116 protein-coding genes and 1 riboswitch (2 of these 117 running past the window's edge) are annotated in these 115,343 nt (G+C 44.6%); of the genes, 59 read left to right on the top strand and 57 right to left on the bottom strand.

The window, feature by feature from the left end:
• A protein-coding gene (locus FHS45_RS12145; protein ID WP_258953965.1) for a YfcC family protein crosses the window boundary here: on the bottom strand, nt 1–794 show its 5' portion. Its footprint begins 247 nt before the window's first position; the window shows 794 of its 1,041 coding nt (coding positions 1–794); it begins with the start codon at nt 792–794; its stop codon lies beyond the left edge, outside the window.
• A 22-nt stretch (nt 795–816) separates the two neighbouring features.
• The gene (locus FHS45_RS20350; protein ID WP_258953966.1) at nt 817–1,179 is read right to left on the bottom strand and encodes a hypothetical protein; all 363 of its coding nucleotides are present in this window, start codon (nt 1,177–1,179) and stop codon (nt 817–819) included.
• A gap of 181 nt (nt 1,180–1,360) precedes the next feature.
• Here FHS45_RS20350 and FHS45_RS12140 point away from each other — a divergent pair, with 181 nt between their 5' ends.
• A complete protein-coding gene (locus FHS45_RS12140; RefSeq protein WP_062443145.1) occupies nt 1,361–2,566 on the top strand; it encodes a M20 metallopeptidase family protein in 1,206 nt (401 codons plus the stop codon).
• 40 nt (nt 2,567–2,606) lie between these two features.
• Here FHS45_RS12140 and FHS45_RS12135 read toward each other — a convergent pair whose 3' ends face one another.
• The gene (locus tag FHS45_RS12135; RefSeq protein WP_062443148.1) at nt 2,607–4,481 is read right to left on the bottom strand and encodes a Xaa-Pro dipeptidyl-peptidase; all 1,875 of its coding nucleotides are present in this window, start codon (nt 4,479–4,481) and stop codon (nt 2,607–2,609) included.
• Between the two features lie 67 nt (nt 4,482–4,548).
• On the bottom strand, nt 4,549–6,879 hold the full coding sequence (locus FHS45_RS12130; protein ID WP_062443151.1) for a WD40/YVTN/BNR-like repeat-containing protein: 2,331 nt from the start codon (nt 6,877–6,879) through the stop codon (nt 4,549–4,551).
• A 452-nt stretch (nt 6,880–7,331) separates the two neighbouring features.
• Here FHS45_RS12130 and FHS45_RS12125 point away from each other — a divergent pair, with 452 nt between their 5' ends.
• A complete protein-coding gene (locus FHS45_RS12125; protein ID WP_279588091.1) occupies nt 7,332–8,711 on the top strand; it encodes an alkaline phosphatase in 1,380 nt (459 codons plus the stop codon).
• 67 nt (nt 8,712–8,778) lie between these two features.
• Nucleotides 8,779–9,438: a hypothetical protein gene (locus tag FHS45_RS12120; RefSeq protein WP_062443154.1), complete on the top strand. Its 660-nt coding sequence runs from the start codon at nt 8,779–8,781 to the stop codon at nt 9,436–9,438.
• Nucleotides 9,439–9,540: 102 nt separating this feature from the next.
• Here FHS45_RS12120 and FHS45_RS12115 read toward each other — a convergent pair whose 3' ends face one another.
• Complete coding sequence (locus tag FHS45_RS12115) at nt 9,541–10,740, bottom strand: CynX/NimT family MFS transporter (RefSeq protein ID WP_062443157.1); 1,200 nt, start codon at nt 10,738–10,740, stop codon at nt 9,541–9,543.
• Nucleotides 10,741–10,896: 156 nt separating this feature from the next.
• On the opposite strand from FHS45_RS12115, the gene FHS45_RS12110 reads away from it, so the two are divergent.
• Complete coding sequence (locus FHS45_RS12110) at nt 10,897–13,065, top strand: FUSC family protein (RefSeq protein ID WP_062443160.1); 2,169 nt, start codon at nt 10,897–10,899, stop codon at nt 13,063–13,065.
• A 31-nt stretch (nt 13,066–13,096) separates the two neighbouring features.
• Here the strand turns inward: FHS45_RS12110 and FHS45_RS12105 are convergent, their stop codons facing one another.
• The 8 genes from FHS45_RS12105 to FHS45_RS12070 form a co-directional block, all read right to left on the bottom strand.
• Nucleotides 13,097–13,750: a superoxide dismutase family protein gene (locus FHS45_RS12105; protein WP_062443164.1), complete on the bottom strand. Its 654-nt coding sequence runs from the start codon at nt 13,748–13,750 to the stop codon at nt 13,097–13,099.
• Between the two features lie 274 nt (nt 13,751–14,024).
• On the bottom strand, nt 14,025–14,990 hold the full coding sequence (locus tag FHS45_RS12100; RefSeq protein ID WP_082411964.1) for an NERD domain-containing protein: 966 nt from the start codon (nt 14,988–14,990) through the stop codon (nt 14,025–14,027).
• Nucleotides 14,991–15,225: 235 nt separating this feature from the next.
• Nucleotides 15,226–16,248 (bottom strand): hypothetical protein, encoded by a 1,023-nt coding sequence (locus tag FHS45_RS12095; RefSeq protein WP_062443171.1) that lies wholly within the window; start codon nt 16,246–16,248, stop codon nt 15,226–15,228.
• A gap of 56 nt (nt 16,249–16,304) precedes the next feature.
• Nucleotides 16,305–17,240: a hypothetical protein gene (locus tag FHS45_RS12090; RefSeq protein WP_062443176.1), complete on the bottom strand. Its 936-nt coding sequence runs from the start codon at nt 17,238–17,240 to the stop codon at nt 16,305–16,307.
• A 124-nt stretch (nt 17,241–17,364) separates the two neighbouring features.
• Entirely contained in the window at nt 17,365–18,582 is a 1,218-nt protein-coding gene (locus FHS45_RS12085; protein ID WP_062443181.1) for a dicarboxylate/amino acid:cation symporter, read from the bottom strand.
• A 115-nt stretch (nt 18,583–18,697) separates the two neighbouring features.
• The gene (locus FHS45_RS12080; protein WP_062443184.1) at nt 18,698–20,104 is read right to left on the bottom strand and encodes a LysM peptidoglycan-binding domain-containing protein; all 1,407 of its coding nucleotides are present in this window, start codon (nt 20,102–20,104) and stop codon (nt 18,698–18,700) included.
• Between the two features lie 116 nt (nt 20,105–20,220).
• Nucleotides 20,221–20,520: a 2Fe-2S iron-sulfur cluster-binding protein gene (locus tag FHS45_RS12075; protein WP_062443188.1), complete on the bottom strand. Its 300-nt coding sequence runs from the start codon at nt 20,518–20,520 to the stop codon at nt 20,221–20,223.
• Complete coding sequence (locus FHS45_RS12070; protein ID WP_062443191.1) at nt 20,517–22,172, bottom strand: FAD-binding protein; 1,656 nt, start codon at nt 22,170–22,172, stop codon at nt 20,517–20,519. Before FHS45_RS12070 ends, FHS45_RS12075 begins: the two co-directional genes overlap by 4 nt.
• 192 nt (nt 22,173–22,364) lie before the next feature.
• Here FHS45_RS12070 and FHS45_RS12065 point away from each other — a divergent pair, with 192 nt between their 5' ends.
• The gene (locus FHS45_RS12065; RefSeq protein WP_062443195.1) at nt 22,365–22,544 is read left to right on the top strand and encodes a small acid-soluble spore protein H; all 180 of its coding nucleotides are present in this window, start codon (nt 22,365–22,367) and stop codon (nt 22,542–22,544) included.
• A gap of 40 nt (nt 22,545–22,584) precedes the next feature.
• Here the strand turns inward: FHS45_RS12065 and FHS45_RS12060 are convergent, their stop codons facing one another.
• Nucleotides 22,585–22,836 (bottom strand): hypothetical protein, encoded by a 252-nt coding sequence (locus tag FHS45_RS12060; protein WP_062443199.1) that lies wholly within the window; start codon nt 22,834–22,836, stop codon nt 22,585–22,587.
• Nucleotides 22,837–23,048: 212 nt separating this feature from the next.
• Between FHS45_RS12060 and dcuS the strand changes: the two genes are divergently transcribed.
• The 9 genes from dcuS (at nt 23,049) to FHS45_RS12015 (ending at nt 32,799) form a co-directional block, all read left to right on the top strand.
• Complete coding sequence (gene dcuS, locus FHS45_RS12055) at nt 23,049–24,659, top strand: DcuS/MalK family sensor histidine kinase (protein ID WP_082411966.1); 1,611 nt, start codon at nt 23,049–23,051, stop codon at nt 24,657–24,659.
• Nucleotides 24,652–25,368, top strand: coding sequence for a response regulator (locus FHS45_RS12050; protein ID WP_062443205.1), 717 nt, complete (start codon nt 24,652–24,654; stop codon nt 25,366–25,368). The genes dcuS and FHS45_RS12050 overlap by 8 nt, the downstream gene beginning before the upstream one ends.
• A gap of 516 nt (nt 25,369–25,884) precedes the next feature.
• The gene (locus FHS45_RS12045; RefSeq protein WP_062443208.1) at nt 25,885–26,688 is read left to right on the top strand and encodes a carbonic anhydrase; all 804 of its coding nucleotides are present in this window, start codon (nt 25,885–25,887) and stop codon (nt 26,686–26,688) included.
• A 271-nt stretch (nt 26,689–26,959) separates the two neighbouring features.
• Complete coding sequence (locus FHS45_RS12040) at nt 26,960–28,228, top strand: 2-hydroxycarboxylate transporter family protein (RefSeq protein ID WP_371872049.1); 1,269 nt, start codon at nt 26,960–26,962, stop codon at nt 28,226–28,228.
• 19 nt (nt 28,229–28,247) lie between these two features.
• Entirely contained in the window at nt 28,248–29,084 is an 837-nt protein-coding gene (locus tag FHS45_RS12035) for an HpcH/HpaI aldolase/citrate lyase family protein (RefSeq protein WP_062443210.1), read from the top strand.
• A 10-nt stretch (nt 29,085–29,094) separates the two neighbouring features.
• Complete coding sequence (locus FHS45_RS12030) at nt 29,095–30,243, top strand: CaiB/BaiF CoA transferase family protein (protein ID WP_062443215.1); 1,149 nt, start codon at nt 29,095–29,097, stop codon at nt 30,241–30,243.
• A gap of 85 nt (nt 30,244–30,328) precedes the next feature.
• Nucleotides 30,329–31,243: an AEC family transporter gene (locus FHS45_RS12025; RefSeq protein ID WP_082411967.1), complete on the top strand. Its 915-nt coding sequence runs from the start codon at nt 30,329–30,331 to the stop codon at nt 31,241–31,243.
• A gap of 47 nt (nt 31,244–31,290) precedes the next feature.
• Nucleotides 31,291–31,773 carry a PaaI family thioesterase gene (locus FHS45_RS12020; protein WP_062443220.1) on the top strand — a complete coding sequence of 161 codons (483 nt, stop codon included), beginning with the start codon at nt 31,291–31,293 and terminating at the stop codon, nt 31,771–31,773.
• A 219-nt stretch (nt 31,774–31,992) separates the two neighbouring features.
• Entirely contained in the window at nt 31,993–32,799 is an 807-nt protein-coding gene (locus FHS45_RS12015; RefSeq protein WP_062443223.1) for a C40 family peptidase, read from the top strand.
• A 66-nt stretch (nt 32,800–32,865) separates the two neighbouring features.
• Here the strand turns inward: FHS45_RS12015 and FHS45_RS12010 are convergent, their stop codons facing one another.
• Both FHS45_RS12010 and FHS45_RS12005 read right to left on the bottom strand, forming a co-directional pair.
• Nucleotides 32,866–33,408, bottom strand: a complete 543-nt coding sequence (locus tag FHS45_RS12010; protein WP_062443228.1) for a GNAT family N-acetyltransferase — start codon at nt 33,406–33,408, stop codon at nt 32,866–32,868.
• A 96-nt stretch (nt 33,409–33,504) separates the two neighbouring features.
• A complete protein-coding gene (locus FHS45_RS12005; RefSeq protein ID WP_062443231.1) occupies nt 33,505–34,248 on the bottom strand; it encodes an SDR family oxidoreductase in 744 nt (247 codons plus the stop codon).
• Nucleotides 34,249–34,430: 182 nt separating this feature from the next.
• Between FHS45_RS12005 and FHS45_RS12000 the strand changes: the two genes are divergently transcribed.
• Nucleotides 34,431–35,015, top strand: a complete 585-nt coding sequence (locus FHS45_RS12000) for an LOG family protein (protein WP_062443234.1) — start codon at nt 34,431–34,433, stop codon at nt 35,013–35,015.
• A 49-nt stretch (nt 35,016–35,064) separates the two neighbouring features.
• Here the strand turns inward: FHS45_RS12000 and FHS45_RS11995 are convergent, their stop codons facing one another.
• Nucleotides 35,065–36,276, bottom strand: coding sequence for a M14 family zinc carboxypeptidase (locus FHS45_RS11995; RefSeq protein ID WP_062443238.1), 1,212 nt, complete (start codon nt 36,274–36,276; stop codon nt 35,065–35,067).
• 166 nt (nt 36,277–36,442) lie between these two features.
• Complete coding sequence (locus FHS45_RS20215) at nt 36,443–37,333, bottom strand: HD-GYP domain-containing protein (protein ID WP_062443242.1); 891 nt, start codon at nt 37,331–37,333, stop codon at nt 36,443–36,445.
• Nucleotides 37,334–37,466: 133 nt separating this feature from the next.
• Here FHS45_RS20215 and FHS45_RS11985 point away from each other — a divergent pair, with 133 nt between their 5' ends.
• Nucleotides 37,467–38,135: an NAD(P)-binding domain-containing protein gene (locus tag FHS45_RS11985; RefSeq protein WP_062443245.1), complete on the top strand. Its 669-nt coding sequence runs from the start codon at nt 37,467–37,469 to the stop codon at nt 38,133–38,135.
• Nucleotides 38,136–38,218: 83 nt separating this feature from the next.
• Entirely contained in the window at nt 38,219–38,422 is a 204-nt protein-coding gene (locus tag FHS45_RS11980) for a hypothetical protein (protein WP_062443250.1), read from the top strand.
• Between the two features lie 47 nt (nt 38,423–38,469).
• Here the strand turns inward: FHS45_RS11980 and FHS45_RS11975 are convergent, their stop codons facing one another.
• Genes FHS45_RS11975 through FHS45_RS11965 form a run of 3 tightly spaced genes read right to left on the bottom strand, consistent with a single transcriptional unit; the run spans nt 38,470 to nt 40,883 of the window.
• A complete protein-coding gene (locus FHS45_RS11975; RefSeq protein WP_157620164.1) occupies nt 38,470–38,646 on the bottom strand; it encodes a hypothetical protein in 177 nt (58 codons plus the stop codon).
• 31 nt (nt 38,647–38,677) lie between these two features.
• Nucleotides 38,678–39,631, bottom strand: a complete 954-nt coding sequence (locus FHS45_RS11970) for an endonuclease I family protein (RefSeq protein ID WP_229717905.1) — start codon at nt 39,629–39,631, stop codon at nt 38,678–38,680.
• 1 nt (nt 39,632) lies between these two features.
• Nucleotides 39,633–40,883, bottom strand: a complete 1,251-nt coding sequence (locus FHS45_RS11965; protein ID WP_062443257.1) for a vWA domain-containing protein — start codon at nt 40,881–40,883, stop codon at nt 39,633–39,635.
• A 251-nt stretch (nt 40,884–41,134) separates the two neighbouring features.
• Here FHS45_RS11965 and desA point away from each other — a divergent pair, with 251 nt between their 5' ends.
• The 4 genes from desA to FHS45_RS11945 all read left to right on the top strand — a co-directional run bounded on the left by desA (nt 41,135) and on the right by FHS45_RS11945 (nt 45,578).
• Nucleotides 41,135–42,187 carry a Delta(5) desaturase DesA gene (gene desA, locus FHS45_RS11960; protein WP_062443260.1) on the top strand — a complete coding sequence of 351 codons (1,053 nt, stop codon included), beginning with the start codon at nt 41,135–41,137 and terminating at the stop codon, nt 42,185–42,187.
• A gap of 80 nt (nt 42,188–42,267) precedes the next feature.
• Nucleotides 42,268–43,410, top strand: a complete 1,143-nt coding sequence (locus tag FHS45_RS11955; RefSeq protein WP_062443264.1) for a sensor histidine kinase — start codon at nt 42,268–42,270, stop codon at nt 43,408–43,410.
• The gene (locus FHS45_RS11950; protein WP_062443269.1) at nt 43,407–44,006 is read left to right on the top strand and encodes a response regulator transcription factor; all 600 of its coding nucleotides are present in this window, start codon (nt 43,407–43,409) and stop codon (nt 44,004–44,006) included. The genes FHS45_RS11955 and FHS45_RS11950 overlap by 4 nt, the downstream gene beginning before the upstream one ends.
• Before the next feature lie 390 nt (nt 44,007–44,396).
• Nucleotides 44,397–45,578: a C45 family autoproteolytic acyltransferase/hydrolase gene (locus FHS45_RS11945; protein WP_166761412.1), complete on the top strand. Its 1,182-nt coding sequence runs from the start codon at nt 44,397–44,399 to the stop codon at nt 45,576–45,578.
• 52 nt (nt 45,579–45,630) lie between these two features.
• On the opposite strand, the gene FHS45_RS11940 is transcribed toward FHS45_RS11945, so the two are convergent.
• From FHS45_RS11940 to FHS45_RS11930, 3 genes are all read right to left on the bottom strand, one after another.
• The gene (locus tag FHS45_RS11940) at nt 45,631–46,383 is read right to left on the bottom strand and encodes an Rv1352/Rv1906c domain-containing protein (protein WP_062443275.1); all 753 of its coding nucleotides are present in this window, start codon (nt 46,381–46,383) and stop codon (nt 45,631–45,633) included.
• A 139-nt stretch (nt 46,384–46,522) separates the two neighbouring features.
• The gene (locus FHS45_RS11935; RefSeq protein ID WP_062443279.1) at nt 46,523–47,521 is read right to left on the bottom strand and encodes a helix-turn-helix transcriptional regulator; all 999 of its coding nucleotides are present in this window, start codon (nt 47,519–47,521) and stop codon (nt 46,523–46,525) included.
• 97 nt (nt 47,522–47,618) lie between these two features.
• Nucleotides 47,619–47,801: a YjzC family protein gene (locus tag FHS45_RS11930; RefSeq protein ID WP_062443282.1), complete on the bottom strand. Its 183-nt coding sequence runs from the start codon at nt 47,799–47,801 to the stop codon at nt 47,619–47,621.
• Between the two features lie 246 nt (nt 47,802–48,047).
• Between FHS45_RS11930 and FHS45_RS11925 the strand changes: the two genes are divergently transcribed.
• From FHS45_RS11925 to FHS45_RS11900, 6 genes are all read left to right on the top strand, one after another.
• Entirely contained in the window at nt 48,048–48,785 is a 738-nt protein-coding gene (locus tag FHS45_RS11925; RefSeq protein ID WP_062443286.1) for a YqjF family protein, read from the top strand.
• 146 nt (nt 48,786–48,931) lie between these two features.
• Nucleotides 48,932–50,515, top strand: coding sequence for a spore germination protein (locus FHS45_RS11920; protein ID WP_062443289.1), 1,584 nt, complete (start codon nt 48,932–48,934; stop codon nt 50,513–50,515).
• Complete coding sequence (locus FHS45_RS11915; protein WP_062443294.1) at nt 50,512–51,717, top strand: Ger(x)C family spore germination protein; 1,206 nt, start codon at nt 50,512–50,514, stop codon at nt 51,715–51,717. The genes FHS45_RS11920 and FHS45_RS11915 overlap by 4 nt, the downstream gene beginning before the upstream one ends.
• A 3-nt stretch (nt 51,718–51,720) precedes the next feature.
• Nucleotides 51,721–51,948 (top strand): hypothetical protein, encoded by a 228-nt coding sequence (locus FHS45_RS11910; protein WP_062443299.1) that lies wholly within the window; start codon nt 51,721–51,723, stop codon nt 51,946–51,948.
• 18 nt (nt 51,949–51,966) lie between these two features.
• Nucleotides 51,967–53,067: a GerAB/ArcD/ProY family transporter gene (locus tag FHS45_RS11905; protein ID WP_062443304.1), complete on the top strand. Its 1,101-nt coding sequence runs from the start codon at nt 51,967–51,969 to the stop codon at nt 53,065–53,067.
• Nucleotides 53,068–53,088: 21 nt separating this feature from the next.
• Nucleotides 53,089–54,189: a GerAB/ArcD/ProY family transporter gene (locus tag FHS45_RS11900; RefSeq protein WP_062443307.1), complete on the top strand. Its 1,101-nt coding sequence runs from the start codon at nt 53,089–53,091 to the stop codon at nt 54,187–54,189.
• On the opposite strand, the gene FHS45_RS11895 is transcribed toward FHS45_RS11900, so the two are convergent.
• Both FHS45_RS11895 and FHS45_RS11890 read right to left on the bottom strand, forming a co-directional pair.
• Nucleotides 54,190–54,573 (bottom strand): VOC family protein, encoded by a 384-nt coding sequence (locus tag FHS45_RS11895; protein WP_062443311.1) that lies wholly within the window; start codon nt 54,571–54,573, stop codon nt 54,190–54,192.
• A gap of 4 nt (nt 54,574–54,577) precedes the next feature.
• Nucleotides 54,578–54,985, bottom strand: coding sequence for a glyoxalase/bleomycin resistance/extradiol dioxygenase family protein (locus FHS45_RS11890; protein WP_062443316.1), 408 nt, complete (start codon nt 54,983–54,985; stop codon nt 54,578–54,580).
• A 126-nt stretch (nt 54,986–55,111) separates the two neighbouring features.
• On the opposite strand from FHS45_RS11890, the gene FHS45_RS11885 reads away from it, so the two are divergent.
• Nucleotides 55,112–56,173: a PRK06851 family protein gene (locus FHS45_RS11885; RefSeq protein WP_062443319.1), complete on the top strand. Its 1,062-nt coding sequence runs from the start codon at nt 55,112–55,114 to the stop codon at nt 56,171–56,173.
• A 133-nt stretch (nt 56,174–56,306) separates the two neighbouring features.
• On the opposite strand, the gene FHS45_RS11880 is transcribed toward FHS45_RS11885, so the two are convergent.
• Nucleotides 56,307–57,419: a 5-methyltetrahydropteroyltriglutamate--homocysteine S-methyltransferase gene (locus tag FHS45_RS11880; RefSeq protein ID WP_062443322.1), complete on the bottom strand. Its 1,113-nt coding sequence runs from the start codon at nt 57,417–57,419 to the stop codon at nt 56,307–56,309.
• Between the two features lie 158 nt (nt 57,420–57,577).
• Nucleotides 57,578–57,680, bottom strand: a riboswitch (SAM riboswitch).
• Nucleotides 57,681–57,872: 192 nt separating this feature from the next.
• Between FHS45_RS11880 and FHS45_RS20525 the strand changes: the two genes are divergently transcribed.
• A complete protein-coding gene (locus tag FHS45_RS20525; RefSeq protein WP_371872048.1) occupies nt 57,873–58,028 on the top strand; it encodes an aspartyl-phosphate phosphatase Spo0E family protein in 156 nt (51 codons plus the stop codon).
• A gap of 209 nt (nt 58,029–58,237) precedes the next feature.
• Nucleotides 58,238–59,314: an ethanolamine utilization protein EutH gene (gene eutH, locus FHS45_RS11870; protein ID WP_062443325.1), complete on the top strand. Its 1,077-nt coding sequence runs from the start codon at nt 58,238–58,240 to the stop codon at nt 59,312–59,314.
• 154 nt (nt 59,315–59,468) lie between these two features.
• On the opposite strand, the gene aceA is transcribed toward eutH, so the two are convergent.
• The 4 genes from aceA to FHS45_RS11855 form a co-directional block, all read right to left on the bottom strand.
• Complete coding sequence (gene aceA, locus FHS45_RS11865) at nt 59,469–60,764, bottom strand: isocitrate lyase (protein WP_062443329.1); 1,296 nt, start codon at nt 60,762–60,764, stop codon at nt 59,469–59,471.
• A 143-nt stretch (nt 60,765–60,907) separates the two neighbouring features.
• Nucleotides 60,908–61,030: a hypothetical protein gene (locus tag FHS45_RS20345; RefSeq protein ID WP_254901766.1), complete on the bottom strand. Its 123-nt coding sequence runs from the start codon at nt 61,028–61,030 to the stop codon at nt 60,908–60,910.
• A gap of 324 nt (nt 61,031–61,354) precedes the next feature.
• A complete protein-coding gene (locus tag FHS45_RS11860; RefSeq protein WP_062443332.1) occupies nt 61,355–61,726 on the bottom strand; it encodes a YbaN family protein in 372 nt (123 codons plus the stop codon).
• A gap of 45 nt (nt 61,727–61,771) precedes the next feature.
• Nucleotides 61,772–63,121: a dipeptidase gene (locus tag FHS45_RS11855; protein ID WP_229717903.1), complete on the bottom strand. Its 1,350-nt coding sequence runs from the start codon at nt 63,119–63,121 to the stop codon at nt 61,772–61,774.
• 150 nt (nt 63,122–63,271) lie between these two features.
• Between FHS45_RS11855 and FHS45_RS11850 the strand changes: the two genes are divergently transcribed.
• From FHS45_RS11850 to FHS45_RS11835, 4 genes are all read left to right on the top strand, one after another.
• Nucleotides 63,272–64,393 (top strand): M14 family metallopeptidase, encoded by a 1,122-nt coding sequence (locus FHS45_RS11850; RefSeq protein ID WP_062443338.1) that lies wholly within the window; start codon nt 63,272–63,274, stop codon nt 64,391–64,393.
• Nucleotides 64,394–64,505: 112 nt separating this feature from the next.
• Entirely contained in the window at nt 64,506–65,828 is a 1,323-nt protein-coding gene (locus FHS45_RS11845) for an APC family permease (RefSeq protein WP_062443341.1), read from the top strand.
• A gap of 60 nt (nt 65,829–65,888) precedes the next feature.
• Entirely contained in the window at nt 65,889–66,239 is a 351-nt protein-coding gene (locus FHS45_RS11840) for a DoxX family protein (protein ID WP_062443344.1), read from the top strand.
• Between the two features lie 196 nt (nt 66,240–66,435).
• Nucleotides 66,436–66,786 (top strand): MerR family transcriptional regulator, encoded by a 351-nt coding sequence (locus FHS45_RS11835; protein WP_062443347.1) that lies wholly within the window; start codon nt 66,436–66,438, stop codon nt 66,784–66,786.
• 111 nt (nt 66,787–66,897) lie between these two features.
• Here the strand turns inward: FHS45_RS11835 and FHS45_RS11830 are convergent, their stop codons facing one another.
• From FHS45_RS11830 to FHS45_RS11815, 4 genes are all read right to left on the bottom strand, one after another.
• Nucleotides 66,898–68,064, bottom strand: a complete 1,167-nt coding sequence (locus FHS45_RS11830) for a lactate 2-monooxygenase (protein WP_062443351.1) — start codon at nt 68,062–68,064, stop codon at nt 66,898–66,900.
• A gap of 192 nt (nt 68,065–68,256) precedes the next feature.
• The gene (locus FHS45_RS11825) at nt 68,257–68,451 is read right to left on the bottom strand and encodes a DUF378 domain-containing protein (protein WP_062443355.1); all 195 of its coding nucleotides are present in this window, start codon (nt 68,449–68,451) and stop codon (nt 68,257–68,259) included.
• A 216-nt stretch (nt 68,452–68,667) separates the two neighbouring features.
• Complete coding sequence (locus FHS45_RS11820; protein ID WP_062443358.1) at nt 68,668–69,765, bottom strand: NAD(P)-binding protein; 1,098 nt, start codon at nt 69,763–69,765, stop codon at nt 68,668–68,670.
• Between the two features lie 107 nt (nt 69,766–69,872).
• A complete protein-coding gene (locus FHS45_RS11815; protein ID WP_062443362.1) occupies nt 69,873–70,190 on the bottom strand; it encodes a DnaB-like helicase N-terminal domain-containing protein in 318 nt (105 codons plus the stop codon).
• 150 nt (nt 70,191–70,340) lie between these two features.
• Here FHS45_RS11815 and FHS45_RS11810 point away from each other — a divergent pair, with 150 nt between their 5' ends.
• From FHS45_RS11810 to FHS45_RS11795, 5 genes are all read left to right on the top strand, one after another.
• Nucleotides 70,341–70,664 carry a DMT family transporter gene (locus FHS45_RS11810; protein WP_062443366.1) on the top strand — a complete coding sequence of 108 codons (324 nt, stop codon included), beginning with the start codon at nt 70,341–70,343 and terminating at the stop codon, nt 70,662–70,664.
• 18 nt (nt 70,665–70,682) lie between these two features.
• On the top strand, nt 70,683–71,036 hold the full coding sequence (locus tag FHS45_RS11805; protein WP_062443369.1) for a DMT family transporter: 354 nt from the start codon (nt 70,683–70,685) through the stop codon (nt 71,034–71,036).
• Nucleotides 71,037–71,112: 76 nt separating this feature from the next.
• Entirely contained in the window at nt 71,113–71,292 is a 180-nt protein-coding gene (locus FHS45_RS11800) for a hypothetical protein (RefSeq protein ID WP_062443372.1), read from the top strand.
• Nucleotides 71,293–71,309: 17 nt separating this feature from the next.
• Complete coding sequence (locus tag FHS45_RS20210; protein WP_220387478.1) at nt 71,310–71,435, top strand: DUF6254 family protein; 126 nt, start codon at nt 71,310–71,312, stop codon at nt 71,433–71,435.
• Between the two features lie 643 nt (nt 71,436–72,078).
• Nucleotides 72,079–72,969, top strand: a complete 891-nt coding sequence (locus tag FHS45_RS11795) for a fructose bisphosphate aldolase (protein WP_062443378.1) — start codon at nt 72,079–72,081, stop codon at nt 72,967–72,969.
• A gap of 44 nt (nt 72,970–73,013) precedes the next feature.
• Here FHS45_RS11795 and ppsA read toward each other — a convergent pair whose 3' ends face one another.
• The 3 genes from ppsA to FHS45_RS11780 all read right to left on the bottom strand — a co-directional run bounded on the left by ppsA (nt 73,014) and on the right by FHS45_RS11780 (nt 76,088).
• On the bottom strand, nt 73,014–75,371 hold the full coding sequence (gene ppsA / locus FHS45_RS11790) for a phosphoenolpyruvate synthase (RefSeq protein ID WP_062443381.1): 2,358 nt from the start codon (nt 75,369–75,371) through the stop codon (nt 73,014–73,016).
• A gap of 252 nt (nt 75,372–75,623) precedes the next feature.
• Nucleotides 75,624–75,893, bottom strand: a complete 270-nt coding sequence (locus FHS45_RS11785) for an OsmC family protein (protein ID WP_082411970.1) — start codon at nt 75,891–75,893, stop codon at nt 75,624–75,626.
• Entirely contained in the window at nt 75,894–76,088 is a 195-nt protein-coding gene (locus tag FHS45_RS11780; protein WP_062443389.1) for a hypothetical protein, read from the bottom strand.
• Between the two features lie 164 nt (nt 76,089–76,252).
• Between FHS45_RS11780 and FHS45_RS11775 the strand changes: the two genes are divergently transcribed.
• From FHS45_RS11775 to FHS45_RS11755, 5 genes are all read left to right on the top strand, one after another.
• Nucleotides 76,253–76,927, top strand: coding sequence for a potassium channel family protein (locus FHS45_RS11775; RefSeq protein WP_062443392.1), 675 nt, complete (start codon nt 76,253–76,255; stop codon nt 76,925–76,927).
• Between the two features lie 2 nt (nt 76,928–76,929).
• A complete protein-coding gene (locus FHS45_RS11770) occupies nt 76,930–78,255 on the top strand; it encodes a TrkH family potassium uptake protein (protein ID WP_062443395.1) in 1,326 nt (441 codons plus the stop codon).
• A gap of 66 nt (nt 78,256–78,321) precedes the next feature.
• Nucleotides 78,322–78,780 (top strand): NAD-binding protein, encoded by a 459-nt coding sequence (locus FHS45_RS11765; RefSeq protein WP_062443398.1) that lies wholly within the window; start codon nt 78,322–78,324, stop codon nt 78,778–78,780.
• A gap of 129 nt (nt 78,781–78,909) precedes the next feature.
• Complete coding sequence (locus tag FHS45_RS11760) at nt 78,910–80,232, top strand: TrkH family potassium uptake protein (protein WP_062443400.1); 1,323 nt, start codon at nt 78,910–78,912, stop codon at nt 80,230–80,232.
• An 868-nt stretch (nt 80,233–81,100) separates the two neighbouring features.
• Nucleotides 81,101–81,484, top strand: a complete 384-nt coding sequence (locus FHS45_RS11755) for a DUF4183 domain-containing protein (RefSeq protein WP_062443404.1) — start codon at nt 81,101–81,103, stop codon at nt 81,482–81,484.
• Between the two features lie 383 nt (nt 81,485–81,867).
• On the opposite strand, the gene FHS45_RS11750 is transcribed toward FHS45_RS11755, so the two are convergent.
• The 5 genes from FHS45_RS11750 to FHS45_RS11730 all read right to left on the bottom strand — a co-directional run bounded on the left by FHS45_RS11750 (nt 81,868) and on the right by FHS45_RS11730 (nt 85,429).
• On the bottom strand, nt 81,868–82,245 hold the full coding sequence (locus FHS45_RS11750) for a DUF4183 domain-containing protein (protein WP_062443406.1): 378 nt from the start codon (nt 82,243–82,245) through the stop codon (nt 81,868–81,870).
• A 307-nt stretch (nt 82,246–82,552) separates the two neighbouring features.
• Nucleotides 82,553–83,146: a hypothetical protein gene (locus FHS45_RS11745; protein ID WP_062443410.1), complete on the bottom strand. Its 594-nt coding sequence runs from the start codon at nt 83,144–83,146 to the stop codon at nt 82,553–82,555.
• Between the two features lie 83 nt (nt 83,147–83,229).
• On the bottom strand, nt 83,230–84,468 hold the full coding sequence (locus FHS45_RS11740; RefSeq protein WP_062443413.1) for a GNAT family N-acetyltransferase: 1,239 nt from the start codon (nt 84,466–84,468) through the stop codon (nt 83,230–83,232).
• Nucleotides 84,469–84,755: 287 nt separating this feature from the next.
• Nucleotides 84,756–85,223 (bottom strand): hypothetical protein, encoded by a 468-nt coding sequence (locus FHS45_RS11735; RefSeq protein ID WP_062443416.1) that lies wholly within the window; start codon nt 85,221–85,223, stop codon nt 84,756–84,758.
• The gene (locus tag FHS45_RS11730) at nt 85,220–85,429 is read right to left on the bottom strand and encodes a helix-turn-helix transcriptional regulator (protein WP_062447624.1); all 210 of its coding nucleotides are present in this window, start codon (nt 85,427–85,429) and stop codon (nt 85,220–85,222) included. The genes FHS45_RS11735 and FHS45_RS11730 overlap by 4 nt, the downstream gene beginning before the upstream one ends.
• 192 nt (nt 85,430–85,621) lie before the next feature.
• Between FHS45_RS11730 and FHS45_RS11725 the strand changes: the two genes are divergently transcribed.
• The 6 genes from FHS45_RS11725 (at nt 85,622) to FHS45_RS11700 (ending at nt 91,055) form a co-directional block, all read left to right on the top strand.
• Complete coding sequence (locus tag FHS45_RS11725; RefSeq protein ID WP_229717901.1) at nt 85,622–86,779, top strand: thermonuclease family protein; 1,158 nt, start codon at nt 85,622–85,624, stop codon at nt 86,777–86,779.
• Between the two features lie 477 nt (nt 86,780–87,256).
• Nucleotides 87,257–87,868, top strand: a complete 612-nt coding sequence (wrbA, locus tag FHS45_RS11720) for an NAD(P)H:quinone oxidoreductase type IV (RefSeq protein WP_062447627.1) — start codon at nt 87,257–87,259, stop codon at nt 87,866–87,868.
• Nucleotides 87,869–88,131: 263 nt separating this feature from the next.
• Nucleotides 88,132–88,818: a DUF421 domain-containing protein gene (locus tag FHS45_RS11715; protein ID WP_062447629.1), complete on the top strand. Its 687-nt coding sequence runs from the start codon at nt 88,132–88,134 to the stop codon at nt 88,816–88,818.
• A gap of 395 nt (nt 88,819–89,213) precedes the next feature.
• Nucleotides 89,214–89,804, top strand: coding sequence for a hypothetical protein (locus tag FHS45_RS11710; protein ID WP_062443422.1), 591 nt, complete (start codon nt 89,214–89,216; stop codon nt 89,802–89,804).
• Nucleotides 89,805–89,970: 166 nt separating this feature from the next.
• Complete coding sequence (locus FHS45_RS11705; protein WP_062443425.1) at nt 89,971–90,393, top strand: VOC family protein; 423 nt, start codon at nt 89,971–89,973, stop codon at nt 90,391–90,393.
• A gap of 53 nt (nt 90,394–90,446) precedes the next feature.
• The gene (locus FHS45_RS11700; protein ID WP_062443428.1) at nt 90,447–91,055 is read left to right on the top strand and encodes a class I SAM-dependent methyltransferase; all 609 of its coding nucleotides are present in this window, start codon (nt 90,447–90,449) and stop codon (nt 91,053–91,055) included.
• A gap of 125 nt (nt 91,056–91,180) precedes the next feature.
• Here the strand turns inward: FHS45_RS11700 and FHS45_RS11695 are convergent, their stop codons facing one another.
• The 4 genes from FHS45_RS11695 to FHS45_RS11680 form a co-directional block, all read right to left on the bottom strand.
• Nucleotides 91,181–92,167 carry a LacI family DNA-binding transcriptional regulator gene (locus tag FHS45_RS11695; protein WP_062443432.1) on the bottom strand — a complete coding sequence of 329 codons (987 nt, stop codon included), beginning with the start codon at nt 92,165–92,167 and terminating at the stop codon, nt 91,181–91,183.
• Nucleotides 92,168–92,234: 67 nt separating this feature from the next.
• Complete coding sequence (locus FHS45_RS11690; RefSeq protein WP_062443435.1) at nt 92,235–93,065, bottom strand: carbohydrate ABC transporter permease; 831 nt, start codon at nt 93,063–93,065, stop codon at nt 92,235–92,237.
• A gap of 18 nt (nt 93,066–93,083) precedes the next feature.
• The gene (locus FHS45_RS11685) at nt 93,084–93,971 is read right to left on the bottom strand and encodes a carbohydrate ABC transporter permease (RefSeq protein ID WP_062443439.1); all 888 of its coding nucleotides are present in this window, start codon (nt 93,969–93,971) and stop codon (nt 93,084–93,086) included.
• Between the two features lie 82 nt (nt 93,972–94,053).
• On the bottom strand, nt 94,054–95,283 hold the full coding sequence (locus FHS45_RS11680; RefSeq protein ID WP_229717899.1) for a sugar ABC transporter substrate-binding protein: 1,230 nt from the start codon (nt 95,281–95,283) through the stop codon (nt 94,054–94,056).
• Nucleotides 95,284–95,509: 226 nt separating this feature from the next.
• Between FHS45_RS11680 and bglX the strand changes: the two genes are divergently transcribed.
• Nucleotides 95,510–97,672, top strand: coding sequence for a beta-glucosidase BglX (gene bglX / locus FHS45_RS11675; protein WP_062443443.1), 2,163 nt, complete (start codon nt 95,510–95,512; stop codon nt 97,670–97,672).
• Between the two features lie 192 nt (nt 97,673–97,864).
• Here bglX and FHS45_RS11670 read toward each other — a convergent pair whose 3' ends face one another.
• Entirely contained in the window at nt 97,865–98,491 is a 627-nt protein-coding gene (locus FHS45_RS11670; RefSeq protein WP_062443446.1) for an NUDIX hydrolase, read from the bottom strand.
• Nucleotides 98,492–98,831: 340 nt separating this feature from the next.
• Between FHS45_RS11670 and FHS45_RS11665 the strand changes: the two genes are divergently transcribed.
• Both FHS45_RS11665 and FHS45_RS11660 read left to right on the top strand, forming a co-directional pair.
• Nucleotides 98,832–100,130, top strand: coding sequence for an MFS transporter (locus tag FHS45_RS11665; RefSeq protein WP_082411971.1), 1,299 nt, complete (start codon nt 98,832–98,834; stop codon nt 100,128–100,130).
• Between the two features lie 113 nt (nt 100,131–100,243).
• The gene (locus FHS45_RS11660) at nt 100,244–100,885 is read left to right on the top strand and encodes a hypothetical protein (RefSeq protein WP_062443449.1); all 642 of its coding nucleotides are present in this window, start codon (nt 100,244–100,246) and stop codon (nt 100,883–100,885) included.
• A 29-nt stretch (nt 100,886–100,914) separates the two neighbouring features.
• On the opposite strand, the gene FHS45_RS11655 is transcribed toward FHS45_RS11660, so the two are convergent.
• Entirely contained in the window at nt 100,915–101,103 is a 189-nt protein-coding gene (locus FHS45_RS11655) for a hypothetical protein (RefSeq protein WP_062443452.1), read from the bottom strand.
• 122 nt (nt 101,104–101,225) lie between these two features.
• Nucleotides 101,226–101,846, bottom strand: a complete 621-nt coding sequence (locus FHS45_RS11650; RefSeq protein WP_148350060.1) for a DUF3298 and DUF4163 domain-containing protein — start codon at nt 101,844–101,846, stop codon at nt 101,226–101,228.
• 197 nt (nt 101,847–102,043) lie between these two features.
• Here FHS45_RS11650 and FHS45_RS11645 point away from each other — a divergent pair, with 197 nt between their 5' ends.
• On the top strand, nt 102,044–102,532 hold the full coding sequence (locus FHS45_RS11645; protein WP_062443455.1) for a hypothetical protein: 489 nt from the start codon (nt 102,044–102,046) through the stop codon (nt 102,530–102,532).
• 45 nt (nt 102,533–102,577) lie between these two features.
• Here the strand turns inward: FHS45_RS11645 and FHS45_RS11640 are convergent, their stop codons facing one another.
• Nucleotides 102,578–104,968 (bottom strand): S8 family serine peptidase, encoded by a 2,391-nt coding sequence (locus FHS45_RS11640; protein ID WP_062443458.1) that lies wholly within the window; start codon nt 104,966–104,968, stop codon nt 102,578–102,580.
• 439 nt (nt 104,969–105,407) lie between these two features.
• Between FHS45_RS11640 and FHS45_RS11635 the strand changes: the two genes are divergently transcribed.
• Nucleotides 105,408–105,863 carry a staygreen family protein gene (locus FHS45_RS11635; protein WP_062443462.1) on the top strand — a complete coding sequence of 152 codons (456 nt, stop codon included), beginning with the start codon at nt 105,408–105,410 and terminating at the stop codon, nt 105,861–105,863.
• Here FHS45_RS11635 and FHS45_RS11630 read toward each other — a convergent pair.
• From FHS45_RS11630 to FHS45_RS11620, 3 genes are all read right to left on the bottom strand, one after another.
• Entirely contained in the window at nt 105,817–106,101 is a 285-nt protein-coding gene (locus FHS45_RS11630) for a hypothetical protein (RefSeq protein ID WP_062443465.1), read from the bottom strand. The genes FHS45_RS11635 and FHS45_RS11630 overlap by 47 nt on opposite strands.
• A gap of 346 nt (nt 106,102–106,447) precedes the next feature.
• Entirely contained in the window at nt 106,448–106,585 is a 138-nt protein-coding gene (locus FHS45_RS11625) for a hypothetical protein (protein WP_166761411.1), read from the bottom strand.
• 68 nt (nt 106,586–106,653) lie between these two features.
• A complete protein-coding gene (locus tag FHS45_RS11620) occupies nt 106,654–108,162 on the bottom strand; it encodes a malate:quinone oxidoreductase (protein ID WP_062443468.1) in 1,509 nt (502 codons plus the stop codon).
• Between the two features lie 311 nt (nt 108,163–108,473).
• Here FHS45_RS11620 and modA point away from each other — a divergent pair, with 311 nt between their 5' ends.
• The 4 genes from modA (at nt 108,474) to FHS45_RS11600 (ending at nt 112,186) form a co-directional block, all read left to right on the top strand.
• On the top strand, nt 108,474–109,253 hold the full coding sequence (gene modA / locus FHS45_RS11615) for a molybdate ABC transporter substrate-binding protein (protein ID WP_062443472.1): 780 nt from the start codon (nt 108,474–108,476) through the stop codon (nt 109,251–109,253).
• Nucleotides 109,254–109,937: a molybdate ABC transporter permease subunit gene (gene modB / locus FHS45_RS11610; protein ID WP_062443474.1), complete on the top strand. Its 684-nt coding sequence runs from the start codon at nt 109,254–109,256 to the stop codon at nt 109,935–109,937.
• The gene (locus tag FHS45_RS11605; protein ID WP_062443475.1) at nt 109,934–111,004 is read left to right on the top strand and encodes a sulfate/molybdate ABC transporter ATP-binding protein; all 1,071 of its coding nucleotides are present in this window, start codon (nt 109,934–109,936) and stop codon (nt 111,002–111,004) included. Before modB ends, FHS45_RS11605 begins: the two co-directional genes overlap by 4 nt.
• Nucleotides 111,005–111,280: 276 nt before the next feature.
• Complete coding sequence (locus FHS45_RS11600) at nt 111,281–112,186, top strand: nuclease-related domain-containing protein (RefSeq protein ID WP_062443477.1); 906 nt, start codon at nt 111,281–111,283, stop codon at nt 112,184–112,186.
• A 274-nt stretch (nt 112,187–112,460) separates the two neighbouring features.
• Here FHS45_RS11600 and rlmH read toward each other — a convergent pair whose 3' ends face one another.
• The 3 genes from rlmH to FHS45_RS11585 form a co-directional block, all read right to left on the bottom strand.
• Entirely contained in the window at nt 112,461–112,940 is a 480-nt protein-coding gene (rlmH, locus tag FHS45_RS11595) for a 23S rRNA (pseudouridine(1915)-N(3))-methyltransferase RlmH (protein ID WP_062443480.1), read from the bottom strand.
• Between the two features lie 160 nt (nt 112,941–113,100).
• Nucleotides 113,101–114,354, bottom strand: coding sequence for a S8 family serine peptidase (locus FHS45_RS11590; RefSeq protein ID WP_062443483.1), 1,254 nt, complete (start codon nt 114,352–114,354; stop codon nt 113,101–113,103).
• A gap of 145 nt (nt 114,355–114,499) precedes the next feature.
• A protein-coding gene (locus FHS45_RS11585; RefSeq protein ID WP_062443487.1) for a S8 family peptidase crosses the window boundary here: on the bottom strand, nt 114,500–115,343 show its 3' portion. Its footprint extends 407 nt past the window's final position; the window shows 844 of its 1,251 coding nt (coding positions 408–1,251); its start codon lies off the right edge, out of view — the gene reads right to left on this strand; it ends in the stop codon at nt 114,500–114,502.

Here is a 115,343-nt window from a genome sequence, read left to right as displayed (position 1 = left end):
GGCATGGCAATCATAGCCTGGCCGGATCCCGATGGCACCAGAAAGTTCATGGCACCATTAGCTACAAACATACCTAATGCTGCGAATACAGGCGACAGTCCTTCCAATGGTATTGATAATGCATGAACGAATGTATCAAGAATTGCCGCGTTTTCCATAACAATTAATATGGCTCTTGCCACTCCAATAATCAAGGCCCCATATACAAGCTTCTGGCAGCCCTCTAAAAAAGTAATCGCAAGTTTGTTGTAATTCATTCCGGCAATCACGCCGGAAACGAGCCCGATTATGATGAAAAAGGCAGCCATGTGGTCGATTGTCCACTCATATTGAATGGTGGCAAAAATGAAAAACAGCAAAGAAATTCCTACAAAAGAAAGAATGACTTTATGACGGCCGGTAAAAGGTGCGGTCAGTTCCCCCTTACTTCCCTGTTCCGCGTCCAATACTCCAATCAGACTTTTACCTGGATCCTCTAATACTTTTTTAGCGTAGAACCAAGTGTACATGATGGTCGCTCCTACAATGACAACAAAAGCAATCACCCGCAGCAGCATTCCTGAAAACAGGGGTATATCCGCAATCGATTGGGCAATCCCGACTGTATAAGGGTTCAGGAAACCGACGTTGAAGCCGGCAAATGTAGCACCGAATGTGATGGCTACAGCAACAATCGCATCTAATTTCAGTGCTCTTGCGATAATTACTCCGATGGCTACAAAAGGAATGACGGAGTTAGCTACAGCTCCAACTGCTCCCCCAAGGGCAAACAATACAGATACTACAGCAATCAACCAGAACTCTTTTCCTTGTGTCTTATTGACCGCCCGTACCTCCCTTGATGGCTCCAGAACGCTCCACTACTTCAAAAGCTCCACCGGCAAATAACACTAGAAAAATCAATCCGGCGGACTCTATCATTCCAGTCTGCAATGCTAAGAATATATCCATGAATCCCGTAGGGTTTCCTTCGACTGTTGTATATGTACCAGGGACTACTCGTTCTACTTCATCCACAACTTCTCTTTCAAAGGAGCCAGACGGCACAAGATAAGTGGAAATAACTGCTAATAATAGCACCAAAAACAGAATAACGTATGTATCTGGCATCTCCCATGTTTTCTTAGTTTTACTTTTTTCATGATGTTTTTCCATATTCTCTTCAGGTTGCGCACTCATTTATATTCATACCCCCAATATTATTTTTATGCAATTATACCATTCTACCACCCTCTCTAAATCCTCATTTCACAACATTTAACGAGTTGATAACTTGAATGACGTTGTATATTATATAAGTTATAGTGAATAATTGCAAAGTGGTTTTTTATATTATGGTAGATTATTAGGAGGCTTTTTCATGATTCAATCAATGTTCCAATTACTAGATGAGCAACATTCAGAAATAGTGGAAATTCGCAGAGATTTACATATGCATCCAGAACTTTCACACCAGGAACAACGTACCCCCGAACTAATTGCAGAATACTTAGAAGGATTAGGTTTGGAAGTAAAAAGAGGAGTCGGCGGGAATGGTGTGGTCGGTTATTTACACGGTAATCACCCAGGAAAAACCATTGCGCTAAGAGCAGATTTTGATGCTCTTCCTATGAAGGACGAAAAAGATGTAGCTTATAAATCAAAAGTGGATGGTGTCAGCCATGCTTGCGGCCATGATGTTCACACTGCAGCGCTGTTAGGAGTGGCAAAAGTATTAAGCGGATTAAAAGATAAACTTGCCGGAACGGTCGTCTTCATTCATCAATTTGCCGAAGAAGTCAGCCCGGGTGGTGCAGAAGCGATGATTGCTGATGGCTGCCTTGAAGAGGTTGATGCGATCTATGGGGCACACGTCTGGTCCGATAACCATACTGGTGAAATTCTATTCAACGAAGGTTTTACAATGGCGGCAGCTGACACGTTTGAAATCGATATCCAGGGAAAAGGCGGGCATGGAGCTCTCCCTCATTTAACCATAGACCCTGTTGTTGCAGCCAGCCAGCTTGTCATGAGTTTGCAGCAAATCGCAAGCAGAAACGTAGATCCATTAAAAGCAGCTGTCATCACTGTCGGATCTTTTCATAGCGGAGAAGCACTAAATGTCATTCCTGATTCTGCTTCGGTAAAAGGTACGGTACGGACATATGATGAAAAAGTTCGGAAAATGATTAAAGACAAAATACAAAAAACTGCAGAAGCGTTGGAAGTTCAGACTGGTGCTGATATAAGTGTCGACTACCATTTCGGCCATGCTTCTTTATATAATCACCCAGCGGAAACAGCTTCATTAAGGGTATTAGCAGAAGAAAACTTACCGGGATTCGATGTTAAACAAATGCCACCGTTTATGGGGGCAGAGGATTTTGCCTATTATTTAAAAGAAGTCCCTGGCACGTTTTTCTTTGTTGGTGGAAAAAATGAAAAAATCAACGCCATCTACCCCCATCACCACCCTAAATTTGATGTGGATGAAAGCTCCATGGCTACGATCGGCAAAGTATTCATGCTTGCTTTGATGAACCATGGAGTCATTACTGAAAAGGAGCAAAAAATAGTAGAAGTTTAATAGGAAAGGCTGGCCTCATCATGGCCAGCCTTTTTTCAGATTAAAAGCCCAGTTCCTGCTTCCCTCCGACAACCGGAAGTGTAACGGTACTTTGTCCAAGTGATACCTCAAACTCTACTGATTCATCATATGCGTTTATATACCTGCGGTCACTGCTTGCAATAACTACACCTATCCGGTGACCTGGTTTGAACACATAGTCTTCCGGATGCAAGTCAAACCGGAAATGGTAGTTTTTGTCCGGTTTTAGCCATTCTTCATAGGATAGGGACTTCCAGTTTTTCGCATCCATCCACCCGCGCGTCACAATTTCATATGGAGCTTCATGGGTAACGATTTCTGTTTGTTTATAGCAGGCGTCGTCGCCTTCTATACTCTCACCCCAGCAATCTTCAACGTCCAGGGTGCGGATCCCTTCGCCGCGATTCGTGTGGTTGATCCGTTCATCGCTGCCATAGTCAACAATCAAGGCAGTCAGCCCGGCATCTTCCATATCGACATTCGAACGAATTTCCACCGATGGTGTGCCGCTGAATCTTACTTCCTCTTCCAATTCAGGCGATAAAAACATCAGACGGTTCTCGCTTTCTGTGAATTCATTCGCTGCCATATCACTTTCCGACTGACTCGGGTCGTTGATAAAGAACTGATCGAAGTTTCCCCGTACAGGCCCCGTGGTCAAGGTGCCAGGGGATTCATCGTCAGCAGGAGCGAGCCTGATCTTTGTTTCCCTGGCCTCATCTGCCGGCCACGTTTCATATGTTTCCCATTCGTCTTTTCCGCGTTCGATATCGGCCATCGGTTCATCCATAATGCCGTTGTCAATATCAAGGAGCCAATGATCGAACCAGCGGTGCAGTGTATTTACCCATTCGTCTCTTCTGAAATCGAATGGATCCACATGTCCTGTCTGGGTAAGCCAGATTTTTCTAGGTACGTCATTTGCTGACAGCTCTTCCCACCATTGCATGAAATGCTTCGGTTTTACATTGAAGTCATTCAATCCATGGATCAAAAACACACTAGCTTCTACATTGTCAGCGTCCGGGACATAGTTGCGCTCATCCCAGAATTGATTGTAATCCCCTGTTTCATCGTCTGCTTCCTGAGCCATTTCTTCCCGGACACCTGCACATGCTTCTCGGCGTTCAGAACTGACTACAGCATTAGCAAGGCCAGAAGGCCCATTCCTCCAATAAATCAAGCCACCATAACGATAATAGTCATACCAGCTGGAGATGGCGCCGATGGGTACAATCGTTTCGAGTCCTTCCACACCGGTGGAAGCTACTCCATTGGCAAGCGTGCCGTCATAGGATTTTCCAATCATGCCGACTTTCCCTGTCGTCCAGTCAGCAGTGACTTCTACTCCGTCTTCTGTATAAGCGGGCGCATTGCCATTCAGCCATTCCACCACGGCCTTGATACTCTCCGTCTCCTCTGGACCTCCTGTGTTCGGGCAGCCACCAGAATTATTTGTGCCTACCATATCAGGAAGCACGACTGCATACCCTCTTGGAACAAAATAGTTGTCATAGAATAACGGAAACTGGTCATTTACCCCGTCACCGTCCGTATCTTTTATTTCTGATTCATTACCGCGGCCAAGCCTTTCATAATAAGGGCTCGCATCCATGATTACCGGCACCTCTAATCCATCCTCTGTTTCACTTGGACGGATGATGTCGACAGCTATCCGATCCGGCTCTCCATTTCTATCTGTATCTAAATCGGATTCCACATAGACTGTTTCACGAATGGCATCTTCATAAGAGAAAACAGGCTCTGTCACACCATCCTGCAGTTGATGGGCAGACCCCTGTTCTTCCGCGCTTACCGGGGCTGTTACTGCAAACAACGCAATGATGAATAGATTAATAGACAGCAGCCACCCCTTAGCACTAGCTTTTATCATCTAATTCCTCCCATTTAAAAATAGAGAGGGTGCCCGGGATACGTACACCCTCTCGAAAGTTGATAGATTACCAGCCTTTTGGCTCTATTTCATATACTCCCCGTCCGAATGTACCAGCAAAAAGCGTACCGGAGGGCTCATGGTAGTGAAGGTCCATGACCGGAACCAATGGCATACCTTCCCCAAGGCTGTACCACTTCTTACCGCCGTTAGGGGAAACAAAGACACCTACATCACTGGCAGCATATAGGACATTCCGTTTTTTCGGATGAATGATGATATCGTTCAGTGGAACCTCCGGAAGATTGCTGCTGACATCTTTCCAGTTTTCTCCACCATCTTTGCTTCTCATTACATGCGCAGCGTTATCCCCGGAACGGAAGCCTGAGAAGGTAGCATAAACGATTTTCTCATCCTTCGGGTCGACTGCGACTCTTGTGATCCATCGATCTGGAAGCTTCTCATGTTCAATTTCCGCCCAGTCCTCACCAAGGTCACTAGTTGTCCATAAACGTCCATCATCCGTACCGGCATATAAGGTGTTACTGTCTGATTTTGCAGGCGCTACAGTAGTGATTGTTCCAAACGGATAAGCATCTTCGCTTTCCGCATCGGAAAGGCTCGGGCTGATTGCTTCCCAGGTTTCCCCTCCATCAGTAGATCGATTGAGAATATTACCGGCATAATACATAATTGAAGGGTCATTTGGATCAAATACAAGCGGGGTCAGCCAGTTTCGTCTGTCAGATTCCGTTTCACCTGTAAAGTTGATCATGGTCTCCCCGCCATCGATGGAACGGGCACAATTCCCATATTGGTAACAGGCAAATACATTGTCCTGGTCTTCATAGTTGATCAGATTAGCCAATCCATCCCCATAATAATAATTGTTCCAGCCATTTTCTCCCCAGGAACGGATCGAACCATTGTCCTGTGTGCCTCCAGCCAGGCGGCTTGGATCCTCATGGCTTACGGTGAGGGTATAGAACTGGGTGTACGGCTCATAGGTTGCTTTGACCCATTCTTTTGACACATCTCCGTTATCTTCTGATCGATAGACCCCGCCATCATTTCCTAAGTAGACACGTCCAGGTTCTTTTGGATCCCATGCCATTCCATGCTGGTCAGCATGGACCTCGCGTCCATTGGTGGCTGACCACGTCTGCCCGCCATCTTTTGACTCCATCAGCTGTACGCCGGATACGAAGATATGATCCCCGTCTTCCGGGTCGACGTAATTCCTGCCGAACCACCAGCCGAAGGAAGACTGCGAGTCTGCCAGATTTTTCGGATGGTCCTGCTTTTCCCATGTGGTACCGTAGTCTTCTGAAATGTAAAACCCTTCGAAATATCCGCTAGTTTCAATTACGGTAGCGTATACTTTCTCTGGATTTGTAGAAGATACAGCCAGCCCAATTCGTCCTAAATCGCCATCCGGAAGCCCTTCTGTGACTTGCTCCCATGTCGATCCCCCGTCTTCAGAACGGTAGATTCCTGACCCTTCCCCGCCGTATTGGCGTTTATTTGGATAACGGATCCGATCCCACGTTGCTACATAGATACGGTCCGAGTTATCAGGATCAATGGCAATATCGACCGCTCCTGTTGTTTCATTTTCACCTGCTAAGACTTTTTCCCAGGTATCGCCCCCATCCTCAGAGAGGTACAGGCCGCGCTGTTCTCCTTCATGGAACAAAGGTCCTGTCGCTGCTACGAAAATTCGTTCAGGGTTTTCCGGATCAATGACAATCCGGCCGATAGAATTCGATTCTTCTAATCCAATAAGTTCCCAGCTTTCTCCGCCGTTATCGGAACGGTAGACACCGTTTCCGCCAAATACGACACTTCCGCCACCAGGGTTCGCCTCCCCGGTTCCTACGTAAAGGGTACCATCTGAAGTGATCGCAACAGCACCAATTGACTGCACAAGCTCATCGTCCCAGACAGATTCGAAAGTATCACCGGCATCTGTGCTTTTCCAGACGCCCCCGGAAGCAGCTCCGATATAGATCGTATCTGCTTCGTCTGGGTCAACAACTACATCGACTACCCTTCCGCCAACCTCACTTGGGGCATTGAAATTCCATTCCTGGTTGATCGCACCAGGAGCTTCCTTGGAAGTCATCTTCCTTAGTTCTGAAGCTTGATTGACTGCTTTACGAAAAGCATCTCTCGGGATTTCTTCCTCTTCATATCCTTTTTGCGTCATGAACCAATCATCCCGTTTTCCTGGTCCCTTTTCTACGAACCCTTCATCGTCTACTTGGCTCTCTTCCGCTTTTGAGGGAACTTCTTCTACAGATGTAGATGTCGATATGTTTTGCTGAGAAAAAATGACGCCAGCAACCACACCAAGAAAAAGGAGTGCAATTACCCAATACCAATTCTTTTTCTTCAAACTTATCTCCCTCCCTGATTTAACTAAAATGCTTACTTATGTAGGATTCATGGTGGGGAAAACACGAAGGTCAATCGTCGGAGCAACCCTAATGCATAGGCAATAACTAGTAATCTATCCTCCCTTCTTATATTAGAGTTATCGTAATACCAAAATCTAGGAAAGACAATGTTATCAGAATATTTTGATATCATAGGACTGATTAGGGGAAAAATAAAGGTTTTTAGGCCTAGTTACCTTTTGAATATTTCGCATCACGAAATATTTTATATAGTTAATTAGAATTAATAAAGGACTTCGTATAACAAGGACTAATTAACCACAATTCTAGGCCTTGGTAAAATTTATCGAAAATTACAAACCCTTAACATTCTCTCAATACAAGTTTAATAGTTTATCCCTAATATGAGGGCTGTATCATTAATAACATAACGTAATGGGAGGAATCAGGTTTGTTTAACAAAAAGTTTTCAAAGAAATTGCTGCCCGTCGCTATCATGTCTACGGTTGTTTTTGGAAGTACGGCAGGAACATTCGGGAATGAAGCTGGTGCGACACCGGACACAAGTAATAGCGAAATTAAAAACGTCATTTTCCTAATTGGGGATGGCATGGGCACTTCTTACACTTCGGCTTACCGATACTTAATGGACGATCCTTCTACCCCTTACACGGAAAACACAGCTTTCGATGAGCACTTGATCGGCATGCAAGAAACCTATTCATGGGATGAAGAAGAAAGCATCACAGACTCGGCTGCCGCTGCTACTTCGATGGCTGCCGGAATCAAGACATACAACAACGCCATCGCTGTCGACATGGAAAAGAATGAAGTGAAGACAGCTTTAGAACTGGCGAAGGAAAAAGGAAAATCGACCGGGCTTGTCGCCACATCACAGGTGAACCACGCAACACCGGCATCTTTCGGAGCGCATGATGAATCGCGCCATAATTACAATGATATTGCCGATGATTATTTTGATGAAACAGTTAACGGCGAACATAAAATTGATGTGATTCTTGGCGGTGGAACTTCCTATTTTGAGCGGGAAGACCGCAACCTTACCGAAGAATTCCAGCAGGACGGATTCAGCTACGTGGATTCACGTGAGGAAATGCTGAACGATGACAGTGAACAGGTGTTAGGCTTATTCGCTCCAAAAGGGATGGACAAGATGATTGACCGTACAGAAGATGTACCATCACTGAAAGAGATGACATCTTCCGCTCTGGACCGCTTAAGCAAAAATAAAGATGGATTTTTCCTGATGGTCGAAGGAAGCCAGATTGACTGGGCTGGTCATGATAATGATGTCGTATCTGCAATGAGTGACATGCAGGATTTTGAAGGAGCTTACCAGGAAGCAATCGAATTTGCCAAAAAGGACAAGCACACGCTAGTGATCACAACAGCTGACCATTCTACCGGCGGTATGGCTATGGGGCGTGATGGTGAGTATAAGTGGGATCCTGAACCAATCAAAGCAGCGAAGCGTACACCGGACTTCATGGCTGCTGAAATCGCAGAAGGTGCAGATGTAGAAGAAACGCTCTCCAGCTACATTGATCTTGAATTGACACGGGAGGAAATCCAATCGGTCAAAGATGCCGCAGATAAAGGAGATACAACAGAGATTGATAATGCCATCGAGCACATTTTCGACGTTCGTTCCGGCACGGGTTGGACGACTGGGGGACATACTGGTGAGGATGTTATCGTATATGGCTACGGCCCACAATCCGACCAGTTCGCAGGTCTGCATGACAACCATGAAATCGGACAGAAAGTGATGGCAGTATTGGAAGGCAACCGAGGAACAGTGAAAAAATAAGAAAACGCCGCTGTCTCTAGGGCAGCGGCTATTTTTCTAACACGGTTTGAATAAGGAGGTAAGGAGCATGAAGCATCTGCTGATGGCAGTTTTCAGCGTGATTTTGTTAGCCGGCTGTTCGACAGATGGCAATAGTAATGAAAGCCATGCCGAAGCAAAGGACAGCACGGTACCATTTGAAATCCCAGAAAAAACAACGTATACGAACAATCCACAGGCAAGCGACGACCGTGAACTCCAACAAGCAGGCGATCACGTCGAGGATGAAAACGGCCAGCTGACACTCAAGGCCATCAAAGAAGGGCAAACTGTTGAAGAAATCGGGCCGATGCAGCTTGTAATCGAAGATATAAAAGTGATGAACTACTCCCCATCACCTGACCTGATCGACTATTTTCATGCATTCAGCCATAATGAAGCGAACTTCGACTATATCAAGTTTACCGTTGCCATTAAAAACACCAGCGATCAGCCAGTTAATTTTGCCCCGATAGATTTACTGGAAACGAACACAGGCGAGAAAAAAGATTTCGATGACGACTTCTATCTGGAAAATCTTTATGGAGACTATGAACCTGGTGAAGTTAAGGTTGGAAATATGGGCTTTGTGCTGAATGAAACAAGTGTCGATGAGTTAGAATCTATCACCATTACTACGAGTGATGTCATGGATGAAAAGCAGGAACCTACGCATGACGGTAAAGAAATGACGCTAAAAATCAAATAATAAATTCAAATCCCAACAACAGGATCAAAAAATGAACAGCCTGGAGCTATTCCCGGCTGTTCATTTCTTTTTCCTCAGTCAATAATTTCTTTATCTCTGTGCCTACTCCTTTACGTGTGCAAATACCGTCTGATTGCGCGTAGCGCCAAGCCCTGCTGCTATCATGACAACCAATATTCCGATAAAAATTACGATTGGTGTGATGACGGTTGCGGAGACATCAAGTATCATTCCGATCAGGGTCGGACCGATAGCAGCCAAGGCATATCCAAATGATTGCGCCATTCCGGATAACGCCGCACTATCACGGGCGTTGGCGGCACGGAGACCAAGCAGGGTGAGGGCAAGGCTGATACTGGACGCCTGTCCCATCCCCATCAGCATTACACTCCCGGTCAGCCAACCAGTAGTGGTGCTAACTAACATTCCGGTCAAGCCGGTGAGATACAGTACCCCAATCATTATAATCAGGCCCCGCTGGTTACGGAAGCGATCAGCCAATACGGGCGTCAGAAAGGTCATCGGCAGTCCGGCCAGCTGCATTGTCGATACCATCCAACCTGCTGCTGCAATCCCAAGTCCTTTTCCGGTCATAATCTCCGGCAGCCAGGTAATCAGGCTGTAAAATAAAAACGATTGAAGCCCCATAAAAATGGTCACTTGCCAGGCTATTTTCGATTGCCATATTGGTGGTCCTGACAGCCTGGCAAAGGTTTTATCCTCATTTTTCACCGGTCGGGAAAGCTGGGGAATCCATAGTAAAGCGGCAATCATTGCAAGCAGTATCCAGGCGAACAGCGCTTTTTCCCATCCAAGCCCCAGTCCTTGTACAAGCGGAATGCTAAGCCCTGATCCGACAGCGGAAAAAACGGACATCGAGGTGGTATAAACGGCTGTCATCAAACCGATTCTGCCTGGATACCTGCCCTTGATGATTCCCGGAAGCAGCACATTGGAAATGGCGATTCCTATTCCAACAAGCGCAGTACCTGTATATAACGTCGGAGGAGCGGCAATATAGCGAATTGAGATGCCGAGCATCAGCGTCACTAACCCTGCGAAAACCATCCGCTCATAACCAAAACGGTTTCCAAGCTGTGGAGCTAGAAAAGAAAATACTGCAAAGGAAATCAACGGCAGCGTGGTGATAAATCCAGCAGCCCCATAAGAAATTCCAAGATCAATCCGAATAGAACTGATAAGCGGACCGACCCCCGTAATTGCGGGTCGCAAATTGAACGCCACAAATATGACCCCTATGATGAAAAGAAGCTTTTTCGTTTGTTGAGGGTGGTCTGTCATTATTATTTTCCTCTCATCTCGTGAATCTTTAATTATCATCCTATCACTTTCAAAATTATTGTAAATCGGGAAGACTTTTCATATAAGTTGCCCATATACTGATAGGAACGTAAAATAGAAAGAATATAATACATCGAAGAAAGGGGTGAAGAAGCGTTGAAGAAACTTTCACTCAAAGACTACTGGCTGGGAAGACTGCTCGCTTCTGACCCCGGGCGCAAACGGCTGCACCAGGCGGGCAAAGCGACCCTCAGTTTAATATCAGCAGTGTTTACCATCATTTTTCTGTATGGAATGGCTGGCCAGGAAGCATTGTCACCTGCAATCGTAGCCGGCATGTGCGGAATGCTTGGAGTCATGGCGGTGATGGACGATACAAAACAGGAAAAACAAGTCACCACCGGGCTGCTTGTTTTTCCTGCTATGGGCGGTGTGACATTCGGTGCACTGCTGGCGGAAAGTGTGTTTCTCGTCTCTTCCCTGATGGTCGCTGTTGTTTTTTCCGCTTTTTATTTCACCCGTTTCGGAAGCAGGTACTTTTCCTTTGGCATGATCGCATTCATGACAGTCTATATTTCATCTTTTTTAAAATTATCACCCGCTCAGTTCCCGTGGTTTTATATCGCCATTGTCATTGGAGTCAGCTACGCTTTCCTCTATAACTTCATTATTTTCAAAGATTCTGCGCACATGCTGAAGAGAAGCATCCAGTCCTTTCATACCCAGGCAAACCTCACTTTCCAATTGCTGATCGATATGATCAAGGATCCGGAAATAAAGGAATCCCGGGCCAAAAAGCTGTATTACAACGTTGGAAAGCTGCGGGAATACGCAAGAAACGTTGCGACGGATTTGAATACCCATGATGTCAGCGAGTTATGGCCAGGGCTTAACACTTCACAGGTAAGGCTGTATGTCTTTGATACCGCTATGTTTGTCGAGACTTTAGCGGATTCACTTGCCGAACTGAAGCGGAAGGATGCATTTGAATCGGAAGAAGTGAGGCAATTACTCGTGGAGGTCATCGCTGCACTTCGGAAAGCTGATGTGCTCTCGCCTGCCTACGAAAAAGAAAATTTGCATATCGCTCAGCGAGCCACTGTGAATTTCCGTGATACGATCAATCAGCTATTTGACGACCATGGTCCCCACCCCCAAGGCAGGCTTTATTTACTGCGACGTATCGAATCGATTGCTGATCATGTCACCAACGGGGCAATCGAAATTCAACTTTCTTTGCAAACAGGAGATAACGGACAACACGCTGATGAGGAACTGAAGAATGAGGACGAAGAAGCTTCAGAAGAGGAAAAGGAAGAAGGACTCAAACCTTCCACAAAGAAAGCACTGCAGGCCTTGGCAGGCGGCACAATCGCCGTTATTGTCGGTCATATCATTTCACCAATCCAGCCTTACTGGGTGATTTTGACGACATTCATCATCTTACTCGGGACAGAAACCGTTGGCCGCACCTACCTGAAAGGATTTCAGCGATCCGTCGGAACAGTCATCGGTGCGATTATCGGGTTCGGGCTTGCCCGTCTTGTTTCCGACTATACTGCCCTTGAAGTGTTGCTGATCTTTATCGTCGTATTTTCCGCCTTCTACATTTTGACTGTTTCCTACACGGCCATGAGCATTTTCATTACGTTGCTCATTGCCTTCATGTACGACCTGTTGTTAGGCGGAATCAGTTTTGCTTTATTAAGCGCTCGTGTTGTGGATACGATTGCCGGCGGAGCGATTGCATTTATCGTATCGGCGGTACTTTTACCGACCAAAACCCATGACAAAGTAAACGAGACGTTCGCTGACTACCTGGACGAGTTAAAAGGATATGTGATTCCGTATGTAAGAAGCTTTCATGAGCCGGTTAAGGTGAAGGACCTGGCAGAACAGGCGTTTACAATGGAAGAAAAAGTCCAGGCCATCAAAGAGGAGTCCCGCCCGATGCTTCAGCGGCCGGGCGCAATGAAACGTTCCGAATTATCACGATGGATTACCATTTTCACAGCGATCAACTACTACGCCAAACACCTGGTGGCCTCTGCTTATCAGAAAAATTTTGTCTATCCGGAGGAACTGAAGGATGTTTTTCCGAAGATGGAGGAAAAGCTGGCACATAATCTGGAAGTTCTGTCCGCGAAAATTAAAGGCGAAGCACATGCAGCCGAATTATATGATCTCCGGGAAGAGCGGGGACAGATTGAGCGCCTGGCCCCTGGCAGCGAGCAGGGACAAGGGGACCTTGTTCACCACCTTTATTATGTATGGCGCATAAACCAGTCGCTGCTGGTACTAGCAGCGAAATTAGGATTGAAATAAAAAAGGACTCCGCCGATGGAGTCCTTTTTCTTTATTCAAGCAAGCCATCATTGATTTCTCCGCAGGCAATTCGTATCCCAGCATCACCAGATGGCTGGGATTCATTATCGTCAGGCTCCGCATGAATGACTAATGCTGTTCCTTCTTCTTTCAATAACGAGTTATCTTCCCCTTTTTTCATGGTTACATTTTCGGCCAATATTTCCTCTTGTACGGACTCGTCATCACCTACATTGATGTTCGGAAGGTCGCCGGCATGTGGTCCATCCTCACTATTGGTGCCATGACTCACGCCTTCCGGGTTAAAGTGACCCCCGGCAGATTCAAATTCAGGCGGCTCACAGGTTCCGGTTTCATGAATGTGGAAACCATGTTCATCAGGTGGAAGTTCAGACGCATCCAGGCTGATCAGCACACCGTCTTCCTGCTGTTTCAGCTTGGCGGAACCAATATTCTCATCATCGGGATTTTTCAAATCAACCGTAACCTCCTGGGTTTCGGCACTATCCTCTCCATTGCTCTCGCTGTCTTCATTTTCCTGATTTTCTTCACTGTTCTGATCTTCGTTATTCTCTTCGGTGGTCTCCTGATTTTCCGTATCTTCACTGCTTTCATCGTTGCCGCCACAAGCAGCAAGTACGGCGATCATCATTACGGTAATCGCAAGCAACATCCAGCGCTTCATCGGCACATCGCTCCTTTTTTGTAAAAATTTCATGCTATGTACCTTTTTACGAAATAAGGAGCTGGTAAACGTGATCGATGCAAAATTGGACTTTCATCCTAATGGAAGTGTGCAAGAAGTCGGGGGAAGGTGCTACTTTTTCCCGAATGGGTGAAGGGGTATGAAATACCGCCCTAACTTCAAGGTATACTGACTTAACGCGGGAATATACCGCCCTGTCTCAAAAATATAACGCCCTATCTCAAATACATACCTCCCTAACGCGGCAGTATTCTTACTTAACTAAATCCAACCTATATTTTCTTCCTCTCGTTGCTCCATTATTGTGGGGACAATGATCGGATAATAGCGTTCTCGCCACTTTTTCTGATGATAAACAGGAGAATGCGCGGAATTCGGGATTAGAAATTTCATCGCCCATAAGTAGTTGGTAATCCCGTAATGTATCGAGATGAGCATCCTCTGATTTGTGACCACAGCTGGAGCAAAACCAATGTGCACGCTTTCGCTCCATTCTAAATTTTTCACATTTTGGGCAACGGATTCCTTTGATCAAGTCAGCAGGAGTTAATTCAAACCGTTGCAAAAGTGATGCCGTAAATGGAGTGTTTGCTTTGTGAAGCGTTTCCGCAGCTAGTTTGATTAGATCGGAATCCCAAACAGGAGGACTGCTCCGGCTGTGCAATTTTTCCACCTCTGAAAAAAGCAGCTTCGGCCGAATGATTCGGCGTTTGTACTGCTGGGTGTCCCGGCCATGCGTCTTAATGGTTGTATTCGGATTGGCTATGAGAATGAAGGAATGAATTGGGATGTCAGGGAATTGGGCTGTTTGCAGCCAGCGGGTCAATTGAAGTGTCTGGTGCTCGACTTGTAAGAACGGGTCAGGAAATATATCCTGTTTTTCCTGGTAAGTACGGAATAACTGATGATGTTCCAAGTCGAAAATCAGTTTTCCTCGTAAATTTTTCACTTCCATGATAAGTATGAACGAGGTCGTTATTATGAGGGCATCAATTTGAAAATGCCGGATGCCATCAAACAGGCGAAGATCCTGTAACACGTGGTAACGATTGCGGGGAAGGTATTGAAGATAAACGTCGGCCGTCGTTTCGCCGAAATGGCCGGCGGAATGCCTGAGCAAATGTGATTCCACCTCGCTCCATTTCTTATGACTGGGAGGGAGACGACGCAGCAAGGCTTCTAATTGTAAATGCTCGATTGTTTTTGATCTTATTTTCAATCATCTATCACTCCTTTTTAAAACATTCTTTACTTTATTCGCTATCGTTTCGGAAAATCCTCTATTATCTAGCCGTTTTCTGACTCAACGGGGATACATAACGCCCTGTCTCAAAAGTATACCGCCCTATCTCAATAACATACCGACTTAACGAATCCATATACTGACTTAACGCACATATATTCTTCCCTAACGCTAAAAAAAGAAGCCGGGGAATCCCCGGCTCACATGATGATTATTCTTCTCTAGCTTCTACAGAAACAGTCTCCGTTTCTTCATCTTCTTCTGTTTCGTCTTCTTCTTCTACTGCTTCTTCAGTTTCTTCGTCTACTTCCACTTCTTCATCAGTATCTTCATCAGTTTCCACAGACTCTTCCTCTACAGCTTCCTCTTCTACTGCTACAGCAAGGACTGCAGAATTTTCAGATGCATTCTCTTTTGCTGTTGAACTTGCGTTTAAAGATGCTTGAGCGTTTACTTTGTTTTCTTCTGCTTTGTTTACTTCTTGTTCTTCATCTGCTGCTTCATCTTCTTCTGTTGCTTCTTCACTTTCTTCATCTGTTGCCGCTTCTTCGGTGGAATCCTCTTCCGTTGCTGTTTCTTCTTCCTTTGCTTCTTCCTCTGCAGCGTCTTCCTCAACGGTGGATTCTTCTTCAGCTTCCTCTTCTTGTGTCACATCTTCGTCTACTTCCCCTGCTAGAACCGCGGAATTTTCAGATGCGTTTTCTTTTGCTGTTTCACTTGCATGTGCTGATGCTTGGGCGTTCGCTTTGTTTTCTTGGGCTTTGTTTACTTTTTCTTGTTCTTCGTCTGCTGCTTCATCTTCATTTTCTTCCGTTGCTTCTTCACTTTCTTCGTCTACTTCCACTTCTTCTGCAGACTCTTCTTCGGCAGCTGTTTCTTCTGTACCTTCTTCGGTTGTCACTTCAGCTTCTCCAGCCAGTACCGCGGAGTTTTCAGATGCGTTCTCTTTTGCTGTCTCGCTTGCATTCACGGAAGCTTGAGCGTTTGCTTTGTTTTGCTGAGATTTATTTACTTTTTCTTTGGCCTGAACCGTTTTTTCTTCTTCGTCAGCTTTTACAGAAACTTCTGCTTTTCCTTTTGCTTCTGCTTTTTTCTCAGCTGCTTCTTGTTTTTCTACCACTTTTACTGATTTTTCTGCATTGGAAGATGCCGCGTCTGTGGACTGGACGCCAACGAATGCTCCGATTGTCAATGTTCCTGCAAAAACTAGAGATTTAACCCATGTGTTTTTCATGTTTGAATCGCTCCTTAATTTTTATTAGTCATGTAGTTTCTATCCTCTTATAAAAATTAAGAAGCGGTTTTCGGTGGTTCCGCTGGCGGTGCATTCACCCATTGATCTGTGAGAAAATCAGATCGCATACCGATTGTTTGGGAATGGGCAGCAACAAGCAGGAACGAATCTGGCAGATTTCCTTTAATAAAAGAAAAAGCAGTTTTGCCGCCAAGGTCGCCTCCGCCCGAAGATACTGGTGATGGGAACGAAGCTGGCTTGGTCATATGTATCTGAGCGATTGGTTTTTTCCTCGGCTCTGGTTGTGGTGCAGACTGTTCTTGTCCCTGTTTATTGCGTTCCTGATCGTCCGCTGGAACAGGAGCCTTCGAATCCCCTTGATCAGCTGCTGAAGGCTCAACTTTTACTTTCGTTGGCTCGGCTTCAGCTTCTACTGGCTGCAAATCCTTTTTTCCATCAGCCTGCTTATCTTTAGAGCTCTTTGGGGTATTTGTCTTTGTAGCTGGCTCTTCATTTTTGGCTGAGCTCTTTTCTACCGGTCGGTTTGACCTCCCCTTATTTTCATGCGGATTATCGGTAACCGCTTTTTTAACGGTTTCTTTTTTCTGGGCTGCCTCCTGTTTCACCTTATCTCCAGTTTCAGAGGCTTTTTCATTCGCCTGTGGCGGAAGGGGTTTGTCAGCAGCATCCTCCGCATGTTTGTCCTTTTTATCTTGCTTATTAATATTACCTGTCGTCTCCTTGCCATGACTGGAAGCTGTTTCAGCAGTATCAGAGGCTTGGCTCACCTTCTCTGCTGCTTGCTTTTTGGCGGCCTGAGAAGTTTCTCCACCTTTCTCTGCAGCCTCTACAGCGACAGGGTTTGATGTTTCTTCATCAGCCTGTGGCGATGCCTGTTCAAGGGTATTTCCGTTATTCGCAAACGTATCGGCTGGAAGGAAAAATACCGCAAGTACCATTAGACATACATATAACAATGGTCTTGTGCGCATACATTCACCTCCTTTCCTCTATTTACAAACATTCCTGATTTTCGTTATTTTTTCGTCCGTTTTCTGAAAATTGTGGTAGGATTTGGCGAAATTAAGCAAAAAAAAGACCGGAAGCACCGGTCTTTTAACTTTCTTCTTTTTCGGTCTTACTGATGATCGAAGTTCCAGCAAGGTCACCGGTTACGTTCAATGCTGTCGCTCCCATGCCTACAAGGGCATCGACTGATGTGAGTAAGGCGACGACTTCCATCGGCAGTCCGACTTGCGTAAACACGGTAGCAATCATGACAATTCCGGCACCTGGAACTCCAGCTGTCCCGATTGAGGCAAGTGTACCAACAATGACGATAGCCAGCATTTCTCCGAGCCCAAGTTCAGTCCCGGTATAGTTGGCAGCGAATACAGCAGAAACGGCAATCCGAATCGCAGCGCCATCCATGTTGACGGTTGCCCCGAGCGGCAAGCTGAAACCGTATAAGCTTTTCGAAATACCGAGGTTGTTAGCGGCATTCAATGTCAGCGGCAATGTTCCAGAGCTGCTTTGAGTGACAAAAGCGGTTATCAGCGGTGTCCGTGCCTGCGAAAAGAATTTTCCTGGACTTACTTTAAACAGCAGCATCAGTACAATATAAATAACAATTTGTACGATGATCGCTATATAGAGCACACCAATCATGTTCCCGAGGGATAAAATTGTGTTCATCCCCTGATTGCCGACCGTTTGGGCGATGATGGCAAAAATACCGATAGGAACGTACTGCAAAATCACATGCATGATTTTGAAGGTAGCTTCATTCAGTCCATCGGCCATTTTATAAACGTGCTCCCCGAGAGCCCCATGCTCTGTCGATCCTCTCAATGCGGAAATCGCGATTCCGAATGCGATAGCGGTGAAAATGATGCCGAGCAGATTCATTTCATTAAACGCTGTTACGATATTTTCCGGTACGATATTGAGAAGGACGCTTGCTACTCCTGGATGTTCTCCTGCATCGACTGTCTGATCGGTCTGCTGTGTAACTCCTTCGCCGGGATTCATGATACCAGCAACAGTCAAGCCGACAATCAGTGCAAGAGCAGAAGTGGCAACGTAGTAAAGGAATACTTTTCCACCCATCCTGCTCAGGTTAGCCAGGCGCGTCTGGTTCACACCTACAATTAAAGTAAATAAAATCAAAGGAATGATGATGAATTGCAATAACCGGAGCAACAAATCACCAAATGGTGCTAACACGCTTGTGTCTTCGCCAAAAATAAACCCTGTGATAATACCAAGAATAAGAGCAATCGTTATTTTTACAATCAGCGATACATCTCTATAACGCTTCCAAAGTGCTTTAATATCAATACCTCCTCACTTGTAATAACCTATTTTACTGATCGGAATTTTTATAATAACTTACTAAAACAGGGGGTAAAAGTCAAAACAAAGGACTTATTTCCTGCAGGAATTTACTTTAAGAATGAGGAGACCATTGCAAAGAGGTAATTGATTCACCTGCGATTAACCGAACCGGCACCGGACGTAAAGAATCTACCACCCACATCTCAGTGGCTATCCCCTCCCCGTTACACCCTGACAGATAGGCGATTTTCCTACTGTCCGGTGACCATGTGACAGGAGTAGCAAAGCAATCCGAAATTGCTCTGGTGCGATCGTTTTCCCCTTGCCTGCCTGTTGTGTTCACTAATGAAAAATACCCGACATCTTCAAAAGCAGTGGCACTGTATGCGATTGCTGAGGAATCCGGAGACCATACAGGAAAATAATTTTTCGCAAGGGGGCCTCCTCTCACTTCAAACACACGACCAGTCGAAAGTTCGATCGTATAAATAATTGAAATACTGACCCCAGGAGTTGTATAGAGAACATAAGTATTGTCAGGAGACAGGCGAACATTGTTGTAAGTACTACCGGTATTTTGGGTGATTTGCCGCTTATTGGTCCCATCTGCCTCTATCGTGAATAGCTGACTGATCCCAGAAGAATCAGGTGCTTGAAAAAGCAATGTTTTCCCATTTGAAAACCATTGGACATCCGTCGCTCCCGGCTGGTTGAGGCGCTGGACTTGATGAGTAATGATGTTGTACAAGATAATTTCATTCGGTTTGGCATACGCAACTATCCTGCTGTCCGGTGACCAGCTTAAAAAAACGCCCAGCCCGTTTGGAAACTGATCGATAGAAGCTAGTAAATTTTCCGCGATATGAATCACATAAAGGATTCCTCTATTTCCTATAAAAGCGATTCGACTGCTGTCAGGTGACCAAAAAGGGGTGGCAGTGGGTGAACCTGCACCACTAGTAAGCTGTCTTCGGCTGCCATCAGCAGGGTCATACAACCATAAATCATAATCCCCGCCACGATTGGATGAATAAGCAATCATCCCTTGGTCTCCTGTTGGAGCATAGGGGACAATCAGTCGCATGCCTGGATAAATAACGTCAGATGGGAGCCGGTTTACTGACTGGATAAGCTGCCAATGAACACTTCCCTTCGTAGTTACATTGTAGCGTCTTGCGATATGAAACAGGGTATCTCCTGGCTGCACGACATAGTAAGAAACACCAGGAGGAACCTTTATTAGCTGACCAGCTTGAATCGTATATGGAGGTAAAAGCCGGTTCGTCTCAATAATGACAGACATCGGTATCCCGAAGAATTGAGCGATACTATAAACTGTATCGCCAGGGTTTATACGTACTTTATCCACGCCAGGCGGAACAGAAAGCTGCTGACCGGGGAAAATGGTGTAAGGCGATGCCAGATTATTAGCAGCTATGAGAGACTCGACAGGGAGCCTCCATCTGCCGGCAATCTGATAAAGTGTTTCTCCAGGACGTACGGTATAAAATAGCTGCATGAATTACCCCTCCAGGAAAAGCATATTCCCTAATACCTTATCGTAAGGAAAAGCAAAAAATGCCCCTTTCCCGGGCAGACATAAAAAAACCAGAGCAACCCGGTCCAAATAACTATTTATACTTCTTTTATAAGGTCCTTAATCGTTCTCCCTTTTGGAAGTGGAGCCAGATGAAGAACCCCATTTTCCCCGGGTTCAGCCATCTTCATACAGCTTAAACCGGGCTTGCCATTAATCAGCATCATGCATGTCGTACATAAACCGGTGCGACAAGAATAACGGTAGGCAAGGCTTGGATCATGATGATGATAAATGGCCTCTACTGCCTCAAGGACGGTCCTGCCAGTTTTTAAATCTATTTCATATTGGTCGGTTCTCATTTCTGAACGATCAATTTTAACAACAAGCCGACTCATACTTCCCCTTCTTCCTGTACAGTCATCTTTCCGTTTTCGACTTTCACGATTGTATGCTTCACTTCTGTCAGTTGCTCTGGAAAATTTTTATTATGATGGGCTCCTCTGCTTTCTTTCCTGGTTAAAGCAGCTTCCACAATAGCCTGGGCGGTGGTTACCATATGCACAGCTTCGATATAATCCAGGATTTCTTTCGAATAAAAATCGGGTGAACTCGTTATTTTTACCTGATCTAACTTTTCCTCGATTGCCTTTATTTCTGCTTTTGCCTGGAGGAGTTCTTTTGTGGAACGTACCACACCCACATATTTTCCCATGAGTGTTTGAACAGCTTTTTTACATGCATAGGAACGCTCTGTCCCTTGCTCGGAATTGGAAATAACGTTTATTATTTTATCTGCTTTTTTTGTTTGCAGGGGGACACCATCCGTTATAGACTTCATGCGCGCGGATTCCCTTGCAGCTGCCTTTCCAGCCCTTGCTCCGAAAACAATACACTCCGATAATGCATTGTTCCCAAGCCGGTTGCCACCATGCAAGCCGCCAGCTGATTCGCCGGCTGCATATAAGCCTGGCGTTGTGGAAGCAGCATCCCCATCAATCCATATCCCACCCATAATAAAATGGGCGGCTGGACCTGCTTCTGCAAGGTGACTGGCAAGATCTAGGCCGCGATCGAGGCATAATTGATATTCATGATGAAATTGCCGTTTCACTTCCTCTATATTTCCCGTTGCATCTACCCAAACTCCTCCACCAGGGGTGCCCAGTCCTTCTTCAACTTCAGAAGCGATTGCAATCGCTAACTTGTCACGGGTTGTGTTTTCCATTGTCTCCGGCTCATATTTATCCATAAACCGTTCCCCGTTACGATTATAGAGTTTTGCCAAATGATAAAAGCTAAGACAAAGACCGGAAAGTGATGGTGGATGGATTAAACTGACGGGGTAGAATTGGATCTGTTCCATATCTACCAGTGCAGCACCAGCCGTTAAACTTAAAGCAAACCCGTCACCTGTAGATTGTGCGGGATTGCTGGTGGTTGAATACAGCTGTCCGATTCCCCCAGTTGCAAGGATAACTGTTTTGCAGCGAATCAAATAAGACTTGTTTTCTTTCAAATCTAAAACTACAGCTCCTGCCACTCTTCCATTCGCTTTTACCAGTTCCAGCGTTATGACATCACTCCAGCGTTTGATGTTGCTGCTGTTCTTTGCCCTTTTAGTTAAAACCTGGAGGATTGCGAGGCCTGTCTTTCCTTTTTTTGAACTGATGGAACGCGGTATGGTATGGCCGGATGTTGCGGCCACCAAAATATCATTGTGTTCGTTTTTATCCAGTTTCAGCCCCCATTGAAGCAAGTCTTCCAGGCGAGCAGAGATATCCTGGACAAGTACGTCTGTAAGGACAGGACTGCTTAATCCCCTTCCGCTTTCACGGATGTCCTGCTGGTAAGCATCTAAGCTGTCTTCTCGATGACTCCAGCTCCCCAGACTGGCGATTTGAACAGCCCCTACCGTAGAACCGCTTCTGCCGATGGCTCCTTTGTCGATGACCAGAATTTGTTGACTCGACTCAGCAGCATACACACTGGCTGCCAGCCCAGCTGCTCCCGATCCTATTACCAGAATATCTGTTATTATTTCATCCATCCTCATCCCCCTCGTAACGTTGTGTTTACCTACTACTTATTTTAACGGAATGATTTCGTTTTTAAGAGCCCTTTAATAAGTATGTGCTGAGACTCCTGACCGCCTAAGATAATTTTCAACCATGAAAAGTATATCTCATCAATGGAAAACAAATAGTATGATTATTACTGATTTAGAGGAGGTGATTACGAAATGGAAGCTCAAAGAGCACAGGATATTGCTTTCTCGTCCGATATGGTGAATGTGACCTATAACGGAGAAAGTGTCTACATCGAACACGTTGACGAAACAAGTGGAACAGCTACGATTCACCCACTTAATAATCCAGAACAAAAGCAAAGCGTTCCGGTAGACAGTTTACAGGAACAATAAGAAAAGAGGACCCGCCATTTTACCTGGCGGGTCTGAGTCTTTATGATAGACCACCGCAGTTATTTCCAGATTGTCTCCTCGCTAACTCATCTCGTTCTCCACCATCGGCCAGCTCCTCAGAAAACTCTGCTCGGTCACCTGGCTGTTCATTTAAATATCTGTTTTCACCCGGAGCAAAGTTATCGTTTTGCACACTGTAGTCTTCCAAACCGGGGTGAGCCGTTTCAAGTTCTATTTCTTTATTGTCTCTTGTTTCAACTTCTAATTTCCGTTTTTTCGCCTTATCATCCATGCGATCTCATCCTTTCTAGTTTAGCTTTTGTCTTTACATGTTTATAATGGTACAAAAAGTGGTGTTTATGTATGCCTCGATATGCATGCCGTTTTCCCCACACTCAGCCATAAGTTTTGTCTCCTATCGCCCACCATATCCTTTGTTTTTCTTGCAAAGTTAACAAATAAAATAAACGTAGCCATTTCTTTACCAAATAGAGGTGACATCCATTGCCAAAACCCCGGTTCAAGTTAAGCACGATGATTATATTATTTGTCTGCATCGTCGTATTAGTATCTTTATTAATCACGGATCTTCTTATCACCAATACGACAAGCGACAACATTGAAGCACAGTTAGAAGAAAAAGCTCAAATTGTTTCCCGTACAGTCGCAGAGTCTCGGGTGGTCAAAACCGGACTGCAGGACGAAGCACAGGAAAACAATATCCAGGATTATGCAATGACGATCCAGGATGCGGCTGATGTCATGTTTGTGGTCGTCATGGATATGGACGGCATCCGGAAATCTCATCCAGAACCGGATCGGATCGGCAATCATTTTGTCGGTGGTGACGAGAAGCGCGTCCTTCAAGGAGAGACGTATACTTCCAGATCGACCGGAACGCTTGGAAAATCACTGCGTGCGTTTACGCCGATTTACAACGAAGAACAGACTCAGATTGGAGCGGTAGCTGTCGGCATCTCGCTGCAGGCAGTGGAGGCGTCCATAAAGCAGAGTCAAAAGCAGATTGTAATTGGAACGGTCATCGGCTTAATTGTCGGCATTATTGGCGCTTTCCTGCTGGCCAATTATATAAAGAAAAGCTTATTCGGTTTAGAGCCTCACGCTATTGCAAGAATTCATGAAGAAAGGAATCAAATGCTTCATTCCGTCCATGAAGGGATTATCGCCATCGACAAAGAAGCTGACATCGTGCTTGTAAACAGGTCTGCACGACGGATTTTTCAAAAAGCCGGACTGATGGATAAAGAACCCATTGGAATGAAAATCAATGAATTTTTGCCTGGAACTTTGTTGGCTGATATTCTAACCGATCTGGAGCCGGATCTTGACGAAGAGCAAGTCATCAATGGCGTATCGATCATCACCAACCGGGTTCCGATTGTCGTTAATGATGAAATTGTCGGCGCCATCGCGACATTCCGGGACAAAACAGAGGTCAATCAATTGGCCGGGCAGCTGACCGGGGTACAGATGTATGCCGATACACTCCGGGCTCAGTCCCATGAGTTCATGAACCAGCTTCATGTCCTGCTAGGCATGATCAAATTAGAAGAATACGATCAGGTTAAAGCCTTCATCAGCAAACTGGTCGATCACCAGGCACATGAGGTAGGCAATGTCACACGATCGATTAAGGATCCAGCGTTTGCCGGTTTTATCATAGGAAAAATCAGTTACGCTCGGGAAGCGCATGTTAATTTTACAATCCATAGTGAAACCACCATACCAAAACCTGATGACGCATCACTGACGCATGAGTTGATTACCATTCTTGGAAATATCATTGATAATGCCATCGAAAGTGTCAGCCATTCGGAGCAAAAAGAAGTCAGGCTAGAGCTTTCTTATATCGATGAGCTATTGACAATGACGGTAACCGATACCGGAGACGGGATAGATAAACATAAGCAAGAGGAAATTTTCCAGAAGGGAATATCCAGTAAAGAAGGACATCATCGCGGCTTTGGCCTCTATTTGGCAAAAGATAGTGTAGAGCAGCTGGAAGGATCGATTGAAGTTGACTCCAGTCCCGGACAAGGAACAACCTTTTCCATCATAATCCCATATGAATCAGGAGGTGACGGCAATGATTAAAGTACTAATTGTAGAAGATGATCCGATGGTGGCAGCACTCAACAGGCAATATGTCGAACAAGTGGAAGGCTTCACCCTCAGCGGAACGGCGGCAAACACGAATGAGGCCGTTGGCCATATGGCTCAAATCAAAATCGATTTGATACTGCTTGATGTGTATATGCCAGGGTTGAATGGTATTGATTTTCTAAGGCAGATTCGGGAGCAAAACGAGGATGTGGATGTCATTCTGATTACAGCCGCTTCGGAAATGGAGCAGATTCAGCAGTCATTACGACTCGGGGCAATCGATTATTTAATCAAGCCATTTGAGTTCGACCGCTTTCAAGAGGCACTTACACGGTACAAAAATAATTATTATAAACTCCATCATAAAAGCAGTGTCAGCCAACAGGAACTGGACCGCCTGTTCCGGAAGAAAAGTCAGCCTGCCTCCAACCAGCCGAAGCCACAGGAACTGCCAAAGGGGCTTACGAAAAATACGCTGCAGACGATTAATGAAGTAATCCTTTCCTATGTGGGGCAAGCTTTTTCCACCGAAGATATTGCAGAAGCAGCAAATATTTCACGGGTATCGATAAGAAAGTATTTAAAATTCCTGACGGACATCGGTTATTTGGAAGAAGACTTGATCTATGGCGTGGGACGCCCTATTTATCAATATCAGCTGCATGAGGACAGGCAGCACATTATTGCTTGTTATTTATAAGCTCTTGAAAAGGGAACTTCCTGATTAGAGAAGTTCCCTTTTTATTCTGTGAATGCTGGCTCAGGATTGATCACCGAAATGTTTAGTCTCCGTTTCTGTCAGCCACTTATCAATGGCTTTAGTAGGAAAGTAATATTCAGCACCAATTTTTATGTATGGTAATCCCCCTCTTTCCCGCCTTATTAAGACCGTCCAGGCAGGATTTTCGTTTGCTTCTGGTTCTTATACTATCTATTAAAACCATCTCCCCGACATCCTTACTTTCTAATAGTCTTGATACCGTCTATTAAGACCACTACCTTTGTGTTTCTGTCGGCGGCTGATCACCATGAGGGTGATTCATGAACATTTTAACTTTCACTTATATAACGAATTGGTTATTTGTACTTATAAGAGGACCGTCTATTTTCCCTTTTTGCAAGTTGTAAGCGCTTTCCTTCCAATTAATATTTTGCTGCTATTTTTCTTTCATGTATTTTTATGGATAGATAATATTAGAGGAGGAGATGACAGCTCATGAGAACAAAACTTGCGCATACCTGTTTAGCTGTGTTTTTCAGTTTTTCATTGGGAGCTTGTTCGGAAAAAACGAATGAAAACTCTGAGACAAGCAATAGTGAGTCTGACCAGTCAAAATGGTCTTATAAAGGAGAAACAGGCCCTGAGCACTGGAGAGAATTGGACCCGGCATACGAAGCATGTGCCAACGGAAGTGAACAATCTCCAATTAATCTTGAATTTTCCCACTTACAAGCGGGTGAAGATATAGAAAATATTCAAATTCAATATGAGCCAACCCCTTTTACAATCATAAACAATGGGCATACCGTGCAGGCTAATGCTTCAACAGACAGCAACCATATGGTAGTGGAGGATAATAAATATCAGCTCGCTCAATTTCATTTCCATACGCCAAGTGAGCACCAATTTAATGGAGTAATTTTTGATATGGAGCTGCATCTTGTACATGAAGACGCTAATGGGGAGATTGCGGTCCTTGGAGTAATGATACAAGAAGGAACAGAAAATGAAGCACTGGCATCAGTTTGGGATATATTACCTGACGAAGAAACATCGGAAGAGAAACAATTAGATGGAAAGATTGATTTACAAGCGATACTTCCCCAAAACCAAACGTCTTTTCATTATAATGGTTCGCTAACAACTCCTCCCTGTACAGAAGAAGTAAAATGGGTTATTTTTAAGCAGCCGATTGAGATGTCAAAAGAACAAATTCAAGCATTCCAGCAAATCTTTCCGGACAACCATCGCCCTGTTCAACCTTTAAACGACCGTTCTGTATTAGAAGTTAAGGAATAATTCATTGAAGATAAACGAATCCCTAAAAAAAGATGGAGGCGTGGGTAACATAGCCATTTTAAAAGCAACCGATTCGGTTGCTTTTTTTAATTACAATATTATCAATAGTTTCATAATGTGTGAAATTTTTGTGAACTTTCTTATTATTAAAACTACGGAATTGAAAGCGTTTACGTTTTATCTATTTAAATTTCAAAAAGGAGTGGTCGAGATGTCTCAAACAGCCAGAGAACTCGAATATGAACGACAGACGGATACCCAAGTCACGGAAATGCACAGCGAAAAGAAGAGCCTTAAGATATTTGAAATTCCGATATTATGGTTCGGGATTTTTGCAGCGATTACTATTTTAAGCCTCTATACAGGTAACCTGCCCGGCGGTATGATTGGAAGCTTACTTGTCATGATGGTATTCGGTGAATTGTTAGGTTTCGTCGGGGATCGTACTCCGATCGTCCGGACTTTTCTTGGCGGCGGTGCAATCATCGCCATTTTCGGAGCAGCATTTATGGTTTATGCCGGATGGCTGCCGGAAGCATCGGTAACATCCATGACAGATTTCATGAAAGACGGCGGCTTTCTTAACTTCTATATCGCCGCTTTGATCACCGGAAGTATTCTCGGTATGAACAAAAAGATTCTTGTAAAAGTCGGATTGCGCTACTTCCTGCCAATCTTCGGTGCTGTTATCGGTGCAATGGCGTTTGCCGGCCTGTTAGGTGCTTTAGTCGGATTCTCCATCAGGGACGCGGTTCTCGTCATTACGATGCCGATCATGGGCGGCGGCATGGGCGCTGGCGCAGTACCAATGAGTCAAATTTACTCTGAGATGCTCGGAAATGATCCAAGCTACTATATTTCCATGCTTGTGCCGGCACTGGCACTTGGTAACGTGTTCGCTATTGTACTTGCCAGTATGCTTAACCTGCTTGGAAAAAAAGTGCCTTCCCTTACCGGGAATGGCCAGCTGATCCAGGGATTCAGTTATAAAGAGGAAAAACAAACCTATGATATTCAGAAAATGGGAATCGGGCTGCTTGCGGCCATCACTTTCTTTGCTGTTGGTACTTTGCTCGGAGACGTGATCCCGCTTCACCCGTATGCGTTGATGATCATTATCGTCGCAATTGCAAAAATTGCTGATATCATTCCAAATAATGTGCTGGAAGGTGCAAGTCAGTGGTATAAATTTGTTGCCAGCAACTGGACCCTTGCCTTGCTGTTTGGTATCGGAATTGCCTACACGGATTTAAATACTGTGATTGAAGCGATGACTCTGCAGTACATTCTAACGGTATTCGGAGTAGTGTTCGGTGCCATCATCGGAGCTGGACTGCTTGGTAAACTTGTCGGGTTCTATCCAATTGAAGCAGCAATCACAGCCGGACTATGTATGGCTAACATGGGTGGTACTGGTGATGTTGCGGTGCTTTCTGCTTCCAGAAGAATGGAACTGATGCCTTTTGCCCAAATTTCATCCCGATTGGGAGGAGCACTGATTCTGTTATTAGCCGGATTGATCATCCCGCTATTATCGTAACTTTAGGAGGTTTGTAAAGATGTACAACCACCGTTCCTATTTATTCGTTCCTGCTTTCAAGCAGTCGATGATAAAAAAAGCGATCGCTTCCGAGGCAGATTGCGTCATCATTGATTTAGAAGATTCCGTTGCTATTACGGAAAAAAGATTGGCTAGAGAGACTATATTGGAATCGCTGGATAATACCAGCGGTTCCAATGTTTTTATACGTATCAACGACCTACACACACCGTTCTGGGAAGATGATCTATCCTGTGCGATTCAGGCAGGAGTAACTGGCATTATGCTACCTAAATCGGAGCATGCCAGCGACATCCGGACCATCACGGAAAAAGCCGGCAATGAAGCGTTAACTCTCATCCCATTGATTGAAACGGCAAAAGGTGTCCAGCATATTGCTGATATCGCGAATGCCAATCAAAATGTGGAGCGGCTGGCATTTGGTTCCATTGATTATTCACTGGATATCGATTGTCAGCTGACACCGGGAGGCTTGGAACTGTTATTTGCCCGTTCCCAAATCGTAAACGCCTCAAGAGCTGCTGAAATTGGTGCGCCAATTGATGCTGTCTACCCGGATTTAAATAATGAGGATGGACTGGTTCAGGAAGCGACACTGGCAAGACAGCTCGGATTTAAAGGAAAACTATTGATTCATCCCAAGCAAGTGGATCTCGTCCACCAGATTTTCTCCCCATCTCAACAAGAGCTGGAAGAATGCGAGGAAATCGTCGAAGCATTCGAACAGGCGGAGCAGCAAGGAGTCGCTTCGATCGCTTATAACAATAAACTGGTAGATTACCCGGTGTATAGAAGAGCCAAAGAGCTGTTGGCATCATCAAAGACAAACGTCTAGGAGGAAGCATATGTTACCCTTAAAAGGAATTACTGTTGTATCATTAGAGCAAGCGGTAGCCGCTCCTTTTGCAACCAGGCAGCTCGCTGATTTAGGGGCGCGCGTCATCAAAGTCGAACGGGAAGATGGCGATTTCGCCAGAGGATACGATCAGACGGTAAACGGGATGTCGAGTCATTTTGTCTGGCTGAACCGTTCCAAGGAATCGATCGCTCTGGATTTGAAGTCGGAAAAAGGAAAATCCGCCTTGGATAAGATTCTTTCACAGGCCGATGTGTTTGTTTATAATCTAGCTCCCGGCGCTGTAGACCGCCTTGGCTTTGCTCCGGAAGACTTGAGGAAAAAGTATCCGCAACTGATTATCTGCGGCATTTCAGGCTATGGAACCGACGGTCCCTACACCAATAAAAAGGCGTATGATCTTCTGATCCAGTGTGAAGCAGGGCTGGTTTCAATTACAGGAACCGAAGATGAACCATCTAAAGCAGGTATTTCTGTCGCTGATATTGCAGCTGGCATGTATGCCTATACAGGCATCCTCACCGCGATCATCGCACGCTATCAGACAAATGAAGGAACAGTCGTCGAAGTTTCGATGCTGGAAGCGTTATGCGAGTGGATGGGATATCCAATGTATTTTGCTGACTATGGAGGTAAAGATCCTCAGCGGACTGGTGCGAGACACGCGACCATTTATCCTTATGGGCCGTTTGAAGCAAATGACAAGAAAATGGTGTTTTTAGCCATTCAGAATGAAAGGGAATGGCGGCAGTTTACTGAGAGAATATTGAATCAGCCTGAGCTGGCGAAAGATGAGCGCTTTCATACGAATTCCATGAGAGTCGAAAACAAGAATCAATTACAGAAGATCATTGCTGAAGCTTTGGAAGAAGTGAATTCCAGTCAGCTGATTGAACTGTTGGAAGAAGCTAAGATTGCTAACGCTCGCTTGAATACGGTGAAAGATATCCCGGATCACCCTCAATTGAAAGCGAGGGATCGCTGGAGCGAGGTGGACTCACCTGTCGGCAGGCTGAAAGCATTGATTCCGCCGGTCACTTTTGAAAATATTGAAACAGTGATGGGGCCGATCGCTGATATCGGTGAACATACAGAAGCCATCCTTGAGGAGTTTAACTGTCAATCACTGCGAGCATGACCTGTTCCCTTATCCGGGGCTGTCTTTGAATTTTCAGAGACAGCTCCTTTTATGATTTTTAATTTCAAATGAAGTGGTGAAAAATATGGACGTCATACTAATTGTAATTCCAGCTTTTATCATTTTTGCTGTCGGGTTTATCGGACAAAAAAAGATCGGCTTTGACCGAAAGTCTATTTCCACGGCGGCTCTTTACTTAATGTATCCATTCCTGGCTTTTCGTACCTTTTATACGAATGAAGTAACGATCGATTACTTATACATTGTGATTTTTTGCGTTTCGCTGATGCTGCTTCTGATTTTACTGGTCGTAGTCGTCTCAAAAATTCAAGCTCAATCGCAATCGAAGTCTTCCGCATTAGTACTTGCCAGCGTATTTATGAATAGCGGTAACTATGGTGTGCCTATCATTTTATTTGCTTACGGAGAAGCCGGGGTAGACTATGCCATCATCATGATGGTCGTCCAATCGCTATTAATGAACACCGTCGGGCTTTATTTTGCCGCCCGGGGAAGCAGTACGGCTGACCATAGTTTTAAAGATTCACTCGTAAAAATTGCCCGGATGCCTATCAATTACGCTGTCATCTTGGGATTGATGACACAGGTATTCAATGTAAGCGTGCCGGAATTCATCATGCAGTCCGTCCACTTTATTGCAGATGCTACGATTCCGACCATCATGATCGTACTTGGTATGCAGCTCGCATCACTGACAAAAGGTACGGTAAAATGGGCTGACCTCTCGACTATTTTTTCGATACGATTGATTGTCTCGCCGGTCATCGCTTTATTATTAACCATGGTTATGGGGTTAGACCCGATGCTGGCCAGTATCCTGATCATTCTGGCAGCCATGCCGACTGCCGCTAACACGACGATGTATTCGCTGCAATTCAACACCGAACCGCAGTTAGTCTCCTATAGTACATTAGTGACGACTGTTGCCAGTTTAATAACCGTGCCACTGATGCTCTGGCTCGTTGGTGCTGTATCCTAGCAATCTCTTTTTTCATGCTATACTAAAAGAAAAAGGAGGCGAATCTATTGGCAGAACAGGTTGAAAATGCGATTCAGGATGTTTATCCAGACGACTTTTCCTGGTGTTATGGATGCGGAAGGCTGAACAAAGAAGGCCATCATTTCCGGACGGGATGGAATGGAGATCAGACAGTGACGATTTACACACCCCGCCCGGAACATACTGCTGTACCCGGATTTGTTTATGGCGGTTTGACCGCTTCCTTGATCGACTGTCATGGAACAGGGTCAGCTGCTTTAGCCTTACATCGGAAGAATGGGCATGAGCCTGGTGACGGTGCAAAAGCGCCGCGTTTTGTAACAGCTTCCTTGGATGTGAAATTCCTGAAGCCGACACCGCACGACGTTCCGTTGAAAGCTGTGGGTACTGTAGAGGAAGTTCATCCTAAAAAATTCAAGGTACATACAGAATTGTACGCCGGTGATGTGCTTTGTTCTAAAGGAGAAGTAATTGCCGCGTTGATGCCGGAATCCTTTGGACTGCAATAGATTTTTCCAGCCACTCTATTAACAGGGTGGCTTTCCTTTTGCAGGAAGGCTATATCATAGATGGTTCCTTTACCTTTTATTTCTTGTAAAACTATTATTATCTCAGCTTAATGTCAGTGAAACCTTTTTACAGTATTCATCTGTTAGACTAGGTATTGGCTTGGAAGCGACATGCTTCGACAAGCTACAACAACACGAATACTCTCTAGGAGGAATTTCATGTACAACACAAAACTGTCAGTAAGGAAATATCTTGTCTCGTCCGCTTTGGTTACGTCACTGGCATTCATTCCCGTTTTAAGTGATGGGGCGTTTGCAAAAGCTGACCCTACCCAGGACGATTCCAATGTTTCTGAAACACAGGTAGAAACATCTTATATAGATAATGGGGACACTGGCCAGGAGGTAGAAGCACTGCAGGCGGATCTGGAGGCACTAGGTTATTATACATATAACCTGGACGGCATTTTTGGTCCAATTACAGAAGATGCTGTTAAAGACTTTCAGGCAGACCAGGGTCTTGCTGTAGATGGAATTGCCGGACCGGATACGATGGCAGCGATTGACGGAACAGCAAATGTGGAAAGTGAAGAAACAGAAGCTCAGGAAGAAACGGTTTCCTTGAATGACGCTACCGAGGATTCCTCTTCTGAAGAGGCAGCTTCATCTTCTGATGTTGTGTCTATCGCAGAAAGTCTCATCGGCACACCTTATGTTTGGGGCGGAACTACCCCGGACGGCTTTGACAGCAGCGGGTTCATCCAGTATGTATTCGCACAAGTAGGCGTTGAGCTGGATAGAAAAGAAAGTGACATGTGGTTGAATAATGGGACTACCGTAGAATCTCCAAGTGTCGGCGACGTCATCTTCTTCGAAGGTACGTATGATACAGAAGGAGCTTCTCACAGCGGTATCTATATCGGCGACAACAAAATGATCCACGCTGGATCTGGTGGTGTAGAAGTAGCTGACATTACGATTGACTACTGGCAAGATCATTATCTAGGCGTTAAATCCTTTCAATAATAGTTGAAAGTTTTTCACCCCGGGTCCTCCAATTTCTGGAGGAACCGGGGTATTATTTTGGTTACATCATCTTTTCCATTCTTCTTTCAGCATGCCATAAACGATATGGTCGACATAATGATCATATAGCCATTCCGCCTGTCGGATTCTTCCCTCTTCCACAAACCCCAGCCGCTCCGGAACTGCCCGGCTTTTTTTATTCTCATAAGCTGCCTTGATATCGACGCGGTTCAGGTTTAACTCCATGAAGGCATAGTCGGTCAGTGCTTTTGCGACCCTTGTCATGATGCCGTTTCCCTGGTATCCCTCTCCTAGCCAATACCCGATGTAAGCTACCTTGTTCGTCCAATCGATTTCGTTATAACCAGCCGTACCTGCTATTTCTCCTTTATAAAGGATGAAAGTGGTCAGGCTTTTGTTCTCTATGTACCCTTTTCTGGCTATCTGTATGAAAGCTTTCGTATCTTCCACGCGCTTTGTCATATCCACCCATCCGAGCCATTCCCTCAAATGGTTACGTGAGTTATCCGTCAGCTCAAATACACGATCGGCATCAGCAGCCTCTGGCAGTTTCAACGATATATCTTCATCGATTTTAAAAGTAAACATCTTACTCCCCCTTTTCATTACTTTCTATGATACTACTTTTTTCATAAAAGCACCCCAGATTCTCCAAAATATGGAGAACCCGGGGTGGCTAATTCTTTACATTTCCTGTTCGGTTGGGCGGACGACGATTTCGTTGATTGCTACTTCGGCTGGTTCTTCGAGCGCAAAACGAATCGTTCTTGCGATGCTGTCTGGCTGGATCGCCATGTCATAAAGGTCATCCACACCGGACTTCAGATCATCATCGGTAATCGTAGAGGTAAGCTCTGTAGAGACAGCACCTGGTGAAATGATAGTTGCCCGGATGTTACTGTTTTTCGATTCTTCCATCCGCAATCCATCTGTAATCGCGCGGACCGCAAACTTGGTGGCGCTGTATACGGAGCTTCCAGGGAAAACAACATGACCTGCGACAGAGGAAAGGTTGATAATATGTCCCTGTTTCCGTTCACGCATATGTGGAAGTACTGAGTTAATACCATATAGTACACCGCGAATGTTCACGTCGATCATTTTATCCCATTCGTCCACTTTTTGTTTATTCAATAAGGATAGAGGCATCAGCCCGGCATTGTTAACCAGGGCATCAATCTGACCAAATTCTTCAATCGCATGTTGGGCTAATTGTTCCATTTCCTCCGCACTGGTAACATCGGTAGCTTTGTAAGTGGCCTCTCCACCACCCTGGTTGATCTTGTCTCTCAATTCTTGTAACCGTTCCTCGCGGCGTGCGGCCAAGACCAACTTCGCGCCTTTCGAGGATAGTTCTTTGGCGGTTTCTTCACCAATTCCGCTGGAAGCTCCAGTAATAATGACAACTTTATCTTGTAAATTAGGCATTCCAATGCCCTCCTTAAAATTAATTTTTCAACCTTCCTATTCCATTCCACTTTCCATAGCTGCTAAACTTGGGTAGTGGCTCGCAAAAGCAAAAATAGTTTTCTTTTTTGAAAGATTTACGGTTTTATCGCATAGAATTAGTGTAAGAATAATATAAGATGCTGTATCAGAGGAGGGAGTAAATGGACAAGATTGCAGTGTTTTGCGGAGCTAGTATGGGCGCATCCGATGTATATGCACAAGGTGCGAAATCATTAGGGAAAGAATTGGCCAGACAAAACATCACCCTTGTCTACGGTGGAGCAAGTGTCGGCATGATGGGGGCCATTGCAAACGCCGTTCTTGAAGAAAATGGACAGGCTATCGGAGTCATGCCGGGTTTTCTTGATGAAAAAGAACATACCCACCAGCAGTTATCCGAACTGATTGTCGTGGATTCGATGCATGAAAGAAAAGCGAAGATGGCAGAGCTAGCCGATGGGTTTATCGTAATGCCCGGCGGAGCAGGAACCATGGAAGAATTCTTCGAAATTTTCACCTGGGCTCAGCTTGGACTTCATCGCAAACCGTTCGGCCTCTATAATATCAATCAATATTATGAACCGCTTGTTGCATTGTTCAATCACATGGCCAAAGAGCGGTTTTTGGCAGAGGAACACCGAACAATGGCGTTAGTTGACGAGGATTCTCACGGGCTGGTAAAGCAGCTTCTCCAATATAATGTTCCACGTGAAACAAAAACCTATATATCAGAAGAGCAAACGTAAAAAATACAGACCAGCAGGAATGCGGTCTGTATTTTTTATTGTTATCGTATTAAAAGCCGTAGTCCTGGTCGCGATCTGTTAGCGGGATATCATAATACCGATCAGCATCAATTTCATATACGTCTCCGGAGGCCACCTGATCGATGATACCATAAACACCGAGCTCCACAGCTTTTACCAGCTGTCCCCGTTTCTTTTGGCCATAGCTTTGTGTCTGGCCGGTTACTTCAAACAGTACGGCACCGCTTCCGTTCAAGGCGAACGAACCGAGCGCAGTTCCTGGAAGGTTGAGGTTCTGCGGGTACAGAGTGATATTATCAAACGGTGAATCTCCTCGATCCTGCAGCGCATCGTAAGCCGCCACATTCAACTGCCTGGAGAATTCGAAATCGTAAGTGTCGGCATACTCGCTATATTTTTCCCCTTCTTCACTGTTCGGATCAGGGATAAAGTCACCTGAAATCGAAAGGGTGACTTTGTCATCGCTTCCTTCCACATAATATTCACCCTGGTGGTGAAGGTCGACGAAAACATCCACTTTCCCGTGCTCTTCCATCAAACCTTTGTAGACATCACGCACTGTTTGAGCTTCGGGGGTAATGTACCATCCCGGATGAGTAGAATCAGCAGGAAAATCAACCGCTTGTGGCTCATAGTCTAAGTTAGGATTGAAGTCACGGTTGACGTCAAAACCTGGCTGGGAGGCATAATCCCAGTACTGATTCGTATAAGTATAGTAGTTCCAGGAAGGCTGAGCATCTTCAAGCTGTGGAAAATCTTTCACAACATCTTCCCATGCCATATCATTCCCCCGGCGATTCAGTTCCGTTGCATCCGGGTTGACCATCGGCATCGCTACGATCGTAACCTCTTCTCGCAGCTGCTTCATCTCAGGAGAATTACTGGAACCGATGTTTTGCAGCATGTTCAGTAACGCAGCCGTTCCTGTCTTTTCATTTCCGTGAATTTCACTTTGGAGCAATAGAACTTTATCTCCTGTTCCAACAGTCGCCGTATAGATTTCACGGTTCTGGTTTGAATAACCGGCTACCTCTACATCGACGACACCCTGGCTGCTCTTTTCAATTTGAAACAGTTTGTTGCTCAATTCCTCATGACTGATAAACCCATTGATGGAATACTCCTGGTTGATCGGTGTACCTGGATTCGTCCCGTGGGAGTCGGCATAAACTGGAGCAGCGAGACCAGCTGTCAGAACGACGGAACTGCACAGTAAAGCGAGTTTGTTCTTTTTCGTCAATGAAATTCCTCCTCATAAATTCAGAATATTCACCTTAATTCGTTCTTTTTCTACCATTTCCTTTTGATAGATGTAAAAACAGAACGTTTTTCTTACTAATTTAGGACATAATTCCTGTACGAATATTATGTAGAAGGAAATCACTAATCTGTACTTCTGTCTCCCTTTATTCTTTTTGGATCATATACTCAGGTATAGAAATGTCCTGCATCATGGAAACAAAAGAGTTTACCAGATTTCCGTCAAATTGGGTCCAGGCGCAACGCTGTAATTCCTGAAATGCCTCTTCATAACCTAATGTTTTCTTATTGTAATTTCTTTGGTCAATGGTCATAGTATCGAAGGCATCACAAATAGAAATGATCCTGCCTTGAACAGTAATCTCATCCCCTAGCAATCTCCTTGGATACCCTGTCCCATCCCACTTTTCATGATGGTCGCGCACAAACTTTGCAGCTCTGGTCAGACCAAGATGTTTTCGGACAATAACATTTCCGATGTGACAATGACTTTGGATAAGGGTAAACTCTAATTCACTCAACTTACCAGGCTTCAATAATATATTTTTAGATAGACCCATTTTTCCTATATCATGAAGCATGGCAGCGATACGCAAATCCTCATCATAGCAATTCACTCGTTTCGCCAGCATACTGGCCATGTACATTACTCGCAATGAATGATATTTAAACATTTTAATAACTTCATTATCCTGAGCAATCTCATAAAATAGTGTTTCTGGATCCCGTCCTAAGCCAGTAAAGGGTTCCTCAACATTCACTTCAGTCTTAGCCCGCTGCTTTTTATCTTCTACAGGAGGTTTACGCACAAAAAGCTCATCTATTATTTTAAAGATTTCTTCAAAAGGAAGTCGTTCGTCCCTTTTTTCTGCAATATACTCAGCTATCTTCAAATCTTGTTCATCAAAAACCCTTTCTCCTTGGGCTGTCGAAACATGATGGTTTATATTTAGTTCCAATTCATTAAACCATTCCCCTACCGCGACAGGGTTTCTATCTATCAAGTTTGCTAGTTCTTGTAAACTATAACTTCTCATCTTATTCCTCCAATTTTATTATTCAGTGTATATAACCACATAAGACTCTTTCAAAAAAATTTCTTTAATAATATTTTCGGCACACTTGTTATAATATGAATACTTGAATTAAAAATTTTAGGGAGGCTTAATAATGGCAAATCCTAAGGTTGGTTTAGCGGGAATAGGAAAACTGGGTAATGCAATGATGGAGCAATGGGCCGAGCAACAAATCCCCATTGGCGTATATCACCCGAATACCAGGAGAACAGAAGAATTTATCACTCAGTATTCTAATGGAATTAAAATTGAGGAAAAAGAAATAAGTGAACTGGACGTATTGTTTTTAGCGCTTCCTGCAAATAAAATTATACCTTTCCTTTCCCAAAGGGAGGATTCGAAGACATGCTATATTAATATGGCGACTTCCTTAATGACAAACGAAGTCAAGAAAGAGTTTCCTGATTTGCACATTGCAGGCTTAAAATTCATGGGACATGCAACTGACTTAAAGGAACACGGAAACGGCTTATTCATCAGTGAGCAAACATTACCTGATTCAGTGATCGATATGTTTAAAGCAGTCGGGACTATAGAAAAAGACAGCGAGGAAGTCGTCATCCAGGTCAATAAACTTGCTACCTATCATGCAGTAAAAGCAGCTGTAGAAATAGAAGAGCAATTTGAAAAAAGAAGCCTGCCTGTAAAATATAAAGATAGAGCGTGGCGTTCACTGGCACCAGAAGTCATGCGCTCATACAGCGAAGGAAAACTCGGGCACTTTGGTCAGGAAGTTGTGAAAGAAGTGAAGGGTGAAAAATAGAATCATTGTTTCCTATGAAACAATGGAAGTAACATGATTGTGCTACAATAACGCAGGAAGTGTTTATACAAGGAGTTAGTATAATGAAGAATACAAAAGCTTTAGAAAGAAAAGCAACCGTACTCCAGACAGTCTCCCTTTTATTAGCCGTACTGGCCATCGTCCTGAAAGCCATCGGTGAAGGGAACGGCCTATTATTTATCGTCACCGTGGTTCTGGCCATAGTCGTGGCAGCCTGGTGGAGTTATACCAAATACAAAATGATTAAACCAGGTCAACGTAAATGAAAACGCTCCGGGCAAAAATCCTTGCCCGGAGTTTTTTGTACCTCTTACTATTTACTACCGTTTTCCTTATATCTAACGAGTATGGTAATGATCAATCCTCCTATGGTTCCTCCGATAAGCATAGTTATCCACCATCCCCAGTCAAAATCACCCGTCCATACCCCTTTTATTAGAAATGCAATAGAAAAACCAATTAAAATTCCTGCTAGAATGTTAAGTTTCATTACCAACCCCCTATTCCATAACGCATCATCTTTAACTAAATTTCATCATTTCTTCAGGAAAGTCAATATAAGGATTACGGTTACCCTGGATTCCCTGGATCGCCTCGTTACGATGACGTTCGTAAATCGTCGGTGGAAAGTTACTGTGCCAATCATACAACAGGGCAACATCAATCTTCTTTCGATAGGCTGGTTCGATTTTGTCCGGGTAGCGAAGCAAAAAGTATAGCATCGCCCTGGCGACAGTGCCTTTGGCGTATTCCGGTTCAAATAATTCATTTTCTGCTTTACCACAGGATTCTTCGATACGTTCGGTGTCGATGGAGCCTGGATTGTAATTTTCAAAATCATGATAAGGGTAGTTGCTTCTGATCGAGTTGCACAAAGGATCACACGTGAATAGCTGATGGATATCGCCTCGCATCGGCTCTTTGGCATCATACCAGGATTGCGGGACGGTGTGTTCACAATTAAATTTCAGCTGGCTTGCGATTTGTATCAATTGAGCTTTGGCCGCACCTTTACCTGACACTTGTTCCAGGACCTGTTTGCGCTTGATCGAAGTTTCATAGTCTTCCCGGATCACATCTTCCACCTCGCGCTTTTCCCCGGAATAAATACTTTTCAGGTCTCCGTCCGGACGCAGGTCCACCCATGGATAGACATATTCACCAGGATCATATCTCACTGGATTGGTGTGTGTTTGTTCCAGCAGATTCTCGAGTTTTCTTAAGGTATCCGGATCAGCAAAATCGATGCACTGATAGTATGCTGTCCGACTCTGTCGATCCTTGTCTTCGTCATAATAGGTTTTCTCATTGTTCCTGAGGGCATTTTTGTTGGTCTTCACCCTGGCCAGAATTTTATGAAGCTGGTGCCGATCGGTCGTAACAGCTAACAGGGCTTCCTTTTGTTGATTGGTAAATGTCACCTGTTTCCCTCCTGACTGCGGGAACCGGTCGATCGGCCCCCAGAATAATCTCACCTTAATCCCGCTTTCTTCGCTTCATCTGCCGGTATTTCTCAGCATGGAGTTCCTTTCTTGTCTGCTTGGAATAATCGAAATCAGCAAGCTTCTCTTTCATGACTGCCGATTCTACTAATAGCTCCTCATCTCCCAGTTCGTTGGCCATATCTTCCATATGGGAGATGTTGCTATATAATAGATTCTTGCCTTCTTCAAAATCTCCTTCATCGAATAATTGCAACGCCTGCTCCAACGTTTGGGCAGACTTAGTTATTTGCACCTGTTTATCTACCTCAGGATCACTGGATTGCGTCAATTTTTCGAGGTCTTTCGTATAGATAACAGAGACAGGATGAACGAAGGATTGCGGTTTTGCTCTCTCCGTGACGTCGATTAATGAACCTGCGACTTGCATCACCTCTGCCTCTCCTTCCCTGCCTGGCGGGACAGCACATTCAATCAAAAGCGATTTCATTTCCTTCGCATAGAAATCGCCCAGTTTGATTTCCACCCCACCAGCTGTTTCACGGGCTTCGTAACCGAGCACACTTTTAATGCTCACTCCCTCAGCGGGATTTAGCGTCAGGGTTACATTTTGGCTGACAACAGATAGAAGCCCCTCTAATTCTTTGGCAAAAATGTCCGGGATTGCTTCAACCTTGTCAATAAAATAAAAGGTACCCTTGCCTGCATCTGCAATTGTCTCCAATAATTCTTCGTCAAAGTGCTCGCTGACACCCATAGTGGTCATAACGGCCCCGGCTGTGTTGTAGTCTTCTGTAATATATTTAAGCTGGTCGATGTCTGTGATTCCGGCATTAGCTACACCATCTGAGAGCAGCAGAACCCGGTTGACATAGTCGTCGACCGGCTGCTGGAGCACGTTCTGACAGCCCTGGATTAATCCTCCGCTCAAATTAGTTATTCCCCGTGTTTCGATTGCGTCGATGGTGGTTTTCAAGCCATCTTTATGGGTGACTGGCTGTGCATCAAAGAGAGTGTCCACCTCTCCGTCGAAGACAACCATATTCATCAAATCCTGATCAGAAAGCTGATTTACAACGAACTTGCTTGCTTCTTTACAGTATTCCAGGGGTTTTCCTGTCATCGACCCGCTCCGGTCCAATACAACCGACAGATTAATCGGGGAACGGTTCGATTCTTTTACATCATCTGCGGTCAGCTCCAGCAAAAGGTACAAGGAATCTTTGCCGGTCGTCGGCACATACGGGTACTGAAGGGCGTGGGTAAAACTTACAGACTTGCTCATGCTTAACACTCCTCTATTGTAAATGGTAATTAGAGAATAGCACTGCACGAGTCCTCCACCCTATCTAAAAATTGTATGGGTACCCGAACACCCCGGGTCCTCCAGAATCTGGAGGACCCGGGGTAGATTATATGACATTTGTCATATAGGCTACCTGACGTTTATGTCTTACATCCATGACAGTATTTTTTTATGATAGGGATGGCGTAATTGAAAGCCATATTACTATGAACCATTAAGGAGTTAATTCCATGACTGATCAAAAAAAACAAGCGCAACTGAAAAAGAAAGTTTCTGCCTTTGCTAAACCGGATACAATGGTTGGGGTTCGGCAGCTGATTAACACAATGGCGCCGCTTTTCCTACTATGGTTTCTTGCATACCAGAGTCTGTCCGTGTCGGTTTGGCTGACACTTGCCCTTTCTGTGATGGCAGGCGGGTTTGTCGTACGGTTATTCATCATTTTTCATGACTGTACCCACCAATCGTTTTTCAAAAGTAATAAAGCGAACCGGATTGTCGGCACCATCACCGGGATTTTGACGCTGTTTCCTTTTGAAAAATGGAAGAGGGAGCACGCGATCCACCACGCGACCAGCGGCAATCTCGATAAGCGCGGTACCGGAGATATCTGGGTCATGACCGTGGAAGAATATAAAAAAGCCGGAACGTGGGAGCGTCTCGCTTACCGTTTTTACCGTAACCCGCTCGTCATGTTTGGCCTTGGACCGCTTTACTTGTTCTTGATCACCAACCGGTTCAACCGTAAAGATGCCAAGAAAAAAGAACGCAGGAATACGTACTTGACCAACGTATCGGTGGTTGTTCTCTATTCGATGTTGATTTGGGCAGTCGGCTGGCAGGCATTTTTGTTAATCCAGCTTCCCGTTCTATATGTAGCAGGCGCACTTGGCATTTGGTTATTTTACGTACAGCACCAATTTGAGGATTCCTACTTTGAAGAGGAAAGTGAATGGGACTTCGTCAAGGCAGCTGTCGATGGCAGTTCCTATTACAAACTTCCGAAAGTGCTGGAGTGGATTTCCGGAAGCATCGGCTACCATCACGTCCACCACTTAAGTCCGAGAGTGCCTAACTATCATCTCGAAGAAGCGCATGAGTCAACACCGCCGCTTCAGAAGGCGACGACAATTACGATGGCTTCGAGTTTAGAATCCCTCCGCTTCCGTTTGTATGATGAAGAGAATAAGACATTCGTCAGCTTTAAAGAAGTGAAGCAGCGCATGAAAAAACCGCAAGCTGCTAAACTGGCGACTAAGCAGCCGGGATTCCAGCAAAAATAATCTAAACACACCCATTCATACAGCATGGAATGGGTGTTTTCTTGTACAATAAAGATAAGCAAGACAACAAGGAGGCCACTATGCAGAACTGGTATCATATCATCCCGAAAAACACAGGACTCAGCATCTATGTCTGGATCATCTTTTGTGGTCTGCCATTCTTTTTCATTTTCCGGTCGTCTTCCGCTTTGGATATCGTGTTAGGCATTCTCATGGTACTGCTATTTTTCCTTGCCTATCGGTTATCGTTCATTTCCGATAACTGGATGGTCTATGTCTGGGTCAGTATCGAGATGGCGATCAGCATTGTGATGACGATCCTGTTCGGCTATATTTACTTCGCACTGTTTCTCGCATTTTTCATCGGGAATATCCGGAGTAAAGCAGGTTTTCTAACCTTATATATTGTTCATCTCACTACGACTGTAGCGACGACGACGTTCGTTTTCATTATCAAAAATGAATCCCTGTTTCCTCACCTGCCATTTATTATCATCAGTGTGCTTGGGGTCATTTTGCTTCCGTTTACGATATACTACCGAAACAAAAGAATCGCCCTCGAAGGACAACTGGAAGATGCCAACAAACGTATCTCCCAGCTGCGGGTAATTGAAGAACGAGAGCGTATTGCCCGGGATTTACATGATACTCTGGGGCAAAAGCTTTCTTTGATCGGATTGAAAAGCGATTTAGCCGGGAAGCTGTTGGAGGCGAAACCGGAAGCCGCCAAAAAAGAAATCCATGATATCAACCAGACGGCACGGACCGCCTTGAAGGAAGTACGGGAAATGGTGGCGAATATGAAAGGTGCCAAGCTTGAAGAAGAAATCATCCGTGTCCAGCAGTTACTGGAGGCAGCCCAAATAGAATTCCAGCTTGAAGGTGATACCCACTTGAAGCATGCTCCCCCATTAGTCGAAAACGTGATGAGCATGAGTCTGAAAGAAGCATGCACAAATGTCGTCAAACATAGTCAAGCGACGGTTTGTCGCATCCATGTCCAGCAGTCGAAGGAAAAGACAATGGTGGCCGTGGAAGATAACGGTACCGGCATTGCTAAGGAAAAAGCCGGCACGCATGGACACGGCCTGCAAGGCATGAGAGAGCGCCTGGAATTTGTCAATGGAATCTTGGAAGTATCCTCTCCAGCAGGGGGTGGCACCAGACTTTATATCGAAGTGCCAAACATTATCCAATCAACCAAACAGGAGGAATCGGTATGATTCGCATTGTCATAGCCGAAGATCAACGCATGCTGTTAGGAGCACTTGGTTCGCTGCTCGATCTTGAAGAAGATATGGAAGTCATCGGCAGTGCCAGCAATGGTGAAGAAGCGTGCGAACTCGTGAAAAAACATGACCCTGATGTCTGTATCATGGATATTGAAATGCCACTGAAAACCGGCCTTGATGCCGCCGAAGAACTGAGAGACCATCCGTGCAAAATCATCATCCTGACAACATTTGCCCGTTCGGGTTATTTCGCCCGGGCTCAGAAAGCCGGAGTCAGCGGATACTTGTTGAAAGACAGCCCAAGTGAAGAACTGGCAGCCTCGATCCGGAAGATCATGGACGGCCAGCGCATCTATGCACCGGAACTCGTAGACCTCGCTTACAGCGAGGACAATCCGCTGACCGAACGGGAGAAGCAAGTCATCCAGCTGATGGCTGACGGAAAAAACACGAAAGAAATCTCAAAGCAACTGTACATCACTCCCGGTACCGTCCGTAATTACATTTCTGTAATTTTGGAAAAGCTCGAAGTCGGCAACCGGATTGAGGCGATTTCCCGTTTTAAGGAAAAAGGCTGGTTTAAATAAAAATATTTATAATGGCCGCCATGTCTCCAGCAAGGGACATGGCGTTTTTACATAGGTGCCAGGATACTGGACAATACCTGTTCGTTACTAGACAGCGGTCCTTGGTTACTGGACATTTTCAAAGCTTTATTCGACACTTTCGAGGATTTACTAGACATTCTTCAAATTTTACTAGACAGGGCACACGGCAATCTAGACACTCCTCCCCTTTACTGGACAGGCAAACCAAACCCTCCCTAAAAAAGTACTATCTTTATAGAACGATTGGTAGATTTTGTACCAGAAGCCTTCCATCTCTCCAATTAACCACTAGAATAGATTATACATTCACAGGAAGGGACTGGTGAGATGAAAGGCTTTATGAAAATGTTAGCGATAGCCTTGGTACTTATGCTGACTGCTTTTCCATTCGGCGGGGATGGAGCGGAAGCTAACGAAGATCCGACCATCTATCTGAAAGGAAATGCCAAGGAAATCGGACAGCAGTATGGCAAACTTGCAAAAGAAGAAATCCAGCAGAATGTTACTTTATTCAAGCAGACGGCTGCAACTATCCAGCTGGACATGGACTATGCTGAAACCGCAGCAACGTACGAAGAATTTTTAAGCAATGAAAACCCACAACAGATCGATCAGCTGAAAGCGATGGCAGAAAGCACTGGTGTGAGCTATGATGACTTGCTTGCGTTTAATGCTTTAGGAGAAGAAGTCCTTGCAGAAGGATGCACCACTGTCTTAGCCAGTGGCGATGCGACAAAATCGGGCAACGCTTTTTACCATAAAAACCGCGATGCCATGCGTGGAGCGGCGCAAGTGGTCGTTCAAGTGGAACCGGAAGATGGAGAGAAATTCATCGGTATCACAAGCGCGGGCTATACCGGTATCGCAATGGGAATCAATGAACATGGTGTTTCCGTTGGGAACAACGTTCTGGATACATGGGACCGTGGCCCAGGTTATGGGAACCTTGATGTCATCCGACTCGCGTTAGAAAATACAGAAGATGCAGCTGATGCTGTCGCTTTTATCGAAGAAATCCAACGTTCATCAGGCTCCAACTATGGGATTGCCGATAGTGACGATGCGGCATTCGTCGAAGCGACTCATACAGCAACCGCTGTTCAATGGGTAGAAGATGACGTGATGGTACATACCAACCATTATATTCTGGACGGTATGGAACAATATGAAGCTTTGGATAGGGATAACCTGAAAGATAACGACTGGAGCTGGTATGTATCGACTGAAGAACGATTGAGTCGTGCCACCGACCTGATGGAACAGGCCACAGGAAAAATTGACTCCCAGACTTTGATTAAGTTATCCGAAGACCAGGATGGCCCGGACAGTACCTACTGGATCGACTCACAGGCGGAGATCAACGGGATCCCGATGGGTACTGTATCCACCGGAACGTTCGATGGATCAAAAGAAAGAATGTGGGGACAGCTTGGCCAGCCAAGCGTTGCACCTGCGATTCCATTTGATGTCGACCGCCCGCACATTCCGGATCCATTCCTTTCCGGAAAGCAAAGTGAACGAGTGAAAGAAACAATTGCTAATCGAAACTAATGATTTAAGGGAGCTTCCCTTATTGGAGAAGCTCCCTTTTTTGATGTACCAATTATTCTACTTTGGTCCATTCACCGCCGCTGACTTCAAAAGCAAAGTCATTAGGTGAAACCTCTACAATAGCACTTCCTCCACTAGGGTTACCGTTAGATATGATATCGTTCAATTCCAGGCTTACGCCACTTAGTCTTGCCCAGTAGATGCCGTCTCCTTCAAGTTTGTACTTGCCCGGCTCAATATCTATACCAACTACATAGATTCCACTTGAAAATGACTTCTTGATTTCATGTCGCTCTTTTTCAACATCATCAAATAATCTCCAGCCGCCATTCCCAAAACTAACGGCCGCATCAGAATCTTTAATTTCCATATAATATGGTCCATCTGGATTCGCATTTGCAATGATATCGTCGAGTTCACCGCTGAACCCTCCTAATCTTTCAGCATAGATGCTGCCATCTGGATTGTAATATATCCCCGGTTCAATTTCGGTCCCAACTTCGTACATTCCACTAGAATAAGTTTCTGGCTCAGGTTCAGAAATTTCTTCTTCTACTTCTTCCTCGGCTGCTGTCTCCTCTACTTCTGGCTCTTCGGATTCCTTTGTTTCAGACGATTCATTCTCATCTTCCACAGATTCCTCAGCCGGTTTTTCGGCATTTGCCTCTGTGGCAGGGTTTTCATCCACTTGTGCTTCCGTATCTCCTTCTTCTCCCCCACCGGCGACAGCAATTATGATAATAACGGCGACCACCCAAAACCACCAACGTTTTAAAATGCTTTTCTTTACTTTTTCTTTAGCCATTCCTGACACGCTCCTTTTCGTTAAGCTTTATGTTGATTTACTGTAAATAAATCGTATCACCGCACAAGCAACAGACCCTCACAAAAAAACGAAAGGGTGAAAGGGCATAAAAAAAGAGCCTCTTCATAAGAGCCTCCTTTTAATGGTATAGCTTATACATTTTCTCTGATTCCGCTTTAATTTTATCCTTCAGCTCTGGCGGGGCGATCACTTCCGCGCTGCTTCCCCATGTCAGGAGCCAGCCGACGAGGCCATCGCTTAGCACCGCTTTTGTTTTCAATGTGAAATAGCCGTCATCACCTTCTTTGATGGGAACATTTTTACCGAACCGGTCGACAATGACGTTGATCAGATGATCGGCGAATTTGATTTCGATCCATTGTTCTGTACCCGTGAACATGTGAAAGAGCTGGTGAGTGTACTGCGAAACGTCGAAATCTTCCCGCTGCTCAAATACTTCGTCGGTAATCTGCAGCTTGACGATCCTGTCGATACGGAAGTGACGGAGGTCCTTATGTTCCGGCGACCAGCCGATCAAATAGTAATAGTCACGGTTCCATACTAAAGAATATGGGTGCAGGTGATAGGTTTTGCCGTTTCTGCTCAGGACAAATTCTTTTTTTACGTTGTAGCGGCCGTATTGGAATTTGATCGCTTTATGATCATTGATGGCGTTATGCATATTGTAAATGGCATATTTCACCTTGCTGGACTGGCTGTGTGCCGTTTCGTGGTCGATATGTATCTGGTTCTCCAGTTTGGCGGCGAGATTCTCGCTGGTCAGCTGTTTAATTTTATCGATCAGCAGCTCTTTTTCCTTTTTCGTAATGAATCTTGCGGAAACAACGGCGTCACTCAAAAGGCGAAGCTCCTGAATTTCAAACAGCCGGTTCTGAAAGCTGTAATACTTCGGCTTGCCGTTCATTTCCTGGTTGACGATCAGATCGATGACGTTGGAGGCTTCGAACGTGTTGAGGTCTTCTTTGATTAAACGTTTATTAAAATCGTAGTTTTGGTCGAATTCTTTATGCAGATGGTCGGCAATTTCACTTAATGTCAGTTCATTTTCATCATCTGTATATTTTTCGAGTACGCTTTTCAAAACCAATACACGCTCCCGAGTTGTCAGGTTGCTCATAGACAGTCCCTCCCTGTTAAAATTATCTATATTTTACCATTACCTGCTAAATAATAAAGCAGCCTTCCTGAAATCCAGGAGGCTGCCTGACTATAGATTATGAAGTTTTTGTCCAATAAGCTGCTTCGCCTGTTTCAGTAGAAGGAGGGAACTGTTCACCTTTTTCTAATTTAATAGATGTATCATCCTTGCTGGCGTCCCCGCCATTCACGAGACTTTCTACTTTGTACGTGCCGCCTTCTGGTGCTTTTTCGCCTGTTTTATGCTTGTTATTTGCCATGTTGATCATACCTCCTGAATTAGTTTAGTTTCTTGGGGTGTTATTCTTTTCATTGCACCTTGGCCATAATGATAAACATGATTTGGCAGATTTGGGAAAAAAGGATGATATAAAACGTGTGACGGTATTTTAACGGGAAATGTCGCTCATTTAATCGGTCCGAATTCCGTAGCACACTTCACTCTGTTTGATACTATTCATTATTCGGGTAGTGGATAGAAAAGCTTTCCAGAAAGGATGATAGGCATGTATCAGGATATTTTGCAACAGACGAGCCATCGCGAGACTCCTCTCCCTGCCCGGCCGTGGCTGCTGACTCAGAAGTGGGGCCATCTGCTTTTTATGCATGTACCCATCACCAAACAAAAAATCGAACCGTTGCTGCCGCAGCAATTGGAGCTTGATACGTATGACGGTGAGGCATGGATCAGTATTGTCCCGTTTGAAGTGACTGGGATGCATGCCAGGGGGATGCCGGAAATTCCTTTTTTGCGTTCTTATTTAGAACTGAATGTCCGGACGTATGTGAAATACCATGGACAGCCAGGTGTCTATTTTTTCAGTTTAGATGCGAACCTGCTGCCGGCCGTTCTTGGAGCAAAAACTTTCTCCCTGCCTTACTATTACGCGGATATGGAAATGAAAAAAACAGCCGGTCATTACAATTACCGGAGCATACGAAAAAAAGCAGCAACAGGAGACTTCGAGGGAAGCTACCATCCTGTCTCGAAGACTTACTCGCCTGAACAAGGAAATCTTCCCCATTGGCTGCTGGAACGCTACGTATTTTGGCAAAAGAAGGGGAACGGGTTAATACAAGGCGACATCCATCACCTTCCCTGGGAAGTCCAGGACGCTTCCGCTAACATCGACACGGAAACCCTCACCTCTTTCCTGCCTCCGTCTTCCTTCTCTGGCGAACCCGTTTATCATTATGCTTATTCACGGCGAGTTCTTCTCTGGCCATTAAAAAAGGTAACCTGATGCCCTCCTCTGCAGGGCATTTTTTTTATGCGCTTTTCTATCAATTTACAGGATATGGTTATTACTAGTTTATAGTATAGCTTTATAAAAAGATGGTAAGGATGGTGAGAGAGAAACTAGAACTAATAATGTAGGGGTTGCTTATCATGTCAAGATTTTCCCGTCGTAAACGCCAAACCCCCGAGGAGCAAACTTCCAGTAAAAAGCTTGATAAAACTCTTCAGAATAATCTCGAGCAATTCAAGCAGACGCTTGGCGAAAGTACCGACATCGTTATCCGTACGTTCAAAGCGGGGCAGACTGGCTCCATCGATATCGCCGTCCTTTATACTTCCGGACTTGTGAACGACACGATTGTTCACGATTTTGTGCTGGATACGTTAATGGTGCAAATCAGGCAGACCCCTCTTGATACGATAGAAAAAGATAATTATCAACTTATCAAAGACTTTGCGATGACAGGCGGAAACATCACCGATATCGACACCACAGAAAAACTGTTCAACCATGTTTTATCCGGAGATACCGTCGTCATGCTGGATGGTTCCAGTGAGGCGATGGCGATTGATACGAGGGAGTGGGAGTCAAGATCCGTCGAGGAGCCGTCGACTCAGTCGGTTGTACGTGGACCGAAGGAAGGGTTTACGGAGAATTTACGGACCAACACGGCTCTCCTGAGGAGAAGAATTAAAGATCCAAACCTCTGGATTAGTACCAAGCCGATTGGAACTAAAAGTAAGACAGATGTTGCGGTCGTTTACCTGCATGGGGTAGCTGATGAAAAAGTCGTTAAGGAAGTAACTCACCGTTTAAACAAGATTGATATTGATGCCATTTTAGATAGCGGCTATGTAGAAGAATTGATTCAGGATGAAACGTATACCCCTTTCCCAACGGTGTATAACAGTGAACGTCCAGACACCATTGCAGGCGGCCTCCTTGAAGGAAGGATTGCCATCATTGTGGATGGATCGCCATTCGTTCTGCTTGTTCCGGCCTTATTCGTGAATTTTTTTCAGTCAGCAGAAGATTACTTCCAGCGGGCTGACTTCTCAACACTCATCCGTTTGATTCGTTATTTGGCCTTCTTTCTAGCTTTGCTAACGCCATCTGCCTATATCGCTTTGACTACTTATCATCAGGAAATGATTCCAACATCGTTGCTGGTCAGTTTATCGGCCCAAAGGGAAGGTGTGCCATTTCCTGCTTTTGTCGAAGCCTTATTGATGGAAATCACGTTTGAAATCCTAAGAGAAGCGGGGGTGCGCCTTCCGAAGGCAGTGGGTTCCGCAATTTCTATTGTTGGAGCATTGGTACTTGGACAGGCAGCGGTTGAAGCTGGCATCGTATCGTCAGCCATGGTTATTGTCGTGTCGTTGACAGCGATTTCGAGCTTTGTTTCTCCCAGCTTTAACTTTGCGATTTCAATCCGGATGCTCCGTTTTGGGTTTATGATTCTGGCGGCTACACTCGGGCTGTTCGGAATACTCCTTGGTTTGATCATTTTGACCCTGCACCTGGCAAGCCTGCGTTCTTTCGGGGTTCCTTACCTCACGCCAATGGCACCATTCATAGTATCAGACCAGAAAGATGCCATTCTCCGGTTTCCACGGTGGAAACTCACTACCCGGCCGCGCCTGGTCACCCAGCAGAACATAACTCGTGAAGATGTGGAGGCGCCGAAACCTCCCAAGCGTTCTAGACGGAAGAAAAGGAAGAAACAAAAATGAAACGAACCATATTACTGAAACTGGCGTTGTTAAGTTTATGCGCTCTTTTATTATCCGGCTGCTGGAGCAAGCGAGAATTAAATGAAATAGGGATTGTCACAGCAATTGGGATTGACCGACAGGAAGAACAGTATAAAGTGACGGTCCAGGTGATCAACCCGAGCGAGGTTGCTTCGAAGGAGATGACCACTCGTACAGCTGTTTCCACTTATACCGCTGTTGGAAATTCTATTTTCGAAACGATTAGAAAGCTGATGACGCTTGCTCCGCGGCGAGTCTACTTGTCTCATGTCCGGGAAATCGTGTTAGGGGAGGAAATGGCGAAAGAAGGAATCGGAAAAACGCTTGATTTTTTATCTCGGGATCATGAAATGAGGACGGATTTTCATTTGACTGTCGCTCAAGGAGTGGAAGCAGAAGAGTTAATGAAAATCTTAACACCCTTAGAACGAATCCCGGCAGAAAAGGCTTTTTCTTCGATTAAAAGCGGGGAGGATAGTTGGGCCCCTATCGAAGCGGTAAAAATCGGTGATGTGCTAAATGCAATGCTTTCGGAAGGGAACAACCCAACACTATCTGGTATAAGAATCATTGGTGATCCTGAGCAGGGGAATCATCTGACTAACGTCGAACAGGTCGATTCCCCTGCCAATTTCGCAATTGATGGACTGGCAGTTTTCAGAAAAGACCACCTCGTCGGCTGGCTAAATGAAAACCAAAGCAAAGGTTATAACTATATTACCGATAACGTCAAAAACACGGCTGAATACGCGCCTTGTGACAATGACGAAAAGGGCGGGATTACGTTAGAAGTATTTGATTCGACTAGTAAGCTGGAAGCTGCCATCACCAGTAATCAGCCGAGAGTATCCATCAATATCCAGATAGAAGCAGGCATAGCTGAAGTAGAATGCCAACTGGATTTATCCAAAACAGCAACCATCCGTCAGGTAGAAAAACAATTCGAGGAACATGTGACAACTCTTGCTAAACGGACCATCCAGGTACTTCAGCAAGACTTACAGAGCGACGTACTCGGATTTGGCGACCTGATACACCGGGAAGATAAAACCTATTGGAAATCAATAAAGAATGAATGGGACAACATTTTTCCTGAGGTAGAAACGGAAGTGAAGACTACTGTAAAAGTCAAACGAACAGGAACCATCGTCGATTCCTACCAAAAGGATGTGGAGGGGTAATTCATGTGGGCTATTTCTTTTACTGCTCTACTGATATGGGCGGGTTTAGGAATTAAGAAATTACACAGCACAGGGTTGTGGAAGGATCTGATCGTCTATGCCTGTGTATGGGCAGTTGCAATGACGATCATTACTTTATACCGCTTCCACATTCCTGTTCCTAATCCACTTGATGGTATTTCCTATATATATCAGCCATTAAGTAAGTTATATCAACAATTATTCTCTTGATAGATTGGAGGGAAGGAAATGGAATTAAATGAGAAAATCACACTACGACAGTTCAATTTATTGATCATCCTCTTTACCATCGGTACTTCCATCCTTCTCTCTCCGGCCAGCTTGGCTGCCTATGCCGGAAATGATGCATGGTTAAGCGCTATTTTATCGGTAGTGATCGGTTTGGTGATCCTCGTGTTTTTCTGGTCAGTCAGTCGTCAGTTCCCAACTAGTAACCTGGTCGACATCAGTGAGCAGGTACTTGGGAAGTGGCTGGGGAAATTGGCTGCTCTGTTGTTCGCCTGTTTTTCCCTGATATCAGCAGCAACCGTCTTATGGGTAATCGGTAATTTTCTTGTCACCCAAATTATGCCGGAAACACCAATGATGTTCCTTCATTTCTTACTAATGGGGTCCGTTGTATATGGTGTATTGCTCGGTATTGAAGTGATATGCCGGACAGTGGAAATATTTTTCCCTTACATTGTTACATTGCTGCTTATTATTTATATTTTCAGTGTGCCATCTATAAAAATTGAACATATCCAGCCAATGCTGGATGGAGGATTCAAGCCAATATTGGAAGGAGCAATTTTTGATACCAGTGTTTCACTGCTGCCTTTAATTGTTTTGTTCATGGTTTTTCCTAAGCTGGTAACCAACAAGAAGCGAGTCCTTCCTAAGGTGATGGTCAGCTACTTGATTGCTGGCACATTCATTATCGCAATTACTTTCATCACCATAACTGTCCTCGGTGTAGAAATTACAGCCAATCAGACATATCCGACTTATGTTGTAGCAAAAAGCCTGAATGTCGAAGGGTTGATTCAACGGGCAGAAGTCGTAATCGCTGTTTCCTGGCTGCTTACCATTTTTTTTAAATTATCCTTATACTTTTATGCTTCTGTAACGGTCTTAGCACAGGTATTGAATCTCAATACGTACCGCACGATAACCGTGCCGATGGGAATGCTTACGGTTGCTTTATCTCTGATTGTCTACCCAAGTACTACCTACGCAAATGAATGGAATGAATCGACATGGTTATGGTTTGCCTTAACTTTTGGAATCGTCTATCCGCTGTTGTTATCGCTTATCGGAAGGGTCCTGGGAATCAAGGGGAAAAAATAAACATATAGGAGGGGGGGCACGATGGTGACGGAAAAAATCAATGGATTGCAATTATTCATCATGATTCTTTTATTGGAACTGGGCAGTGCTGTCGTTCTCGGCTTCACCTTCGAAGCGGGAAACAGTTCATGGCTCGTGATTATTATGAGCACGCTTGGTGGAATCGCCTTGTATGTCTTGTATACCCATTTATCCAGTTATCATCCCACACTCCTGCTGACACAGGCTGTTCGAAAAATCACCGGGCCTGTAATCGGTTTTCTGATTGCCATCGTGTACATTGGTTACTTTTTTTATATTGCAGCCAGGGTGCTTGGTGATTTCAGCAACCTCCTGCAATTGACGATATTGCAAGGGACTCCTTTACTTGTGGTAGCAGGGGCCTTCACGCTTATGGTAGGTATCGCCTCTTACTTGGGGATAGAGGTGCTCGCTCGGACGGCGGAAGTGTTATTCCCATGGGTCATTGTTTTTGGCGGCTTGTTTCTTTTCTTTGTCTATATTGATGGGCTGCCTGATTTCAGAAACCTGCAGCCCATCCTGGATAAAGGCTGGAAACCGATTATCGATACGACGTTCCCGCAGGGATTGACATTCCCTTTCGGTGAGTTAATCGTCTTCCTGATGTTCTTCCCTTACCTGGCTGGTTCCACAAACATAACGAGGGTTGGGATTATGGGTGTTATTATGAGCGGAATTATTCTAACTATTACACAGGTAACGATTTTAGCTGTCCACGGAGCGGAAACAGCCAAATTATTGACGATCCCTTTGTTAGAAACGATATCACTCGTCAATATCCAGGACATCATCCAAAGGATGGACCCGCTTGTCATTATAACGATGATTGTTTTAGGCTTTTTTAAAATCGCCCTATTTTTTCATGCCGCTATCATTGGCATGCATGAAACTTTTCTCATCCCCCGATCGAAGCGCATATGGCTCGTTAGCGGAGCGGGAATCATTCTGATCATTATTACTTATATGATCAGCCATGATTATGTGAGACACATCTTTGTTGGTTTAGAAATTGTTCCCATGTATGTCCATGTCCCGCTGCAAATCATACTGCCAGTCCTATTGATCGGAATCGCCTTTCTCCGTCATAAAATCAATCCCTGATTATGCCTGGACGAGCTGAATCATGTTGCCGCACGTATCATCAAAAACGGCGACCATTGATCCTCCCATATTGGTCGGCTTTGTTTGGAATCTCACACCAAGGGACGCCAGTCGTTCGTACTCCGTGTCAATATCATCGACAGCAAACGAAGTAGCCGGAATACCATCACGGTAAATGGATTCCTGGTATTGTTTGGCGGCAGGATGGTGATTCGGCTCCAGCAGCAGGTCGATCCCTCCTGCATCTTCCGGTGAAACCACCGTCAACCAGCGGAAATCTCCGGCCGGAAGGTCCATTTTTTTCTCGAAACCGAGCACCTCGGTATAAAATTGCAATGCTTTCGCCTGATCTTTCACAAATACACTGGTAATATATATGCGCATGAAATTATCCTCCTTTTTCCATGGAACCGGGAATCGGTTCGTAAAGCTCAATCAAATTTCCTGCAGGATCGCGGAAATGAGCAACTTTAATGCCCCAGTCCTGCTGCTCCACAGGAGTAGTAATAAAGGAAACTTTCCCTTTCCAATTGTGATAGGCTTCCTCGACATCGTCAACGTTAAAAACAAGCGTCGCTATATCGTGGTTTTTCGCATCACGGTCATAGGCTTCCCCCACCGCTGCTGCCATCTGCTTCCGTTCGAATAATCCTAAGGTTGCATCACCGATTCCTTTGAAATCGGCATAATTAGACTGCTCATTTCCCCAGGTAACCTCAAACCCTAACGTATCCCGGTAGAAAAAGAAACATTCCTCATAATTATCGACCAGCAGCCTGATATGTGTCAGCTTCATGGTATCCCTCCATTCCCCTACTATTTCGACTGATTCCGCCTGATTCCTGCTAGACAATCACCCATAACAGAAAATTGCATAGCCTATTACACAAGGAAAAGAGACTAAATCGGGGAGCGTGTTACTGTGAAAGGGAATGTTATCCATTACTTCGCCGGCGACCATACGGCCAAAGGCTTTTTCACGTTGTATGACAGTTGTTTTCAGGATACCGGCCTGATATATAAATTAAATGGGACCTCTCCATGTGTGAAATCACGGCTGATGAAGCGGCTTGCGGAGGCATCGTTGAAAAAAGGTATAGCTTTGGAAATGATTCATCGGTCTTCAGATCCCGAAGAACTGGACGGCGTTATTCTTCCGGGTTTGAACATCGGTTTCGTAGATGGGGACTGCTTTATGGGGAGCGGCAAAGACATAGATACCGATGTCGCGCTGGATAAAGATCTGCTTGCCATTCACGAAGATGAAATCCTCGGTTTGAAGGAAAAAATAGAAAACGAATTTTCCTCGGCCCACGCTTCCTTTGCGACCGGTCTGCATATCCACGATGGCCTCGAAGAAATATACATCAACCAGATGGACTTTACGAAAGCGAACCAGCTGGCTGTCGATCTGAACGACCGCTTTTTCGACGGGGTGGCAGCCACAGGCCGGACCGCCATTGTCAAACACCGCTTCTTCGGTGCTTCCACTCCACATGGTGTAATAGACTACATCGATAATCTTACCGAAGGGCTGGATAAACGCTATTTCATCAAAGGCCGGGCAGGGACCGGAAAATCGACGTTATTGAAAAAAATTGCCGCCGCAGCGGAAGAGCTTGGCTTCGATATTGAAATGTACCATTGTGGTTTCGATCCGGAGAGCATGGATATGGTCGTCGTCCGCGAGCTCGGATTCTGTATTTTTGACAGCACCGATCCCCATGAATATTTTCCTGACAGAGAGGGGGATGAAATCGTCGATATCTATGAAAAAGCGGTCACACCAAGGACGGATGAGAATTACGCCACCGCGATCATGGAACTGAATCGCAGTTATAAATCGTATATGAAAAATGGCATTGTCATCTTACAGGAAGTGAAGCGACTGCATGATGGGCTTGAACAAATCTACGCCGCGGCGACAGATGACAGTAAAGTAGATGCACTGTTTGATCAGATCAAAGCAGAGTTGGAAGCCTGATTCGGAATTCTGGTCATATATTCCGTTTATCGCTCATAACTAGTTCATTTTTGATCACAACCAAGTTGTTATTGATCGTAAAAACTCCAAACCATAAAGCCAGCCACTGTTCATATAAGTGGCTGGCTTTTGATTAATTCCAAACGTTGTCTGCGATTTCAAGGACATGCCTGATTTTCGCCCATTGCTCTCCTTCAGAAAGAATATTGCCTTCTTCGGTGGATGCGAATCCGCATTGCGGACTGAGGCACAGCTGATCTAACGGTACATATTCCGCTGCTTCCGCGATTCGTTTTTTGATACGGTCTTTATCTTCTAGCTCCCCCGTTTTAGAGGTAATCAGTCCAAGGACGACTCGGAGGTCATCGCGCTTCACGTGGCGCAGCGGCTCAAACCCACCGGAGCGTTCATCATCATACTCGAGGAACAATCCGTCTACATTCAATTCGCTGAAAATCGTTTCCGATACCGCATCATAGCCGCCGGATGCGGTATACGTGGAGCGGAAGTTGCCCCGGCAAATATGCATTGTAATCACAAGGTCCTCCGGCTTTTTAGCAATCGATTCATTGACTGCCTGGACAAACAATCCTTTAAGTTCCTCCGGGTCCTGGCCACGATCACGAATCATCTGCAGGCCTTCTTCTGAGAAAAATCCTGCCCATGACGTATCATCGAGCTGCAGGTAGCGGCAGCCGGCATCGTAAAAGGCCTGGATCGCCTTTTGATAAGCTTTTGTCAAATCGCTCAGTAATTCTGATTCATTTTCATAGATTTCCTTATTGATATTGCCTCGGAATAATAGCATATTCGGACTCGGGATCGTGAACTTCGGCGTATGATTTTCCCCCACCAGGGAATGAAGAAATTTATAATGCTCAATCATCGGATGGTTATCACTGAAGTCGACCCTATCGACAACCCGTACAGAATGGGGTTTCGTTTCCACCCCTTTGAACTGAATGCCGGACTCCGGCTCGTACCCTTCAACGCCAACTAAATTTTCGAGAAAATCAAAATGCCACCAGGCACGGCGGAAATCCCCATCAGTAATTGACTGCAGTCCTGCTTCTTTTTGCTTTTCTACCAGCTTTATAATCTCCTCATCTTCAATCCGTGTCAGTTCTTCTGCAGAAATATCCCCATTCTGTCTTTGCTGGCGTGCTTGCTTCAGCCGATCCGGACGGAGAAAACTTCCGACATGGTCCCCGCGGAATGGTGCTGTTATAGTTTTTGTGTCTGCCATTTCTAATCCTCTCCTCTGCTTAGATATCGTCAGGTAATATTGGCGAAAGCCTTTGTTTTTTCTTATACCTTAATCCTTTAACAAAGTTACACTTACTTAAAGTATAAAAAATAAAAGCCTCTTCCAATAAGAAGAGACTTTATAATAGAATTCGCCGCTTCTTATCTCTCAAGTTCAAAGAACTTGCAGGAATTAGCACCTTGTATGATACAGGTTGCTGAGGCGTCGCCGGGCCATACCCTCGACCTCTCTTGATAAGATTTTTATCCAATTTTCAGAAACTAGTATGCTAGTAATCATATCAGCTGGAAACGAAAAAATAAAGTTAAAGGAAAAATTTCTCTGTTGCTTCAATTTGAAGTTTTCCCCACCCCCATTTGGAAACTTTTGCTATCGAATGATGTAACGAAATGGAGGGAAAAAAGATGAAAAAAAGATGAATTCGAACAGAAAATTGAAGAACAACGACAAAAAATGTACCACATATCTATAACGGAAGACCACTATCCTGAAGTCGTAAAAATATCTCAATACTTAGATGAACTATTGAATGAATACACCCGTTATACCAATAGTTTCAAGCAATCAAAAGGGCTAAGTTTTGAGTGAATCCAGCTTGATGGCTATACAGCCCTCCCTGTACTACCTGCCGATAACACAGTGACCCCTTGTCACTAAAAAGCATTCCATATTCTCTTAACCTATTATCTCCAGCAGAAGGCTGGAGACCGGCAAGTCAAAATCTTTATTTTTAGCTTCTATTCTGCCCACTACTCTACTATGATAGAAATTAACTTGAACGAAAGGGCAGATGGGCTATGGGAATCAACGACATCATCATACTGATCGTAATCGGGTTCCTCTGTATTGGAGCCATCGATAAAATACTCGGCAACCGGTTCGGGTTTGGCGATCGTTTCACGGAAGGGTTCATGGCGATGGGTTCCCTGACACTCGCCATGGTGGGAATCATTTCCCTGGCACCGGTGATAGCCAAATTCCTGACCCCTGTCATCGCCCCAGTATACGGTCTGATCGGTGCCGATCCAGCCACTTTCGCAAACACGATTCTCGCCATCGATATGGGCGGCTACTCACTGGCAACCGAAATGTCCCAGCATCCAGATGCCGAGCTGTTCGCCTGGGTATTCCTCGGAACGATGATGGGCCCGACGATCGTGTTCACCATACCTGTTGCACTTGGAATCATCGAAAAACAGGATCACCCCTACTTCGCCAGAGGCATTCTTCTCGGGCTGATCACCGTCCCTGTCGGCGCTTTTACAGGTGCGATGGTGGCAGGGCTGGAGCTGACTATTATTCTCATAAACCTGATACCTACGGTTATTTTTTCCACTGTGATTGCTATCGGATTATGGAAAAAGCCTTCGTTGATGATCTCCGGGTTTTCGATATTCGGCAAAGGAGTGGAAGCATTAGCGATTATCGGACTCACCGCAATCGCAGTAGAAACCCTGACCGGGATTGTCGTCATCCCCAACATGACGCCCCTCGATGAAGGGATTCAAATTGTTGGCAGGCTTGCCATTTTCCTTGCCGGCGCTTTTCCAATGGTTGCGTTCATCTCCCGTGCCTTTGATAAATACTTAGCAAAAATCGGAGGAAAACTGCAAATCAGTGAAACCTCGACAACCGGGCTGATCGCATCACTTGCACACAGTATCCCGATGCTGGTGCTTTTGAAGGAGATGGAACCGCGAGGAAAAATCATCAATGTTGCCTTTGCAGTAAGCGGGGCGTTTGTATTGGGTGGCCATTTAGGTTTTGTCGCCGGTGTCAACCAGGAGATGGTGTTTGCCATGATCGTAGGTAAACTAGTCAGCGGCTTCAGCGCGGTTGCGCTTGCCATTTTTGCATTGAAAAAGACGGTTTAAACACCGGACGCACGATTATGGGAGGTCGCTCGTTTAACAGTCGAGGCCGCACACTTAACAGGCAAACTCGTACGATTAGCAGCCACGATCGCACAATTACAACGAAATCGCCCATTAAAAAAGGGTGCCGATCGCCGGCACCCTTTTGTGCTGATTATTTTTGACTGGACAGTTCTCGTTCTGTAAATTGATCCGCTTCCGTCGAACCTTTCAAAGCCGTCGTTGATGATGTTCCGCCTGAGATGACCTGGGCAACTTCATCAAAGTAGCCTGTTCCGACTTCTCGCTGGTGGCGGGTAGCGGTGTAGCCGTGTTCTTCACTGGCGAATTCAGCCTGCTGCAGCTCGGAATAAGCTTCCATACCGCGATCTTTGTATTGGCGAGCCAATTCGAACATGCCATGGTTCAAGGAATGGAAACCTGCGAGTGTCACAAACTGGAACTTGTATCCCATCTTGCCAAGTTCCTTCTGGAAGTTGGCGATCGTCTCGTCGTCCAGTTTCTTTTGCCAGTTGAATGATGGCGAGCAGTTGTATGCCAAAAGTTTACCAGGGAATTTCTCATGGATGGCATCGGCAAACTGCTGTGCTTCTTCCAGGTTCGGTTCTGAAGTTTCACACCAGATCAGATCGGCATACGGTGCATAAGCTAGACCGCGGGAAATCGCCTGTTCAATGCCAGGTTTCGTACGGAAAAATCCTTCTGCTGTCCGTTCGCCAGTCATGAATTCAGCATCATAGGGATCCAGGTCGCTCGTGATCATATCTGCTGCATTGGCGTCGGTGCGGGCAATGATTACGGTTGGAACACCCATCGTATCCGCTGCAAACCTGGCTGATATCAAGTTGCGTACCGCATTCTGAGTCGGCAGCAATACTTTCCCGCCCAAATGGCCGCATTTTTTCTCGGAAGATAATTGGTCCTCGAAGTGTACCGCAGAGGCTCCTGCTTCAATCATCCCTTTCATCAATTCAAATACATTCAACTGCCCGCCGAATCCTGCTTCGGCATCGGCAACGATCGGCGCGAACCAGTCGGTACCGTCCTTACCTTCCATATGGTGTATCTGATCGGCACGCTGCAATGCCTGGTTGATCCGCTTAACTACCTGCGGCACACTGTTCGCCGGGTACAGGCTTTGGTCGGGATACATATGACCGGACAAGTTGGCATCTGCCGCCACCTGCCAGCCGCTTAAGTATATGGCTTTCAGTCCTGCTTTCACCTGCTGCATCGCCTGGTTACCAGTAAGAGCTCCAAGCGCATGGACATAACCTTCTTCATTCAGCATCTTCCACAATTTTTCTGAACCCTTTTTCGCTAATGTATATTCAATGTCTATCGAGCCGCGGAGACGAATGACATCTTCCGGCTCGTATGGACGTGTAATCCCTTCCCAGCGTTCCTGTTTCCATTGTTCTTTCAAATTCTCGATTCTTTCTTGTTTCATAAAATCTGACTCCTCCTTTGAAATGGTTATATATAGGTGTTACTCATGGATTCATGGACGGGACAGGATTTGTGCCTGCCCCTTTTGTTATAATACATAAATTAAAACGCGCGGTTATTATATAACAGTAACGATAAAAAAATTTACTCTTCACTTTTCGCCAGGCAATGTTCACATTCCATAAAGTAAATAGCGCTGTGATCTCCTACTGGTGTACCGCACTCCGGGCAATGATGTCCGCTGTTTCGTTCGATCTGTTTTTTCATGTTAATTCCTCCTTTTATAATACAGTAAAATGTTTTGTTTAACTGTTATGATACAGTCTATATAGTTTGGCCGGAAAATGCAACCACTTTTTCAGAATTTTTTATGAATTAGTGCTTTAGTCTAATGATATAGGTGTTTTTTATCATAGAAAGAGACTTCGCAAAAGCGTTAAGTAAGAACATATATCCGTTAGGGAGGAACTTCATTGAGACAGGGCGGAACATTTTTGAGACAGGGAAGAAGGTATCATCCTTAGGGCAGAAGATAGCGGAGATAAGGCGGAACAACAAAAAAACAAACGTAAACAGCAACGTTTACGTTTGTTATCTCAATGTTTTGAATGACAGCATCACATAGGTGAAAAAAGCTCCAATCAGAATCATCAATACCCGGATCACCCAAAGGTCGACGAAAAAGAAGGCAGAAGAAAACATCGATACCCACAAAACACTCACCCCGATAATTTTTGCTTTCAGCGGGATACCTCGTTTTTCACGGAAATCACGAATATACTTGCCGAACCATTTGTTCGTGATCAGCCAGTGATACAGCCGGTCGGAACTCCGGACAAAACATGCGGCCGACAGCAACAAAAATGGCGTCGTTGGCAATAGCGGCAGTACGATACCAAGGATGCCAAGAAACAGGGTGATAAATCCGGAAACAATGAGAGTGATACGTAAAATCATATGCATGGCTACGACACGCCTTTAAGAAAAGATTCTGTATTAGTACAGTAGTTAAAAAGATTGCAGGTATTCGCAGATCGTCTCGATTCCTTTTTCAAAATTGTCGATATGAAAGTGTTCATTCGGCGCGTGAAGATTTTCCGTCGGGAGACCGAATCCCATCAGGACAACCGGCGCATCCAATACCCGCGCAAAAACTTCAACAATTGGAATCGAGCCGCCTTCTTTCGGGAACAGCGGACGGACACCGTACACCTTTTCATAGGCATCGGCTGCTTTTTGAATCATCGGATTCTGGGAATCAAGTGCTACCGGCTTCGCCTGGATGAATTGCTTTGTCGATACTTTGGCACCAGCAGGTTTGTGTTCCTCCAGGTGCTCTTCAATCAATTGGTACACCCGTTGCGGATCCTGCTTCCCAACTAGCCGGCAGCTGATTTTTGCACTCGCTTCTTTAGGAATGATCGTTTTGATGCCTTCCCCTTGATAACCACCGGTCACCCCGTTGATCTCCAGGGTCGGACGGATGCCGGTTTGTTCATGGAAGGTGAATCCGGACTCACCGAATAATGCATCAAGGCCCAGTTCCTGCTTCATCTGCTCTTCGTCAAAAGGAATTTCCGCCACTTCTTTCCGCAGTTGTTCTGTCGGTTCCGGCACCCCTTCATAAAAGCCTTTGACCGCAATTTTCCCGTCTGCTTTGTGGAGGGAATCAAGCAGACGTACGAGCACATGTACAGCATTTGGGACTGCTCCCCCGTAAGCTCCGGAGTGAAGATCGGAATTGGCGGTCTCCACCTCTACTTCCATTGCCAGCGCCCCACGCAGCGAGGTGCAGATCGCCGGCTGACCTTTTTCAATAAACGATGTATCGGAAACAAGTACAGCATCTGCAGCAAGCTTATCCGCATTGGTGTCGATGAATGGACCGAGGCTCGGGCTCGCGATCTCCTCCTCCCCTTCAATACAGAACTTCACATTCAGCGGGAAGGTGCCATGCTCTTTTTTCAATAATTCCAACGCTTTGATATGCAAAAACAGCTGGCCTTTATCATCAGTCGCCCCGCGCGCAAAAATTTTGCCATCACGGATCACCGGCTCGAACGGCGGCGTTTCCCATAGCTCCAACGGTTCCGGCGGCTGGACATCGTAATGCCCGTAGACAAGCACCGTCGGACGCCCCTCTGCATGGAGCCAGTCACCATAAACGATCGGATGCCCATCTGTTTCAATGATTTCGACATGCTCCATGCCAATGTTCTCAAGCGCACCAGCGACCCATTCGGCACCTTTTTTCACATCGTCCTTATGTGCTTCTACCGCAGAGATACTCGGAATTTTTAAAAACTCTTCCAGCTCATACAAAAATGCTTCTTTATGTAACTGAACCTTCTCCTTCACCATATAACCTCCCTGGTTTATTGTTAATCCCATTATAATCCAGACAGAAGCCTTTTAACAAAAAGGGACCTTTTCACTTTTCACAAAACAGTTTGATATTAATCAAATGTGGAATGAATAAAGAAAAACGCCAGAAAGGATGGAAAGCGTATGAGCGAACCTTTACACTATTTCCCAAAAAGCTATGAAGAATCCCGCGCTGCATTCCGCAGCCATCTCGATAAAATTAAAGAAAAGTGGCCGGAAGCTGAACTGACTAGCGAAACCATCAGCGCCGGAGAAGATAATACAATCGATATGATCTATGCGAATGCCCGCAAATCCAAGGACAAGGTGCTTTTTTTCACTTCCGGCGAGCACGGGATCGAGGGATATGCCGGGGCAGCGGTCATTCACTTATTCGCGGATGAGTACTTGGATCAAATGGATCCTGACACGACGGGCATCTGCCTTATTCATGGGCTCAATCCCTGGGGAATGCGGAACTTCCGCCGCGTCAACGAAAACAACGTCGACTTGAACCGCAACCAGCTCTATGATGAGGATTCCGTGCCCGAAGACGTCAACAAATATTATGAAAAAGAGAGTGAACTCTTTTTACCGAACGGAACTATCACCGATCTAACAAAAGATAAAAATGAGCTGCACGCCCAGCTCACGAAAGCTTTAGCAAAGGAAGGCTACAGCGCCATCAAAGAAGCGAAAGGCATGGGACAGTTCGAATTTGAAAAAGGCGTCTATTACGGCGGAAATAAAGAAGAAGAATCCGCAGTCTTTCTAAAAAAGATGCAGCACAGGTTATTGTCGGAGTACTCAAAAGTCATTCACATGGACTGGCATACCGCACTCGGCCCGACCAATGAAATTACGATGGTGGCTTCAGAACTCGAAGAACGCGATGAAGATGAACTGAAAAACCTTTATGGCATGAAAAATATCCAGAAGTTCACACCGAAAAAAGTAAAAGGGGATTCCACCAACCATTTTCATAAACTCAGGAAGGAAGAATATCCTGACACGAAGCTTTTTTCGGCGCTATTCGAATTCGGCACCTTCGGAGAAGGAAAAAAAGCAGAATTACGGGAGTTTACGACGATCGTTCTCGAAAATCGGCTATTTTGGGAAGGCGCAGAAAAAGAAGACGACCGCCAGTGGATTCTCGATGAGTTCAAAGCGATGTTCTATCCACAAGAGCAAGAATGGCGGGAAGCTGTTTTGAAAGAAGGCCGTTTCGGCATCGAAGCAGTTTTGAAAAAAGAAGAGATTATCTAACAGACAGAGCTGGTGCCAGCTCTGTTTTTAATATGTGCATAAAATCTGCAAATTTTCCGGGTAAGCATCTTAAACAGGCCAATCCTAACAGTAACATTCGGAGGTGTTATCAATGTCTGATTATAGAAAGAACAGCTTATCCTTGATTGGTACGGTAGGCCTCGGCACAGGAGTCATGATCAGTGCCGGGATTTTTGCCCTGCTTGGGCAAGTGGCCGAACTTTCCGGCTCCTGGTTTCCCCTCATTTTTATCATAGGGGGCATCGTTACAGGTTTCAGCGCTTATTCTTATGTGAAAATGAGTACGGAATTTCCATCGGCCGGCGGTATCGGCATGTTTTTAGTAAAAGCGTACGGTAAAGGAACGTTGACAGCTGCCGCTGCTTTGCTGATGGCTTTTTCCATGGTGATCAACCAAAGCCTGGTGGCAAGGACGTTCGGGACTTACACACTGCAATTGTTCGGAATCGACGCGTCAAGTTTTCTTGTCCCGTTATTGGGTGTTGGGTTACTGACGTTTGCTTTCCTGGTAAATATATCCGGGAATGAATTCATTCAGACGTTTACTTCGGTCGTGTCTCTGCTAAAAATTGTAGGGCTTGCGATTTTTGCGATTGGCGGTTTATGGGTTGCCGGTTTTTCCTTCTCCCCCGCTGAGGGTGGAGGAGACACGCCGCAGACCACCATTACCACCATCATCGCTTCGGTTGCATTGACCATCTTGTCGTTCAAAGGGTTTACGACGATTACTAATAGCGGATCGGAAATCGTCAATCCGAAGAAAAACATTGGACGGGCGATTATCATTTCGATACTAATCAGTCTGGTTATTTACTTGCTATTAGCCTGGGCGGTGTCGAGCAATCTTCCGCTGGGCCAGATCATTGAAGCGAAAGATTACGCCCTCGCAGAAGCAGCACGGCCTGCTTTCGGAAGTCTTGGACTGTGGTTTACGGTTATCATCGCCATTATCGCTACGATTTCCGGGATTATCGCCAGTGTATTTGCCGTCTCAAGGATGCTGGCGATGCTGACGGACATGAAGCTGATCCCCCATAAGCATTTCGGGATGCCTGGAAGGATTCAAAAGCATACCCTGGTCTATACGATTGTCTTTGCCATGGTACTGACGATATTTTTCGATTTAAGCAGGATCGCATCGATGGGAGCTATCCTTTATCTCGTTATGGATATGATTGTTCACTGGGGCGTGTACAAGCATTTACGTGAAAAAGTGAATGCCAGCACAGGGTTTGTTTTAACCGCGCTAATTCTTGATGCAATTGTGTTAGGCGCCTTTATGTGGGTGAAATTGAAAACAGATCTGCTGGTTGTTGCCGTTTCTGTTGTGTTCATCATTTTGATTTTTATCGGTGAACGGTGGTTTCTTAAAAACGCCGCTCCCGAGGAAGAGGATTCCGGCCACGGTCATTAAACAATTGTCTGTCATTGTCTATGCACGATTTGCATAGTCTCTTACAAAGGGGGACAGGCGATGACGACAATGAAACTGATCCGTTTTTTAGTTGCTTTTGTGTTCATCACATCCGCATTGATGAAGCTGCTCAACTCCGAGATGGGGAGTGTGTTTATAAACCTGGGTCTGCCGAGCCCGGTCCAATTGATGTACGCGGTTTCTACGGCTGAATTAGTTGCCGGCATTCTATTGATTATGGGCAGGTATGTAAAATACGCGACGATGGTTTTACTGTTCATCATTATTGCCGCCATTATATTAACAAAGATTCCTGCTTTACATGGCGGGCTTGTACATGCTTTGTTCAGCGCAAGGCTGGATATTGTCCTATTGGGTTTACTGGTTATCCTCTACCGTAATCATCCATAAAAATCACCTAAAGTCCCTCCTCCAGGGGACTTTTTTATGTGGAAATAAAAGTTTGTTAGATTTTCTTACAATAAGGGTGATATGATTATTATTATCCTCTACAATTAACTTACCAAAAAGGCACACCTGCATACACAAACCCTATATACTTCGCATATAATGGAATATGTAAACTTTTCTAACATGGATAGAAGCGATGTACTACACAGGAAATGATCATGGTTTGGGGGTGTCATTCGCTTTGACTTCTTATAAAGATAAAAAAGTAATCACAATCGGGGTCGTCCATGAGCTCACCGGGTTATCGGAAAGGCAAATCCGCTATTACGAAGAACGCGGGCTGGTCTTCCCGGATCGCAGCAAAAAAGGGACCCGAAAATACTCCTTCAACGACGTGGAACTGCTGATGGATATTGCCAACAAGCGCGAAGAAGGCGTACAGACATATGAAATCAGACAGGATATGAAAAAAGAAGAGAAAAAGCGCCAAGTACGTGAAGAAATGCTTCGCGGCCAGTTGAATGCGCACTTTAACATGCGCAAGTAACATTAGAAAGCTTTCGCCAAGTACTTATGGCGAAAGCCTTAGGGTTAAGCTTCCTTAAAGTGAGAAGAAGGCTGACACAAAACAGCCCCGCCATTTTGTATCAGCCTCCAATCATTCTGCCTTTTTGAGGATGGAAGAGTCCATTTCGCGTACTGAACTTTCCCCTGTCAAAGCCAGGGTGATGTCCAAGTCTGCAATCATATTTTGCAGCACTTCTTGTACACCCTGCTGTCCTGCTGCCGCCAGACCATACATACACGGCCTTCCCACAAGAACGGCTTTCGCTCCTAATGCCATCGCTTTGATAATATCAGAACCTCTCCTGATGCCACTGTCCATCAGTACAGGAATTTTATCCTGGATAACTCCGCAGACTCCAGGCAATGCATCAAGCGCTCCTACAGCCCCGTCCACCTGGCGTCCGCCATGGTTGGATACAATAACGCCATCCGCACCATATTCTAATGCTCGTTTCGCATCATCCGGGTGCAGAATTCCTTTTAGAACAATGGGCAGGTTCGTATTCGCCTTCAAAAAGGCAATATCCTCCCACGTTAAGCCAGCATTGCCGAACACCTGTGTCCAGAGCATGATGGCGGCTTCCGGGTCTTCTTTTGGATGTTTCTCCAACTTGGAACAAAATGCCGGGTCCGTAAAGTAGTTTCCGACACCTTCTCCTAATAAAAACGGCAGATATACATTTTTCAAATCCTTTTCCCGCCAGGCCATCATAGGTGTATCCAGTGTCACAACGATGGCGGAGTATCCGGAAGCTTCTGCTCGTTTCAAAAAACTGGCCGCGATATCCGGATCATTGCTCCAATATAATTGAAACCAACGAGGGGAATCCCCCATCTCTTCTGCAATTTTCTCCATTGGCGTCGTGGAAGCACTACTTGCAATAAAAGGTACACCAAGCTCCGCACACGCTCTTGCCGAACCCAAATCACCGTCCTCATGAATGATCGACTGCACCCCTATTGGTGCATGAAGAACTGGAAACGGGTATGTATCACCAAATAATTGAACATGTAAATCACGCTTTTCTACATTTCGGAGCATCCTCGGTACAAGTTCCCAACGATCAAAAGCATGAAGGTTTGCCTGCATTGTTTTACCCGCTCCCGCTCCGTCTGCCACATAGTCAAATGGCCCATCCTCCAGCACATCCCTTGCCCTTTCTTCCCATTCCTCGCAAACAACCGGAAGACGATTAGGGTCAGGCTGCTGCATCCTCTCATATAAACGGAACTGTACTTGATTTCCAAAGTTCTGCATGCATACACTCCTTTGTTAATTGCAGTTCATATTTATGTCTGATTATTCTGTCTACTTTTAGGATACCGATAATGTGAAAAAATGGCAACTACGGCTATCTTAATAAATAGTCACATTCCTCTTGGAGGACCCGGGGTGTGAGAATCTTCTTAACGAAAAAAACCTATCCATCGCTGGATAGGGTTGCTGTTCTTACTTCACTTTTTTCAAGAGCATAAAGGAATAGATCGCTGCGATACCGACCAGCACATAGACAATTCGTGCGACCGGACTGTCCATTCCTCCGAAAATTCCGCCAACCAGATCCCACTGGAATAATCCGAATAATAGCCAGTTCAAGCCGCCTACAATAATAAGAATAAGTGCAACCATGTCTAAACCTTTCATTTACATCTACCACCTTCCAATTTTGTTTAATTATTGTATAGTTAATGTATAACCTTTTTGCGGGTTTGTAAAACCTTTTACAACAAAAGTATTTGAAAAATTTTCTTATCTGTAAATAGAGCCGGGATCAATGCCACATAAGAAATTAATTTTCTATATAAAAAAGTCACGCGCTACTAAGAGAAAGCGCGTGACTTTTTTCATTAATAAAAACCTTTATTTTACTTCCTTTGACGTAAAAGGCTTTAACATATGACTGAGTCCTTTCAACACACTCATGTTCGGCTGGGTGACAATCTTCTCCACCATTGAATTGTGAAGGGACTTGGTCACTAAATCCAATTGATGATTGCTCAATCCTTCAATCGCACGTCGTAACACGAGGGAATCCTCATAATCCTTATAGAGCGGTTTACAAAGCGTTTCATAATCACCGAGCCCGCAAATATCTTGTGCCGCATAAATACCACTCAGGATAGACCCAGTCTGACCAAACCCTAAGAATGGGGTGATTCCCCCGAAACAGTTGCCTGCAAAGAAGGTGTTACCGATTCGCGGATAATTACACCTTCCAACCATGTAATCCGTTATCGTAAACTCTTCTTCTATGATGAGTTCCTGGTCAAGTGTTTGAGCGGCCTGTGCTAACATCTCCTCCCAGAAATGACTTCTTTTATCTACCCATTCCTGTTCATATTGGGGATAAACGATCACCAGCGTCGCCTCCGTCTTCGAGTGAGGGAGCAAGTAGCCCATACCTTTTGGCGCAAAATAGTTGTTGAACCAGGTATGGACCTCGTTTCGTACGAAATTCCCCCTGACGATTGCTCCTGCAAAACAGGACTTGAACGCTACTTCATAGGGCTGAATCTGCTGGGTGGCCTGTGGGTCGCCTGTCGCTAGCACCACATGCGTATATTCTTTTGCTATCTCATTATATGTCACATGGCTGTCCATATGAATCTTACTGTGTACCAGCTGCTCGGCTAATTGTTTTTCATAGGCATCCTCATGACTGCCTCGCATATTTATAAAGCCGATATTTCCTTCTACATAAGCTGATTCATTCTCGGAATGGACATGAATTTTTTGGATATTGTAAGTAGGCTTTAAATGGATATCATGATTTTCAGAAAAATACTGAACAGCATCATCAATGGGAGCATGAAGTATGGGAGTCATCAATTCTGCGATCGTATAGCCAAACCCTACTTCCTTGCGCTGCTCAAAAATATCCGCGGTTTGGCCGTGTTTTTCCAAAGTCAAAGCACAGGAAAGTCCGGCAAGACCCGCTCCGATTATCGCTATTTTCAAAAGGGTTCCTCCTTTTTTTAGTAGTGTTTGTAAGAAGGGGACATTTATGCTTATATTGGAGACCGACCTTCCCGCCGTTCTTTTTTATTTGAAGGTTCATGGGGATGTTACTTCACTACGGAAAAAAATGCCTCAAACACTAAACGCTGTTGCTGTTCGAATGTTTCCAACGTAGGAACAGAATCGGCCAGTTCACTTAAATATCGAACGCCACCAATTGTGTGGAGAGCCTTCCCCAGTTCTTTCGTTACAGTTACTAATGTTATCGGCTCACCGCAAAGGTGGATTTTTTCAATCGCTGCAAAAATTTTCTGGTGCCCATGAGAACGGAAAAATTCAACCTTCAGATTTGACTTCTCCATCACAATGCCATCCAGGAGAATAGCACCCAGGACTGACTGTTCCGCTTCGTGGTTATGTATCATCTCTTATCCTCCTCATCAGCTATAGACTTTTCACCGTTATAATCGAAAGCATGACAAAAAATGGTGCTGTACTTCTTAAATGATTAAATTTTATAGATTAAGGAATAGCGGAAATTAGCAGGAATGGAAGGCAAAAGAGGAGTGAGGGTAATGTATGCCTATGGATTATTGATGCTCGCGATTATATCTGAAGTTTTCGGAAGCGCGATGCTGAAGGCTTCAAATGGATTTAAAAATAAATTGGCTGTCATTGGTGTTGTTTCTGGATATGGCCTGGCTTTTTACTGCCTGGCTTTATCACTCAATATGCTGCCGCTCAGTGTCGCGTATGCGATATGGGCTGGGCTAGGGACTGCCCTAACAGCCCTGGTGGGAATTACGATATATAAAGAAAAATTCAACCGTAAAAATGTTGCCGGATTAATGCTGATCATCATCGGGGTAACGCTGTTGAATATGGCAGGATCTCATTAAGGGATGGAGGGGATTATTATGAAAGGTTATCTATTGTTAGCGATCGCTATTATCGCTGAAGTGATTGGGGTAACGATGATGAAACTGTCCCAAGGTTTCACCGTCTTGTTACCTTCCGTCGGTGTAATTGCTGGTTACCTGTTATCATTTTATTTATTTTCATTAGCACTTAAAACCATACCGTTGAGTTTTGCTTACGCCATCTGGTCCGGATCGGGAACAGCATTTTCCGCTTTGTTGGGTGTATGGATATGGGGAGAGGCGTTCACCATGCTCACCTTCTCCGGCATCACGCTGATTATAGGCGGAATCGTCCTATTAAATATGTCGAGCCACCGAGGTACAGCAAAGGAAGTATCTGAAAACGGGTAATGGTTGTTTTTGCTAAGGGTGCTTCAGCATATTCGCCTGCTTTTTCTTCATACTAAACAAAAAAGGAGGCAAACCGATGGCAAAACGTACAAAGAAAAACGACCCGCAGCAAAAGAATAAACAAGGATTTGATTCCAGCATATCGGACACAGAATTCTCCAAAGAATTTGGCAGCGCCAAAGCAAATCAGGCGCATAAAGAAAAAGCCAAGCGAGCAAGAAAGTCTAATAAAGTAAGCAACGATCTTAATATATAACAGGAGCAGCCAGGACAATGACCAAATCCAAACGACAACAGGAACGGGAATGGAAAGCAAGAAAGCACGCCCATAATCCTCATGGAAAAGTCAGATCGTTCGATGAAATAGCGGACGACGCAAAGAAAAATGATCCAAAATAAAACGCGAGGCCCAGACTGTTTCATTGTCTGGGCCCTACTTTTGTGCAAGCATGGAAAATATCCTTATTTTTCCTTATAATAAAACCTAACTAAAAGGGGGAATTTCATGCGACCCGCACAAATAACAGCTTTACTTATAGTCATAATCCTAATCGGAATATTATCCACTTTACTGCCTGATTTTAAGCTTACAATAGGGTGGCCAGAGATTCTTATCTTCTTCTTTTTCCTCATACATATCCTATTCGGGCAAATGACCATGAAAGAGGTTAAGAAATATGTGATCCTTCTCCCCGTGCTTCTAGTTGCGTCCCACGTAATCATAGGCTGGATGCTTTAAAAGTTGCTCAGGATCCAGCCACTAAGACATGCGTGAGGTTGTCGGGCTTTAGGGTCTGATCAAGCGATGTATGCGGACAGGTTTCCTTCTTTCTCGCCTCATCCTGTCCTGATCAGCTCTTTTCTGGCCAGCTTTCTCACTTTTTCGCTTCACCCTGTTCCAAATAAGTGAACATGAGTGAAAACAATACATCTCTTACATGTTAAAATGGAAACAGCGCATCCATCCTGTGTTATACATGACCGGATTAAGGGAAGAGTATAGGTGGATGTTTTTCGACACTATTAAAAAGGAGTGGTAAGCATGAACAACACCCATTTTGACAAAATCAAAAACGGAAAAGGATTTATCGCGGCACTTGACCAAAGCGGTGGAAGTACTCCGAAAGCCCTGGCGGCATACGGTGTACCCGAGGATTCTTATTCCGGCGAAGATGAGATGTTTGACCTTGTCCATGAGATGCGGACGCGTATCATCACGTCCCCTGCTTTCAGTTCAGAAAAGATTCTTGGTGCTATTCTGTTCGAACAGACGATGGACCGGGAAATCGAAGGCCAGTACACGGCTGATTACCTTGCCAGCAAAGGCATCGTGCCATTTTTGAAAGTGGATAAAGGGCTTGCGGATAAAGAAAATGGCGTACAGTTGATGAAGCCGATCCATGACCTTGATGACACCTTACGCCGTGGCAATGAGCGTAACATCTTCGGTACCAAGATGCGCTCCGTAGTCCATGAACCGAACGAAAAAGCGATCAAGACGATCGTTGACCAACAGTTTGATTTCGGTAAACAAATCATCGCAGCCGGGCTTGTTCCGATTATTGAGCCAGAAGTGGATATCAACAGTCAGGATAAAGAGACATGTGAAGCAATGTTGAAAAATGAAATCCTGAAGCAGCTCGACGCGTTAACGGATGACCAGAACGTGATGCTGAAACTGACCATTCCAACCAAAGCAAACATGTATAAAGAATTAATCGATCACCCGCGTGTCGTTCGCGTTGTTGCTCTGTCCGGCGGTTATTCCCGTGACGAAGCAAACGAAAAGCTGAAAGAGAACGACGGCTTAATCGCCAGCTTCTCCCGCGCACTTGCCGCTGACTTGAACGCCAATCAGTCAGACGAAGAGTTCAACGAAAAGCTGCAGCAAGCAGTCGACAGCATCTATGACGCTTCTGTCAACAAAAAATAAGCTAAAAAAAGTGCCTGCCCCCAATCGGGACAGGCACTTTTCGTTTATTTAGAGTTGCGTACGGAATTTAAAATTAACCGTTGTTCAACAGAAGCAACAAGCCTTCTTGTATCGGCCACAGTATCCGGATTGATGCTGACACTATCAATTCCTTCCTGGATAAGGAACTCGGTGAATTCTGGATATAGGGATGGTCCCTGGCCGCAAATCGACACCGTTTTATCATGCTTATGGGCGGCATGAATCAGCGTTTTGATTGCCTGTTTGACAGCCGGGTTGCGTTCATCAAAGTAGCCCATGGTATTCAGAATGCCGGAATCACGGTCAGACCCAAGAATCAACTGGGTAAGGTCGTTGCTGCCAATGCTGAACCCGTCGACCAATTGAGCGAAGTCTTCAGCCTGGAAGATGACGGATGGAACTTCTGCCATAATCCAGATTTTGAACTGCTGGTCCTGCTTTAATCCTTCTTCTGCCATGATTTCTTTGACGCGTTCGACTTCCCAGGTGGTACGGACAAACGGAAGCATCGTCCAGACGTTGATTAAGCCGTATTCTTCACGGACTTTTTTAATCGCACGGCACTCAAGACGGAAACCTTCCTCGTATTCCGGGGAAATGTAGCGGGAAACTCCGCGCCAGCCGATCATTGGGTTTGCTTCGATTGGCTCTACTTCCTCGCCGCCTTTCAACCCGCGGAATTCATTGGAACGGAAATCGCTTAGCCGGACAACGATCGGCTTCGGATAAATGTCCTGTGCTACTTTGGTGATTCCTTCCGCCATTTTTTCGATAAAAAATTGTTCTTCGCCATTTTTCAACAGGTACATCGGATGGGCACCGACCAGGTGGGTGAAAATGAACTCGGTACGCATTAAGCCAATCCCATCAAACGGAAGATCATTGTACTTGCCGATTAAATCCGGCTCACCAAGATTCATGTACACTTTTGTACCTGTGATTGGCGCCAGCTGGTGAAGGTTGATTTGTTCGACAGCAGACGGTTCTGCTTTCTTTGTCTCTTCCTGCTTTTCTTCCAGAATCCCCTGGTACACAACGCCGCGAGTGGCATCGACGGTCACTTCCATTCCTTCTGCCAATACTTCTGTCGCGTTATTGGAACCTACAATACAAGGAATGCCGAATTCACGGGAAACGATGGCTGCGTGACACGTGCGTCCGCCTTCGTTTGTGACGACAGCTGCCGCTTTCTTCATAGCCGGCATCATATCAGGGTTTGTCATAATGGTAACGAGGATATCCCCCTCTTCCACCTTAGAGACTTCCGTAATATCCTTTATTTTTCTTACCTTTCCGCTTCCTGTACCTGGGGATGCCGGGAGCCCGCGGACCAGTGACACACGGCTGGTTTCTTTTTGAGCTTGTTCAATCACGTTTGGTTCCTCCTTTGTTAATGTAGTAATCGGCCGTGCCTGTAGAATGTAGAGTTCATTGGTATCACTATCAATCGCCCATTCAATATCCTGCGGTGAATTGTACAACTCTTCGATCCGAAGCGCATCAGTGGAAAGCTGATTGATTTCTGTTTCAGTGAGGCACTGTTCGGTTACAAGATCTTCGCCCAAAAATTCTTTAACCGCGACTTTGGTCGTTCCAACAGCCTTTTCATTTTTAACGATCAAAAAATTCTTGGTAGCAATATGCTTTTCAATGACGCTGTTGTCCCTTTTATCGACGATGTATTCATCCGGGGAGACCATACCGGACACCACGGATTCTCCCAGTCCCCAGCTGGCATTGATCATCATCTGATTATGGTCTTCGTTAATCGGGTTGGAAGTAAACAGGACGCCTGCTTTTTTACTGTTTACCATCTTCTGTACAACAGCAGATAGTGACACATCAAAATGGTCGAAATCCTGTTTTTCACGATAATAAATCGCGCGTGCCGTCCAAAGCGATGCCCAGCACTTTTTTACGTGATGAATGACTTCGGAAACGCCTTCAATTTCAAGGTACGTATCCTGTTGTCCGGCAAAGGATGCTTCCGGTAAATCTTCCGCTGTTGCGGAACTCCGCACAGCTACATACAGGTCATCGACTTGAAGGTTACGCTGGAACTGTGCGTAGGCCTCGCGAATTTCTTTATCAATCGGCTCAAGGATATCTGTATCCATGATTAAGTTTCTGATTTCTGCACTTGTCTGCTGAAGCTGGTTATTGTTCTCAATATCCAGCCCATTGATTGCCTCGAGTATGTACTTATCCAAGTTACGCTCCTCGATAAAATCACTGTATGCGTTTGCAGTAACACAAAAACCAGGCGGGACTTTCACGCCTCCGTTTATAAGCTCACCCAGATTGGCCCCTTTCCCGCCTACCAATGGGATGTCTTCTTTATGAATTTCTTCAAACCAACGAATATAAGGATGTTTCGACACTCTCGATCTCCTCCTTACTAGATTTGCAATATAATATAACACATATTTTCAATTATGTCATACTTAATATTTAATAATGTTATACTATATAAAAAATAATTGGGTTTTGTGTAGGCCATTAAAGATTTTTTTTATAGGAAAATGCATCTACCCTCCTGGTAAACTATATGTTGACCTTAATTTCATTAAAAAAATAATCCACCCTTGAGTGAGGACTCGGGTGGATTATTTGTCGTAGAGAAATATTAATTTTTATTCTTCTTCGATTTCCCAGTCGTGAGTGAAGTGAACACAACCTTTTAATGTTTGAGCCACAGGACAGCTGCGTTCAAATATGTGCAGTGCACGTTCAGCAGCTTCCCGTTTCCCTTTTGGAATCTTCAACTTATAGAAACAGCGGATTTCCGTTATCTTCAATACTTTTTCAGGTGCTTCGATCACACCTTCGAACTCTCCTTGCAGCTTGTTCGGAAACGTCGGTATATCACGCGCCTCCAGCGCGCCAGATAAGGTACCGGTCAGTCAGCCGCCTGCTGCAGAAACAATGTGATCCAGGGTAGACGGATGCTCTTCTTCCGGGACAGCTTTATAAAATTCTTTCACTCCCCCGTGTACACCATATTGGACCGGTTCCTCAAAGTCAGCAATATAAGCGCGGCGGTTTGGTCTCTCATCCTGGATAATCTTTATCTTAGAAATTTCAATCGGCTTACCCATTTGCCTTTTCCCTCCTTTTTTGCTTCCTTGCCTGAACTATTCTTTCTTTTCCACTTTTTATCCTGCTTACCCTTTATATTTAAAAACTAACCCGGATTTTATTATAAATCGAAAAAAATTTGTTAACACTGTTATCAGACTAGGTCAAGGAAGGAAGTATCATATTGAAACGGAAGCCAGAGCGTAAGCAATTTGCAGTAATCGGACTAGGACGTTTTGGAGGCAGTCTGTGTAAAGAGTTGGCCAGACTCGGCGTTGATGTATTGGCTTTGGATAAAAACCTGGAGCGCGTACAGGAATATTCCACCATTGCCAGCCATACTGCAGAATTAGATGCCATTGACGAGGATTCCTTAAAAGCGGTGGGTATCCGAAACTTCGATTATGTCATGATCAGTTTAGGCGAAGGAATACAATCGAGTATTTTGGCAACCCTGATGCTAAAAGAAATGGGAATTAAACAAGTCTGGGTGAAAGCGAATGACGCGTATCATGAAAAAGTACTAAAAAAGATTGGCGCGGACAAAATCATACATCCAGAGCGGGACATGGCATTTCGGATTGCTAATCATATTGTTTCGGAAAAAATCACCGATTACATTGAGCTATCCGATGAATATAGCATTATTGAAATCATTGCCAGTGAAAAAGTTGCAAATAAAAGTTTATTGGAGCTGGAGATTAGATCCAGATATAACTGCAGTATTATAGCTGTAAAGAAAAGCGAAGATCATATCTTAATATCTCCTTCTTTGGAGACAAAAATAGATAATCAGGATATTTTAGTGACGATCGGGAACAACGAAGACCTTGATCGTTTTCAACGCGAGGGTGTGTAGACTTGTTTCATAAATTAATTACTAAGCAATTAAACCCGCCTCGATTCCTTTTACTTATATTTCTCCTGTTTATTTTTATAGGTACATGCCTTTTAATGTTACCCTTTGCAACAACAGAGCCAGTGACTTTACTAGATGCATTCTTCACGGCAACATCCGCTATGACTGTCACGGGGCTGATTGTTGTCGATACAGGAACAGCCTATACCTTATTTGGTCAAGCTGTGATCCTGGTTTTGATTCATTTTGGCGGTTTAGGCATTATGTCCTTTGCGGTGTTTATATTCTTATTGTCGGGTCGCAAATTGGGTTTTAAAGAGCACGTATTAATTACCCAATCCTTAAATCAAAATTCCATCGGAGGGATTATTATCCTGGCAAAGAAGATTTTGATTTTTTCTTTGTCAGTAGAAGCTGTTACTTTTGCTTTATTATCCATGGTGTGGGTGCCTGCTTTCGGATGGAAAGATGGTCTTTATGCTAGTTTTTTCCACGCCATTTCTGCATTTAACAACGCAGGATTCTCCATATGGTCCGATAGTTTATCCCGCTCTGTCGGTGATCCAATAGTGACGTTAATTATTACAACTTCGTTTATTTTAGGAGGAATCGGGTTTACGGTTATTTTTGATATTTGGAAGAAGAAAAGGTTTAAAGATTTCAGTTTACACACAAAGTTAATGATTGTGGGAACAGTGCTCATTAATGTTATAGCTTTTAGCTTTGTGTTTTGGCTGGAGTTTTACAATACAAATACGATTGGAGACTTCACTATTGCTGATAAAGTGAAAGCGGCATACTTCCAGTCGGTGACGCCAAGAACTGCTGGTTTTAATACCGTGGATATTGGCGCATTAAATCACTCCACTCAGTTTTTTATGATTATCCTTATGTTCATTGGCGCCGGCAGCGCTTCAACCGGGGGAGGAATAAAGCTGACGACATTTCTCGCAATCCTGTTTTCAGTCTCTTCTTTTGTAAAAAGGAAAGAAGATATAGAAGTTTTTAGGCGGGCAATTACTGATGCTACAGTCGTAAGATCTTTAGCAATCACGGTTATCGGAATATCGTTTATATTCGTAGGAATTTTCATTTTAGATATTACGGAAGATGCTCCCTTTCTCAAGATTGTTTTTGAAACCGTTTCGGCTTTTGGTACCGTTGGTCTATCCATGGGACTAACAGGGGACTTGACTTGGATAGGTAAAATAATCATCAGTATGATTATGATTATAGGGAAAGTTGGCCCATTAACTCTTGCCTTTTCCATAGCAACTCAGGCCAAAATCCATATCCGTTATGCGAGGGAAGATATTCTCACAGGCTAATTTTTAAAGGGTGATAAAGGCTCGTGTACAAGGACTAAACAAGAATCAGGAAAGGGGAATGAAAAAATGGAGGACCATCACATTATTATTGGGTGGAATATACTTTCGGTAAAACTTATTCAAGCGATTCGAGCAAATGGGAAAGACGAAGATATCATATTAATTGATAATAGTTTAGGGGAACTACCTGAAATGATAGACAAGGTAACTTACATTAAAGGGGACGCCTATAACCAGGAGGTATTAGCAGAAGCACATATCCAATCTGCAAAAGACGTAATCATCACCGCTGATCCTTCGAAGGAAGAAGGGGAAGCAGATAAATATAGCATCATGTTCACGATTGCGGCTAAAGCTGCTAACCCTGATGTCAGAGTAATTACGGAGATTCTTACCAGTAAACAGGCAGAAAACGCTAAAAGAGTAGGTGCCAGTTCCATCATTAAGTCTTATGAAATACTAGGGATGTTAATGTATCACCAAATGACCGGCAGAACAGCAGAACTATTTAAATCTGTCCAATAGAAATTGGCCGATCCGGTTGTTAGAGAAAAGGAGTTCACTCGATCTAATAGAGAGATTTTGTATTAAACTAGATTGAAAAGAAAAATCTATAATGGTATGATAAAGCATCATTTCTTAGAAGGTGATTGCTTGAAATCAAAACTAGCTAGATTGAATCCACCGCAAATCTTATTATTAGTATTTGTCAGTTTAATATTGACAGGCGCTGGATTGCTGAAGCTTCCGGTCGCTACGACAAATGGTATCACTTTCTTGGACGCTCTCTTCACCGCAACATCAGCCATGACGGTAACAGGTTTGATTGTGGTAGATACCGGTTCTGCCTTTTCAACTTTTGGAGAAGTCATTATCATGTTACTTATCCAACTTGGCGGACTTGGCATCATGACGTTTGCGGTATTAATTTTTATCATGATGGGGAAAAAAATAGGCTTGAAAGAACGGCTGTTAGTGAAACAGGCGCTGAACCAAAATGCGATAGGCGATGTGGTTCTTTTAGTAAAAAGGTTATTGATCTTTTCCCTTTCTGTCGAAGCCATCGCTGTTATCCTGCTATCGTTCGTCTGGGGACCTGAAATGGGCTGGAAGGATGGGATTTATGCCAGTGTCTTTCATGCTATTTCTGCATTTAACAATGCGGGTTTTTCCATTTGGGAAAACAGCCTTTCCGACTATGTCATCCACCCGATGGTGAATGTCACTATCAGTGTCCTTTTCATCATAGGCGGCATTGGTTTTACCGTAGTATTTGACAGTTGGCACAGCAGGGAGTTCCTTCATCTGCGTTTACATACAAAAATCATGCTGATCGGTACGATTGTCATTAATATATTCAGTGTCATTGTCTTAATGATATTAGAATTCAACAACCCTGCTACGATTGGAGATTTATCCAATTTCGGTAAGGTTCAAGCTTCTTACTTTCAAGCGGTAACTCCAAGAACAGCCGGTTTTAATACGCTGGACATCGCTCAAATGGAGCATGCTTCTTTATTCTATATTATAACGCTAATGTTCGTCGGGGGCGGGAGTACCTCTACAGCCGGCGGCATTAAATTAACTACAGCCTTAATTATAATACTTGCTACGATAGCTTTTCTGAAGAACAGGGAACATGTGGTGGTGTTTCGTAGAAGAATCGGGTTCCACCTGGTCATGCGTGCGCTAGCGTTGACAATCATGAGTTTGAGTGTGGTCATTACAACAGTTTTCCTGCTTAATTTGACAGAAAAAGAGGCGCCTTTTCTCAATATCCTTTTTGAGAGTGTTTCTGCTTTCGGGACCGTCGGATTATCGATGGGGTTAACCGGGGAATTGTCAGTGCTTGGAAAAATAATCATTATTATCACTATGTTAGTTGGAAAACTTGGTCCGTTGACATTTGCTTTTGCCTTTGCTCATCCTTCAACTGATATTATCAAATATCCGAAAGAAGAAGTCTTGACGGGATAACTCCCCTCAGAAATTTTGTAGGCTTACCGGTCTAGTACCTTCCATAGGGGGTAACAAGTTTTTGTATAATGAGGTCTATCCTTTTAAGGAGGCTGCTTGAACCCAAAACGCATGCTCTGGTCTTGGCAGAGAAAGCAACCTCCTCCAACCAAAACCCGGATGTTATTCAGGGTTTTGTATTATAAACTTACAGATCACGGCCACCCTTCGAGTACGATTGACAAGGTTCCTTGTCACAATTGTGGGTTATTCGCATACCCTATGGTATCTCTAATTTCCATCCTTACCACGATTCCGAAGATAGGAAACACTTCGTGGTCCACCCCATCAATGTTGATCCAAGAATGCTTATTAAAACTCTGCTCCTTTCCATAAAAGGCGCTCTCCCATTCGGGATTGCGCCTTTTAAAATTCCCTACGGAGCCCACGAGCCGAACAGATAGACCTTTATCTGTTCATGTGCGAGTTGATTCATTACAGGAGTTTTCAATTGTTCAAGGATTCGTTCCCGAATTTCATCAGGACAGCTCATAGAACCCCTCCTAGTTTTCTCTCCTTATACCATAATGCCCTATTGCACCGACGAAAGACCGGTTCTATGCAATGGGCTTGCTTCATGACGATTCCATCATCGACATATAAGGTCTGTCCGGTCATGAATTGACTCCAAACCAAAACTAAAAAAACTAGCCCGGTAATATTATCTGGGAAAGTGATCCGCCGCAGCGGTTATTGTGTTTTGTTTTCATCCACTTTTTCACCCTCTGTTTTGCTCTCTAAATAAAAAGATAAAATCAATAAACCTGTCTAAGCAATTTTCAAATTACATCATACTATAGTATAAGACTAGTTATAAAGGAGGTGTATTATGGCACTTGAACTAATGAAACTTCAAATAACGGCTTCTTCAACAGTTGCTGTAGATCCAACACCTGAAAAATTCTTTCACGTCACTACTGGAGAAACAGCTGCTGGAGCTACTTTATCAATAGATACAGCCGATTTTTTCGATGGCTCAGGAGCAGCAGCTACTGAACTTCCAACACTAGCTACCGATAATAGTTATTATAATGTTTATATTAACGGTGTCCTACAAATGGGTGGAATATCAACCTATACGCCAGGAGCTACAACGGCCGGATCACTTGATATTGATGTACCAGCCGGCGGAGACCCGATCATTTCAGGATCCCCTATTGTACTAGAAGTCGTAAATTATACTCCAACCTCTACTACTGATATAATAACTTAACAATAGTGAAAAATAAGAGTTTCCACTGATGGTCGTACAGATCATTTTCATTTAGAAAATTAATAATAGCACAAACCAATCTACGGTCTTTTCCCGATATTATAGGGGAAAGACCGTTAAACTTTATTTGAAATCGCCATTTAATACCCGTCTTCGACACTTCTCCATCTTAAGAAGTAAAGGGGATCGGTATTTTCTCCTACGCCCATCTAGCGATACGCCCCTTTTCTTCATCTTTCAATCGAACAACTTATCGTATGTATATATGGTAAAGGGCTCCCCTTTTATCCAAAGAAAATTCCCCTCCAGATAATAGGTTAAGAGCGCACATTACATGCTCTCTTTTTTTACTGTCTACCTAAAGGGGAATGGTAATAAGGTTTTTATGATTGATAAATAGTGATAAATTGGAGGATGATAGGAGTGTTTTCTGCTGGTATACTATTTGTATTTAAGCGGAGATAACCTTTTTTTACTGTATAAGTGTTTGGCGGCTGTAATACTCCGTTTATAAAAAGATTAATATAAGTAACATTCCCTGGATCTAGAATGCCTCGCTGCCCATATTCCTTCAATTCATCTTCATCCGTATAGATTGAACTAACCCCATCAGATAAAGCATTATACTGATAAGTATCAGCTTTAAAGGGGTTAACTTTACGCTTTGATTTTATCGGAATCTTTAATTTAAATTCAGAATTAGATGATTGCCAATCATAAACCACACGAGTATTCACTTTGTGCTTATTATTTCTTTGCATACATAATACCCACCTAAATTAAACTTTCTATATTGTATGTTGTCTTTTGAGGGATGTACATACAAAGGGAATACTTTTCGATATTATAAAACATTTCAGCTTCCACCTAGTTTGTGGCATCTTTCTGTGGAGCCCCTTTTGTAAAAGACTGTAAGATGAAGATAATATGCGTTTCATTCAATGCGCCTTCTGCTGTCTTAAAGTTACTTATAAGGACTCTGTAGGGTTAAGGAAAGTTAGGTGTGACACTCCCCCATTCATTTTAAATAATCCTCTCCTTAACGTGAACCTTCTGAAATCTGTCACATTATTTTAATTTCCGTACCAGCCCTTCGACCGTCCGCCGGTCTACCACATGTTCTTTTCTCCCCCACATCATAAGCGTATAGCCTAATAAAAATGTCATCACAACTACGATCGAGCCGATAAATGTATAGATGCCTGTGATATGAGATGGAAAGTAGTGGCTGGCAATGAATGCATAGACTCCTAACACTAGCATGTTGACGACGAGGTAAAGTGATCTTTCTCCTAACGATAGGGGGTTGGTATTCCGACCAGCCCCAAGGAACATACTCCAAAAAAGAAACGAACTAGCGAACATCAATAACTGTAAGACAGGCAGGACCCATACAACAGTACTGGTAAACACGAGCAAGTCATATCCCCCGGTTAACACCAAAAACACAATGGATATCCCTAACGGATGACTGCACACGAGCCATGTTTTCTGGATGTAATGATGGAACCAGTAGCGATTTTTATTGATCCAATAAATAGCGGCAATTGGCAGAAGAAGTTGTAACAATAGCTTGTTCATTAAGCTCAAATTCGGAAACAAGGCCATCAGAACCCCTGCTATGGAAGCAGCAAGCATTACTCCGAAGAACAGTTTTCGCATCCAATTCCACTCCCATATGTTTTTCGCTATTTTCTCCAATCAAAGGTGCCCGTTACTTTTCTCTTTTGAATATTCCCTTTTATTTATTTTTTACCCGCAGCTTTCGCCCGCTTATACACCTTGTTCTTCTCTACAACCGTGCAGCTATTTGCTTCAAAGGTCTTGAGCATCGGGACATTATTCCGACTCGTGGAGCCGATGTAATAGCTGGCGCCGAACTGACTTTTTAATATGTCAAGCGCCTGAAGGTGTAGCTGTTTACTTTTCCTTTTGCCTCGTGCTTCCGGAACGAGACCGAAATAAAACAACCTTCCTTCATCGGCGGTCCCTGGTTCGATGTGGGGCATCACAACCCCAATAGGTTCGCCGTTCTCATAAGCAACCAGGCAGGATTTGCGATAATCTTCGCCAAGCTCTCCTTTGACGCTTTGCATGTGCCCGTCCATATCCAAGGAAGATGGTGCGTTTAAGGAACCGCTCATCGCTTTCTTCCAAATAGGCTTGAAGGCCTCTTCAGGGATATCATGAAGAGAAGCTGTATCAAAATAGGCAGCTTCCGCCGTTTCCTGAGTGAGCAATTTTTTCACCATGACATTTTCGTCGAGCATCTGAAACCTATGCTCTGTTAAATAGACTTCGATTTCTTCACTGAATTTATGGTGGACAAGGAGCGTCATGTCCTTGGAATGAAAAGCTGGATCGTTCAATAAGTGTGTGATAAGGTCTTTCATCTCCTGATCCGTCAGATGTCTGGTATCTTCCACCGTTACATACTCTTCCCCTTCGACAAACTTAACTTTATCGTAGATTTCCAGCCTTTCCGCCAGCCTCTGATAGGCAGGTGCTTCCAAAACTTCAGTTAGGAAAGCGGCCTTCGCCTTCCGGTACTCTTCCATGTCCGCTCCTTCATACCGCTTTTTCAATGTATTATACTGGTCCGTGCAGGATGGGTTTTCTTTGAAAAAACAGGTCATCTGGTAAAAGTGGTCGACAGATGTGCCTTTCACGGTCAACTGGACACCCACTGGCAGTACATCTTCTCCATACTCAAAGGAACAGAAATAGGAAGTTTGATCGCTCCCCGTATTCACAGGATATAAATCCAGCATTGCATTTCTCGCTTTTTCAAAGTCCTCCTGAGTGACACGCACCTGAAGATCGACATCTCCTTTTGTCAGCGAGCCCCTAACGGCAGTGCTGCCAATATGATAGATTTCCGCTTCCGGCAATTTATGTGTGATGATATTTTTATGCCTATTAAAAACTTCCTCCGCTCTCTCCCGATAGAGTTCTTCCGGAGAGAAGTTTACCTTTTCATTCATGTTAAAAGACCTCCTGAGTTAGTACATCTGTTGCTGAACTCAATTAATCACATGTCTATCACCGCTTCGTTTAGATTAATTTTTCTACAATCAAGTGGGAAAATAAGGTAAGCTGAATATATAACTCTTTCTATATGGAAAAATAATTACCTTCATTTTCGTAATAAGGAGATGATTCACATGATCATATACGAAGCAACAAAAAAAAGAATTCAAATAAAACCATACTACTCAAAACGCCTGCCCTACTGCTAGCTTAGTAGGTGCAGGCATTTTTATTGGTCAATTTAGAAATTCTTTTTCCAAGAAACCGTATAGGTGATGATTTGGGTAATGGGAAGCAAAGCAAATACCAGGATCGGGTAATAGGGCAAGGTTTCTGTTACGAATGGATACAAAAGCAGCAATGCACTGATTACTGGGAAAGAATACCACATGCTGATGTAGGCGGAGCGGCAGGCCTGTGCGGTGAGCTGCTTTTCCCGTTCATCTGACTCTTCAAATTCATCCGGGAGTAAAAATACCTTTTTCCATGATTGGTACTTCCGCTTTTTTCGGATGGATACAAAAGCCAGCCATCCACCAATAAGGAAGAATGCAACAAACGGAATCAGCCGGATCTCAAACATATACTCCCTCTCCGGATCTTGTAAAAACTTCGAAATATCAATGGATGCGGAATAAAACTCAACTAATGCCCAGCTAAACAAACCCAGTACCGCCAAAGAAATCCATACACTCTTCATGATTTTCATGAATCCTCCCCCTCTATACTGAAAATCTCCTCTACGGGCATCTCGAATGTCCGCGCGATATTCATCGCAAGTAATAGCGATGGAACGTAACTTCCTTTTTCAAGGGCGACGATGGTCTGACGCGTCACATGGACTTTCTCTGCCAGTGCGCCTTGCGTCAGCCCGTCTCTCGCTCTCAATTCTTTGACTCGATTTTTTATTTCCATACCTAAACTCCTTCTACTTTCTTCCATTTCTATTGTAAGGTTAACTATACATTTTGTAAAGTTTATTTTACATATTAATGCCTTCCTTCTCCTCATTCCCATTGATATCCTCTTGAAAAATCCAGTATTTTCCTTAGAATAGTAGTGTAAGATTTTACTAGGGAGAGGTTTAATACAGTGGATATATTATTTATGTTACTTGCCTTCGCGACCCTCATTCTCATGGTCGTGGGATTATTTTCCCCAAAACGTGCTTTGTTCTGGTCAAACAAAAAGCCGACTCGCAGACGCGTGCTTCTCATTTACTCCCTCGCCTTCATCATCAGTATGACGCTGTTCGATATGACCTACAGCGAGGAAAATGAGACAACCGAAGATGCCAATGAAGAACAGGTGGAAGAAACCGAAGAGCCCCAGGAAGACAAGGACACAGACGATAAAGAAGAAAAAGATTCGTTTGAACCTCAAGAGGATTCATCAAACGAATCTGACAGTGAAAAAACAGATGAATCAAAGGATGACGGTTCGGCAACAGAAGATCGTAACGATGATTCCGAAAATCAATCCGAAAAGAAAGACAGCACCAGTCAGGAAGAAATAAAGGATCCTTCTGACGATAAACAAGAAGATACCTCAAAGCAGGATGAAACTCCGGACACGAATGCGACGGTCAGCCGCGTAGTGGACGGTGACACGATTGAAATCAACTACAACGGTGAGACAGAAAGCGTCCGCCTGCTGCTCGTCGATACACCGGAAGTGCACGGGGGTACGCAGAAGTTTGGCCCTGAAGCATCTGCTTTTGCTAAAGAAGTGCTAAAGCCCGGCACAAAAGTAAAGTACGAATCCGATGGACCGAAGCGCGACCATTACGGCCGTCTGCTCGGCTATCTTTGGGTGAACGGTGAACTGTTCAATGAAAAACTGCTCGAGAATGGCCTCGCCCGCTATGCCTATGTGTACGACCCGCCATATAAATACCAGGATCGGCTAAAGCAGGCGGAAGCGCGCGCCCGCAACAAGGGAATCGGAATCTGGAGTATCGACGGCTACGTCACCAGTGACGGGTTCACCTCTGGAGAGACTTCTTCCGGAGGATCAAGTAGCTCATCCAGCGGTTCTAATTCTGGTAATGACTCTGGAAGTTCTGACCGTTCATCTCCCAGTGATTCCGGCAGCGGTTCTGCAGCTTTAAAATACGACCCCAACGGACCGGACCGCGACTGTAGCGACTTCGACACCCAGGAAGAAGCCCAGGCGTTTTATGAAGCAGCTGGAGGACCTGAGTCTGACCCGCACCGGCTCGATGGTTATGATGGAGACGGTGTCGTTTGTGAAAGTTTGCCATAACATCATATGCCTGCCTCTGTTCTCACAGTGAGCGGGCATTTTCTGTTTTTGAACGAACTTTTAAACATACAACAAGCTGGCTGATTACAACCTTGCTATTGGTGCAGGGTGCTTATTTCACCAAATACATGCCAGTTGCTACTAAGTTGAACCAAAAAAATCAGAAGTCCTCCTCTCTGCTTTTATTCAGGCCAAAAAATATAAAAATAGCCGTTGACAATATCTCGAATTCGAAATATAATTATCTTGAAAGCGAGATAATACCCAACACCTTTGAGTAGGTGATTTATTTTTGTTATATATCTCAAATTCGAAATAAATTCCTTTAAATAATCTGCTTCCATTTGGGCATAAGAAGAAAAGCGCATCTGTTTATATGGAGGTGGTCTTTAAAGGTTCAGTTCAAGTAAAGGCAGGAAGGTGTTAAACATGGGATTACTAGATAAACTATTCGGAAAACCAAAGGAGATGGAAGAAATGTCAAACGTAAAATTAGCTGTTATTTTCTACACTATGAGTGGGACGAACTACAAAATGGCGAAATGGGCGGAAGAAGGAGCAAAAGAAGCCGGTGCTGAAGTAAAAGTATTAAAAGCCGAGGAACTGGCACCACAATCTGTTATCGAAGCGAATGAGGCATGGAAAGCAACCGTCGAAAAAACGAAAGACGTACCGGTAGCGACTTCCGCTGACCTCGAATGGGCAGACGCTATCATTTTCAGCATCCCGACACGTTTTGGCAACATGCCATCACAAATGAAACAATTCCTTGATACGCAGGGCGGTCTGTGGGCAAGCGGTAAAACAATCAACAAAGTCGTAAGCGGCATGACTTCCGCACAAAACCCGCACGGCGGACAGGAAGCAACTTTGCTTTCTCTTTACACTTCTATGATGCACTGGGGCGCGATCATCGTCCCACCAGGTTACACCGATGAAGTACTTTTCGGTGCCGGAGGGAACCCATATGGCACAAGTGTCACCGTGGATCAGGACGGCAATATGGTCGATGACGTAGAAGGCGCGGTCAAGCATCAGGCTAAACGTACTGTCACGGTTGCCGACTGGGTGAAAAAAGGAAATCAATAATTTAAGGTTACAGAGCCGATCCTTACTTGGATCGGCTTTTTACATACAAAGCATTTATGCTTTACTACCCCAAATAGGGATCAAACGATATAGGCTGTTGAACAGCAATAACTTAGGCCAATTCAATGGATGAATTGGCCTTTTATCATTGGTTATCTAATTTATATTTTCCTAAATCTATTAAACCATCATATAGCCGTATGAATATTATTAAAAATGCTAACACTAGGAAGGAGAGTTTGTATAGAAAGGAGGCAGAAGCTTTGGAGCTTAGTTTTTTAGAAGTTTCCCTGAAGGTGATCATTGGATTTTATCTATTATTTTTTACTACTAAACTATTAGGGAAAACAACCATTAAACAATTGACCCCTTTTGATTTTATATCAGCAATCGTCCTGTCTGAACTATTAGGTAACGGAATTTATGAAAGCAATGTCAACTTGTTTTACATTTTTTATACCATTTTTTTATGGGCAGTATTGATGATCACGATGGAAAAAGTGTTGCTAAAGTACAAAGGGACCCGCAACCTCCTCGAAGGCAATCCTTCAATCATTATACGAGATGGCAAAATCGACCGCCATGAATTAAAAAAGAATCGAATGAATATCAATCAATTATTAAGCCTATTAAGGCAAAGTGAAATTTTTTCTATCCGCGAAGTGGCCTACGCCATATTAGAGTCCAACGGTTCCATTAGTATATTGAAGAAAAAGAAGTATCAGAAAGTTGAAATCAATGATTTGCAGCTGCCTGAACCTAAAGCCTTTCTTAGTACTACATTAATCATGGATGGTGAGGTCGTGGAAGATAACATACGAGATTTAGGTTTTGACCATTATTGGCTGGAGAATCAGCTGACGGCCAACGGTTATTCCAAGAGTGAAGACGTGCTTTATGCAGATTGGATCAATAATGATGGGATTTATATTGTCCCCTTTACGAATTAAAAACGTGCATGCCCTCGCTCAGCTATCAAAGAAGGGAAGGCTACACTGCTCGAGACTGTGAAGAATGAACTTCATTAATCCTGCGGTCTTTATAACCACTATAATGACCGTTAAACCAGGAACCTCCCCTTCTAGCGGTCTTTAACCCGTTGATAAAGACCGTTACCTCTCGTTTGCAACCCCACAACGGTCTTTATCTATGCTTTAATGCCCGTTAAACTAGTACCGCTCCCTCCTTATGGTTCTAATGCGATATTCTTCTCTGATAGATTCCATGCCTTCAAAAGCAGGAAAACCAGCGATCTTCATGGAAATTATTAGGATGGTACCGAATAGAACTTAAATACCACCATAGATATACAACATAGCATGCATGGAAGCGGGGGCTTGATTCAGTGAAAAAATACTTGAATTTAAATACGTTATATATTGTTATGGGGATTATCGCCGTTGGCTCTTTTCTAATACCTCAAGCCATTGACATGTATCACCTTCAGGCTCAAGGAATCAATCACATAGCCGACGACGCCGAGCGTTATATGAATAATGCACATAATATGGAAGGTGACTATACGATAACGATTGATTTAAGTGATCCGGAGAGCAATGAAGGAAAATTCCTTTTTGATGATGAGGAAGGAAATCAAATCTATGTCTCGAAAATTATAGAGAATGAATCAAACTATGAGGTGATCTTCCGGTCCAGCGGAACTTATAGTCGTGGAGGGGCGACTTTAGTTTCGGGTATCGAACACTACCGTAATATCAATGGCTATACCCATGAGCTAAAAGCAGAAGCACACGCAACGTATAATTATGATACGTTTAAATTAACACCTTCTTCCTCTTCAGCATTACACTCCCGTAGTGGCGACGAGTTCGGTTTTTATTTATTTCCAACAGATAAAGATGTTGATTTAGACAAAGAACCAACCATTGAAGTAACCATTACAAATCTGCAATTGAATTTATGGGCAAAGTTTTAAAAACTACTGTTGCATGAGTTCGTAGAGAACGGACGGCGCTAAGAAGTTATGTCAACCAGCACGTTATTTTAATGAATATAACCTTGGAAGATATATCGCCATTTTACTCCATCACATATTCCTTGGATTAAATAATTATAAGAATGCTTATATTGGAGGAATGTATATGAAACCTCGACTTTCAGTAATCACATTAGGTGTAGATGATTTGGAAAAGGCGTTGAACTTTTACCGGGAGGGGCTCGGATTCGAGACACAAGGTATTATAGGAGAAGAATTCGAGCACGGCGCTGTTGCCTTTTTTGATCTGCAACCCGGTTTAAAGCTTGCCATTTGGAATCGTAAAAATATTGCTTATGATACTAATTTAAAACAAACTGCAAAAAGCCCTACCGAATTTACGCTTGGTCATAATGTCGGCAGCAAAGAAGAAGTTGATAGCGTAATGGAACAAGCTGAAAAAGCGGGCGCCACCATTACTGTACAGGCGCAAGATACGTTTTGGGGCGGGTATTCCGGATACTTTCAAGATCCTGATGGTCATCTATGGGAAGTAGTCTATAACCCTGATTGGGACCTTATAGACTGACTTTGTTGGTTGAAGATAAAATAAATGAGACCACGTATGAAAGGAGGGTCATTGTGGGGGTTTTCGATAAATTCTCTCTCCAATTCCGCAAACCCGAAGGGAAACTCGGTCGATTCGCCGGTTTCTTAATGAAAAAGATTGGTTCAGAAAAAAACGAGTGGACCATTTCTTTATTGGATATCAAACCAGATGACAACATACTGGAAATGGGTTTTGGACCAGGAGTCGGCCTCGATATGGTATCTAAAGTCGTACAGGGTGGAAAGGTTGTGGGTATTGATTATTCCGAGGTTATGCTGGAACAGGCACGTAAAAATAATAAGAAAAGTATCCAGGAAGGAAAAGTAGAATTGAAGCTTGCGGACGTTAATAACCTCCCTGATTTTGACCAGTCGTTCGATAAAGTCTACGCTGTCAATTCCATTATGTTCTGGGACAATCCTGTACAAACATTGGGAGCGGTCCGTAAGTATATGAAACGCGATGGAATCCTGGCAATAACGGTCCAGCCTTTTACAAAAGGAGCGACAGAAGATACAGCAAAAGAGCTTGGAGAAGATTACATGGAAACACTTGAACAAGCCGGTTATTCAGATATTAAAGTGGAATTAAAATCCATGAAACCCGTTCCGGCGGTTTGTGTAATTGGTGTAAATAAGTAAGCTTCACTATTGAACCTTTTCGCACTATCAGCCAATACATCCGCCAAAACATCGGCCTAAGTAATATAAAAGCCTGGATCCTTTACTGCTAACCATACAGCACGACAGGAACCAGGCTTTTTTTATCAGCTTTTCACAGAATCACGTGCAACAAACTCCGTTGCAAGTTTATATGTCTGATCGACCGATTCTCCGGCAAGCATCTGGAAAATCAGATGGACAGCAAGTGATCCAGCTTCGTACTTTGGCTGCCTTACAGTCGTGAGTGGCGGATTCACATATTCTGCCAGTTGAATATCGTCAAACCCGATAATCGAAATATCTTGTGGCACCCGAACCCCTTTTTCGGAAAAAGCCTGCATCCCACCGATCGCCATTTCATCATTGGCATAGAAAATGGCATCGGGCATATTTTTTTGGGCGATCAATGTGCGGGTTGCCCGGTAGCCGCCTTCCCTTGTGAAATCACCGTTGATTTTCCAGCGGGAATGATACGGGACTTCGGAAGCGGCTAACGCAGCTTGATATCCTTTGAACCGCTCCTTGTTGTCATGGGAATCAAATGGACCGCTGACATAAGCAATAGAGCGATGACCTTTATCGAGCAAGTGTTTCGTCGCATCATAACCGCCCTGCTCATTATCGACCTCTACGTGGATCACATTCGGATTGTCCACTTCCCGATCGAGCACGACAATCGGAAAGTCTTCCCGTGCCGAGGCTTTAATCGCTTCGGTGCTAATGTTCGTAGCGAGTACGATCGCTCCATCCACACGTTTTTCCCGCAAAAACTTCGCCGCAGTCGATTTATCCCCGCCGACGGAACTGCAGGCGATCAGGTCGTATCCGTTCGACGTGGTGACGTCCTGGACGCCTTTGATCAGTTCCGAGAAATACGGCCCGGATAGGTCACTCAATATCAAAGCGATTGTATTCGTCTTCGTCCGTTTCAAATCAGAAGCGATGCCGTTCTTTTGATAATTCAGTTCCTGTGCAGCTTTCATAACTTTATCGACGGTCGCCTGACTGACTTTATTTATTCCATTAAGCGCGTAGGAGGCTGTCGACACAGCAACTCCTGCCCGTTTTGCAACATCTTTGATTGTTGCCATTTTACATCCCCCCAATCACGCAGCACTGTCTAGCTCCATTGTAAGCGATTCAGTCGCTGCCATACACTCATTTGATTCCAGACATTGTAAAACCTTCGACAATGTATTTCTGGAAAAAGGCAAAAATAATGATGATCGGCACAACCATGAACGCTGCCCCGGCCATTTGCAGTGCGAAGTTATTCGCATATTGCCCCTGCAGCAAAGACAGGCCGACCGATAACGTATACAAGCTTTCATCGTTTGCGATAATCAATGGCCATAGGAAGCTGTTCCATCCGGCGATGAACGTGAGGATTCCCTGCACAGCAAAAATCGGTTTCGCAATCGGGATGATCAGCCGGAAGAAAATGTAGAATTCACCAGCGCCATCGAGTCTGGCCGCTTCAATCAGGTCATCCGGGATTGTCATCATGAACTGGCGGAACAGGAAGATGCTGAACGCCACCGCAAGCCCTGGCAAAATGATCCCGGTCATCGTATTCGTCAGTCCCATGGAGTTTAAAATCAAGTACACAGGAATCATCGTAACCTGGCCAGGAATCATCATCGTGGCCAACACCAAATAAAAGATTCTTTCCCGGCCCTTGAATTCATATTTTGCAAATCCATACCCGGCCATCGCGTTGAATAACAGGCCAAGGAATGAGAAAAGTACGATAATGATCGTATTACGTAAATACACCGTAAAGTTCATGCTCGTAAATAGGTTGATATAATTTTCTATCGTCGGGTTATCCGGAATGATGGTTGGCGGAATCGCCAGTACTTCGTTTTCCGGCTTGAATGAACTGGAAATCATCCATAAAAACGGCAGGGAAACCAGCACGCCCCCGACAATCAGGAGCAAGATGACAAGTGATTTTTCCGCCTTGCTCCGCTTCGTAGCTGTAGCCATATCCTCCACTCCTCTCTATTATAAATCCGTATCTTTTTTCTGCAGCTTGAACTGGAAGACAGTAACGATAATAATCATCGCAAACAGGATGAACGAACCTGCAGCCGCATAACCGAACTCACTATAACGGAAGCCTTCCTGGTAAATGAAGAGAGCAATCGATATCGTTCCGTCCAAAGGTCCGCCATCGGTCATGACGAATGGTTCCTCGAAGAACTGCATCCAGCCAATCAGCGTCGTCACGGTTACAAAGAACGTGGCATAACGCAGCAATGGCAGCGTGATATAAAACAGCACCTGCAGCCGGCTGGCCCCATCCATTTCAGCTGCTTCATAGTAAGATTTAGGAATGCCTTGAAGTGCTGCGAGGAAGATGATCATATTGATCCCGATCCCTTTCCAGACAGCGAGGATAATCAAGGAAATTTTTGCAATCGTCGGTTCCTCGAGCCACGGAATGTTATCCACGGTAAGCAGAGAAAGTAAGTAGTTGAACAGCCCATATTCCGTGTTGTATAAGTATCCCCAAATGACAGCTACCGCAATGATATTCGTAATTGACGGCATATAATAGACTGCCCGGAACGTATTGAAAATCCAGCTGGTACCATAATTCAATAACAGTGCAATCGATAGCGATGCAATAATAACAAGAGGTACGCCTATAATGACATAGAAAAACGTGTTGAAGACCGACTTAATGAATGTTGCATCGGAAAAAAGGTCTTTATAATTTTCCAGTCCAATAAAGGAGATCGCCGACCAGTTGGCGAGCCCTTTCAGATTCATATCTGTAAAACTGATCACCAGCGCGACAATTATGGGGATGACGCTGAACAGCGTCAGCAAAATGACGGCTGGAGCAATAAACATGTATGGATGCCGGTTATTCAGTAATTGTTTCAATGGAACCACCTACCTATCCTTGATAAACAGAAAAGGGAATGAAAGCTAGTTCCATCCCCTTCTCCCTTCAACATCATAGCTGTTATTTTTCCAGAAGGCGTTTTGCCTCTTCATTGAATGATTCTAACTCTTTGTCCAAATCAGCACCGCCCTGGGTGATTCGTTCAATTGAGTCAAGGAATTCTTGTGCGATCCGTTCAAACTGTTCGGTCTGCAAGCCTGGGTTAGCATCTTCCATTTGCTTCCCGAAAGTTGCGAACATCTCGTCCTCTTTAAGCATAGGATCTTCCCACGCTTCGGTACGGGAAGGCAATGTGTTGGAAGTTTCTGCCCAATCCAATTGGGTTTCGGTTTCTGTCATGTAAGAAATGAATTCCATGCCTCCCTCAGGATTGTCAGCACTTTCGAAGACAGATAGCACTGCACCGCCCATGCTTGATGTATTGGATTCTTTTTTCGGCATGACGGCTGTTGCCCAATCCCCTTCAATATCGGGAGCCTGGTCATTGATGATGTTGACCATCCAAGGACCACTGAAGAACATCGGCTTCGAACCATCCGCAAATGCCTGTGTAATATCTTTGCCTTGCTGCGTCTGACTGATACCTTCTTCAAAATAGCTGGTGTAATATTCGATGGCTTCTTTGAATTCTGGTGTATCAAAATTCAGTTCATTGTTTTCCAGGTTCGCCTCATACCCATTTTGCCAAGCGAAAATGAATGGAGTGATCTGGTCATTACGGTCAATATCAAGTCCATACATACCATCACCGCGGTCAGCAAGCTGGCTTGCCGCATCCTTCAATTCATCCCACGTCTTCGGTGCTTCGTCATACCCTACCTCTTTTAAAAGATCCGTACGGTAGAACAATACGCGTGTATCGACATACCAAGGAATCCCGACGACCTGATTATCATATTCCATGGATACCACGGCACCGTCAAAGAAATTCTCTTTGGCAAACGTATCATAATCCTTTGTATACTCTGAAAGGTCCTTCAATGCACCGGCTTCTGCGAACTCAGGAACCCATGTAGTTCCAAGTTGCACCACGTCCGGCCCGTTACCGGAAGCTACGGCTGTCAGCAGTTTATCATGTGCCTGATCCCACGGAATCGCCTGAACATCAACCGTGTAATCCGAATTCTCTTCAAATCCTTTGCTGAAATCTTTCAATAGCTTACCTTCTTCTCCCATCGCCCATACAGTCACTTCGTTTTTATCTCCGCCGGATTCGGAATCCCCACCGGAACAGCCGATCAGTACAGCGGACAGAACCACGATCAGCAGCATCATTAATTTACCCTTCACTACCAAGCACCCCTTTATTTAGTGAAAATTATTGAAACGTTTCGATAACTGCATTATAATTTAATTTGAATTCGCTTTCAAGTGGTTTTCTTACTTTTTTGAAAATTTATTAAAAAACTGCATGAATACGGTTTCATCCATATTGACTTTAAAAACATCCGCGTTTATACTGCAATTATTATTAAAATCGAAACGTTTCAATTATTTATTTATAGGAGGAGTTCATATGTCCGAAAATAAGATGGAACAATTGCTTGAACAAATGACGATAGAAGAAAAGGTCGGCCAGCTGGTTCAATTGGCTACCCCATTTTTCCGGGGAGCTACCGACCGAGGGGAGATCACAGGCCCGATGGTAAACATGAACATCGATGAAGAAGACATCAAAAATACCGGCTCGGTGCTGGGAGCTTCAGGAGCGAAGGAAACAAACAATATCCAGAAAATACATATGGAAGAAAGCCGGTTAGGCATTCCATTGTTATTTATGTCGGATATCATTCATGGCTTCCGTACCATCTTCCCTGTACCTCTGGCTATTGGGTGTTCGTTTGATACCGACCTCGCAGAAAAAAGTGCCGCAATCGCAGCGAAAGAAGCGGCTGTATCCGGTGTTCATGTTACATTCGCTCCGATGGTCGATTTGGTACGCGACCCTCGCTGGGGGCGCGTGATGGAGTCCACTGGTGAAGATACGTATTTGAACAGTGAATTTGCCCGTGCCTTTGTACGTGGGTTCCAAGGGGATCTCGATAATGAAAAATATAAAGTAGCTTCCTGCGTGAAGCATTTTGCCGCTTACGGCGCTCCAGAAGGCGGCCGTGACTATAACACCGTTGATATGTCAGAGTGGATGCTGCGCGAAAACTACTTGCCGGCCTATAAAGCAGCACTCGATGAAGGGTGTGAAATGGTAATGACGGCTTTTAATATATTGAACGGTATTCCATCGACAGGAAACGAACCACTGATGCGAGGCATCCTGCGGGACGAATGGGGATTTGACGGTGTCATGATTTCTGATTGGGGAGCGGTGAAAGAATTAATCCCTCATGGGGTTGCCGAAGATCAGAAGCAGGCAGCAGAACTGGCGTTGAAAGCCGGCGTAGATATTGAGATGATGACATCCTGCTACGTCAATCATGTAGAAGAATTGATCGAGGAAGGAACATTGGAGGAAAATCTTCTCGATGAAGCAGTGCTTAGGATTTTGAAATTGAAAGAGAAGCTCGGACTGTTCGAAAACCCTTACCGTTTTGCCGATGAAGTGGAAGAGGCGGATTTCATTCTTTCTGATGATCACCGCCAGGCCTCCAGAGAACTTGCTTCCAAATCCATCGTTTTATTGAAAAATGATGACTTGCTTCCATTATCCGCAGATAAAAAAGTGGCACTTGTTGGTCCGTTTGCTGACAGTACCGATATTTTGGGGCCTTGGTCCTGGGGCGGTCGTGCAAAAGATACGATTACCGTCGATACCGCTTTAAAAACACATTTTTCTGATGACAACCTCCTTGTTGCGAATGGTACCAGAATCGAAGATAGTACGGATAAACAGCTGGAGGAAGCTTTGCAAGCGGCAGACCAGGCCGACGTCGTCGTACTGGCTCTTGGTGAAGATTCCAATATGAGCGGGGAAGCCGGCTGCCGCGCCGATATCCGCCTGCCGGAAGTCCAGCTCAATCTATTGAAAAAAGTACGGGCACTCGGCAAACCGGTAGTCGCTGTCTTGTTCAATGGCAGACCACTCGATTTACGAGAAGTCACCGAGAATGCGGACGCGGTGGTAGAAGCATGGTACCCGGGTACCGAAGGAGGGCATGCTGTCGCTGACATCCTGCTTGGAAACGTCAATCCTTCCGCTAAGCTGGCCATGTCGATGCCTTATTCCGTTGGACAGGTTCCTGTTTACTACAACAGCTATAGCACCGGCCGTCCGCAAAACGCACCGGACGCACAGGATCGCTATGTTTCTCAATACCTGGATATCCCAAATGAGCCACTGTTCCCATTTGGCTACGGGCTGAGCTACAGCCAATTCGAATATTCGGATCTAGAGATTTCCAGCGAGACGATAACTGCTGCTGATCGCTTGTCCGTCTCTGTCATCGTCACCAACACAGGTGATTTGACCGGAGAAGAAGTCGTTCAATTGTATATCCGCGATCACGTAGGGCAAGTCGTGCGGCCGATGAAAGAACTGAAAGCCTTCGAACGGATTTCGCTGGGAGCAGGCGAATCGCAAACAGTAACTTTCACGATTACTGAAGAACAACTGCGCTATTACCATGCCAACATGGAGCATAAGAGTGATGCTGGAGAATTTACTGTTTTTGTCGGGACCAATAGTGAAGATGTCCTGGCCAAAAGCTTCCGTTTAGAGAAATAGGAATTATGAGACCAAATTACTTATTTGGTCTCTTTTTTTATAGGGATATTTCGGCGTTAAGTCAGTATGTAGCTGCATTAGGGCGGTATGTGCTGTCGTTAAGTCAGAACCTTCTTGCGTTAGGGCGGAACATGGCCGAGTTAGGGCAGAAGTTTCCAAAGAAAAACGTCTGGGCTAAGTTCCAGACGTTTTCTACAATTCTTTCTCGCGCAAAATCTCTATAAAATGATAAAGCACCCGAGCGGTAAGTCCCCAGATTACTTTTTCTCCATAGATATAAAAATACTCCTCCATTTGCCGCGGACGCCAGTTATAATCCTTACCATTTGGAATAAGCTCGTATGGAAAGTCATCCGCTGGCTTTACCTCCAGTGTTACATAGTGCACTTCCGGTTCATGGTTGAGGAAAAAGGAAAGCGGTACGGTGAACACTTCCCCGACTTCATCCGGGTTCGGGACAATCGCATCCAACGGGCGATTAATAAAGCCCACATACGTATTGACACGCATGTCCATGGAACCTACCAGTTGACCTAACGGAAATACCTGTTCGATATCCTGATCATCCACTCCAAGCTCTTCCATCGACTCACGGACCGCTGTGTCTTTATCATGCTTGTCTTCCGCGTCTTTTTTTCCACCAGGAAAACAGACCTCGCCCGGCTGCCTGATGTTATGAGACCGCACCTCGAAAAGCAGATGCAGCTCGCCGTCTTTTTCTATCAAAGGGAGCAATATGGAAAATGGCTTCAACCGTTGCTTGCCGAGAATGCTTGGCGTATGATTTTTCATTTTAGTCATGATGGCATCGAGATTCATTGCTTCACCCCATCTAACTTTTACTTATAACTACTATATCAGATTTAATCCTATACGTAGCAGATTATGCCCTTTCTTATACAGTGCACGTTACCCTTGCTTTTCAAACCTTTTGCCAGTTTAATAGGTATACAGAATGGCCAGGTTTTTCTAATACTTTAAGGAATATTCACCTTTGTTAGAAGTTTAAAGTATAAGAAAACACTTAGGCTTTCGCCATAAGTCCAGCCACAAGCCAAGTTTTTCTAATGGTAATATGAGACTATTAGAGTTACAATGAAGGAGTAATCATACCGCTAAGGGTATATTAATTTGCGTTTTTAGAAAGGAAGAGCCGGTGATGTCTGAAAAAGCTATGAAAATAGATGAAACAAACAACCAGCCTGCCTGGCTGCAAAGTTATATAGATTCAACGGTAAAACAACAAAGCCTGTACCGGCGGACGCTGATCATCGTCATCATTGCACAAATCTTTGGAGGGGCCGGACTTGCCGCGGGTATTACCGTTGGAGCACTTCTTGCCGAGGATATGCTTGGCACCAACAGTTTCGCTGGACTGCCGGTGGCGCTGTTTACACTCGGTTCTGCCGGAGCTGCGATGGTTGTCGGACGGCTTTCGCAAAGGTTTGGTAGGCGGCCGGGCCTCACCATCGGATTTATAGCCGGTGGTCTCGGAGCGATCGGGGTTATTTTTGCTGCTATCATCAATAGTGTCATTTTATTATTCCTTTCCCTATTAATCTATGGAGCCGGAACAGCTACCAACCTGCAGGCGCGCTACGCCGGAACCGATATGGCGAATACGAAGCAGCGGGCTACCGCTGTCAGTATGGCGATGGTTTCTACCACGTTTGGTGCGGTCGCAGGGCCGAACTTAGTCGGTGTCATGGGGAACTTCGCTACATCCATCAGCGTTCCTGCTTTAGCCGGTCCATTCATTCTGGCAGCCGCTGCCTATATCCTTGCCGGGTTGGCGATTTTCATCCTGATGCGTCCGGATCCATTCTTAGTTTCCAAGGCACTGGCTGCTGTCCAGGGAGTCGATGATAATGCTGCCTCAGGGGTGACCCTGCCCGCTTCCTGGAACAAACGCGGCGTCATCATTGGTGCCACGGTCATGATTCTGAGCCAGATTGTCATGGTAGCCATCATGACGATGACCCCGGTACACATGGGGGCACACGGCCATGGACTGAACGCCGTCGGACTCGTCATTGGTGTCCATATCGGCTCCATGTACCTGCCATCGCCGATCACTGGTATTCTTGTTGATAAGGCCGGCCGATTCACAATGGCCATCGCCTCAGGCGTGACATTGCTTGCATCCGGAATTCTTGCCGCTGCCGCACCAGGCGAATCGATGGTCGGATTGACGAGTGCCCTTGCCCTGCTCGGCCTCGGGTGGAACTTCGGACTGATCAGCGGTACGGCAATCATCGTTGATGCCACAACTCCTGATAATCGTGCCAAAACACAGGGAAGCGTCGATGTCTTTATCGCACTGGCCGGTGCCTCAGGCGGTGCTGTGTCTGGTGTGATTGTAGCACTTTCGAACTTCCCTACGCTTTCAGTTATCGGAGGGGTTGTCTCGATCTTACTTGTACCATTTATAATTTTATATCGTACAAAAACGAGGTAGGTAACATTTTGTGCTCTTCCCCTCTTTTTTTCATTACGTGAGTGTCACCGACCAAAAGTCATTGAATATCATAGCTGTAGATTGCTTAAAAGTGCAAAGAAAAGAGGGGTTACATGAATCGTTACTACTGGCAAAATTCTGCCCATCCCTGGCCAGTCCCATATTACTTCTATCCTAATCCGGCTTATTCAGCCGTACGGCCTGCCAAGTGTATCAGTCCAGCAGAGGTTAAGCTCAAGAGTGACATGCGGAGCCTATGGGAAGAACACGTCGCCTGGACGCGTATGACCATTATCAGCTTAACGTTTAAGCTGCCAGATGTTGATGAAGTGGTTACACGACTGCTTCAGAATGCAACCGATATGGGGAATGCACTCAGACCGCTGTATGGGGACCAGATCGGCGACAAGTTTGGAGAGTTGGTAAAAGAACACTTGCTTATTGCTGCTGATCTTGTCAAAGCGGCACTTGCGGGCGATCAGCAGGCAGCCGCAGAGGCGGAAAGAAAGTGGTATGCCAATGCAGATGAAATTGCTGTTTTCTTAAGTACGATTAACCCTCTCCTAACGGAAGAAGCCGTACGTGAGATGTTCTATAAACATCTGGATCTCACAAAAATGGAGGCAGTCTTCATGATGCAGATGGATTATAAGAAAGACATTGCCATCTACGATGAAATTGAAGAACAGGCGTTAGAAATGTCCGATGCCATTACAGATGCCATCGTAAAGCAATTTCCAAGTGTATTTGGGTAAAGGCAGCTTCTTTGCTTAGAAGCTGTTTTTTATTTGCTTTTCAGGTTTTTGACTTCCTTTTCCAATCGATCGACTCTAGCTTGTAATCCAGGACTAGTCTCTACATGCTGGGCTTTTCTCCGCTTTCTAACGGTAATTATTATGGCTAACACTACCGTTAAGATACTGACGAATAATAAAAACAGTATAATTAAAGGCATCAGCTCCTGAAGTGTCATTCTATCCCCCCTTTTTGGTGAAATTTTTACATACTATGAAATACGACCAACATACATATAAGTTTCATAGAAAAAGCAGTTCCATTAAAGGATACTACCTTAAACGGAACCGCTTGCCGTAATCAATTATTTTGGGCCATGCGCCCGAGCGGCCCTCCTTCATCAATTATATCCTGGATGGCATACACAGAAATCGGGAACATCGGGAAACCAAAAGCATATGGAGTAATTTCATAGAGCTGGAAGTAGATGACCAGCGCCTTATCTGCAATGTAGAAATCTTGATCAGGTTGAATCGTTACAGGACTATCGAACGTCTGAATATCCCTTTGCTTTATTTGCTCATTGATCAAGGAAGAAAGCCTCGCAACATAATCACTCCCCGGCTTAAACAAATCCTTCAGCGTACACTGCTTCCCTTTCTTGAGATCGAATGTCAACGACTTAATATACGTCATTCCGTGAGCTGCCTGATAGTGGTACGTATAATTGGAGAGGGACAGACTGAGAACATTCCGCTGATTGTTTTTGATTTCATACAGTCCAAGCATCTCTACTACCGTCGATGGCATATTCCCCACCTGTTCACGGATCAGCTGCTGGGTCTGACGGACAATCGCCATATTGATCATCCGCTCAAGCGAACTATTTTGCATCCTTACTACTCGTGGATAATAAACGATCTTATTCGGCCCGCCACTGATTTGCTCCGTTCTGATTGTCACCGGAAATGCATTGACCATGATAACCACCCTCTGTCATGTAATACACACATGCTCATATCTATTAAAAACAGAGAGGAATTATTACGAGTAAGTAACCCACGATCAGGAAAAACACAGCTATTCATCACCAACCAGTCAGCCTGACATAGCTTAATAACATACACATGTGGCTTCTGCCCAGGGTGAGGTGGAGGCATGTTAATGGAGGGATCAGATTGGTTCAATTTAATCCTTTTCGGGGAACCGTGACGATGATTCAAGAGTTTATCACCGGGGTGAATGAAGAAGAAGGATGTTATAAAATCATTTCCGTGGAAAATGAAACCGGCGCATTGGTAAATTTCATAGTAGCTCCTACAACTTATTTTGTTGATCAGGCAATCGTGAACGTGGGCGACATGGTGACCGGCTATTATGACCGGAATGCACCCGTCCCTTTCATTTACCCGCCACAATACCGTGCGCTTGTTATGGTAAAAGAAAGCTCTTATCAAAAAGTAAAAGTGGATTATTTCGACAGTCAGCTGGTGAGCAGTGATGACTTTTTGAGATTGAATCTTGCTCCCAACACACCGATCTTATTAGCAAACGGGCAGCCTTTTTCAGGGAATCCAGCGAACAGGAATTTGATAGTCATCTATGGGCCTGCAACAAAAAGTATCCCTGCTCAGACTACGCCTTATAGAGTTATTGTTTGGTGTTAAAAGCAAAAGGATTCCAGCTGCATGAGCTGAAATCCTTTTTTAAGTTTATTCTTTGGTTACTAGATATGCTTTATATTCCATAACACCTGCTTTCTCAACATATACTGCCATTACCCAATCTCCGTTTGGAATCTCAATACCATTCTGTACGGTACCGTCCCATTCGAATTCATGATATGGAGCTGGAGTATTTTCAAATACACCAAGTGTCTTAACAAAATCCCCTACATACCCATTATCATAATGATATAAATCATAAGCTAAAATCTCGGCGCCCCCTGGCAGATAAGCACCGACATAGTATGAACCTTCACCCGCATTATCCATGAACGCTCCTGTTACCCGGGGGTAGTCTGGCTCACCAACAAACAGAATGGTTGGAACCTTAATGGTTTGTGTCCCATCATTCACTAAAACTATACCTTCATAATAATCTGGCTTTAATTTTGAAGCATCCACCTGAACGTTTAGGTTCACATTCTGTGTGGTTCCTGGTTCAACCTCTAAGTTATTACTCGTAGTTACTTTGATTCCTTTTGGATTTCCTGCAAACTCTACTTCAAACGTGTACTTCTTAACCTCCCCTGATAAATTTTTAATTTCAAAGCCCTGTTTTTCTACTTGCTTCCCACTGTCTTTTATGAACTTACCAAATGAGTGACTGCCTGTACCGACAAGGGTGTTTGTATTTAATGCCTCAACTACACGGATGCTGCCCGCTCCTTGCGTATTATGCGCATAAGCTTCACCAGTACCTGGGTCAACCACATCTTTGGCTGTATTCATTAATGCTGCTTTTACATCATTGGTTCCCCAGCCTGGGTTTTTTTCTAAAAGCAATGCAGCCGCTCCGGCGACGTGAGGGGATGACATGCTCGTGCCTTGTAACGCTGCATAACCCTCATCAGGGAACGTACTAACGATGTTTACACCAGGCGCAGAGACATCCGGTTTGATCATCCATGACAGTGTTACTGGACCACGGGATGAGAAGTCCGCCATTGTTTCTTTTACAGCCTGATCAAATTCTATATTGAAAGAAACTTTGTTATTGCCTGCTTTCATCTCAGCTAATAATTTTTGACCATCAGCTAGCGTTGTTTTGATTGTCGGTACTGCCATGCCAGGCACATCAGCATGTTCACCTTCTACATTATTGAAAATGATCGCCCCAACTGCTCCGGCATTCTTAGCATTTTCAGCCTTATCTACAAAAGCAAATTCACCACGACTGATCAATGCAATTTTTCCTTCAAAGTCTTTTCCTTCAAAATCTTCCGGGTAACCTAACCCGGCATATGCAAACTCATATTCACCTTCATTTAATGCAAGTAAATTATCATCCGATGGGAAGCCCATTACTTTTGCACTTGGATATTCAACACCTTCAGAAGTAGTTATTTCGGCTGTATAAGCATTATATGGAAGACGTGTCGCTCCTACAGAAATAGCATCACGAGAAGTCCCCGGAGATCCTACTGTCCAGTTATTAGGACCAGCGTTCCCGTTCGAAGTAACCGCAACTACCCCTTCCGCCATCGCCCAGTCGAGTGCGATTGATGTCGCCCAGTCCGGGTTGTTAAGTGAGTTTCCTAACGATAAGTTCATGACATCAGCGCCATCTTGGACGGCCAGCTCAACACCAGCAACTACATCTTCTGTGGTGCCACCGTTTGGACCTAATACACGGTAGCCTAGCAATTCAGCACCAGGGGCAACCCCTTTAATCGCTCCATTCGCAGCCACTGTACCAGAGACGTGTGTCCCGTGATATTGGCCGGAACCTTCCTGTGGATCATTATCGTCGTCTACAAAATCGTACCCTTTATAGTCCCCGAACGCATGAGCTAAGTCAGGGTGCGTATAATCAACACCGGTATCGATAACTGCTACCGTAACTCCTTCACCGGTAAATCCAGCTTTCCAGGCATCATTAGCTCCGATGAAAGGAGCACTGGCTGCCATTTCCGGACTAAATTCTTCTGAAGAAATCTCTTCTTTTGAAATGACTTCAGCCGTATAGTGAACATTCGGATAGATAGCTTTTACGCCATCGACCGATGCTAGTTTCATAATTTCATTGGCCGGCAGTTTCACAGAGAAACCAGAGAAAACGTAGTCATATTCCCGGTTAACATCTGCATCTTTCACTGCCTTTTTCAGTTCATTGATTACTTTTCCTCTTTCAGCTTTCAGATTAGCTTTTGTCTGTTTTTTCCCTTTATGTTTCGCTTCTACAATTGACTCCGCTTCCAGTTCGACAATGACCGATGTCGGTCGTTCCGATCCTAATTCAAGGTCTCCAAAAATTTCTGCCGTATCCAATTCTGTCAGCTGGGTTCTGCTTTCATTTGCCTGGGCATTAAAGTTGAATGCTGCAAACATCAGCATAAATGCCAGCAGGCTGAATAACGCTCTTGATAAATTGCTTTTCATGTTTGGCTTACTCCCTCTCTCTAAGTTTAATGTGGATGAATTTTTCACTTACCGAAAATATGTATGGTTGCTCTCTGCCCACTCCTTTTTCCGATGAATTTTATACGAAATAACGAACAGGTTCGTATACTTAAAAATTGGCTACATATGACCGTTTCCCTTTAATTTTCGTTCACCATTTTCCTTCAAAAAAATTCAGGGAAAAGGCTGATTTTGTCGTATCAAATATTTATCAGGAAACTTGTTCGCCTAATTTTCACCTACTTTCGCCTATATATCGACGCTAATAGTTTAAATACCCTCACTTATCGCCTATTTTCAGCTCATTCCGCCCAAACAGCCCCTCGAACCTCCCTATTATGTCGCCCGGCAATAGGCATTTTCCTTTTACCACGGGAATAATTTTGCCTAAGAAGATTTTTTCGAGAGGAGTGGGGCTTTGAAAAAATTAGATCCTCAGAAACTTTCCGTAGAGTTCCGTGAAGGAGTCACAGCAACCACGCCTACACTGCCAAGGCGCTATACCCTTACACATTCGGACATCACCGCTGAGCTTTTTTTAACTATTGGACGAAATTATGCCTACGATGCCATCAACCCGATGAGGGATGAAGTGCTTGGTGAGTGGATCAATACGGGAGAAGGGTGCTACTATCAGGCGTATGTATTTGTGGACGGTTCCGGTACATTTAACCAGGCTGCCGCTGCTCTGCGTAATACGATATTCAGACGGGAATTGCCACTTGCCCTGCAGGCGATTCGTTATGGCGATCAAAAGTTTTTTGACAGCCATCCTGCATTAAATCACGCACCGCTTTTCGTTCATTTTATTTCTGTAAGCCCACAATTTAATCGAAATGAATTGTGGGGAACGTTTTCCGACTACGAAATTTGAATTTCCCTAACGCCCGCTTCCCTGCCAATTTAGTCGGCCCTCTAATCTCCACAAAACTGTTTTCGTGAGCAAAACCGGCAACCACTTCTGTGCGTGCTATTAGTTTTTCACCAATCCTGCCTCCGTCATTGAACCAGCTACTGTCATAGCTTCCTAAAGCCAATTTGACCACTTTGACAAACGGTAACAGTCCTGCCAGCAGCACAAACCCCAACACAACACTTAATAAATTATCCATCCAATCCCTCCTAAAATAAATTTGGTTATACTAGCTTATTGGCTAAAAAACTTCCATTTCCTTTAATTTCCGTTCATCAAATTCACTGAAAAACCTACAACAGCGCGGCTATTTTTGCCATATGATGTCCGTGTTTTTGAGAAAAGGAAGAAGTTCGTCGCGTTAAGTCAGAAGATGGTGCCGTTAGGGAAGAAGGTACCGGAGTTAGGGCAGAACATTGCTGCGTTAGGGAAGAACCTTGGTCAGTTAGGGCGGACCATGACCTCCGCAGCTATCAACAAAACCAGCGCCGCCCCAATAAAAAAATGCCCGGTCCCACTCTGCAATCAGGCGGGGGGCCAGGCATTCAGTCCTCTAAATCAATCTTCTTTTTCAAAGATTCAGGCATCATCCGGTAGCCTAAACCTTTATACTTGATATCCAATAACGCGGCAGCGACAAAAGCTATTCCAGCGAGTATCCACCAACAGCGACTATCTTTCATTTTATCCGCTCCCTCCACATAAAAAAGGAAGCATAGATAATGCGACTATGCTTCCTCTTGGCTATTTATTAAATCGTATCCGCTAATTTTTGGTCTTCGACAAGCTTCAATGTCCGGTCGGTTGTCGCATTCACTTCATCCAGCAGCTCTGGATTCTCCGATAGCAGCACGCCGTATGAAGGGATCATTTTTTTGATTTTTGGTTTCCAATCTTTTACATGCTGCGGGAAGCATCTTTCAAGCACTTCCAGCATGACAGATACCGCCGTCGATGCACCTGGAGAAGCTCCTAAGAGCGCTGCGATCGAGCCATCTTCTGAAGTGACTACTTCGGTACCGAACTGCAGGGTTCCTTTTCCGCCGGCTTCGGTATCTTTAATAACCTGCACGCGCTGGCCAGCTACCACTAGATCCCAATCTTCGCTCTTCGCGTCCGGGATAAACTTGCGTAATTCTTCCATGCGCTGTTCCTTCGATTGGACCACCTGCTCAATCAGGTATTTGGTCAGGGAAACATTCTTAACTCCTGCTGCCAACATGGTAATAAGGTTATCCGATCGTACGGAGGTCATTAAATCCATCAATGAACCTTGTTTCAGGAACTTCGGTGAAAAGCCGGCAAATGGGCCAAATAATAGCGCTCTTTTACCGTCAATAAACCGCGTATCTAGATGTGGCACTGACATTGGCGGAGCGCCTACTTCCGCTTTGCCGTATACTTTTGCCAAATGCTGTTCGGCAACCTCCGTGTTCTTGCACACCATGAACTGCCCGCTTACCGGGAAGCCGCCGATGTGTTTCGATTCAGGAATACCTGTCTTTTGAAGGAGATGCAGGCTCCCGCCGCCGCCTCCAATGAAGACGAAGTTTGCCGTATGGTATTCGATTTTATCGTTAGCGTGATCAAGTACTTTCACTTCCCAGGAGCCGTCGCTGGTACGTGTAATATCTTCCACGCTATGCTTGTAGTTAACCTTTACATCATTGTGTTCGAGATGGTCAAATATTTTACGAGTTAAAGCGCCAAAATTGACATCTGTGCCGCCATCAATTTTTGTAGCGGCAATAGCCTCATCCGTTGGCCGATTTTTCATGACCAGCGGCATCCATTGCTTCAGCTTTTTAGAATCATCGGTAAATTCCATGTCCCGGAACAATGGATTGTCGGACATCGTTTGGAAACGCTTTTTCAAAAATTCCACATTTTCTTTCCCTCTGACCAGACTCATGTGCGGCAGTGGTACAATGAAATCTCGTGGATTACGAATCAGATTACTGTTTACCAGGTGAGACCAAAATTGCTTGGAGACCTGGAATTGCTCATTAACTTTGATTGCTTTTTGAATATCAATGGAGCCGTCCGGCTTTTCATGCGTATAATTCAGCTCGCACAGCGCTGCATGCCCGGTACCCGCATTATTCCATACGTTCGAGCTTTCCTCTCCTGCACTTTCGAGCTTTTCAAACACGCGAACCTTCCAATCCGGCACCAATTCTTTAAATAGTGACCCTAATGTTGCACTCATGATTCCAGCACCAATTAAGATAACATCTGTTTCCGTATGTTTTTCGCTCATTGTCTTTCAAACTCCCTAAGTTTGCAGAAAAGATGCAGCCAATCCGGCTGATTCCTTCCAGCTGGACAAGGTTTGAGCTGTTTCTACATCTTTTCCAAATATTTTTAATCCCTTAATAGTGTATCATTATTATCACACAATTTAAATATTACCGCTTACATATAGTTATAACTGGAAATAACTTTCCCCTCTTCCACTACATTCATTCTTCCCTATAAAAAAGCGTTATAACATATATCATTGTATATCTTATTACATCGGCTTTATAATGATAATCAGTTATAATAAATGCTTTTAAACAGGAGTAGACCATGATAAAACGCATCGCTTTTTTTATGATCCCTTTTATATTAATAGTCGCTGGATGCAGTAATAGTGATACAGAAGAAAATCAGGATCAGACTGAAATCAAGATTGCTGCTGCATCCGATTTAATACTGGCATTTAAGGAAGCAGGCGATTTGTTTGAGGAAGAAACCGGCACCAAAGTTACGTTCTCTTTTGGCTCGACGGGGCAGCTGGCAGAGCAGATCAGAAATGGGGCTCCTTTTGACGTGTTTGCTGCAGCTGACGTGAAATTCGTGGACACCTTAAAGGAAAGCGGCCTGATTATCCCCGAGACGCAAACAACCTACGCGTTCGGAAGGATTGGAATTTCCACTTTAACGGATTCGTCGGTCTCTGTTCAGACACTGGATGATTTATTGAAACCAGAGGTGAAGAAAGTGGCCATCGCCAACCCCGAGCATGCACCCTATGGACTTGCAGCCAAGCAGGCCCTTGAAAATGCCGGGGTTTGGGAGCAACTTGAGGACAAGCTCGTATACGGACGAAACATTTCCGACACGCTTGCTTATGTGGAATCAGGTAATGCGGAAGCAGGGATCATCGCCCTGTCGCTATACCAGGAAGAAAACATGGACTTTGAGATGATCGATGATGAACTGCATGCTCCGCTTGAGCAGTCGGTTGCTGTTCTGGAACAAACGGACGAAGAAGAAGCGGCAAAACAATTCCTCGATTTTATCAAAGGACCTAAAGGACAGCCAATCATGGAGAGTTACGGCTTTATCGTTCCGGAGGGAAAGTAAATGGCTGAAGGCATTAATTTATTTCCATTATTTTTATCATTTCGAGTAGCTCTCACTGCTACACTGCTCGCATTCCTCATCGGTATTCCTATAGCCTATTTTCTGAACCGCTCCAATGGAAGAATAGCGGATATCATCGATACCTTTCTTACGTTACCGATTGTCCTGCCGCCGACTGTACTCGGTTATTACCTGCTTGTATTATTTGGACGGCAAAGCTCGCTCGGGAGAATGCTGGAGGAGAAATTCGATATTACTATTGTTTTCACGCCAACCGGTGCGGTCATAGCTGCATTGGTTGTTTCGATTCCTTTTTTAATTAAATCAGCGAGATCCGCATTCGCAGGGATCGATCCTTCTCTATTGAACGCGGCACGAGTTTTAGGGAGAACTGAATTCAATATATTTCTGACCATCATCCTACCGCTCGCATGGCGGGGGATTGCTGCCGGCATTACACTTTCATTCGCACGGGCGCTCGGGGATTTTGGGGCGACTTTGATGGTCGCTGGAAGTATTCCTAACGAAACGATGACCATGCCGATCGCTATCTACGACGCATTACTGGCAGGCAACCGAGATTTGGTGAATATTCTCGTCCTGATTATGACAGCCGTATCGATCGCCGTTCTCTATATTATTAACCGTCTGGAAAAGAAACTGAACAAGGGGCAACCATTATGACTGATTCCACTCTGAAAGTTGCGATTACGAAAAAATTGAAACACTTTCAACTAGATGTAGATTTTGAAGTGAAAAAAGGCGTTACTGGCATCATCGGTCCCTCCGGTTGTGGAAAAAGTATGACCTTGCAATGTCTCGCCGGCCTGCAAAAGCCGGATAGCGGGGAAATCCGGTTAGATGATCAGGTCTTTTATCAATCCGATGTCCGAATCAATGTAAAACCAAAAGAGCGTAAAATCGGTTATGTGTTTCAGAATTACGCGCTGTTTCCCCATATGACGGTTGAAGAGAATATCACGTATGGGCTGAAGGGGAAATCCCCCGAGGAGAAAAAACAAAAAGCTTTTGATATGATCGAAAAAGTCCAGCTTGCCGGCCTGGAGGATCACTATCCGGAGCAACTCTCCGGCGGGCAGCAGCAGCGGGTCGCCCTCGCCAGAACGCTGGTGACCGAACCGGAATTACTTTTATTAGACGAACCATTTTCCGCTCTGGATTATCACGTCAAGCATATTCTCGAGCAGGAGCTGATACGAATTTTAGAAGAATATTATACTGGAACGGTGCTGCTTGTCACCCACAATATGGAAGAGGCCTATCGTCTGTGTGACAACCTGATCCTCTACGAGCAAGGGCAAATCGTCCAATCCGGAAAAAAAGAAGACGTATTCCATCGGCCTGCTACTGTCAGTGCAGCACGAATCATAGGCTGCCAGAACCTCTTTCCCGTCCACTCGGTTTCCGAGGCCGGCGACCACCTGGCCTGCAAGGCAGGTGATTTGACTCTGCAAATTCTGAGCCAGCCAGTGCCGGAAGCTGTTGACCATATGGGCATTTACGCCGAGAATATTCATTTTAGAAAAGCAGACGATCATACCGATAACTTGTTTGATTTTACGATTGCGGGAAGGTTAAAAGGCATCCATCGCACAAGCGTCACGATCCACGTGGAAAACACGTTATCCCTGACCGCTTCAGTTCCCAATGAAGAAGTAGACAGCTTGTCACAGGAGGATGTGAAAGTCGAACTCCCGCCAAGTCAATTGTTTCTGTTAGAGTCCCGCTAATCGGCTTGTTAAAGTCCGTTAGATGTATTGAACAGTGCTCTAACGGTTCTAATAGTTGCTATAAAGAACGTTAAATTTGTTAAACAGAGCTCTAATGGGCCTAACGGCTGCTGTATAGAACGTTAGCTTCTATGAAAAGCTTTTCACGGCCATTAGAAGCTTTATAAAGACCTTCCAAAGAAAGCTGGGTAGTCGCTAAAGGTTTTTATAGCTCTCCCAAACAGATTAAAGGTATAATCAGAGAGTACATGATCCCTTTTAGAAAGGAAGAATTGGATGCTTGTCAAAAAACGATCAGAACCTTCTGAAATCAAAGTTCTCGAGGAACTCGATTTACGTATGGGGTTAGCTGAAAAACATAGGAAATACCTGTTTAACTTAAAGAAAGGTTTCGTAGGAGAATCCAGGTTTGATCACCTTTTAGAGGAACTCCACATGGAATGTTATATTTTAAATGATCTCCTGCTCCAAACGAATAACACCACTTTTCAAATTGATACGTTAATGGTAACAGCAAATAAAATCTATTTATACGAAATTAAAAACTTTGAAGGCGATTACTACTATGAATCTGATAAGCTCTTCAAATTTCCTGAGAATGAAATTCTCAATCCAATCCATCAGCTCCAACGAACAGAAACCCTCCTGCGGCAATTGCTCCAGCAACATGGAAGCCCCTTCCCTATCGAATCATTTGTAGTATTTATCAATCCCAATTTCACCTTATACAAGGCTCCCGTAGATAAACCGATCCTATACTTTTCTCAGTTAAAAAAATACTTGCACACCCTAGAAAGTACTTCCAGCCCGATGGAAAAACGACATAGTTCACTCGTTAAAAAACTCCAAGTTCTTCAAATCAATAATTCCCCGTTTCACCAGCTGCCTGCTTACCATTTCCAAGACCTTCGCAAAGGATTTCACTGCGCACAATGCCTTTCATTTTCCACTATCATTGTTGATCGAACATGCATCTGCAACGCTTGTGGTCATCGGGAAAGATCAGCTGATACCTTGCTCCGAACCATTCAAGCCTTCCAGTTACTGTTTCCTGAAGAGAAGCTTACCACCAGCCGTATTTACCAGTGGTTTGGAGGAATTGTCACTAATAGAAGAATCCAACGTTCCCTCGCTAAAAACTTCGTAACCGTGGGTAACGGTAAATGGACTTACTATATATAGCAAAATAGATGGTATAAAGACCGTCAGCACTGACAAAAAATTTGCAGACAGTCATAAGCCTATCTATAATAACCGTTAACGTAATTAAATCATCTCCGAAAGGTCTTTATACCCCTGCTTAAGACCATTAAAATCCCAATCCCTTACCTGGATGGTCATTAAAGCCCCCTAAAGACCGTTAAAAGAACACTTCTATGCTGGGATAGACATAAAACGTCAGCCTCTACTCACAAAAATCCACTTATCACCAGGATAAGGGGAGGATCCGTCCAGCCTACTTATGATAAGGCTCATTCCGGTTGATTTTAAAAGCACGATAGATCTGCTCGACCAAGATTAAGCGTATCAACTGATGAGGAAACGTCATTTTTGAAAAAGACAAGCCCAGGTCGCTCCTTTGCACCACCTCATCACTCAACCCAAGCGATCCACCGATCACGAAAGCGACTTTGCTTTTTCCGTAGGTGGCGAGGTCGTCCAATCTCTTAGCAAGTTTCTCCGATGTCAGCATCTGGCCCGCAATCTCCAAAGTAATGACATAACTATCCGGGTTGATCTTAGCCAAAATGCGCTCGCCCTCTTTTTTCTTCACTTCTGTCATATCGGCTTCGCTCAAGTTTTCCGGTGCTTTTTCGTCAGCAACCTCAACTATATCAACGGAAGCATAGGGGCCGAGGCGTTTGACGTATTCCTGGATGCCCTGCTTCAAGTATTTTTCCTTTAATTTTCCAACAGTGACAATAGTAATTTTCATAAAAATAAATTCCTCCGTACAAAGGTGTTTCTTCTATACTACCATACTCGCCCACAACAAAAACGGACGCACCAAGGGCGTCCGTTTTTGCTCTCATGTATTGTAGGGGGTCACACAAGAATATCTACAAAGATGCAAAGGGAGCATCTTGTATTCCAAATTAGTTAACTTTCGGGAAACCGAAACCAGACGCATAGTCGTCTCCTGAAGCTGCTCCGATTCCTCCAAGAATGTCATTAGCTGTTGCACGGCTTTGCAGCTCAGCGCGCAGGTCAGCATTGCTTAGTCCAGGATTTTCTGCCCAAACTTTTGCTGCCAGACCGGAAATGTGCGGCGTAGCCATGGATGTACCACTGATCGTGTTATAGCCGCCATCGTACCAAGTGGATTCGATTGCTGCACCTGGTGCGGATACTTCTACATCAAGGCGGTCGATTTCATAGTCACCGTCTGTATCTGGGTTACCGCGGGAAGAGAAATCAGCTACACGGTACGTGCCGTTCTCTTGTGTATTTTCAAGGGCTGCTACAGCTACTGCACCTTGCAATCCACCTGGAAAACCGATCGTGTTAGCATCTGGACCGGAGTTTCCGGCAGCTGCGACAACCAGTGCACCTTGACTGTTTGCATAGTTGACAGCATCTGTAACCAGGCTGCTTTCAGAACTTGCACCAAGAGACATGGAAATGACAACATTCACACCTTGCGCCTGACCTTCACCTGCCGCATGTTCGATCGCATTTGCGATATCGTCCATGTAGCCAGATCCACGGTCATTCAATACTTTGTAAGCCCAAAGGTCAGCATCTGGAGCTACTCCATAAACACCAAGTGCATCAACACCGCCATCAGCAAGTACTGTACCTGCTACGTGGGTGCCATGGCCGTTTTTATCGTTACAAGTCCCGTCAATTAGAGGGGAGCGCATTTGGCTGAAATCTTTACATTGTTCAAAGCTGTTAACCAAGTCCACATGTTCTGCAACCCCAGTATCAAGAACAGCTACCCGGATGTTGTCCCCGCCATCTGTTGTTGCGATGGAATCATCATTATAGATGGCTTCCATACCCCATGGAGTCTGGTCAGAAGGCAATCCACTGCGCTCACCAGTATTTTGTGGTTTGGCATCAAGTGAAACCTTTTCTACTTCAGAGACTTCATAATTCTTATTGTTCTGTAACGCCTCGAACTGTTTACGATTCACATTTGTTGTAAATCCTTTTTCACCAAAAGCATGTCTTACGCCATAATTTTCTTTCGCTTTTTCTTCCGCATTGTCATTTACGGCGTTGATCAATACACGAATCTGCTCCTGTGTCGTAACTTTTTCATCCGTGGGTTGTGCAAAAGCACTGATTGCGAATACGGACATCAGCAATAGCGCAGTTGTCACGGAAAAGAATAGTTTTTTCATCATCATCCGCCTTTTTCTAAGTATTTTTATTAGATTCATAGTTTTACTTTCGGAATATTTCGATATTTATCATTCTAGCATAGCCGCTTCCTGATTTTATTGAGCAGGAAGGTGCAATTAGCTAGGTAAAATCGTCTATTTTCCATTACTGAGCTAGTGGAAAACCGAATCCGGACGCATAGTCGTCGCCTTCCGCGGCACTTGTACCGCCCAGAATATCATTAGCTGTCGCACGATTTTGCAATTCAGCTCGGAGATCCGTGTTGCTCAGTCCAGGGTTTTCTGCCCAGATTTTTGCAGCTAAACCGGATACATGCGGAGTTGCCATGGATGTACCGCTGATCGTGTTATAACCACCGTCATTCCAAGTGGACGCAATCGCTGCGCCTGGAGCAGAAAGTTCTACATCGCGCTCCTGGATGATATAGTCACCAGCAGTGGCCGGGTTTCCGCGAGAGGAAAAGTCAGCAACACGATAGGTCCCGCTTTCCTGAACATCCTCTAATGCAGCAACTGCAATCGCGTTTTCAACAGCACCTGGGTAGCCAATAGTGTCTTCGCCATCGCCATCGTTGCCGGCAGCCGCTACAACAAGCGCCCCGTTATTGTAGGCGTAGTTGACAGCTTCCGTAATGAGGCTATCTTCACCACTTGATCCAAGTGACATAGAAATGACTACTTTTACACCTTGTTCCTGACCCTGGTCGGCCGCGTGACGGATCGCATTTGCGATATCATCAGAAAAGCCCATACCCAAGTCACCTAAGACTTTATAAGCCCACAACTTCGCATCAGGAGCGACACCAAAGATACCTTCTCCATCAGCTCCGCCATCCGCAAGAACAGTTCCAGCGACATGAGTCCCATGTCCATTAATATCGTTACAGGAGCCGTCTACACGGGAAAAGAAGAATCTGCTGAAATCCTTACATTGTTCCACGTTCTCTTCAAGGTCGACGTGATCGGTTTTGGAACCAGTATCAAGGACA

The sequence above is a fragment of the Thalassobacillus devorans genome (assembly GCF_011761345.1).
GTDB lineage: Bacteria > Bacillota > Bacilli > Bacillales > Halobacillaceae > Thalassobacillus > Thalassobacillus devorans.
This window is presented reverse-complemented; position numbering and strand designations above follow the sequence as displayed.

What these genes read in the sequence shown, in the direction of transcription:
- FHS45_RS20350 (WP_258953966.1), bottom strand. Translation starts at nt 1,179, where the DNA reads ATGAGTGCGCAACCTGAAGAGAATATGGAAAAACATCATGAAAAAAGT.
- FHS45_RS12140 (WP_062443145.1), top strand. Translation starts at nt 1,361, where the DNA reads ATGATTCAATCAATGTTCCAATTACTAGATGAGCAACATTCAGAAATA.
- FHS45_RS12135 (WP_062443148.1), bottom strand. Translation starts at nt 4,481, where the DNA reads ATGATAAAAGCTAGTGCTAAGGGGTGGCTGCTGTCTATTAATCTATTC.
- FHS45_RS12120 (WP_062443154.1), top strand. Translation starts at nt 8,779, where the DNA reads ATGAAGCATCTGCTGATGGCAGTTTTCAGCGTGATTTTGTTAGCCGGC.
- FHS45_RS12115 (WP_062443157.1), bottom strand. Translation starts at nt 10,740, where the DNA reads ATGACAGACCACCCTCAACAAACGAAAAAGCTTCTTTTCATCATAGGG.
- FHS45_RS12105 (WP_062443164.1), bottom strand. Translation starts at nt 13,750, where the DNA reads ATGAAGCGCTGGATGTTGCTTGCGATTACCGTAATGATGATCGCCGTA.
- FHS45_RS12095 (WP_062443171.1), bottom strand. Translation starts at nt 16,248, where the DNA reads ATGAAAAACACATGGGTTAAATCTCTAGTTTTTGCAGGAACATTGACA.
- FHS45_RS12090 (WP_062443176.1), bottom strand. Translation starts at nt 17,240, where the DNA reads ATGCGCACAAGACCATTGTTATATGTATGTCTAATGGTACTTGCGGTA.
- FHS45_RS12080 (WP_062443184.1), bottom strand. Translation starts at nt 20,104, where the DNA reads ATGCAGCTATTTTATACCGTACGTCCTGGAGAAACACTTTATCAGATT.
- FHS45_RS12075 (WP_062443188.1), bottom strand. Translation starts at nt 20,520, where the DNA reads ATGAGTCGGCTTGTTGTTAAAATTGATCGTTCAGAAATGAGAACCGAC.
- FHS45_RS12070 (WP_062443191.1), bottom strand. Translation starts at nt 22,172, where the DNA reads ATGGATGAAATAATAACAGATATTCTGGTAATAGGATCGGGAGCAGCT.
- FHS45_RS12065 (WP_062443195.1), top strand. Translation starts at nt 22,365, where the DNA reads ATGGAAGCTCAAAGAGCACAGGATATTGCTTTCTCGTCCGATATGGTG.
- FHS45_RS12060 (WP_062443199.1), bottom strand. Translation starts at nt 22,836, where the DNA reads ATGGATGATAAGGCGAAAAAACGGAAATTAGAAGTTGAAACAAGAGAC.
- FHS45_RS12050 (WP_062443205.1), top strand. Translation starts at nt 24,652, where the DNA reads ATGATTAAAGTACTAATTGTAGAAGATGATCCGATGGTGGCAGCACTC.
- FHS45_RS12045 (WP_062443208.1), top strand. Translation starts at nt 25,885, where the DNA reads ATGAGAACAAAACTTGCGCATACCTGTTTAGCTGTGTTTTTCAGTTTT.
- FHS45_RS12040 (WP_371872049.1), top strand. Translation starts at nt 26,960, where the DNA reads ATGCACAGCGAAAAGAAGAGCCTTAAGATATTTGAAATTCCGATATTA.
- FHS45_RS12035 (WP_062443210.1), top strand. Translation starts at nt 28,248, where the DNA reads ATGTACAACCACCGTTCCTATTTATTCGTTCCTGCTTTCAAGCAGTCG.
- FHS45_RS12030 (WP_062443215.1), top strand. Translation starts at nt 29,095, where the DNA reads ATGTTACCCTTAAAAGGAATTACTGTTGTATCATTAGAGCAAGCGGTA.
- FHS45_RS12025 (WP_082411967.1), top strand. Translation starts at nt 30,329, where the DNA reads ATGGACGTCATACTAATTGTAATTCCAGCTTTTATCATTTTTGCTGTC.
- FHS45_RS12015 (WP_062443223.1), top strand. Translation starts at nt 31,993, where the DNA reads ATGTACAACACAAAACTGTCAGTAAGGAAATATCTTGTCTCGTCCGCT.
- FHS45_RS12010 (WP_062443228.1), bottom strand. Translation starts at nt 33,408, where the DNA reads ATGTTTACTTTTAAAATCGATGAAGATATATCGTTGAAACTGCCAGAG.
- FHS45_RS12005 (WP_062443231.1), bottom strand. Translation starts at nt 34,248, where the DNA reads ATGCCTAATTTACAAGATAAAGTTGTCATTATTACTGGAGCTTCCAGC.
- FHS45_RS12000 (WP_062443234.1), top strand. Translation starts at nt 34,431, where the DNA reads ATGGACAAGATTGCAGTGTTTTGCGGAGCTAGTATGGGCGCATCCGAT.
- FHS45_RS20215 (WP_062443242.1), bottom strand. Translation starts at nt 37,333, where the DNA reads ATGAGAAGTTATAGTTTACAAGAACTAGCAAACTTGATAGATAGAAAC.
- FHS45_RS11985 (WP_062443245.1), top strand. Translation starts at nt 37,467, where the DNA reads ATGGCAAATCCTAAGGTTGGTTTAGCGGGAATAGGAAAACTGGGTAAT.
- FHS45_RS11980 (WP_062443250.1), top strand. Translation starts at nt 38,219, where the DNA reads ATGAAGAATACAAAAGCTTTAGAAAGAAAAGCAACCGTACTCCAGACA.
- FHS45_RS11975 (WP_157620164.1), bottom strand. Translation starts at nt 38,646, where the DNA reads ATGAAACTTAACATTCTAGCAGGAATTTTAATTGGTTTTTCTATTGCA.
- FHS45_RS11965 (WP_062443257.1), bottom strand. Translation starts at nt 40,883, where the DNA reads ATGAGCAAGTCTGTAAGTTTTACCCACGCCCTTCAGTACCCGTATGTG.
- desA (WP_062443260.1), top strand. Translation starts at nt 41,135, where the DNA reads ATGACTGATCAAAAAAAACAAGCGCAACTGAAAAAGAAAGTTTCTGCC.
- FHS45_RS11955 (WP_062443264.1), top strand. Translation starts at nt 42,268, where the DNA reads ATGCAGAACTGGTATCATATCATCCCGAAAAACACAGGACTCAGCATC.
- FHS45_RS11950 (WP_062443269.1), top strand. Translation starts at nt 43,407, where the DNA reads ATGATTCGCATTGTCATAGCCGAAGATCAACGCATGCTGTTAGGAGCA.
- FHS45_RS11945 (WP_166761412.1), top strand. Translation starts at nt 44,397, where the DNA reads ATGCTGACTGCTTTTCCATTCGGCGGGGATGGAGCGGAAGCTAACGAA.
- FHS45_RS11940 (WP_062443275.1), bottom strand. Translation starts at nt 46,383, where the DNA reads ATGGCTAAAGAAAAAGTAAAGAAAAGCATTTTAAAACGTTGGTGGTTT.
- FHS45_RS11935 (WP_062443279.1), bottom strand. Translation starts at nt 47,521, where the DNA reads ATGAGCAACCTGACAACTCGGGAGCGTGTATTGGTTTTGAAAAGCGTA.
- FHS45_RS11930 (WP_062443282.1), bottom strand. Translation starts at nt 47,801, where the DNA reads ATGGCAAATAACAAGCATAAAACAGGCGAAAAAGCACCAGAAGGCGGC.
- FHS45_RS11925 (WP_062443286.1), top strand. Translation starts at nt 48,048, where the DNA reads ATGTATCAGGATATTTTGCAACAGACGAGCCATCGCGAGACTCCTCTC.
- FHS45_RS11920 (WP_062443289.1), top strand. Translation starts at nt 48,932, where the DNA reads ATGTCAAGATTTTCCCGTCGTAAACGCCAAACCCCCGAGGAGCAAACT.
- FHS45_RS11915 (WP_062443294.1), top strand. Translation starts at nt 50,512, where the DNA reads ATGAAACGAACCATATTACTGAAACTGGCGTTGTTAAGTTTATGCGCT.
- FHS45_RS11910 (WP_062443299.1), top strand. Translation starts at nt 51,721, where the DNA reads ATGTGGGCTATTTCTTTTACTGCTCTACTGATATGGGCGGGTTTAGGA.
- FHS45_RS11905 (WP_062443304.1), top strand. Translation starts at nt 51,967, where the DNA reads ATGGAATTAAATGAGAAAATCACACTACGACAGTTCAATTTATTGATC.
- FHS45_RS11900 (WP_062443307.1), top strand. Translation starts at nt 53,089, where the DNA reads ATGGTGACGGAAAAAATCAATGGATTGCAATTATTCATCATGATTCTT.
- FHS45_RS11895 (WP_062443311.1), bottom strand. Translation starts at nt 54,573, where the DNA reads ATGCGCATATATATTACCAGTGTATTTGTGAAAGATCAGGCGAAAGCA.
- FHS45_RS11890 (WP_062443316.1), bottom strand. Translation starts at nt 54,985, where the DNA reads ATGAAGCTGACACATATCAGGCTGCTGGTCGATAATTATGAGGAATGT.
- FHS45_RS11880 (WP_062443322.1), bottom strand. Translation starts at nt 57,419, where the DNA reads ATGGCAGACACAAAAACTATAACAGCACCATTCCGCGGGGACCATGTC.
- eutH (WP_062443325.1), top strand. Translation starts at nt 58,238, where the DNA reads ATGGGAATCAACGACATCATCATACTGATCGTAATCGGGTTCCTCTGT.
- aceA (WP_062443329.1), bottom strand. Translation starts at nt 60,764, where the DNA reads ATGAAACAAGAAAGAATCGAGAATTTGAAAGAACAATGGAAACAGGAA.
- FHS45_RS20345 (WP_254901766.1), bottom strand. Translation starts at nt 61,030, where the DNA reads ATGAAAAAACAGATCGAACGAAACAGCGGACATCATTGCCCGGAGTGC.
- FHS45_RS11860 (WP_062443332.1), bottom strand. Translation starts at nt 61,726, where the DNA reads ATGCATATGATTTTACGTATCACTCTCATTGTTTCCGGATTTATCACC.
- FHS45_RS11850 (WP_062443338.1), top strand. Translation starts at nt 63,272, where the DNA reads ATGAGCGAACCTTTACACTATTTCCCAAAAAGCTATGAAGAATCCCGC.
- FHS45_RS11845 (WP_062443341.1), top strand. Translation starts at nt 64,506, where the DNA reads ATGTCTGATTATAGAAAGAACAGCTTATCCTTGATTGGTACGGTAGGC.
- FHS45_RS11840 (WP_062443344.1), top strand. Translation starts at nt 65,889, where the DNA reads ATGACGACAATGAAACTGATCCGTTTTTTAGTTGCTTTTGTGTTCATC.
- FHS45_RS11835 (WP_062443347.1), top strand. Translation starts at nt 66,436, where the DNA reads ATGTACTACACAGGAAATGATCATGGTTTGGGGGTGTCATTCGCTTTG.
- FHS45_RS11830 (WP_062443351.1), bottom strand. Translation starts at nt 68,064, where the DNA reads ATGCAGAACTTTGGAAATCAAGTACAGTTCCGTTTATATGAGAGGATG.
- FHS45_RS11825 (WP_062443355.1), bottom strand. Translation starts at nt 68,451, where the DNA reads ATGAAAGGTTTAGACATGGTTGCACTTATTCTTATTATTGTAGGCGGC.
- FHS45_RS11815 (WP_062443362.1), bottom strand. Translation starts at nt 70,190, where the DNA reads ATGATACATAACCACGAAGCGGAACAGTCAGTCCTGGGTGCTATTCTC.
- FHS45_RS11810 (WP_062443366.1), top strand. Translation starts at nt 70,341, where the DNA reads ATGTATGCCTATGGATTATTGATGCTCGCGATTATATCTGAAGTTTTC.
- FHS45_RS11805 (WP_062443369.1), top strand. Translation starts at nt 70,683, where the DNA reads ATGAAAGGTTATCTATTGTTAGCGATCGCTATTATCGCTGAAGTGATT.
- FHS45_RS11800 (WP_062443372.1), top strand. Translation starts at nt 71,113, where the DNA reads ATGGCAAAACGTACAAAGAAAAACGACCCGCAGCAAAAGAATAAACAA.
- FHS45_RS20210 (WP_220387478.1), top strand. Translation starts at nt 71,310, where the DNA reads ATGACCAAATCCAAACGACAACAGGAACGGGAATGGAAAGCAAGAAAG.
- FHS45_RS11795 (WP_062443378.1), top strand. Translation starts at nt 72,079, where the DNA reads ATGAACAACACCCATTTTGACAAAATCAAAAACGGAAAAGGATTTATC.
- FHS45_RS11780 (WP_062443389.1), bottom strand. Translation starts at nt 76,088, where the DNA reads ATGGGTAAGCCGATTGAAATTTCTAAGATAAAGATTATCCAGGATGAG.
- FHS45_RS11765 (WP_062443398.1), top strand. Translation starts at nt 78,322, where the DNA reads ATGGAGGACCATCACATTATTATTGGGTGGAATATACTTTCGGTAAAA.
- FHS45_RS11755 (WP_062443404.1), top strand. Translation starts at nt 81,101, where the DNA reads ATGGCACTTGAACTAATGAAACTTCAAATAACGGCTTCTTCAACAGTT.
- FHS45_RS11750 (WP_062443406.1), bottom strand. Translation starts at nt 82,245, where the DNA reads ATGCAAAGAAATAATAAGCACAAAGTGAATACTCGTGTGGTTTATGAT.
- FHS45_RS11745 (WP_062443410.1), bottom strand. Translation starts at nt 83,146, where the DNA reads ATGCGAAAACTGTTCTTCGGAGTAATGCTTGCTGCTTCCATAGCAGGG.
- FHS45_RS11740 (WP_062443413.1), bottom strand. Translation starts at nt 84,468, where the DNA reads ATGAATGAAAAGGTAAACTTCTCTCCGGAAGAACTCTATCGGGAGAGA.
- FHS45_RS11735 (WP_062443416.1), bottom strand. Translation starts at nt 85,223, where the DNA reads ATGAAAATCATGAAGAGTGTATGGATTTCTTTGGCGGTACTGGGTTTG.
- FHS45_RS11730 (WP_062447624.1), bottom strand. Translation starts at nt 85,429, where the DNA reads ATGGAAATAAAAAATCGAGTCAAAGAATTGAGAGCGAGAGACGGGCTG.
- FHS45_RS11725 (WP_229717901.1), top strand. Translation starts at nt 85,622, where the DNA reads ATGTTACTTGCCTTCGCGACCCTCATTCTCATGGTCGTGGGATTATTT.
- wrbA (WP_062447627.1), top strand. Translation starts at nt 87,257, where the DNA reads ATGTCAAACGTAAAATTAGCTGTTATTTTCTACACTATGAGTGGGACG.
- FHS45_RS11705 (WP_062443425.1), top strand. Translation starts at nt 89,971, where the DNA reads ATGAAACCTCGACTTTCAGTAATCACATTAGGTGTAGATGATTTGGAA.
- FHS45_RS11695 (WP_062443432.1), bottom strand. Translation starts at nt 92,167, where the DNA reads ATGGCAACAATCAAAGATGTTGCAAAACGGGCAGGAGTTGCTGTGTCG.
- FHS45_RS11690 (WP_062443435.1), bottom strand. Translation starts at nt 93,065, where the DNA reads ATGGCTACAGCTACGAAGCGGAGCAAGGCGGAAAAATCACTTGTCATC.
- bglX (WP_062443443.1), top strand. Translation starts at nt 95,510, where the DNA reads ATGTCCGAAAATAAGATGGAACAATTGCTTGAACAAATGACGATAGAA.
- FHS45_RS11670 (WP_062443446.1), bottom strand. Translation starts at nt 98,491, where the DNA reads ATGAATCTCGATGCCATCATGACTAAAATGAAAAATCATACGCCAAGC.
- FHS45_RS11665 (WP_082411971.1), top strand. Translation starts at nt 98,832, where the DNA reads ATGTCTGAAAAAGCTATGAAAATAGATGAAACAAACAACCAGCCTGCC.
- FHS45_RS11660 (WP_062443449.1), top strand. Translation starts at nt 100,244, where the DNA reads ATGAATCGTTACTACTGGCAAAATTCTGCCCATCCCTGGCCAGTCCCA.
- FHS45_RS11655 (WP_062443452.1), bottom strand. Translation starts at nt 101,103, where the DNA reads ATGACACTTCAGGAGCTGATGCCTTTAATTATACTGTTTTTATTATTC.
- FHS45_RS11650 (WP_148350060.1), bottom strand. Translation starts at nt 101,846, where the DNA reads ATGGTCAATGCATTTCCGGTGACAATCAGAACGGAGCAAATCAGTGGC.
- FHS45_RS11640 (WP_062443458.1), bottom strand. Translation starts at nt 104,968, where the DNA reads ATGAAAAGCAATTTATCAAGAGCGTTATTCAGCCTGCTGGCATTTATG.
- FHS45_RS11630 (WP_062443465.1), bottom strand. Translation starts at nt 106,101, where the DNA reads ATGGATAATTTATTAAGTGTTGTGTTGGGGTTTGTGCTGCTGGCAGGA.
- FHS45_RS11625 (WP_166761411.1), bottom strand. Translation starts at nt 106,585, where the DNA reads ATGAAAGATAGTCGCTGTTGGTGGATACTCGCTGGAATAGCTTTTGTC.
- FHS45_RS11620 (WP_062443468.1), bottom strand. Translation starts at nt 108,162, where the DNA reads ATGAGCGAAAAACATACGGAAACAGATGTTATCTTAATTGGTGCTGGA.
- modA (WP_062443472.1), top strand. Translation starts at nt 108,474, where the DNA reads ATGATAAAACGCATCGCTTTTTTTATGATCCCTTTTATATTAATAGTC.
- modB (WP_062443474.1), top strand. Translation starts at nt 109,254, where the DNA reads ATGGCTGAAGGCATTAATTTATTTCCATTATTTTTATCATTTCGAGTA.
- FHS45_RS11605 (WP_062443475.1), top strand. Translation starts at nt 109,934, where the DNA reads ATGACTGATTCCACTCTGAAAGTTGCGATTACGAAAAAATTGAAACAC.
- FHS45_RS11600 (WP_062443477.1), top strand. Translation starts at nt 111,281, where the DNA reads ATGCTTGTCAAAAAACGATCAGAACCTTCTGAAATCAAAGTTCTCGAG.
- rlmH (WP_062443480.1), bottom strand. Translation starts at nt 112,940, where the DNA reads ATGAAAATTACTATTGTCACTGTTGGAAAATTAAAGGAAAAATACTTG.
- FHS45_RS11590 (WP_062443483.1), bottom strand. Translation starts at nt 114,354, where the DNA reads ATGAAAAAACTATTCTTTTCCGTGACAACTGCGCTATTGCTGATGTCC.